Annotated in this window: 89 protein-coding genes, 1 tRNA gene and 4 pseudogenes (2 of these 94 cut by a window edge); 47 read left to right on the forward strand and 47 right to left on the reverse strand. The window is 43.2% G+C overall.

The genetic code is table 11. The features are described from left to right. Both gltB and gltD read left to right on the forward strand, forming a co-directional pair. Positions 1–2,125: the 3' portion of a glutamate synthase large subunit gene (gltB, locus tag SB658_RS19775; RefSeq protein WP_144500922.1), read on the forward strand. Its footprint begins 2,438 nt before the window's first position; 2,125 of the gene's 4,563 nt are visible here — the last part of the coding sequence; its start codon lies beyond the left edge, outside the window; the stop codon is at positions 2,123–2,125. 16 nt (positions 2,126–2,141) lie between these two features. Further along, positions 2,142–3,623, forward strand: coding sequence for a glutamate synthase small subunit (gene gltD / locus SB658_RS19780; RefSeq protein ID WP_032721970.1), 1,482 nt, complete (start codon positions 2,142–2,144; stop codon positions 3,621–3,623). Between the two features lie 56 nt (positions 3,624–3,679). Here the strand turns inward: gltD and SB658_RS19785 are convergent, their stop codons facing one another. Further along, positions 3,680–4,669, reverse strand: a complete 990-nt coding sequence (locus SB658_RS19785; RefSeq protein ID WP_032721969.1) for a zinc-binding dehydrogenase — start codon at positions 4,667–4,669, stop codon at positions 3,680–3,682. Between the two features lie 128 nt (positions 4,670–4,797). Here SB658_RS19785 and yofA point away from each other — a divergent pair, with 128 nt between their 5' ends. Next, complete coding sequence (yofA, locus tag SB658_RS19790) at positions 4,798–5,655, forward strand: LysR family transcriptional regulator YofA (RefSeq protein WP_032721968.1); 858 nt, start codon at positions 4,798–4,800, stop codon at positions 5,653–5,655. A 162-nt stretch (positions 5,656–5,817) separates the two neighbouring features. Here the strand turns inward: yofA and ggt are convergent, their stop codons facing one another. After that, a complete protein-coding gene (ggt, locus tag SB658_RS19795; RefSeq protein ID WP_032721967.1) occupies positions 5,818–7,581 on the reverse strand; it encodes a gamma-glutamyltransferase in 1,764 nt (587 codons plus the stop codon). 184 nt (positions 7,582–7,765) lie between these two features. On the opposite strand from ggt, the gene SB658_RS19800 reads away from it, so the two are divergent. The 3 genes from SB658_RS19800 (at position 7,766) to SB658_RS19810 (ending at position 8,982) form a co-directional block, all read left to right on the forward strand. Further along, positions 7,766–7,996, forward strand: a complete 231-nt coding sequence (locus SB658_RS19800) for an excisionase family DNA-binding protein (protein WP_032721965.1) — start codon at positions 7,766–7,768, stop codon at positions 7,994–7,996. Positions 7,997–8,311: 315 nt separating this feature from the next. Beyond that, a complete protein-coding gene (locus SB658_RS19805) occupies positions 8,312–8,857 on the forward strand; it encodes a site-specific integrase (protein WP_003231473.1) in 546 nt (181 codons plus the stop codon). 52 nt (positions 8,858–8,909) lie between these two features. After that, positions 8,910–8,982 (forward strand) — tRNA-Arg (locus SB658_RS19810). 93 nt (positions 8,983–9,075) lie between these two features. On the opposite strand, the gene iseA is transcribed toward SB658_RS19810, so the two are convergent. Further along, positions 9,076–9,621: a DL-endopeptidase inhibitor IseA gene (gene iseA / locus SB658_RS19815; protein ID WP_004399558.1), complete on the reverse strand. Its 546-nt coding sequence runs from the start codon at positions 9,619–9,621 to the stop codon at positions 9,076–9,078. Positions 9,622–9,906: 285 nt separating this feature from the next. Between iseA and SB658_RS19820 the strand changes: the two genes are divergently transcribed. The 20 genes and pseudogenes from SB658_RS19820 (at position 9,907) to nrnB (ending at position 63,845) form a co-directional block, all read left to right on the forward strand. After that, positions 9,907–11,298 (forward strand): MATE family efflux transporter, encoded by a 1,392-nt coding sequence (locus SB658_RS19820; protein WP_004399508.1) that lies wholly within the window; start codon positions 9,907–9,909, stop codon positions 11,296–11,298. Between the two features lie 133 nt (positions 11,299–11,431). After that, entirely contained in the window at positions 11,432–12,409 is a 978-nt protein-coding gene (gene galM / locus SB658_RS19825; RefSeq protein ID WP_049141133.1) for an aldose 1-epimerase, read from the forward strand. Between the two features lie 33 nt (positions 12,410–12,442). Then, the gene (dacB, locus tag SB658_RS19830; protein ID WP_038830001.1) at positions 12,443–13,918 is read left to right on the forward strand and encodes a D-alanyl-D-alanine carboxypeptidase/D-alanyl-D-alanine endopeptidase; all 1,476 of its coding nucleotides are present in this window, start codon (positions 12,443–12,445) and stop codon (positions 13,916–13,918) included. Between the two features lie 381 nt (positions 13,919–14,299). After that, the gene (gene ppsA, locus SB658_RS19835) at positions 14,300–21,985 is read left to right on the forward strand and encodes a plipastatin non-ribosomal peptide synthetase PpsA (RefSeq protein ID WP_410602159.1); all 7,686 of its coding nucleotides are present in this window, start codon (positions 14,300–14,302) and stop codon (positions 21,983–21,985) included. Positions 21,986–22,009: 24 nt separating this feature from the next. Continuing rightward, positions 22,010–29,692, forward strand: coding sequence for a plipastatin non-ribosomal peptide synthetase PpsB (gene ppsB, locus SB658_RS19840; RefSeq protein ID WP_144500616.1), 7,683 nt, complete (start codon positions 22,010–22,012; stop codon positions 29,690–29,692). Positions 29,693–29,708: 16 nt separating this feature from the next. Next, positions 29,709–37,376 (forward strand): plipastatin non-ribosomal peptide synthetase PpsC, encoded by a 7,668-nt coding sequence (ppsC, locus tag SB658_RS19845; RefSeq protein WP_410602162.1) that lies wholly within the window; start codon positions 29,709–29,711, stop codon positions 37,374–37,376. A 25-nt stretch (positions 37,377–37,401) separates the two neighbouring features. Further along, positions 37,402–48,204 (forward strand): plipastatin non-ribosomal peptide synthetase PpsD, encoded by a 10,803-nt coding sequence (gene ppsD, locus SB658_RS19850; RefSeq protein ID WP_410602164.1) that lies wholly within the window; start codon positions 37,402–37,404, stop codon positions 48,202–48,204. 7 nt (positions 48,205–48,211) lie between these two features. After that, the gene (ppsE, locus tag SB658_RS19855; RefSeq protein ID WP_410602165.1) at positions 48,212–52,051 is read left to right on the forward strand and encodes a plipastatin non-ribosomal peptide synthetase PpsE; all 3,840 of its coding nucleotides are present in this window, start codon (positions 48,212–48,214) and stop codon (positions 52,049–52,051) included. A 110-nt stretch (positions 52,052–52,161) separates the two neighbouring features. Next, a complete protein-coding gene (locus SB658_RS19860) occupies positions 52,162–52,554 on the forward strand; it encodes a DUF1360 domain-containing protein (protein WP_003231518.1) in 393 nt (130 codons plus the stop codon). A gap of 132 nt (positions 52,555–52,686) precedes the next feature. Next, the gene (locus tag SB658_RS19865; RefSeq protein ID WP_144500557.1) at positions 52,687–54,219 is read left to right on the forward strand and encodes a glycoside hydrolase family 10-like protein; all 1,533 of its coding nucleotides are present in this window, start codon (positions 52,687–52,689) and stop codon (positions 54,217–54,219) included. An 83-nt stretch (positions 54,220–54,302) separates the two neighbouring features. Then, entirely contained in the window at positions 54,303–54,455 is a 153-nt protein-coding gene (locus SB658_RS19870; protein WP_128484044.1) for a hypothetical protein, read from the forward strand. After that, positions 54,445–54,746, forward strand: a pseudogene (locus SB658_RS19875) (DUF5367 family protein). The gene SB658_RS19870 and the pseudogene SB658_RS19875 overlap by 11 nt, the downstream one beginning before the upstream one ends. Before the next feature lie 51 nt (positions 54,747–54,797). Further along, a complete protein-coding gene (locus SB658_RS19880) occupies positions 54,798–55,940 on the forward strand; it encodes an acyl-CoA dehydrogenase (RefSeq protein ID WP_024572330.1) in 1,143 nt (380 codons plus the stop codon). Between the two features lie 43 nt (positions 55,941–55,983). After that, positions 55,984–57,633, forward strand: coding sequence for an AMP-binding protein (locus tag SB658_RS19885; RefSeq protein ID WP_144500558.1), 1,650 nt, complete (start codon positions 55,984–55,986; stop codon positions 57,631–57,633). A 9-nt stretch (positions 57,634–57,642) separates the two neighbouring features. Then, positions 57,643–58,977, forward strand: a complete 1,335-nt coding sequence (locus SB658_RS19890) for an acetyl-CoA carboxylase biotin carboxylase subunit (protein WP_086343898.1) — start codon at positions 57,643–57,645, stop codon at positions 58,975–58,977. Positions 58,978–58,991: 14 nt separating this feature from the next. Then, complete coding sequence (locus SB658_RS19895; protein ID WP_014476962.1) at positions 58,992–59,213, forward strand: acetyl-CoA carboxylase biotin carboxyl carrier protein subunit; 222 nt, start codon at positions 58,992–58,994, stop codon at positions 59,211–59,213. A 14-nt stretch (positions 59,214–59,227) separates the two neighbouring features. Then, positions 59,228–60,127 (forward strand): hydroxymethylglutaryl-CoA lyase, encoded by a 900-nt coding sequence (gene ldeG, locus SB658_RS19900; protein WP_017696501.1) that lies wholly within the window; start codon positions 59,228–59,230, stop codon positions 60,125–60,127. A 20-nt stretch (positions 60,128–60,147) separates the two neighbouring features. Then, complete coding sequence (locus tag SB658_RS19905; RefSeq protein ID WP_128422257.1) at positions 60,148–60,930, forward strand: enoyl-CoA hydratase; 783 nt, start codon at positions 60,148–60,150, stop codon at positions 60,928–60,930. A gap of 10 nt (positions 60,931–60,940) precedes the next feature. After that, the gene (locus SB658_RS19910; protein ID WP_080477773.1) at positions 60,941–62,476 is read left to right on the forward strand and encodes an acyl-CoA carboxylase subunit beta; all 1,536 of its coding nucleotides are present in this window, start codon (positions 60,941–60,943) and stop codon (positions 62,474–62,476) included. Between the two features lie 169 nt (positions 62,477–62,645). Beyond that, a complete protein-coding gene (nrnB, locus tag SB658_RS19915) occupies positions 62,646–63,845 on the forward strand; it encodes an oligoribonuclease NrnB (RefSeq protein ID WP_017696504.1) in 1,200 nt (399 codons plus the stop codon). 48 nt (positions 63,846–63,893) lie between these two features. Here nrnB and uptA read toward each other — a convergent pair whose 3' ends face one another. From uptA to SB658_RS19930, 3 genes are all read right to left on the reverse strand, one after another. After that, on the reverse strand, positions 63,894–64,490 hold the full coding sequence (gene uptA / locus SB658_RS19920) for an undecaprenyl phosphate transporter UptA (protein ID WP_003231529.1): 597 nt from the start codon (positions 64,488–64,490) through the stop codon (positions 63,894–63,896). Positions 64,491–64,562: 72 nt separating this feature from the next. Beyond that, a complete protein-coding gene (gene galU, locus SB658_RS19925) occupies positions 64,563–65,456 on the reverse strand; it encodes a UTP--glucose-1-phosphate uridylyltransferase GalU (protein ID WP_085187645.1) in 894 nt (297 codons plus the stop codon). 6 nt (positions 65,457–65,462) lie between these two features. Next, positions 65,463–65,909, reverse strand: coding sequence for a GtrA family protein (locus tag SB658_RS19930; RefSeq protein ID WP_085187648.1), 447 nt, complete (start codon positions 65,907–65,909; stop codon positions 65,463–65,465). A gap of 593 nt (positions 65,910–66,502) precedes the next feature. Here SB658_RS19930 and xynD point away from each other — a divergent pair. Then, the gene (xynD, locus tag SB658_RS19935) at positions 66,503–68,044 is read left to right on the forward strand and encodes an alpha-L-arabinofuranosidase (protein ID WP_120363434.1); all 1,542 of its coding nucleotides are present in this window, start codon (positions 66,503–66,505) and stop codon (positions 68,042–68,044) included. Between the two features lie 130 nt (positions 68,045–68,174). Next, on the forward strand, positions 68,175–69,443 hold the full coding sequence (gene xynC, locus SB658_RS19940) for a glucuronoarabinoxylan endo-1,4-beta-xylanase XynC (RefSeq protein WP_029317861.1): 1,269 nt from the start codon (positions 68,175–68,177) through the stop codon (positions 69,441–69,443). Positions 69,444–69,709: 266 nt separating this feature from the next. Here xynC and SB658_RS19945 read toward each other — a convergent pair whose 3' ends face one another. From SB658_RS19945 to SB658_RS19955, 3 genes are all read right to left on the reverse strand, one after another. Beyond that, complete coding sequence (locus SB658_RS19945; RefSeq protein ID WP_029726679.1) at positions 69,710–69,973, reverse strand: YnfE family protein; 264 nt, start codon at positions 69,971–69,973, stop codon at positions 69,710–69,712. A 66-nt stretch (positions 69,974–70,039) separates the two neighbouring features. Next, positions 70,040–71,539, reverse strand: coding sequence for an endo-1,4-beta-glucanase EglS (gene eglS / locus SB658_RS19950; RefSeq protein ID WP_029726678.1), 1,500 nt, complete (start codon positions 71,537–71,539; stop codon positions 70,040–70,042). A gap of 301 nt (positions 71,540–71,840) precedes the next feature. Continuing rightward, positions 71,841–73,238: an alanine/glycine:cation symporter family protein gene (locus SB658_RS19955; protein ID WP_015383775.1), complete on the reverse strand. Its 1,398-nt coding sequence runs from the start codon at positions 73,236–73,238 to the stop codon at positions 71,841–71,843. A gap of 510 nt (positions 73,239–73,748) precedes the next feature. On the opposite strand from SB658_RS19955, the gene SB658_RS19960 reads away from it, so the two are divergent. Beyond that, positions 73,749–74,102, forward strand: a complete 354-nt coding sequence (locus SB658_RS19960; RefSeq protein ID WP_003245190.1) for a hypothetical protein — start codon at positions 73,749–73,751, stop codon at positions 74,100–74,102. A 25-nt stretch (positions 74,103–74,127) separates the two neighbouring features. Continuing rightward, positions 74,128–74,253 (forward strand): hypothetical protein, encoded by a 126-nt coding sequence (locus SB658_RS19965; protein ID WP_003231548.1) that lies wholly within the window; start codon positions 74,128–74,130, stop codon positions 74,251–74,253. A gap of 46 nt (positions 74,254–74,299) precedes the next feature. Here SB658_RS19965 and parC read toward each other — a convergent pair whose 3' ends face one another. The 3 genes from parC to SB658_RS19980 all read right to left on the reverse strand — a co-directional run bounded on the left by parC (position 74,300) and on the right by SB658_RS19980 (position 79,498). After that, on the reverse strand, positions 74,300–76,720 hold the full coding sequence (gene parC, locus SB658_RS19970; protein ID WP_038427726.1) for a DNA topoisomerase IV subunit A: 2,421 nt from the start codon (positions 76,718–76,720) through the stop codon (positions 74,300–74,302). 3 nt (positions 76,721–76,723) lie between these two features. Then, entirely contained in the window at positions 76,724–78,691 is a 1,968-nt protein-coding gene (gene parE / locus SB658_RS19975) for a DNA topoisomerase IV subunit B (RefSeq protein ID WP_014479944.1), read from the reverse strand. A gap of 399 nt (positions 78,692–79,090) precedes the next feature. After that, a complete protein-coding gene (locus SB658_RS19980; RefSeq protein ID WP_014479943.1) occupies positions 79,091–79,498 on the reverse strand; it encodes a CoA-binding protein in 408 nt (135 codons plus the stop codon). Positions 79,499–79,667: 169 nt separating this feature from the next. Between SB658_RS19980 and plsY the strand changes: the two genes are divergently transcribed. Next, entirely contained in the window at positions 79,668–80,249 is a 582-nt protein-coding gene (gene plsY / locus SB658_RS19985; protein WP_003231560.1) for a glycerol-3-phosphate 1-O-acyltransferase PlsY, read from the forward strand. Positions 80,250–80,336: 87 nt separating this feature from the next. Beyond that, entirely contained in the window at positions 80,337–80,624 is a 288-nt protein-coding gene (locus tag SB658_RS19990; RefSeq protein WP_003231562.1) for a HesB/YadR/YfhF family protein, read from the forward strand. A gap of 30 nt (positions 80,625–80,654) precedes the next feature. Here the strand turns inward: SB658_RS19990 and SB658_RS19995 are convergent, their stop codons facing one another. From SB658_RS19995 to acnA, 7 genes are all read right to left on the reverse strand, one after another. Beyond that, positions 80,655–80,954, reverse strand: coding sequence for a hypothetical protein (locus SB658_RS19995; protein ID WP_029726676.1), 300 nt, complete (start codon positions 80,952–80,954; stop codon positions 80,655–80,657). A gap of 15 nt (positions 80,955–80,969) precedes the next feature. Next, positions 80,970–81,386 (reverse strand): YbgC/FadM family acyl-CoA thioesterase, encoded by a 417-nt coding sequence (locus SB658_RS20000; RefSeq protein ID WP_029726675.1) that lies wholly within the window; start codon positions 81,384–81,386, stop codon positions 80,970–80,972. A gap of 84 nt (positions 81,387–81,470) precedes the next feature. Beyond that, entirely contained in the window at positions 81,471–81,722 is a 252-nt protein-coding gene (gene tlp / locus SB658_RS20005) for a small acid-soluble spore protein Tlp (protein WP_003231568.1), read from the reverse strand. A 36-nt stretch (positions 81,723–81,758) separates the two neighbouring features. Beyond that, complete coding sequence (gene sspN, locus SB658_RS20010; RefSeq protein ID WP_003231569.1) at positions 81,759–81,905, reverse strand: acid-soluble spore protein SspN; 147 nt, start codon at positions 81,903–81,905, stop codon at positions 81,759–81,761. A 64-nt stretch (positions 81,906–81,969) separates the two neighbouring features. Further along, positions 81,970–82,095 (reverse strand): FbpB family small basic protein, encoded by a 126-nt coding sequence (locus SB658_RS20015; RefSeq protein WP_003244964.1) that lies wholly within the window; start codon positions 82,093–82,095, stop codon positions 81,970–81,972. Positions 82,096–82,176: 81 nt separating this feature from the next. Next, positions 82,177–82,689, reverse strand: a complete 513-nt coding sequence (locus SB658_RS20020; RefSeq protein WP_003244797.1) for a redoxin domain-containing protein — start codon at positions 82,687–82,689, stop codon at positions 82,177–82,179. Between the two features lie 71 nt (positions 82,690–82,760). Continuing rightward, positions 82,761–85,490 carry an aconitate hydratase AcnA gene (acnA, locus tag SB658_RS20025; RefSeq protein ID WP_003245728.1) on the reverse strand — a complete coding sequence of 910 codons (2,730 nt, stop codon included), beginning with the start codon at positions 85,488–85,490 and terminating at the stop codon, positions 82,761–82,763. A gap of 227 nt (positions 85,491–85,717) precedes the next feature. On the opposite strand from acnA, the gene sspO reads away from it, so the two are divergent. The 4 genes from sspO (at position 85,718) to yneK (ending at position 87,178) form a co-directional block, all read left to right on the forward strand. Continuing rightward, the gene (gene sspO / locus SB658_RS20030) at positions 85,718–85,864 is read left to right on the forward strand and encodes a small acid-soluble spore protein SspO (protein ID WP_003244839.1); all 147 of its coding nucleotides are present in this window, start codon (positions 85,718–85,720) and stop codon (positions 85,862–85,864) included. 31 nt (positions 85,865–85,895) lie between these two features. Further along, positions 85,896–86,042, forward strand: coding sequence for a small acid-soluble spore protein P (locus tag SB658_RS20035; protein ID WP_003221237.1), 147 nt, complete (start codon positions 85,896–85,898; stop codon positions 86,040–86,042). Between the two features lie 80 nt (positions 86,043–86,122). After that, positions 86,123–86,515, forward strand: coding sequence for an outer spore coat protein CotM (gene cotM / locus SB658_RS20040; RefSeq protein WP_015251997.1), 393 nt, complete (start codon positions 86,123–86,125; stop codon positions 86,513–86,515). Positions 86,516–86,749: 234 nt separating this feature from the next. Beyond that, a complete protein-coding gene (gene yneK, locus SB658_RS20045) occupies positions 86,750–87,178 on the forward strand; it encodes a DynA interaction protein YneK (protein ID WP_003231580.1) in 429 nt (142 codons plus the stop codon). Between the two features lie 30 nt (positions 87,179–87,208). Here yneK and SB658_RS20050 read toward each other — a convergent pair whose 3' ends face one another. The 3 genes from SB658_RS20050 to ccdA all read right to left on the reverse strand — a co-directional run bounded on the left by SB658_RS20050 (position 87,209) and on the right by ccdA (position 88,937). Next, positions 87,209–87,700, reverse strand: a complete 492-nt coding sequence (locus SB658_RS20050) for a CcdC family protein (RefSeq protein ID WP_072174017.1) — start codon at positions 87,698–87,700, stop codon at positions 87,209–87,211. Between the two features lie 78 nt (positions 87,701–87,778). Further along, positions 87,779–88,141, reverse strand: a complete 363-nt coding sequence (locus SB658_RS20055; RefSeq protein ID WP_003245707.1) for a response regulator — start codon at positions 88,139–88,141, stop codon at positions 87,779–87,781. 88 nt (positions 88,142–88,229) lie between these two features. Continuing rightward, the gene (gene ccdA / locus SB658_RS20060) at positions 88,230–88,937 is read right to left on the reverse strand and encodes a cytochrome c-type biogenesis protein CcdA (protein WP_124059914.1); all 708 of its coding nucleotides are present in this window, start codon (positions 88,935–88,937) and stop codon (positions 88,230–88,232) included. Between the two features lie 219 nt (positions 88,938–89,156). On the opposite strand from ccdA, the gene ynzD reads away from it, so the two are divergent. Beyond that, a complete protein-coding gene (ynzD, locus tag SB658_RS20065) occupies positions 89,157–89,330 on the forward strand; it encodes an aspartyl-phosphate phosphatase YnzD (protein ID WP_010886518.1) in 174 nt (57 codons plus the stop codon). Between the two features lie 73 nt (positions 89,331–89,403). Here ynzD and SB658_RS20070 read toward each other — a convergent pair whose 3' ends face one another. The 6 genes from SB658_RS20070 to yneA all read right to left on the reverse strand — a co-directional run bounded on the left by SB658_RS20070 (position 89,404) and on the right by yneA (position 93,765). Next, complete coding sequence (locus tag SB658_RS20070; protein WP_003221221.1) at positions 89,404–89,622, reverse strand: YneF family protein; 219 nt, start codon at positions 89,620–89,622, stop codon at positions 89,404–89,406. Between the two features lie 85 nt (positions 89,623–89,707). Further along, positions 89,708–90,154: a sporulation inhibitor of replication protein SirA gene (gene sirA, locus SB658_RS20075; RefSeq protein ID WP_003231591.1), complete on the reverse strand. Its 447-nt coding sequence runs from the start codon at positions 90,152–90,154 to the stop codon at positions 89,708–89,710. Between the two features lie 152 nt (positions 90,155–90,306). Next, positions 90,307–92,310, reverse strand: a complete 2,004-nt coding sequence (tkt, locus tag SB658_RS20080; RefSeq protein ID WP_124059913.1) for a transketolase — start codon at positions 92,308–92,310, stop codon at positions 90,307–90,309. Positions 92,311–92,478: 168 nt separating this feature from the next. Then, a complete protein-coding gene (locus SB658_RS20085) occupies positions 92,479–92,712 on the reverse strand; it encodes a DUF896 domain-containing protein (RefSeq protein WP_024573193.1) in 234 nt (77 codons plus the stop codon). A 63-nt stretch (positions 92,713–92,775) separates the two neighbouring features. Continuing rightward, the gene (locus SB658_RS20090) at positions 92,776–93,429 is read right to left on the reverse strand and encodes a YneB family resolvase-like protein (protein ID WP_024573194.1); all 654 of its coding nucleotides are present in this window, start codon (positions 93,427–93,429) and stop codon (positions 92,776–92,778) included. 18 nt (positions 93,430–93,447) lie between these two features. Next, a complete protein-coding gene (gene yneA, locus SB658_RS20095) occupies positions 93,448–93,765 on the reverse strand; it encodes a cell division suppressor protein YneA (RefSeq protein ID WP_003231598.1) in 318 nt (105 codons plus the stop codon). 149 nt (positions 93,766–93,914) lie between these two features. On the opposite strand from yneA, the gene lexA reads away from it, so the two are divergent. Then, a complete protein-coding gene (lexA, locus tag SB658_RS20100; protein ID WP_024573195.1) occupies positions 93,915–94,532 on the forward strand; it encodes a transcriptional repressor LexA in 618 nt (205 codons plus the stop codon). Positions 94,533–94,818: 286 nt separating this feature from the next. Here the strand turns inward: lexA and SB658_RS20105 are convergent. Further along, positions 94,819–95,161, reverse strand: a pseudogene (locus SB658_RS20105) (hypothetical protein). Further along, entirely contained in the window at positions 95,070–95,504 is a 435-nt protein-coding gene (gene fosM / locus SB658_RS20110) for a FosM family fosfomycin resistance protein (protein ID WP_024573196.1), read from the reverse strand. Before fosM ends, SB658_RS20105 begins: the two are co-directional and overlap by 92 nt. 206 nt (positions 95,505–95,710) lie before the next feature. Here fosM and SB658_RS20115 point away from each other — a divergent pair, with 206 nt between their 5' ends. Next, complete coding sequence (locus SB658_RS20115; RefSeq protein WP_003245454.1) at positions 95,711–96,160, forward strand: YndM family protein; 450 nt, start codon at positions 95,711–95,713, stop codon at positions 96,158–96,160. A gap of 26 nt (positions 96,161–96,186) precedes the next feature. On the opposite strand, the gene pghL is transcribed toward SB658_RS20115, so the two are convergent. The 10 genes and pseudogenes from pghL to SB658_RS20165 all read right to left on the reverse strand — a co-directional run bounded on the left by pghL (position 96,187) and on the right by SB658_RS20165 (position 105,229). Further along, entirely contained in the window at positions 96,187–96,945 is a 759-nt protein-coding gene (gene pghL, locus SB658_RS20120; protein ID WP_129092444.1) for a gamma-polyglutamate hydrolase PghL, read from the reverse strand. A gap of 225 nt (positions 96,946–97,170) precedes the next feature. Continuing rightward, complete coding sequence (locus SB658_RS20125) at positions 97,171–97,485, reverse strand: hypothetical protein (RefSeq protein ID WP_003245621.1); 315 nt, start codon at positions 97,483–97,485, stop codon at positions 97,171–97,173. 87 nt (positions 97,486–97,572) lie between these two features. Further along, positions 97,573–99,213 carry a YndJ family protein gene (locus SB658_RS20130; protein WP_144500560.1) on the reverse strand — a complete coding sequence of 547 codons (1,641 nt, stop codon included), beginning with the start codon at positions 99,211–99,213 and terminating at the stop codon, positions 97,573–97,575. Further along, positions 99,210–99,827 carry a DUF4166 domain-containing protein gene (locus SB658_RS20135; protein WP_144500561.1) on the reverse strand — a complete coding sequence of 206 codons (618 nt, stop codon included), beginning with the start codon at positions 99,825–99,827 and terminating at the stop codon, positions 99,210–99,212. Before SB658_RS20135 ends, SB658_RS20130 begins: the two co-directional genes overlap by 4 nt. 4 nt (positions 99,828–99,831) lie before the next feature. After that, entirely contained in the window at positions 99,832–100,638 is an 807-nt protein-coding gene (locus SB658_RS20140) for a hypothetical protein (protein WP_144500562.1), read from the reverse strand. A 126-nt stretch (positions 100,639–100,764) separates the two neighbouring features. After that, positions 100,765–101,979, reverse strand: a complete 1,215-nt coding sequence (locus tag SB658_RS20145; protein WP_085187680.1) for a Ger(x)C family spore germination protein — start codon at positions 101,977–101,979, stop codon at positions 100,765–100,767. Continuing rightward, positions 101,969–102,995: pseudogene (locus tag SB658_RS20150) on the reverse strand (spore germination protein). Before SB658_RS20150 ends, SB658_RS20145 begins: the two are co-directional and overlap by 11 nt. A gap of 29 nt (positions 102,996–103,024) precedes the next feature. Next, positions 103,025–104,587, reverse strand: a complete 1,563-nt coding sequence (locus SB658_RS20155) for a spore germination protein (protein WP_074794553.1) — start codon at positions 104,585–104,587, stop codon at positions 103,025–103,027. A 293-nt stretch (positions 104,588–104,880) separates the two neighbouring features. Beyond that, the gene (locus SB658_RS20160) at positions 104,881–105,069 is read right to left on the reverse strand and encodes a hypothetical protein (protein ID WP_003231626.1); all 189 of its coding nucleotides are present in this window, start codon (positions 105,067–105,069) and stop codon (positions 104,881–104,883) included. Positions 105,070–105,106: 37 nt separating this feature from the next. Next, positions 105,107–105,229 (reverse strand): hypothetical protein, encoded by a 123-nt coding sequence (locus tag SB658_RS20165; RefSeq protein WP_015713998.1) that lies wholly within the window; start codon positions 105,227–105,229, stop codon positions 105,107–105,109. 148 nt (positions 105,230–105,377) lie between these two features. Here SB658_RS20165 and SB658_RS20170 point away from each other — a divergent pair, with 148 nt between their 5' ends. Continuing rightward, entirely contained in the window at positions 105,378–105,812 is a 435-nt protein-coding gene (locus SB658_RS20170; RefSeq protein WP_015713997.1) for an SRPBCC family protein, read from the forward strand. A gap of 63 nt (positions 105,813–105,875) precedes the next feature. Here SB658_RS20170 and SB658_RS20175 read toward each other — a convergent pair whose 3' ends face one another. After that, entirely contained in the window at positions 105,876–106,274 is a 399-nt protein-coding gene (locus SB658_RS20175; RefSeq protein ID WP_015713996.1) for a hypothetical protein, read from the reverse strand. A 16-nt stretch (positions 106,275–106,290) separates the two neighbouring features. Next, positions 106,291–106,450 (reverse strand): annotated as a pseudogene (locus SB658_RS20180) (hypothetical protein). A 78-nt stretch (positions 106,451–106,528) separates the two neighbouring features. On the opposite strand from SB658_RS20180, the gene tatAC reads away from it, so the two are divergent. The 5 genes from tatAC (at position 106,529) to SB658_RS20205 (ending at position 108,956) form a co-directional block, all read left to right on the forward strand. Beyond that, positions 106,529–106,717: a twin-arginine translocase TatAC gene (gene tatAC / locus SB658_RS20185; protein WP_003231634.1), complete on the forward strand. Its 189-nt coding sequence runs from the start codon at positions 106,529–106,531 to the stop codon at positions 106,715–106,717. A gap of 175 nt (positions 106,718–106,892) precedes the next feature. Further along, on the forward strand, positions 106,893–107,117 hold the full coding sequence (locus SB658_RS20190; protein WP_015713994.1) for a hypothetical protein: 225 nt from the start codon (positions 106,893–106,895) through the stop codon (positions 107,115–107,117). Between the two features lie 270 nt (positions 107,118–107,387). Beyond that, complete coding sequence (locus SB658_RS20195; RefSeq protein ID WP_015713993.1) at positions 107,388–107,744, forward strand: YoqO family protein; 357 nt, start codon at positions 107,388–107,390, stop codon at positions 107,742–107,744. Positions 107,745–107,903: 159 nt separating this feature from the next. Continuing rightward, positions 107,904–108,626, forward strand: coding sequence for a YrpD family protein (locus SB658_RS20200; RefSeq protein WP_122060471.1), 723 nt, complete (start codon positions 107,904–107,906; stop codon positions 108,624–108,626). A gap of 42 nt (positions 108,627–108,668) precedes the next feature. Next, a complete protein-coding gene (locus tag SB658_RS20205; protein WP_015252014.1) occupies positions 108,669–108,956 on the forward strand; it encodes a hypothetical protein in 288 nt (95 codons plus the stop codon). A 122-nt stretch (positions 108,957–109,078) separates the two neighbouring features. Here the strand turns inward: SB658_RS20205 and SB658_RS20210 are convergent, their stop codons facing one another. Beyond that, positions 109,079–109,918, reverse strand: a complete 840-nt coding sequence (locus tag SB658_RS20210) for a thymidylate synthase (RefSeq protein ID WP_015713990.1) — start codon at positions 109,916–109,918, stop codon at positions 109,079–109,081. Positions 109,919–110,192: 274 nt separating this feature from the next. Next, positions 110,193–110,345 (reverse strand): hypothetical protein, encoded by a 153-nt coding sequence (locus tag SB658_RS20215; protein WP_133516505.1) that lies wholly within the window; start codon positions 110,343–110,345, stop codon positions 110,193–110,195. A gap of 382 nt (positions 110,346–110,727) precedes the next feature. Between SB658_RS20215 and cotU the strand changes: the two genes are divergently transcribed. Next, positions 110,728–110,988, forward strand: coding sequence for a spore coat protein CotU (gene cotU / locus SB658_RS20220; protein WP_003231648.1), 261 nt, complete (start codon positions 110,728–110,730; stop codon positions 110,986–110,988). A 315-nt stretch (positions 110,989–111,303) separates the two neighbouring features. Here cotU and dutA read toward each other — a convergent pair whose 3' ends face one another. Next, a complete protein-coding gene (gene dutA, locus SB658_RS20225; protein WP_032725805.1) occupies positions 111,304–111,738 on the reverse strand; it encodes a dUTP diphosphatase DutA in 435 nt (144 codons plus the stop codon). 29 nt (positions 111,739–111,767) lie between these two features. Then, positions 111,768–112,229 carry a DUF2691 family protein gene (locus SB658_RS20230; RefSeq protein WP_029726906.1) on the reverse strand — a complete coding sequence of 154 codons (462 nt, stop codon included), beginning with the start codon at positions 112,227–112,229 and terminating at the stop codon, positions 111,768–111,770. Between the two features lie 465 nt (positions 112,230–112,694). Between SB658_RS20230 and alr the strand changes: the two genes are divergently transcribed. Continuing rightward, a complete protein-coding gene (alr, locus tag SB658_RS20235) occupies positions 112,695–113,879 on the forward strand; it encodes an alanine racemase (RefSeq protein WP_085187683.1) in 1,185 nt (394 codons plus the stop codon). A gap of 101 nt (positions 113,880–113,980) precedes the next feature. On the opposite strand, the gene SB658_RS20240 is transcribed toward alr, so the two are convergent. Further along, positions 113,981–115,343, reverse strand: partial view of a sugar porter family MFS transporter gene (locus tag SB658_RS20240; RefSeq protein WP_031314948.1) — the 3' portion only. Its footprint extends 53 nt past the window's final position; the window shows 1,363 of its 1,416 coding nt (coding positions 54–1,416); the start codon falls outside the window, past its right edge; the stop codon is at positions 113,981–113,983.

The raw sequence follows: 115,343 nt of genomic DNA on the forward strand, positions 1-115,343 counted from the left end.
CCGCAGAAATGATTACAGTCTGTTTAAACAGTATACAAAAGCGGCTGATGAAGAACGCATCGGATTTTTGCGGAACTTGTTCGCATTTGACGGAAACCGCAAGCCTTTGAAGTTGGAGGAGGTTGAATCCGCTGAATCGATTGTCAAACGTTTTAAAACGGGTGCGATGTCATTCGGGTCCTTGAGTAAGGAAGCGCACGAAGCTTTAGCAATCGCAATGAACCGTCTTGGAGGAAAAAGCAACAGCGGTGAAGGCGGAGAAGATCCCAAACGCTTTGTTCCAGATGAGAACGGCGATGATAGAAGAAGTGCGATCAAACAAATTGCATCCGGACGGTTTGGTGTCAAAAGCCATTACCTCGTCAATGCTGATGAGCTGCAGATTAAAATGGCTCAAGGTGCTAAGCCGGGTGAAGGCGGTCAGCTTCCTGGCAACAAGGTATATCCATGGGTTGCCGATGTCCGCGGGTCAACGCCAGGTGTCGGATTAATCTCACCTCCGCCACACCATGACATTTATTCGATTGAGGATTTAGCCCAGCTGATCCACGATTTGAAAAATGCCAACCGTGACGCAAGAATCAGCGTAAAGCTGGTGTCAAAAGCAGGTGTAGGAACAATCGCTGCAGGTGTTGCCAAAGCGACTGCAGATGTCATTGTGATCAGCGGCTATGACGGAGGTACAGGCGCTTCTCCGAAAACCAGTATTAAACATACAGGGCTTCCGTGGGAGCTTGGCCTTGCAGAAGCACATCAAACACTAATGCTGAACGGACTTCGTGACCGTGTTGTATTAGAAACAGACGGAAAGCTCATGACGGGCCGCGACGTTGTGATGGCTGCCTTGCTCGGCGCCGAAGAATTTGGTTTCGCAACGGCTCCGTTAGTTGTACTCGGCTGTGTCATGATGCGTGCCTGCCATTTGGATACATGCCCTGTCGGTGTAGCGACACAAAACCCAGAGCTTCGCAAAAAGTTCATGGGGGATCCTGACCATATTGTGAACTATATGCTGTTCATTGCTGAAGAGGTTCGTGAGTACATGGCTACGTTAGGCTTCAAGACATTTGATGAAATGATCGGCCGCACTGATGTACTTCATGTAAGTGAACGGGCGAAGGGGCACTGGAAAGCAAGCCAGCTTGATTTGTCTACACTTCTTTATCAGCCTGAAGGGGTGCGGACGTTCCGATCGCCGCAAAATCATAAAATTGATCAATCGCTTGATATCACAACAATTCTCCCGGCTGTACAAGAAGCCATCGAATCTGGAAAAGAAGCTGATATTTCGATTGAAATCAATAATACAAATCGTGTAGCCGGAACGATAACCGGCAGTGAAATCTCAAAGCGTTACGGAGAAGAAGGTCTTCCTGAAGATACAATCAAGCTGCACTTTACCGGATCAGCCGGCCAAAGCTTTGGAGCTTTCGTTCCTAAAGGGATGACGCTTTATTTGGACGGAGACTCAAATGATTACGTCGGAAAAGGGCTTTCTGGCGGAAAAATCATCGTCAAGTCACCAGAAGGATTCAACTCTGCTTCGGATGACAATGTCATTATCGGCAACGTGGCTTTTTACGGTGCGACAAGCGGAGAAGCATATATTAACGGACGTGCTGGTGAACGCTTTGCCGTTCGAAACAGCGGTGTGAACGTAGTTGTAGAAGGTATTGGCGACCACGGCTGTGAATACATGACTGGCGGCAGCGTTGTCGTTCTCGGTGATGTAGGCAAAAACTTTGCGGCAGGTATGTCCGGCGGAATCGCTTATGTACTGGCCGAAGATGTCAAAGCGTTTAAACGCAAATGCAACCTTGAGATGATTTTATTTGAATCATTAGAGGACGAGAAAGAAATCCAGCAAATCAAAGCAATGCTTGAAAGACATACTGCATATACAAACAGCCAAAAAGCAGAAGATTTGCTTGATCAATGGGAAGACAGTGTGAAAAAATTCGTCAAAGTCATTCCGAAAAACTATAAACAAATGCTTGCAAGCATCCAAGAGCAAAAAGCTGCAGGTTTATCAGATGAAGAAGCCATCATGTTCGCTTTTGAGGCCAACACGAAGCCAAAGCAGAATACAGCAGCATCGGGACAAAAACAAGCGGTAGTACAGTAAGGAAGGGGAGAGGAACATGGGGAAACCAACTGGATTTATGGAGATCAAACGAGAAAAACCTTCGGAGCGGGACCCTCTCACTCGCTTAAAGGATTGGAAAGAATATTCTGCTCCTTTTTCAGAAGAAGCATCGAAACGGCAGGGGGCGCGGTGTATGGATTGCGGTACACCGTTTTGCCAGATCGGTGCGGACATTAACGGATTTACATCCGGCTGTCCGATTTACAACTTAATTCCTGAATGGAATGATCTTGTCTACCGGGGCAGATGGAAGGAAGCATTGGAACGTCTGTTGAAAACAAACAACTTTCCTGAATTCACAGGGCGGGTATGTCCCGCTCCTTGTGAAGGATCATGCACTTTAGCGATTTCAGACCCGGCCGTATCAATTAAAAACATCGAGCGGACCATTATCGATAAAGGATTTGAGAACGGCTGGATTCAACCTAGAATTCCAAAAAAACGAACAGGCAAAAAAGTTGCTATCGTCGGGTCGGGCCCAGCCGGACTGGCGAGTGCTGACCAGCTGAATCAAGCGGGGCATTCTGTCACTGTTTTTGAGCGCTCAGACAGAGCGGGCGGCCTTTTAACATACGGCATTCCAAACATGAAGCTTGAGAAGGGCATTGTAGAACGCCGAATTAAATTGCTGACGCAAGAGGGAATTGATTTTGTCACGAACACAGAAATCGGTGTTGACATTACAGCTGATGAGCTAAAGGAGCAATTTGATGCTGTGATCCTATGCACAGGCGCTCAAAAACAGCGGGACCTCTTAATTGAAGGACGCGATTCAAAAGGAGTCCATTACGCGATGGACTACCTGACACTTGCAACAAAAAGCTATTTAGATTCTAATTTTAAAGACAAGCAATTCATTGATGCCAAAGGGAAAGATGTCATCGTAATCGGAGGCGGAGATACAGGAGCTGACTGTGTGGCTACTGCTCTGCGTCAAAAAGCCAAAAGCGTGCACCAATTCGGCAAACACCCGAAACTTCCGCCAGCCCGCACGAATGACAATATGTGGCCTGAACAGCCACACGTCTTTACGCTTGAATATGCATACGAGGAAGCAGAAGCAAAATTCGGAAGAGATCCGAGAGAATACTCCATTCAAACGACAAAAATGGTTGCGGATAAAAACGGAAAGCTGAAAGAGCTTCATACCATCCAAATGGAAAAAGTGAAAAATGAGCATGGAAAATACGAGTTCCGCGAGCTGCCTGGAACGGAAAAAGTATGGCCTGCTCAGCTTGTCTTTATCGCTATCGGCTTTGAAGGCACAGAACAGCCGCTGTTGAAACAGTTTGGTGTTGATTCTGTAAATAACAAAATCAGTGCAGCATATGGGGATTATCAAACAAATATCGATGGTGTATTCGCCGCAGGGGATGCAAGAAGAGGCCAAAGCTTAATCGTATGGGCGATTAATGAAGGCCGTGAAGTGGCGCGTGAAGTGGATCGATATTTGATGGGGAGTTCAGTTCTTCCGTAAATAAAGGGGATTATCATATAAGAGAAACCGGTCTGGCTGCCAGCCGGTTTCTTTTTTTATTCCATTACGATCCCGATGTTTCCAAACTGTCTGCCTTCCTGCATTCTTTTATATGCTTCACATGCTTTTTCTAAAGGATATATCCGGTCAATTACAGGCCGCAGCTTATGTTTGTTAATGAAAGCGAGCATAGCTTGAAATTCCTCACCGCTTCCCATCGAGGTTCCCAAAACATTGACCTGAGGAAAGAATAGAGAACGCACCGGAAAACTGAGATTATCCCCTGAGCTTGCCCCAAAGCTGACAATACGGCCATTTGGTTTTACATGGCGGAAGTATTCCGAAAAGAGGGCAGGTCCTATGCTGTCAAGAACAACATCCGCCTTTTTTCCCTGCAACTGCTCATCCCAATTGCTGTAGCTGTCAAATGCGTAATCAGCACCTAATTGCAGCGCCTTTTTTCTTTTCTCCTCACTGCGGGAGGTCACGCTTACTGTTGCCCCAATCGCCTTAGCCATAAATAAAGCATAGGTTGCCACACCGCTGCCGATGCCGGGTATCAATAGATGCTCGCCTTTTTTTAATTGCCCCTTTGTAAACAGAGCCCGATATGCAGTTAAAGCGGATAAAGGTAAAACGCCCGCTTCTTCCCAAGATAAATAAGCAGGTTTTTTGATTGCATTTTGTGAAGGAATGATCACATATTCAGCAAGTGTTCCGTCCGAAGGACCTCCCAGAATCTCAGGTACAGGTGGTACATTCTCTGTTAAATCCCAGTTCAATGTCGGGAAAATGACTACTTCTGTCTGAACAGTAACATTTTTCACGCCTTCACCAATCTCTTCGATGATACCCGCGCCGTCAGAACCCAGTATCATGTGAGGATCTTGTTCCGATTTGTTTTTCATAAGAAACAAGTCACGATGATTCAGGCCCGCGGATTTTAATTTAACCTTTACCTCTCCGTATCCAGGCTTTGTTGATGGAACGTCCTCGACTGATAACCCCTGAAGGCCGGCTTTTCCGTTGTGAATTACAGCTTTCATGCTGTCTGCCTCCTCATTGAATTGTATTTTCATATCTTTACATATTTTACATAGCGGTTTTCTTCGAGTAAAATGAACAAATATGATAGCCAATATCACTTTTCATCATAGCAAGCAGGTGAGAGCGCGTGGAAAGCGGAGATTTAAAGATTTTTCAGGCTGTTGCTCGCGAAGGAAGCATAACGAAAGCAGCCCAAATGCTGAATTATGTTCAGTCGAATGTGACAGCCAGAGTGCATAACCTTGAGGAAGATTTGAATATCAGGCTTTTTCATCGAACGAATCGGGGGATGAAGCTGACTGCTGCAGGAGAAAATCTTTTACAATATGCAGATCAAGTATTATCGCTGTTAGACAAAGCTGAAAAATCGACCCGTATGAGCAGGCAACCAAAAGGGCCTTTGCGGATCGGATCACTGGAAACGACGGCGGTAACGCATCTGCCTGAGCATGCAGCATCCTTCCTCAGGCGTTTTCCTGAAGTGGATTTATCAGTGAACACAGCGGATACGCATCATTTGATTCAACAGGTTCTTGATCATAAAGTTGATGGCGCTTTTGTATATGGGCCGGTTGAACACGCTGCAGTTAGACAACTCCATGTTTCCCATGATGAATTAGTTTTGATTTCATCACGAGAAGGGACGGCAGAAGACATGCTTCAGCAGCCGATGCTCTTTTTTGGGGCTGGCTGTTCTCATCGTGACAGGGTCAAAAGATTACTAGAGGAAGCAGGCATAGACAATCAAAAAATCATAAAGTTTGGCACATTGGAGGCTATTATAAAAGGTGTTTCCGCCGGGATGGGTACGGCGCTGCTCCCAAAGTCCTCTGTTGACTGCTCCGAGCATCGTACAAATGTATGGATTCATCAATTGCCACCAGCATATCAAGACTTAGAGATCGTCTTTATATACAGGAAAGACTTTTTTATTACGAGTGCGTTTCAGACATTTCTTGATGAGATAAACGAAATGAAAAGATGAAGATAGACGTGCATTAGCAGAATAAAGATTTTGTCAAAGAAGCAGTCATCATTCTGTCATTTTGGATTGCAATCAGGGATACAGAGCATCAGCAATGCCCGTTGTTATTAAAGATCTGCATGAAAAAACTGTACTCATTTGAAGCGAGTACAGTTTTTTTATTTATTTACGTTTTAAATTAATGCCGATCGCCGCTCCGTTTCTGCTTGAATCAGCTACACCTTTAAAGGTGCCGTTTTCATGGTCGATCGATATGCTTTGCACGTTTCCGATATCCACTGGACTTGTGCCGAATTTGTGGCCCATGCCGTTTAGCTTGCTGAGGACATCTTTAGGAACTCCGTCTTCGTAACGGTAAGAGCTCATGCTGTTTGTGTAAATTCTCGGCTCTTCAACAGCTGCTTTTAATTCCATACCATATTCAATGTGGTAGAGAATGGTTTGCAAAACGGATGAAATAATTGTGGCCCCGCCAGGAGATCCAACAGTGAGGACAGGCTTGTCATCCTTAAATAAAATCGTCGGGGTCATGCTGCTTAAAGGCCGTTTGTTTGGCTGTACTTCGTTAGCTCCGCCTGGTATCGCATCAAAATCCGTTAATTCATTGTTTAAAATAACACCGTAATCAGGGACCATAATACCGGTTCCGAATAGCTGTTCGATTGTTGTTGTATAGGAAACGACATTTCCCCAACGGTCAGCAACTGTAAAGTGGGTTGTTTGGCCTTCTACTTTGTCTTTCGGCTGTTCAACTTGTTTATAGTTTGCTGATCCTTCTTGGTATTTCCAAGGGTCACCGGCTTTCGGTTTTTTATTCACTTGATCTAGGTTGATTAATTGCTGGCGTTCTTTAATATAATCGGGGTGAAGCAAGCCTTTGAGAGGAACATTTACAAATTCGGGATCACCTGCGTAAGACGCACGGTCGGCATAAGACAAATGCATCGTTTCAGCAAGCAGCTGATATTTTTCCCATGAGCGGACATCGTATTGTGAAAGGTTAAAATCATCAAGGATTTTCAGCATTTGCAATAAGAAAATACCGCCGGAGCTTGGAGGAGGAGTAGTAGCGATTTGATAGCCTTGATAGTCTCCCCAAATCGGTTCATCAATTGTAATGTCGTAATTTTCTAAATCTTTTTCTGTCATTGATCCGCCGAAATCCTGGACAGTGTCAGAAAGCGTCTTGGCGAATTTTCCTTTATAAAAAGCGTCAGTGCCTTTGGAGCGAATAAGCTTAAATGTTTTAGCCAAATTCTTTTGAATAAGGGTATCTCCTTCTTTAAGCGGTTCGCCATTTGGTAAAAATACATCTTTTGCGGCAGTCCGTGAAAGTTTTTCCTGATAATCAGAAATGGCATCTGCCAACACAGAATCAATCGGAAAGCCTTTTTCAGCGAGTTTAATAGAAGGGGTAATTAATTGCTTCATCGAACGGGTTCCCCATTTATCCAAGGCTTCTTCCAGCCCTTTCAGAGTGCCTGGAACACCAACGGCAGTACCTTTTGTTACACGTTCAGAGAAAGGTATTGCTTTTCCGTTTTCGTCCAGAAACATATCAGGAGTTGCGCCTGCTGGAGCACGCTCACGGCTGTCGATTATCGTTGTATCCTTCGTTTTTCCGTCATACACCATCATAAAACCGCCGCCGCCAATACCTGACATCATCGGCTCTGTTACATTGAGTGCAAATTGAATGGCAACCGCTGCGTCAATAGCATTTCCTCCTTTTTTCAGCACATCAGCACCGATTTCAGAAGCAAGAGGATGTGCGGTCGCAACCATGCCGTCTTTTCCAACATCTACTTGTTTGTACTCATCGTAGCTTTTGGGCGGTTTTTTAGCTTCCGCGTGAAAAGGGACACTTCCAGCGACTAACAGAACACTAAGCAGAGCTGTTAAACAGACGTTCCACGTTCTTTTCATGTTCTCCCTCCTATATGAAGCTGTATTGTTACAATCTTAGCGTAAAAAAATTACAGCGTTTTCACAAGTGACAAATGGTATATTATATAGTACATAAAGCCGTTTTTCTGTGCAAAATTGATTATATTGATATGAGCCATGTGCTATATTAGAATCAGCATACGGATTAAGAAGGGACTGCTATATGTATTTAACGATTGAAGAAACAGCAGAATATACAAATCTTTCAGAGGATTATATTAAAAGCTTGGTGCTCGAAGGGAAAATCAGAGCCGTTCATGACGGGGAGCAATTTTTGATTTATAAGGAACAGTTCAAAACGCATCTCGAACAGCTGGAGAATTACAAAGCACTGGTGCATGAAATATTAAATGAACCGATCCCGGAAGATATTGATGTAAAGGATGAGGATTAGGACACAATTTGAAATTGTGTCTTTTTTTGTATATTTTTGCGGAAGCTCCAGAAAATCGGGAGTGTCAGATTTCGTTTTAAGAGGTTTTTTGATGATTAGTAGGGGGATAAGTATCCAAGAGGTTAAAAGCTTTATAAGAGGCTTTAAAGCTTATTTTATAGGGTGAAGGTTGGAAGAAGCTTTTTTAAAAGCTTATGTAACACTATGTATATTATGTTACATAAACGCCGCCGCACTTTGACATTCAACGTTTTTCAGCTATAATAGTAACATAGACCTCAAAACGTTACATAACGGTTTTTAAGGAGTTTTTTGATGCATATTGTACAGCCGATTCGCAGTCTAGAGAAAATCCAAGAAGTCAAACAGTATTTGCTTAACAAAAACAAGCGGGATTATTTTCTGTTTATTTTCGGCATCAACAGCGCGCTCCGCATTTCTGATATTCTGCCGCTGCAAGTGAAGGACGTTCAAAATAAAGATCATTTATGGGCGACTGAAAGCAAAACGAAAAAGAAAAGAAAGATTCTTATTTTAGAATCGCTGAAACAGGAAATATACGAGTATACGAAAGACATGAAGGAAAACGAATATCTTTTTAAATCAGTGCGGACCAGGAAGCCGATTTCCCGCATTCAGGCCTACAGAATTTTAAGAGAGGCCGCTGCGGCGTGCGGACTTGAGGAGATAGGGACGCATACACTCCGGAAAACGTTTGGCTATCATTTTTATCAGCGAACGAAAGACATCGCCGAGCTGCAGAGAATACTGAATCATTCATCACCATCAATTACAATGCGGTATATTGGTATTGATGAAGATACAACAAGAGCCGCGTATAAGGTTTTTGGAGGGCTTTAATACAAATCGCTTGAAAATATTGATCATCAGAGCTACTATATAAATACCAAAAGCTCTAGTAGCACAGCGGATAGTGCAGCAGTTTCCTAAACTGCAGGTCGGGAGTTCGAATCTCTCCTAGAGCGTTATATTCACAAAAAGACAACAGGCACTTTTCGCCTGTTGTCTTTCTTTATGCAGACCAAATAAAAAACGCCCGCTTATCCCGGGCGTTTTTCTTATATAACTGCGTCAAATTGATTGACTTTCCATTTTTTATTTTCTTTCACAAATGTCACTTTCCGTTTTGCAGAAGGGGATCCGTCTAATGTAGGGACGGTAAATTCGTATGTGATTGTGCTGCCTTTTTTAGAGATCAGTTTAGCAGTTGATTTTTTCCAATTCAAAAGATTGTCTCCGTCACCGATTGGAACAGCAAGTTTTCCTTTTGAAACAGTGAAATGATAATCTTTAAAGCCTTTTTCGATTGCTGTTTTTGTAAAAATAGGAGTTAAATAATTCACCGCTTTTGCTTTAGTGCCTAGATCACTGCACATGTATACATATTGAAGATTTTGATACTCGAATGTGCCTGATGGGCAAACTGCTTTTTTCACCTTCGGATTGTGTCCGCTCATGGTGTTCCAAAAATGTTCTCTAGCGGATAATGCCAACTGTAATGCTTGTTTTTGTGATAAATCGCCTGATGTATTTTTCGCAAATGCATTTGTGCTTAATGACAGAATAAGTGCAATGGTTGTTAGAAATAGAAGACATTTTTTCATTATCGCTCTCTCCTTCAAAATCTCTTTCTCTTATGTTACAAATGTTACAATAATTACGGATAGATTACAATACTTTTGCATAAATTATTTTTTATTCTTTTACTCACAAAAAATATGCCATTACTTGCTAGTTTATTCTTTATAAGCTAAAAAGATGTGTAAAATTAGAAGAATCGGGAAGGGTTTCATATGTGCAGTGATGAATAATAACATGTTACATATCCTGTTTTTGTCAAAAAATGAGGGCATGTTTAAAAACGATTTCAAATAAAGGAGTCCTTTAATATGGAAACATCACAAGAACCTCTTGTAACTCAAAAGAAAAGCAAACCATCAGTTTGGCGGTCGATGTCACTCTTTTTAGTGCCGCTTCTGCTGAGCAATGTGCTGCAATCAGTCGGCCAGCTAGTCGGGATGATGGCTGTAGGCAGATGGCTTGGTGTTGATGCAGTGGCAGCTGTATCATCCTTTTTCCCGTTATTTTTTCTTTTAATCTCATTTACGATTGGGATCGGTTCAGGTAGTTCGATTCTGATCGGACAAGCTTACGGAGCGAAAAATGAGGAACGGCTAAAGGCTGTTGTCGGGACGACGCTCACGTTTACATTTTTATTAGGCGTTGTGTTAGCCGTCATCGGCAGTATTTTCACCCTGGATATCCTTCGTTTAATGGGCACGCCTGAAAATGTCATTCATGTCAGCGCTAACTATGCACGTATTTTATTTTATGCTATGCCGTTTATGTTTTTATATTTTGCATATACTACCTTTTTGCGCGGAACAGGGGATTCTAAGACACCGTTTTATACGCTGATTGTGAGCACGGTCATCAACATCGCGCTTTTGCCTGTTTTAATCCTTGGCATGTTTGGTTTTCCGAAACTGGGCATATACGGCTCGGCATATGCAACTGTCATTTCCACGATTGCGACTTTTCTCGTGTTAATGGTGTATTTACGAAAGCGAAAACACCCGCTGCAATTTGATAAAACAGTGCGTCGTTATTTGAAAATGGATAAGGAACTGCTAGTTCTCCTGCTGCGTCTTGGGGTCCCAGCAAGCATCAATATGATTCTTGTCTCATTATCAGAGATAGCGGTTATTTCATTCGTCAATCATTACGGCTCTAATGCAACAGCTGCATACGGAGTGGTCAACCAGGTGGCCAGCTATGTACAGATGCCGGCCGTCAGCCTTGGTATTGCGGTTTCTATTTTCGCTGCGCAATCGATTGGGGCAAACGAGTTTGACCGCTTAAAGCAGGTCATTCGCGTGGGGATTTGGCTGAATTATATCATTGGCGGCGTACTGATCATTCTGATCTATGTTTTTTCACATCAGATTTTATCGTTATTTTTAACCGAGCAAGAGACGCTTTACATTGCACACCGTCTTTTGATGATTACATTGTGGAGCTATTTGCTGTTTGGAAATGCCCAAATTATTTCTGCAACGATGCGGGCAAGCGGAACAGTTTTATGGCCGACCGTCATCAGTATTTTTGCAATCTGGGGAGTAGAGGTGCCTGTCGCTTTCGTCCTTTCTCACTATACAAAGCTTGAAATACTCGGCGTCTGGGTTGGTTATCCAGCTGCGTTTGCCGTCAGCTTGCTGTTGATTTATGGGTATTATCAATTCGTCTGGAAAAAGAAACAAATCACACGTCTCATCCAATAGCCTCCGAATCACACCGTTCATAAGTTTGAACGGTGTTTTTTTATTTGATAGGGGAAAATATAAAATGGAGGAAATATGGTACAGTACATTGAATTCTTATACTAGCAATGAATCAAGGAGAGGTTGAGTAAACATGGCAAACTTTATTGAGAAAATCACGTATTTGGGAACGCCGGCCATCAAAGCGGGCAACGAACATCTAGAAATGATTGTTGTCCCTGAGTGGGGGAGCAACGTCATTTCTCTCGTGGACAAAAAAACAAAAGTCCAGCTTTTGCGTGAACCGGAAACAGCAGAAAGTTTTCACGACACACCAACATTGTATGGCATTCCAATCCTGTTCCCGCCTAACCGCATAGGTGACGGTACATTCAGTTTCCGGGGCAGAACGTATCATTTTGATATCAACGAGAAGGATAAACACAACCATCTTCATGGGTTTCTTTACCATGAAAAGTGGAATGTCGTGACCACGAAGCAAACTGATGAAGAAGTGACTGTTGAAACAGAAATTGATCTTTCTGAGCTTCCCCATGTGCAGAAGCAATTTCCTCATCATGCCGTCGTTCGGATGACATACACGATCAAGGGGAATACCCTATTTAAACATGCGACGGTCATGAACAAAGGAAAGGAAGCGTTTCCTTGGGGAATTGGTTATCATACTACATTTATATTTCCGGCAGAAAGCTCATTATTTTCCCTGACAGCAGATCAGCAATGGGAGTTGGATGAACGCCTGCTGCCGACCGGGAAGCTGATGGATGTCCCGTATAAAGAAGCTTTGCATGAAGGAATGGATTTGCGCCACAAGCAGCTGGATGATGTCTTTTTATCTTCTTATCAGAAGAGAGGCGGAGAAAATCAGGCTGTCATTTATCATCAGCATGCACATATCAGCATTTTTTATAAGGCAGATGAACAGTTTAACCATTGGGTTGTATACAATGCGGACGGAAAACAAGGGTATTTATGCCCTGAGCCTTACACATGGGTGACAAACGCCGTGAATCTTGATTTACCTTCGTCACTCACTGGTTTACAAGTGCTGGAGCCGGGAGAAGAAACGACAGCTAAAAGCAGTATCACCATTGAACTGAATCATCAATAGCCAATGATGAAGCGCAGAGAGGCGGGGAAATTAATGAAAAAAAGCATAAAGCTTTATGTTGCTGTTTTACTGCTTTTCGTTGTTGCTTCGGTGCCTTATATGCATCAGGCTGCGCTTGCCGCTGAAAAACAAGATGCACTTTCCGAGCAGATCGATAAGATTTTAGCTGATCATCCTGCCCTCGAAGGCGCAATGGCCGGCATCACCGTTCGCTCTGCGGAAACAGGTGCTGTTCTATATGAACATTCAGGAGACACCCGAATGAGGCCTGCCTCTTCTCTAAAGCTTTTGACAGCGGCCGCGGCACTTTCTGTCCTTGGCGAGAACTATTCTTTTACAACCGAGGTCCGGACGGATGGAACACTGAAAGGGAAAAAGCTGAATGGTAACCTTTATTTGAAAGGGAAAGGCGATCCGACACTTTTACCATCTGATTTTGACAAAATGGCTGAGAAATTGAAACATTCCGGCGTAAAAGTAATTAAAGGCAATCTGATCGGTGATGATACGTGGCATGATGACATGCGATTATCACCTGATATGCCTTGGAGCGATGAATACACATATTATGGCGCGCCAATTTCCGCTCTAACAGCGTCTCCAAATGAAGACTATGATGCAGGCACTGTGATTGTTGAGGTCACCCCAAATCAAAAAGAAGGGGAAGAGCCTGCCGTGTCTGTCTCTCCGAAAACCGATTATATAACGATAAAGAACGGTGCTGAAACGACTGCTGCCGGTTCAGAGAAAGACCTCACAATCGAAAGAGAGCATGGAACAAACACGATTACAATTGAAGGGAGCGTACCGGTTGACGCAAACAAGACAAAGGAATGGATTTCTGTCTGGGAGCCTGCCGGATATGCCTTAGATTTATTTAAGCAGTCACTAAAAAAACAAGGAATTACTGTGAAAGGGAACATCAAGACGGGTGAAGCACCTAGTTCTTCAGATGTGCTGCTCTCTCATCGCTCAATGCCTTTATCGAAACTTTTTGTGCCGTTCATGAAATTAAGTAATAACGGACATGCCGAAGTGCTCGTAAAAGAGATGGGGAAAGTGAAAAAAGGAGAAGGGAGCTGGGAAAAGGGGCTCGAAGTGTTAAACAGTACGCTTCCGGAATTTGGTGTTGATTCTAAATCACTCGTCTTAAGAGACGGATCAGGAATCTCACATATTGATGCTGTATCCTCAGATCAACTTTCACAGCTGTTATATGACATTCAGGATCAGAGTTGGTTCTCGGCTTATCTAAATTCTTTACCTGTTGCGGGCAATCCTGACAGAATGGTGGGCGGAACGCTGAGAAACCGCATGAAAGACACTCCTGCACAAGGAAAAGTAAGAGCAAAAACCGGATCGCTCAGTACGGTAAGCTCTCTATCGGGGTACGCAGAAACAAAGAGCGGAAAAAAACTTGTTTTTTCTATTCTTCTAAATGGATTGATTGATGAAGAGGATGGAAAAGATATTGAGGATCAAATCGCTGTCATTTTGGCAAATCAATAATAGCGGCAGACCTGTTTTCCAAGAGAAAACAGGTTTTTTTATGTCTGTAATAACGCTTTGTCGAACCTTCCAACAATTAGAAGAATGATGCACAAAAGAAAATTAGTTCGATTAAAAAGTAGTGTATAAGACCTTATGTAAAACAATACTTTTATCACTTTATATCCGGAAATTTGATAAAAATAGAAACGAAAAATAAAGAAATAATACTATATTCAAAAAAATGTTATAAAAATTTAATGTTTTTTATTGTACTTTAAAAAATATCCGTTAATATAGTGCATATATGGATTATATAGTCATATAATTTCTTTTATTGACATTTTTCTGCTTTTTTCTACTTTTTCTTATCCTCTTATTATGAGAACTGGAGGGAATCCGTTGAGCGAAAATACTTATTCTTTAACCCATGCCCAAAGGAGAGTGTGGTTTACCGAACTGCTGGAGCCAGATACCAGCATTTGCAATCTCACAGCCTGTGTGAAATTCAAAGGCAATATTGAGCTTGATACTCTCGAGGGAGCGCTGAATCATTCCATCTCCCGCAACGACGCCATTAGATTTCAGCTGTTAGAAGGAGAAGAGCTTGAGCCGCGATTGCACCTTACTGAATATAAATATTATCCACTTAGAATAATTGATTTTTCAAATGTTGAAATGATAGAAATAGAGCAATGGATTCAGGATCAAGCGAGCATTCCATTTAAACTGTTCAACTCGCCTCTTTATCAATTTTACCTCCTTAGAATTGACTCTCATGAAGTTTGGCTATTTGCGAAATTCCATCATATCATAATGGATGGAATCTCTTTAAATGTGATGGGAAATCAAATTATAGATCTTTATCAAAAAATGAAAAAGAAAGATCCTTTACCTGATCAGCCGGAACCTTCTTACTTGAGTTACATCGAAAAAGAGAGTCAATATCTACAATCTCCGCGGTTTGCAAAGGACCGTTTATTTTGGACGCAAACCTTTGAGCACCCGTTGGAATACCACTCGTTAGCCGACCAGACGTCCTTACAAAAACAGAGCACTTCTGCATCCAGAGACACCATCATTCTTTCACCTGATTTAGAGCAAACGATTCGAATCTTCTGCGAAGAACACAAGATCAATATCATTTCCTTATTTATGGCTTCATTTTACATATGCATCAGCCGAATCACTTCTAAAAAAGATCTTGCCATTGGCACCTACTATGGCAACAGAGGGTCAAAGGCTGAAAAAGAAATGCTCGGCATGTTCGTTAGTTCTCTTCCAATCAGAATAACGGTTGATCCTGACACAGATTTTCTTTCCTTTGTCCGCACAATAGGCAGGGAACAGCTTTCTGTTATGCGTCATCAACGGTTTCCTTATAATTTGCTTGTAAATGAATTAAGAAATGAACAGAAGGATTTACACAACCTTATCGGTATATCTATGCAGTATCAGCCACTTCAGTGGCATAATGCAGATGATTTTGACTATGAAACAGCGCTTTATTTCAGCGGATACACCGCGAACGAGCTTTCAGTTCAAATACAAGAACGGATAGACAATGGAACCATTCAATTAAATTTCGACTATCAAAATACCTTGTTTTCTCTTGAGGATATTAAACGAATACAATCTCATCTGCTTACCATACTGGAAAACGCCCTTCAACATCCGCACAGCTTTATAAGAGAATTAGATATGACGAATACAAGAGAAAAGCAAAAATTGTTGTATGAGTTTAACAAGACGGAAGCTGTTTCGCCTAAAGCTTTCACCCTGCATGGGCTGTTTGAGCGACAGGCAGCTTTCACACCGGAGCGGCTGGCCATTCGCTTTTCAGGCGGTTCGCTGACATACGCTGAGCTTGATATGTACGCCAGCCGGCTGGCTGCGCACCTTGCGGCACGCGGCGTCACAAACGAAAGTATCGTCGGTGTCCTGTCTGAACGCTCACCTGACATGCTGATCGCTGTCCTTGCTGTACTGAAGGCCGGCGGGGCGTATTTGCCGCTTGATCCTGCGTATCCAAAGGAGCGGCTGAGCTACATGCTGAAAGACAGCGGGGCATCGCTCTTGCTGACACAGCCGGGATGCTCCGCACCGAACTTTTCTGGCGAAACGCTTGAAGTGGACATGACATCTCTTGCAGGCGAAAAAGCAGAAAACCATCTGTTTACTCCTGCTGACGGCGGTTCTCTCGCCTATGTCATCTATACATCGGGGTCTACCGGGCAGCCGAAAGGAGTGGCCGTTGAGCACCGCCAGGCTGTTTCCTTTCTGACCGGCATGCAGCACCAGTTTCCGCTTTCAGAAGATGACATTGTCATGGTGAAAACCTCTTTTTCCTTTGATGCGTCTGTGTGGCAGCTGTTTTGGTGGGCTCTTTCCGGTGCTTCGGCGTATCTGCTTCCGCCCGGCTGGGAAAAAGACTCCGCATTGATCGTAAAAGCCATTCATCAGGAAAAAGTGACAACGGCTCATTTTATTCCGGCTATGCTGAATAGCTTTCTGGATCAAGCAGAAATGTTAGCGCTTGGTGACGGGACAAACCTAAAGCGTGTATTCGCCGGAGGTGAACCGCTTGCGCCGCGTACGGCAGCCCGTTTTGCTTCTGTATTGCCGCAGGTATCATTAATCCATGGCTACGGGCCGACAGAAGCAACGGTAGACGCGGCATTTTACGTGTTAGATCCAGAACGGGACAGAGACCGTTTGCGGATTCCGATTGGGAAGCCCGTACCCGGTGCGCGTTTGTATGTTTTAGATCCGCATTTAGCCGTACAGCCTTCCGGTGTCGCCGGCGAACTGTACATTGCCGGAGCGGGTGTTGCCAGAGGTTATTTGAATCGGCCGGCATTAACGGAGGAGCGTTTTCTTGAGGACCCATTTTACCCGGGTGAACGCATGTACAAAACAGGGGATGTGGCGCGCTGGCTCCCTGACGGGAATGTTGAATTCCTCGGGCGCACGGATGATCAGGTAAAAATCCGCGGCTACCGGATTGAGCCGGGAGAAATTGAAGCGGCACTAAGAAGTATAGAAGGTGTAAGAGAGGCGGCCGTTACCGTACGGACAGACAGCGGCGAGCCGGAATTATGCGCTTATGTAGAAGGGCTCCAAAGAAACGAAGTCCGAGCGCAACTTGAGAGCCTGTTGCCGGGCTACATGGTCCCAGCCTATATGATAGAAATGGAACAGTGGCCGGTTACACCAAGCGGAAAGCTCGACCGAAACGCCCTGCCAGCTCCTGGCGGAGCGGCAGATGCGGAGACCTACACAGCGCCGAGAAACGTGACTGAGATGAAGCTTTCTCAGCTGTGGGAGGACGTGCTGAAAAATGGCCCTGTCGGGATTCACGACAACTTTTTTGACCGCGGGGGCCATTCCTTAAAAGCAACGGCGCTTGTCTCACGGATCGCCAAAGAATTCGATGTACAGGTGCCGCTAAAAGATGTGTTTGCCCATCCGACAGTAGAAGGACTGGCTACCGTTATCCGTGAAGGAACGGACAGTCCATATGAAGCGATTAAGCCCGCTGAAAAACAGGAAACCTATCCGGTTTCCTCTGCCCAAAAGCGGATTTATGTCCTTCAGCAGCTGGAGGACGGAGGGACAGGCTACAATATGCCGGCTGTGTTAGAGCTCGAAGGGAAGCTCAACCCTGAAAGGATGGACAGAGCTTTCAAAGAGCTGATCAAGCGCCACGAGTCGCTTCGGACCTCCTTCGAACAGGACGCAGGAGGCGATCCGGTGCAGCGCATCCATGACGAGGTGCCGTTTACGTTACAGACTACAGTTCTCGGCGCACGAACCGAAGAGGAGGCCGCAGCCGCATTTATCAAACCGTTTGATCTCAGCCAAGCGCCGCTGTTCCGTGCCCAAATCGTAAAGGTATCAGATGAGCGGCACCTGTTGCTGGTTGATATGCATCACATCATTTCAGACGGTGTTTCCGTCAACATTCTGATTCGGGAATTCGGCGAGCTGTACAATAATCGGAAGCTTCCGGCGCTGCGCATTCAATATAAAGATTATGCCGTATGGCAAGAAGGATTCAAAACAGGAGACGCGTACAAAACGCAAGAGGCGTACTGGCTGAAGCAGCTCGAGGGCGAGCTGCCTGTGATGGATCTTCCGGCTGATCATGCCCGCCCGCCGGTGCGAAGCTTCGCGGGTGACAAGGTCTCATTTACGCTGGATCAAGAGGTTGCATCAGGCCTTCACAAGCTGGCACGAGAAAACGGAAGCACACTGTACATGGTGCTCCTTGCGGCTTACACCGCGTTCTTGTCACGCTTAAGCGGACAGGAAGATATCATCGTCGGCTCGCCAATTGCCGGCCGGCCGCACAAGGATCTTGAGCCGATACTCGGCATGTTTGTGAACACACTGGCGCTTCGGACACGTCCGGAGGGCGGGAAGCCATTCGTACAGTATTTGCAGGAAGTGCGTGAGACAGCATTGGAAGCCTTTGAGCACCAAGATTACCCGTTCGAAGAGCTTGTCGATAAGCTTGAATTGACACGAGATATGAGCCGGAACCCAGTGTTTGATGCGATGTTTATCCTTCAAAATGTGGAAAAACAAGACATAGATCTGAGAGAAATAAAAGTCCGGCCTGCCAATTTCGCACATCACATTTCCTTATTTGATATCACATTAATAGCTACGGAAATAAGTGGATCTATTTGCTGCGAAATGGAATTTAGTACAGAAGTATTCCTGAAAGCTACGATTGAACGCTGGGCTGATCATTTTATCGAATTTCTGCATGAGGCACTTTCAACTCCTGAAACAAGCCTTGCACAAATAAACATACTTAGTGATAAAGAAAAACAAAAAATAGTCTTTGAATTTAACAAAACTCAAGTTGAATTTGCTCAAAAAGATGTTCCTTTTCATCGCATATTTGAAGCGAAAGCTGAAGAAATTCCAGAACATATAGCTGTTATTGATAACGAAACAGAGATTAGCTATCGCCTTCTAAATGAAAGAGCCAATCGTCTGGCACGAACATTGCAAAACAGAAAAGGACCGAAGCCAACTGTGGCTGTTTTAGCCAAGCGGTCCATCGATGCAATTGTTGGGGTGCTGGCAGTGATGAAAGCTGGCGGAGTGTATATCCCAATCGATTCACATTATCCAAAAGCCCGTATTGAATACATTCTTCGTGATAGCGGGGCAGATATTCTTCTTTTACAGAGAGAGTTGAAGCATTTGATTTCAAACTTTCCTGAATCTGAGATGTCTCATATCTGCCTTGACGATGAAAGCACTTATGAAGAAAGTAACTGCAACCTTAACTTATCTCCTGCTCCTGAAGAGCCGGTATATATCATTTATACGTCAGGAACGACGGGTGCGCCTAAAGGTGTTATTGTCACCTATCAGAACTTTACTCATGCTGCTCTTGCTTGGCGTCAAATTTATGAACTGGATCGGAAGCCTGTCAGACTGCTTCAAATCGCGAGCTTTTCATTCGATGTCTTCTCAGGAGATTTGGCGAGAACATTGACCAACGGCGGGACTCTAATCGTTTGCCCAGATGAAACACGGCTGGAACCTGCTGAAATATATAAAATCATGAACTCTCAGAGAATCACGGTGATGGAGTCGACACCGGCTCTCATTATCCCGGTGATGGAGTATGTATACCGTAACCAGTTCAAGCTTCCTGACTTAGACATGCTGATTCTTGGTTCCGACATGGTGAAAGCTCAAGATTTCAAAACATTGACAGATCGCTTTGGCCAAAGCATGCGCATCATTAATAGCTATGGTGTCACAGAGGCAACCATTGATTCGAGTTTCTATGAAACCAGTATGGGTGGAGAGTGTACGGGAGATAACGTACCAATCGGCAGCCCGCTGCCGAATGTACACATGTACGTACTCAGCCAGACTGATCAAATTCAGCCGATCGGTGTTGCCGGCGAGCTGTGCATCGGCGGGGCAGGTGTTGCGAAAGGCTATCATCATAAACCTGACTTAACGCAAATGAAATTTACAGAAAATCCGTTTGTCTCTGGAGAAAGGCTGTACAGAACCGGTGATCGAGCATGCTGGCTTCCAAACGGAACGATCCGGCTTCTTGGCCGAATGGATTATCAAGTGAAGATAAATGGATACAGAATTGAAACAGAAGAAATTGAAAGTGTTCTGCTTCAAACGGGGCTTGTCAGAGAAGCTGCTGTTGCCGTTCAGCATGATAAGAATGGACAGGCTGGTTTGGCAGCATATATTGTGCCTTCAGACGTCAATACGAATGCTCTCCGTGCTGCTTTAACAAAGGAGCTGCCAGCGTATATGATTCCTGCACATCTGATTCCTTTAGAAAACATGCCGCTAACCCTAAACGGAAAGCTGGACAGAAATGCCTTGCCGGCTCCAAATAATGTGTTATCGCGTCCATATACCGCACCAGTTAACGACATGCAAAAAACGATGGCGTATATATGGGAAGATGTACTGAGCATGTCACGAGTCGGCATTCACGATTCCTTTTTTGAGCTTGGCGGAGACTCAATTAAAGCATTACAAGTGGCAGCACGTCTGGCAGCTGAAGGCTGGAGCATGACAATACGCGACTTATTCCGTTATTCAACGATTCAGGAACTATGCGGACATATCACACCATTGGCATCTCAAGCGGACCAGGGACCTGCGGAAGGTGAAGCTGAACTCACCCCGATTCAGCGAAGATTTTTCGGACAGGTACATGCTTTTCACTATCATTACAACCAGTCCGTCATGCTTTTCAGTGAAAAAGGATTCAATGCTAACGCGCTTCATCTAGCGCTGCGTAAAATAACCGAGCATCATGATGCCATTCGCATGATTTTCCAACATGACCAAAACGGCCATGTCATTCAGTTTAATCGCGGAATCAATCACAAGGATTATGAACTGTTTGGCCTTTATATTTCAGATTGGACAAAAGCATCGCTGGAAAGGGCTCATCTTGATGAAAAACTTGCCGCTGAGGAAACCGTCATTCAAAGCAAAATGAATGTAGAAAAAGGGCCTTTGCTGCAAGCAGGCTTGTTTAAAACGGCAGAAGGGGATCATTTGCTGATTGCACTTCATCATCTTGTGATAGATGGCGTTTCTTGGAGAATTCTGCTTGAAGATTTAGCTGCAGCATATCAACAGGCTTTAGAAAAGAAAGAAATCCAATTACCGCCAAAAACGGATTCTTATTTATCCTACGCCGATGGTCTTACCCAAATAGCTGAAAGTAAACAATTGCTTTCAGAGAAACCGTATTGGCAAACGATTTTAGACGCTCACACTGCTTTTCTTCCTAAGGACATAGAAAATGTGCCGGACAGACTCCAAATGAACAGCGACGCAGCTGCGTTTGTACTATCCGGGGACTGGACTGAAAAATTGCTGTTTGAAACCCAGCAAGCCTATGGTACTGATGCCAACGAACTTTTGCTTACGGCTTTAGGAATGGCGCTTTCTGAATGGACAGGGCATGACCATATCGTGATCAGCACTGAGGGACACGGCAGAGAAGGGCATGTGCCAAACATTGATATTTCAAGGACCGTTGGATGGTTTACTTCCATTTATCCTATTCTGCTAGACATGGGTATTCCCGAGCCTTTCGAGGATCAGCTCGCATACCGAATTAAGACGACAAAAGATATGCTGAGAAGAGTACCGAACAAAGGAACTGGATATGGATTGTTAACACACATAGGAGAACTGCGGCATAAAGAGCCTGAGGTCAGCTTTAATTATCTCGGTCAATTTAGCGAAGAGAAGGAAGCTGATACGTTTCAATTATCATATTACCAGCCCCGTCACGAAATAGCGGGTGAGAGAGAACGAGAGTATGAGCTGGACATCAATGCTCTCATTACGGACGGACGGCTTCAAGTAAAAGCGGTATACACCCAGGTGTTCAGCAAGCACTCAATTGAGTACTTTATGGATCGTTTTCACAGGCATCTTATCGAGACGATTGAGCATTGTTCGCAGAAAAAAGCACGCGAAAAAACATTGAGCGATTTCAGCAATAAGGAATTAACGTTGTCTGCATTATCTAGCATCGAAGATCTCGTGAAAGATCTTTAACTTTTGAAAAGGTGTGTGGAATTGATGGCACAATCGGCACAAATTCAAGATATTTATCCGTTATCGCACATGCAGGAAGGAATGCTGTTTCATTCACTAATGGATTTCAGCTCGAAAGCATATATCGAACAGACCTCGTTTACGATCACAGGGAATCTATGCGTCGACTCGTTTCAAAAGAGCTTAAACCTTCTTGTTTCTAGATATGATATTTTCAGAACGATTTTCATTAAAGAAGTACCAGATCTTACAGGTCCGCAGCAGGTAGTCTTATCAAACCGGGAATTGACAGTATATAGAGAAGATATTTCTCGCCTGGCTGATCAAGAACAGCAGGCGCTGATTGATGCTTTTATGACTAAGGATCGGGAAAAAGGATTTGATTTGCAAAAAGATCCTTTAATGCGTCTTGCCCTTTTTGATAGAGGAGACAGCCAATATACATGTGTCTGGACACATCACCATATCATCATGGATGGGTGGTGTCTCGGCATAATTCTTAAAGAGTTTTTCAGCATGTATGATTCGCTCAAAAATAACTCACCTGTACAGCTTGGCAGCACGGTGCCGTACAGCCGTTATATTGAATGGCTCGGAGAACAAGATCAAGAAGAGACTGCTGCCTACTGGAGCGAATATTTGAAGGAGTACGGCAATACTGCTTCTATTCCCCGAATAAGGCGCCGCACGGCAGAGGGGGATTATAAAGCCGCCCAGGTCAGCTTTTCATTAGCGCCGGATATGGTTGAGAAACTGACAGAGGCTGCCCAAAACTGGGGAGTGACATTAAACACGCTGTTTATGAGTATTTGGGGCGTGCTGCTCCATCGATATAATGCTGCAGATGATGCCGTTTTTGGCTCCGTCATTTCGGGACGCCCGTCAGCGATTGACGGGATTGAATCAATGGTCGGCTTGTTTATCAATACTGTTCCAGTGCGAATCCGATCTGCGGAAGGCATAACGTTTTCTTCGCTGGTCAAAGCCGTACAGGAGGATATTTTATCATCTGAACAGCATGGCTATTATCCGCTTTATGAGATTCAAAACCATAGTCCATTGAAGCAAGGGTTGATCGATCATATTTTTGTTTTTGAAAATTACCCTGTACAGCTTCATCAGGCATTAAGCGTGGAGAGTGAAAATGACGAAGGCGCTCTGAAGCTGAGTGACATTTCAATGTCGGAACAAACCAATTACGACTTTAATATCGTTATCGTTCCGGGAGAATCATTTTATATCAAATTCAGCTACAACGCAGACGTTTACGAGCGGGAGGAGATGCTGAGGATTCAGGGGCATCTAAAGCAAGCACTGGATTGCATTTTGACAAATCCCGATGTTGCCGTCAGTGACATCAATATCGTGCCGCCGGAGGAGCAACAGGTTATCCAATTGTTTAACGAAACTGAGCGTCCTTATGTGAACAAAACGATATCCCAATTGTTCGAGGAACAAGCCCGCAAAACACCTGAAGCGGCTGCATTAAAAATGGGAGACGATTGCTGGACCTATCGCCAATTAAATATAAGAGCTAATCAGATTGCGCACGCCCTGATAGAAAAAGGCGTTGGATCTGGAGATATCGTGGCTGTGATGATGAACCGGTCAATGGAAATGCCTGCAGCTTTGCTTGGGATTTGGAAAGCAGGCGGCGCTTATATGCCGCTTGATCCACATTTTCCAGAAGAACGTCTTTCTTTCCTGCTGAAGGACAGTCAAGCGGCTCAATTGCTGATAGAAGAAGACCTTATTTCTTTGATCCCTCCGTCCTATGAAGGAAATACGATAACGATAGAACATACAGAAAGTTACCAAACAGAAGCGCCAAATATGCCGCCAGGTGACCTAGCCTACTTGATCTATACGTCGGGAACGACGGGGCGCCCTAAAGGGGTTTTAGTTGATCATCACGGTATTGCCAATACATTGCAATGGAGACGGGAAGAGTATGGCATGACCGTACAGGATATATCCCTCCATTTGTTTTCGTACGTGTTTGACGGCTGTGTAACGAGCTTATTTACCCCGCTTTTATCTGGTGCGTGCGTACTGCTGACAACAGATGACGAAGCGAAGGATGTGCTGGCCCTTAAGCGAAAAATAGCTCGTTATAAGGTCAGCCACATGATCATTGTTCCTTCCCTGTACAGGGTGTTATTGGAAGTGATGACTGCTGACGATGCAAAAAGTCTTCGTATTGTGACATTTGCGGGTGAAGCGGTCACGCCTGATCTACTTGAGTTGAGTCAAATGATTTGTCCTTCTGCAGAACTGGCAAATGAATACGGGCCCACAGAAAACAGTGTGGCAACAACAATATTGCGGCATCTGAATGAAAAAGAGAGGATCACGATCGGACATCCGATCAGAAACACAAAAGTATTTGTTTTGCACGGAAATCAAATGCAGCCGATCGGCGCGGCGGGTGAACTGTGTATTTCCGGCGCGGGTCTTGCGAGAGGATACTACAAACAGCAAGAGCTGACACAGAAAGCATTCTCTGATCATCCATTCCTTGAAGGAGAGCGTTTATACCGAACAGGTGATGCAGGCCGCTTTTTGCCTGATGGAACGATTGAATATATTGGACGTTTTGATGATCAAGTAAAAATTAGGGGGTACCGTATTGAACTGAGAGAGATTGAAACAGTTCTTCAACAAGCACCGGGGGTAAAGGAAGCCGCGGTACTGGCCCGTGATGTTTCTGCTGAGGAAAAGGAGCTTGTTGCTTTTATCGTTCCAGAAAAGGGAAACAGCCTCCCAGATTTGTATCAGCATCTTGCCGGGACATTGCCGTCCTATATGATCCCAGCAAGTATTATCAACATCAGCCGGATGCCATTAACATCCAGCGGCAAGCTTGACAGGTTTGCGCTTCCTGAACCAGAAAACAATACGAATGTCACATATATGGCGCCCCGAACCTTAATCGAAGCTGATCTCGCACATATTTGGGAAGATGTGCTGAATAAACAGCACATCGGCATTCGTGATGATTTCTTTCAGTTAGGCGGACAGTCCTTAAAAGCGGCCGCACTGGTATCAAGAATACATAAAAAGCTTAATGTCGAGCTGCCGCTCAGTGAGGTGTTTTCTTATCCGACGGTTGAAAGCATGGCGGTCAAATTGATGAGCTTAAAAGAACACGCTTTTACACAGATTGAACCTGCGGATCAAAGAGATGTCTATCCGCTGTCTTTCTCGCAAAAACGATTATATGCTCTTCATCAGCTGGCAGATGACAGCACAGGTTATAACATGCCAGCTGTACTTGAATTACGCGGAAGTCTGAATCGCCAGCGGTTGAGAAGCGTTCTCACAGAACTTGTGAATCGGCATGAAGCATTACGGACTGTTTTTGTGCTTGACAGAGACGAGCCTGTGCAGATCATTTACCCAGAGATAGCTTTTGATCTAAAAGAGCTTGAAATGGAATCAGAACAAATGCTTGAGTCTGCAATCGAGACCTTTATCAAACCGTTTGATCTATCATCCGGTCCGCTTTTTAGAGCATGTGTCATTACAATGGGCAATAATCGCGGCTTTTTGCTGCTCGATATGCACCATATTATTGCCGACGGTGTCTCGATGAGCACTCTTGTCCAAGAATTTACTGACTTATATTGCGGAAAAGAGTTGCCAGCTTTAAACCTGCATTATAAGGATTTTGCTGTTTGGCAGCAAGAGAAGCACCCGAAAGAGCTATACAAAAAACAGGAGGCCTACTGGCTTGGTCAGCTTGGCGGGAGTCTTCCTACACTAGAATTACCGCTTGATAAAACAAGGCCGCGTTTCCCTGATTTCAGCGGTGGAACAATTGAAGTCAACATTGATAAAGACATGGCTGATGAACTGCACCGTTTAATGGCTGAAACGGGAACAACATTGTATATGATTCTTCTGGCTGTCTATTCTATTTTGTTATCTAAGCTAAGCGGGCAAGAGGATATTGTTGTCGGTTCGCCTGCTGCCGGAAGACCGCACGCTGATCTGGAGCGCGTCATCGGGATGTTCGTCAATACATTGGCGATGCGCAGCAAGCCCGAGGGCCACAAAACGTTCAGCTCCTATTTGCAGGACATTCGCCACCTGGCTCTGACCGCTTACGAGCATCAGGATTATCCTTTTGAGGAGCTGGCAGATAAGCTCGATACAAATCGAGAGATAAATCGCAACCCGCTGTTCGATGCGATGCTTGTGCTTCAAAGCAGTGAAGATTTCCGGTTCGAAGTGCCTGGTCTGTCGATTTCGTCTGTCACTCCTAAACATGATATATCTAAATTCGATTTAACATTACACGCTGAGGAGCATCCGAGTGGAATACGCTGCCGTTTTGAATACAGCACTGCTCTTTTTGAAGAAGAAACCATTACGCATTGGGCATCCTATTTTATTGAATTGGTGAAAGGGGTAACGGCGGATACCGAGATGAGAATTTCGGACATGCAATTGCTTCCTGCTGCAGAGCGTAGGTTGCTCCTTGAAAAAATGGGACAGTATGCGGCTTATCCGAGAAATGAAAACATAGTAAGCTTATTTGAAAAGCAAGCCGCTAAATATCCGGAGCATATCGCAGTGGTGTGCGGCCATTCTCAGCTTACGTATCGAGACCTGAATGAAAAAGCCGAGCGGGCAGCTGCTATGCTGATCAAACAAGGGGTGAGAACTGGCGATATCGTCGGTCTGATGCTCGATCGGTCACCTGATGTGATCATTGGCGTTTTATCGATTTTAAAAGCTGGCGGGGCCTATTTGCCGATTGATCCTGAATATCCCAAGGAGCGTATTAGCTTTATGCTTAATGACAGCGGAGCAAAACGGCTGCTGACAGAGCGCGGTCAAAACAAACCTGCAGACTACACCGGGCATATTTTGTATATCGATGAATGTGAAAACGACTCATTTCCGGCTGATGTAAACATTCAAGAAATAGTAACAGATCAGCCCGCATACGTGATATACACATCTGGAACGACTGGCCAGCCAAAGGGAGTCATTGTCGAGCACCGCAATGTGATCAGTCTCTTGAAGCATCAAAACCTGCCTTTTGAATTTAACCATGAAGACATCTGGACGTTATTTCATTCTTATTGCTTTGATTTCTCTGTATGGGAGATGTTCGGTGCGTTATTGAACGGAGGTACATTAGTCGTGGTCTCTAAAGAAACAGCCCGTGACCCCCATGCATTCCGTTTATTATTAAAAAAAGAGCGCGTCACTGTACTCAATCAGACCCCGACTGCTTTTTACGGCTTGATGCTTGAAGATCAAAATCATACAGATCATTTAAACATCCGCTACGTGATTTTTGGCGGCGAAGCCTTACAGCCCGGCATGCTTCAAAGCTGGAATAAAAAATATCCTCATACTGATTTGATTAATATGTACGGTATTACAGAAACAACGGTCCATGTAACATTCAAAAAATTGTCCGCAGCAGACATTGTAAAAAATAAAAGCAATATCGGACGGCCGCTTTCAACTCTGCAGGCTTATGTGATGGATGCTCATATGAATCTGCAGCCGATCGGAGTTCCAGGGGAGCTGTATATAGGCGGCGAAGGTGTGGCACGGGGATATCTCAACAGAGATGAGCTGACCGCTGACCGTTTTGTATCCAATCCTTATCTTCCGGGAGACAGATTATACCGAACAGGAGATCTTGCTAAGCGCCTGTCAAATGGCGAGCTGGAATACTTAGGCCGCATTGATGAGCAGGTGAAAGTCAGAGGGCACCGTATTGAGTTAGGCGAAATCCAAGCGGCACTTCTTCAGTATCCAATGATTAAAGAGGCGGCTGTCATTACCAGAGCAGACGAGCAAGGGCAAACAGCTATATATGCATATATGGTGATAAAAGATCAACAGGCTGCGAATATATCAGACATCCGAACTTACCTAAAAAACGCCTTGCCTGACTTTATGCTGCCTGCCCGTATGATACAAATTGACAGCATCCCGGTGACTGTTAATGGAAAGCTCGATCAGAAAGCCCTGCCAGAGCCTGAAAAACACGCTTATACAGCTGATGATATCAGTCCTAGAAATGAGATTGAAACGGTGATGGCTGAAATTTGGGAGGAGCTTCTTAATGTAGATGAGCTGGGTGTAAGCGCCAATTTCTTTGAGCTTGGCGGAGACTCTATTAAAGCGCTGCAGGTTTGTGCCAGACTGAAGCAGCGCGGATTTGAAACGACAGTACGTGAGATGTTTGAACATCAGACTCTTGGTGAACTGTCCGCCCGGGTTCGAAAAGACGTACGCGCCATTGACCAAGGCCCGGTCGAAGGCGAGATTACTTGGACACCTATCCAGCAGTGGTTTTTCTCGCAATCTCTGGAAAGCCATCATTTTAACCAGTCCGTTATGATCTACCGGGCTGAACGATTTGATGAGGCTGCGCTTAGAAAAGTACTAAAAAGCCTTGTGACTCATCATGATGCACTGAGAATCGTATGCCGGCATGAAGATGGCAGGCAGGTGCAGATAAACAGAGGAATAGATCTTTCAGATGAGGAGCTATATGCACTTGAACTGTTTGATGTAAAGGATAGCCTAACAGAAGCACGGTACACGATTGAGGAAGCAGCCAGCCGGATGCAAGAACATATTCGTTTGGAAACCGGCCCCTTACTTCACGCTGGATTGTTTAGAACCGAGAATGGTGACCATTTATTTCTGACGATTCATCACTTAGTTGTTGATGCGGTTTCCTGGCGCATTTTGTTCGAGGATTTTTCAGCTGCTTACAAACAGGCAGTCTCAGGAGAATCTATTAAACTGCCGCAAAAAACAGATTCATATTTAACGTATTCACAAAGAATAGTTGACTACTCTAAAAGCCGCCAGGTGCAGCGCGAAGCAGCGTACTGGGATGAGTGCGAGAGCCGTCACATCCAGCCTATTCCAAAAGACAATGACGCAGCATCTAACACATTCAAAGATACAGAAGTGATTGATTTTGAGCTATCTCGCCATCACACAGAATTACTACTAACGGCTGCACATAAAGCTTACAGCACGGAGATGAATGATATCCTTCTGACAGCTTTAGGTCTTGCTTTGCAGAAATGGACGGGAAATAACCAATTTAAAATCAGCATGGAGGGCCACGGAAGGGAATCATATCTTGAGGACATCGATATTAGCAGAACTGTTGGCTGGTTCACCTCTATTTATCCTGTGTGGCTTGATATGAGAGATTCCGATCATAAGGACAAAGAAGAGCGGCTGGGCCACCTTATTAAACAGACAAAAGATATGCTGCACCGTATACCGCATAAAGGCGCGGGCTACGGCGTGCTGAAATATATCAGCAAAAGATGGGGCTCTCAGAAAAACAGCCCAGAAATCAGCTTTAATTATTTAGGCCAGTTTGATCAGGATATTCAATCAAATGCCTTTGAGGTGTCTGACATCAAGCCAGGAAATGAGATCAGCCCGAACTGGGAGCGTCCTTATGCACTGGATATCAGCGGCGCCGTTTCTTCGGGGTGCCTGAACATGCACATCATCTATAACAGGGTTCAATTTGAGGAAAAAACAATCCAAACATTTTCCAGGCATTTTAAACAGACTCTGGAAAACATCATTGAGCATTGTACCGGCAAAGAAAACCGAGAGTGGAGCGCATCTGATTTCACTGATGAAGACTTAACGCTTGATGAATTGAGTGAGATCATGGGAGCCGTCAACAAACTATAGGAGAGGAGATTCACTGATGCCGCAGCAACCTGAAATACAGGATATATACCCTTTGTCATTTATGCAGGAAGGGATGCTTTTTCACTCATTGTATGATGAGCAGTCGAGAGCTTATTTTGAACAGGCTTCTTTTACGATCAATGGACAGCTTGACTTGGAGCGTTTCCAGAAAAGTATGGATGCTGTTTTTGACAGGTACGATATCTTTCGAACAGCATTCATCTATAAAAATGTAGCCAAACCTCGTCAAGTCGTGCTCAAGCAACGTCATTGCCATGTTCATGTTGAAGATATTTCTCATCTCAATGAAAAAGATAAAGAACATTGTACAGAGGCATTCAAAGAACAGGACAAATCAAAAGGCTTTGATCTCCAAACGGATGTACTGATGAGAATATCTATTTTAAAATGGGCGCCTGATCATTATGTCTGTATCTGGAGCCACCATCATATTTTAATGGATGGCTGGTGTTTAGGCATCGTCATTAAAGACTTTCTCCATATTTATCAAGCGCTTGGAAAAGGGCAATTTCCTGATTTGCCTCCCGTACAGCCGTACGGGACGTATATTAAATGGCTGATGCAGCAAGAGCGTGAAGAAGCAGCTGAGTATTGGAAAAAAAGGCTTCAGCATTTCGAAAAAGCTTCGCCTCTGCCAAAAAGAACAGATCAAATGTCGGACGGGACATTACAGCAGATCACGTTTACCATTCCTGAAAAAGAAACCTCCGAATTACAGAAAATCGCTGTAGCATGTGGTGCGACACTTAACACTGTTTTCCAAGCTTTATGGGGAATCATGCTCCAAAAGTTCAATCGTCGCGACGATGCTGTGTTCGGATCAGTTATATCAGGCAGACCTTCTGAGCTAAAAGATGTGGAAAACATGGTCGGACTTTTTATCAATACCATTCCTATTCGAGTCCAAAGTGATTTTCTGTCTTTTTCTGACCTAGTCAGCGGAATGCAAAAGGACATGACTGAAGCAGAAGCGTATAGTTACTTCCCTTTATATGACATTCAGGCGCAGAGCGCTCTTAAACAAGAGCTGATTGATCATATTATCGTCTTTGAAAATACACCTACTCAACAAGAGATTGAAGAGCTGAATCAAGCTGGATCATTTGATTTCTCCGTGAAAGATTTTGAGATGGAAGAGGTAACTAATTATAGATGCAGTGTCAAAGTGATCCCAGGGCGTACTTTGTACGTTCGGATTCATTTTCATACAGGCGCTTATCAACCAAATATGATGTATGAGATAAAAGATTATTTACAGCACATGATCTCTGACGTCATCTCTGATCCATCTCTTCCTGTGTCAAAGATGACATTGCTAGATGAGGACAAAACACGGAAAATCGTTTCTCAAAATAACAGGACAGTATCTGTTTCACCTGAAGCCCCAACCCTGCATGGGCTGTTTGAGCGACAGGCGGCAGTCACACCGGAGCGGCTGGCCGTTCGCTTTTCAGGCGGTTCGCTGACATACGCTGAGCTTGATATGTACGCCAGCCGGCTGGCTGCTCACCTTGCGGCACGCGGCGTCACAAACGAAAGTATCGTCGGGATCCTGTCTGAACGCTCACCTGACATGCTGATCGCTGTCCTTGCTGTACTGAAGGCCGGCGGGGCGTATTTGCCGCTTGATCCTGCGTATCCAAAGGAGCGGCTGAGCTACATGCTGAAAGACAGCGGGGCATCGCTCTTGCTGACACAGCCGGGATGCTCCGCACCGAACTTTTCTGGCGAAACGCTTGAAGTGGACATGACATCTCTTGCGAGAGAAAAAGCAGAAAACCATCTGTTTACTCCTGCTGACGGCGGTTCTCTCGCCTATGTCATCTATACATCGGGGTCTACCGGGCAGCCGAAAGGAGTGGCCGTTGAGCACCGCCAGGCTGTTTCCTTTCTGACCGGCATGCAGTACCAGTTTCCGCTTTCAGAAGATGACATTGTCATGGTGAAAACCTCTTTTTCCTTTGATGCGTCTGTGTGGCAGCTGTTTTGGTGGGCTCTTTCCGGTGCTTCGGCGTATCTGCTTCCGCCCGGCTGGGAAAAAGACTCCGCATTGATCGTAAAAGCCATTCATCAGGAAAAAGTGACAATGGCTCATTTTATTCCGGCTATGCTGAATAGCTTTCTGGATCAAGCGGAAATGTTAGCGCTTGGTGACGGGACAAACCTAAAGCGTGTATTCGCCGGAGGTGAACCGCTTGCGCCGCGTACGGCAGCCCGTTTTGCTTCTGTATTGCCGCAGGTATCATTAATCCATGGCTACGGGCCGACAGAAGCAACGGTAGACGCGGCATTTTACGTGTTAGATCCAGAACGGGACAGGGATCGTTTGCGGATTCCGATTGGGAAGCCCGTACCTGGTGCGCGTTTGTATGTTTTAGATCCGCATTTAGCCGTACAGCCTTCCGGTGTCGCCGGCGAACTGTACATTGCCGGAGTGGGTGTTGCCAGAGGTTATTTGAATCGGCCGGCATTAACGGAGGAGCGTTTTCTTGAGGACCCGTTTTACCCGGGGGAACGCATGTACAAAACAGGAGATGTGGCGCGCTGGCTCCCTGACGGGAATGTTGAATTCCTGGGACGGTTGGATGATCAGGTGAAAATTCGCGGCTACCGGATTGAACCGGGAGAAATTGAAGCGGCACTAAGAAGTATAGAAGGTGTAAGAGAGGCGGCCGTTACCGTACGGACAGACAGCGGCGAGCCGGAATTATGCGCTTATGTAGAAGGGCTCCAAAGAAACGAAGTCCGGGCGCGGCTTGAGAGACTGTTGCCGGGCTACATGGTCCCAGCCTATATGATAGAAATGGAACAGTGGCCGGTTACGCCAAGCGGAAAGCTCGACCGAAACGCCCTGCCAGCTCCTGGCGGAGCGGCAGATGCGGAGACCTACACAGCGCCGAGAAACGTGACTGAGATGAAGCTTTCTCAGCTGTGGGAGGACGTGCTGAAAAATGGCCCTGTCGGGATTCACGACAACTTTTTTGACCGCGGGGGGCATTCCTTAAAAGCAACGGCGCTTGTCTCACGGATCGCCAAAGAATTCGATGTACAGGTGCCGCTAAAAGATGTGTTTGCCCATCCGACAGTAGAAGGACTGGCTACCGTTATCCGTGAAGGAACGGACAGTCCATATGAAGCGATTAAGCCCGCTGAAAAACAGGAAACCTATCCGGTTTCCTCTGCCCAAAAGCGGATTTATGTCCTTCAGCAGCTGGAGGACGGAGGGACAGGCTACAATATGCCGGCTGTGTTAGAGCTCGAAGGGAAGCTCAACCCTGAAAGGATGGACAGAGCTTTCAAAGAGCTGATCAAGCGCCACGAGTCGCTTCGTACCTCCTTCGAACAGGACGCAGGAGGCGATCCGGTGCAGCGCATCCATGACGAGGTGCCGTTTACGTTACAGACTACAGTTCTCGGCGAACGAACCGAACAGGAGGCCGCAGCCGCATTTATCAAACCGTTTGATCTCAGCCAAGCACCGCTGTTCCGTGCCCAAATCGTAAAGGTATCAGATGAGCGGCACCTGTTGCTGGTTGATATGCATCACATCATTTCAGACGGTGTTTCCGTCAACATTCTGATTCGGGAATTCGGCGAGCTGTACAATAATCGGAAGCTTCCGGCGCTGCGCATTCAATATAAAGATTATGCCGTATGGCAAGAAGGATTCAAAACAGGAGACGCGTACACAACGCAAGAGGCGTACTGGCTGAAGCAGCTCGAGGGCGAGCTGCCTGTGCTGGATCTTCCGGCTGATCATGCCCGCCCGCCGGTGCGAAGCTTCGCGGGTGACAAGGTCTCATTTACGCTGGATCAAGAGGTTGCATCAGGCCTTCACAAGCTGGCACGAGAAAACGGAAGCACACTGTACATGGTGCTCCTTGCGGCTTACACCGCGTTCTTGTCACGCTTAAGCGGACAGGAGGATATCATCGTCGGCTCGCCAATTGCCGGCCGTCCGCACAAGGATCTTGAGCCGATACTCGGCATGTTTGTGAACACGCTGGCGCTTCGGACACGCCCGGAGGGCGGGAAGCCATTCGTACAGTATTTGCAGGAAGTGCGTGAGACAGCATTGGAAGCCTTTGAGCACCAGGATTACCCGTTCGAAGAGCTTGTTGATAAACTTGAATTGACACGGGATATGAGCAGAAATCCGCTGTTTGACGTAATGTTTGTTCTTCAAAACATGGATCAGGAATCGTTGGAACTGGATGAACTTTGTCTCAAACCTGCAGCAAACAATGGGCATCAAACGTCCAAATTTGATTTAACCCTATATGCCCAGGAACAGCCCCACGGTTTGCTGACGTTCCAAATGGAGTTTAGTACTGACTTATATAAGAAAAAAACGATAGAAAAGTGGCTTCAATACTTCATCAATATGTTACTCTCCATCATCAAAGACAACAAAGCCGCTCTCGGAACAATAAATATCCTGAATGAGGATGAGACCCATTACCTTATCCACGAGCTCAATCGTACAAAAATAGATTATCCAAGAAATGAAACCATCAGCAGACTCTTTGAAATGCAGGCTGAACAAACGCCTAATGCCGTAGCAATTGTCAGCGACACCCAATTATTCACTTACGAGGACCTGAACAGCTGGGCAAATCAAATTGCCTCAGTTCTACAGATTAAGGGTGTAGGACCTGATAGTGTTGTAGCCTTGTTGACAGGCAGAACACCAGAACTCATTGCAGGAATGCTGGGCATTCTGAAAGCCGGGGGAGCCTATCTGCCTATTGCTTCTGATCTGCCTGTTGAACGAATAGCTTATATGCTGTCAGACAGCGGGACGGCATTACTCCTTCAATCTGAAAAAACAGAAAAACAACTATTAGACATTGAATGTGAACAAATCATAATCGAAGATATTCAAAAGCAAGGAAAAACGAAGAACGTTGATTCTTCAGCAGGGCCACATTCACTTGCATATATCATTTATACCTCTGGATCAACCGGTAAACCAAAGGGTGTCATGATTGAGCAGCGAAGTGTAATTCGTCTTGTTAAAAATAGCAATTATATTACATTTACACCTGAAGACCGCCTTCTTATGACATCATCAATCGGTTTCGACGTTGGGTCATTTGAAATTTTCGGACCGCTGCTAAATGGTGCCGCTTTGCATCTGTCTGATCAACAAACATTTCTCGATTCCCATCAGCTTAAGAGGTACGTAGAACATCAAGGAATCACAACGATTTGGCTGACATCTTCTCTATTCAATCATTTGACAGAGCAAAATGAACAAACATTTTCACAGCTGAAACATTTGATTATTGGCGGAGAAGCTTTGTCGCCGAGCCACGTCAATCGAATCAGAAATGTCTGCCCTGAAGTATCTATATGGAATGGATATGGCCCTACCGAAAATACAACTTTTTCGACATGCCTTCACATTCAAAAAACATATGAACTTTCCATTCCGATCGGGCGGCCGATTGGTAATTCCACCGCTTATATCTTAAATCAATGGGGAGTGCTGCAGCCGGTCGGAGCTGTCGGTGAACTTTGTGTCGGCGGAGATGGCGTCGCCAGAGGATATTTGGGCCGTCCTGATCTAACGAAAGAGAAATTTGTCCCACATCCATTTGCACCTGGCGATCGACTGTATCGCACAGGTGATCTGGCGCGCTGGCTTCCTGATGGCACAATTGAATACGTTGGGCGTATTGATGATCAAGTAAAAGTCAGAGGCTATCGGGTGGAGCTGGGTGAAATCGAATCAGCACTTCGTCAAATAGACGGGGTCAAAGAAGCCGCAGTGTTAGCACGTACAGCCCAGACCGGGAGCAAAGAGCTGTTTGGCTATATCAGCGTAAAAGCAGGCACGAATGCTGAACAAGTACGTTCACTTCTCGCGCGTTCGCTGCCAAACTATATGATCCCGGCGTACATTATTGAAATGGAGACTCTCCCGCTCACATCAAACGGCAAATTGAACCGAAAAGCACTTCCTGAACCAAATTTCACATCTAAACAAACGTACGCTCCACCTCGAAATGACCTTGAAGACCAACTTGTGTTGATCTGGCAGGAAGTTCTCGGCATCCAGAGGATCGGAATAGAGGATTCGTTTTTTGAATTGGGCGGAGATTCAATCAAAGCCCTTCAAGTTTCTGCACGCCTTGGGCGCTATGGACTAAGCTTGCAGGTAAGTGATTTATTCCGTCATCCAAAGATAAAGGACTTATCACCATTTATCCGTAAGTCAGAGAGAATCATAGAGCAAGGACCCGTTCAGGGAGACGTTCCTTGGACGCCTGTTCAGCAATGGTTTTTTTCACAAGATATTGAAGAAAGACACCATTTCAATCAGTCTGTCATGCTATTCCATTCTGGACGTTTGTCTGAAAACGCCATTAGACCAGCCTTGAAAAAACTGGCGGAGCATCATGATGCGCTTCGGATGGTTTATCGCAACGATGATAGGCGATGGATTCAAATCAACCAAGGCATTCATGAGTCACAGCTATACAGCTTAAGAATCTCTGATCTTTCACAGTCAGAAAGCGGCTGGGAGACGAAAATCAAACAAGAAGTTGCAGATCTTCAGCAAAGCATCAATTTGCAGGAAGGACCATTGTTGCACGCCGCTTTGTTTAAAACACTGACCGGAGATTACTTGTTCCTTGCGATCCATCACCTTGTCGTTGATGGTGTCTCATGGCGGATTTTGCTGGAGGATTTGTCAGCCGGATATCAACAAGCTGCTGCAGGCCAGACGATCCAGCTTCCACCTAAAACGGATTCCTACCAGGAATACGCAAGACGCATACAGGAATATGCCCAAAGCAGTAAGCTGATTCGCGAAGAGGCGTATTGGCGAAGTGTAGAAGAACAGCAAGCCGCAGAACTGCCATATGAAATACCGCATCATGTGAACATCGACTTCAGCAAAAGGGACTCATTAAGCTTTTCACTGACTGAAGCAGACACCGCCGTCTTGCTGCAAAACGTCAATCACGCCTATGGCACAGATACACAAGATATTCTGTTAACCGCAGCATCCTTGGCGATTTGTGAATGGACAGGAGGAAGCAAGCTCCGTATCGCTATGGAAGGACACGGGAGAGAACACATTCTGCCAGAGTTAGATATCAGCAGGACGGTCGGCTGGTTTACATCCATGTACCCGGCCCTCATAAGCTTTGAAAATCATAGGGATGAGCTCGGAACCTCAGTAAAAACCGTGAAAGATACACTGGGCCGGATACCAAACAAAGGGGTAGGTTACGGTATGCTGAAATACCTTACACACCCTGAAAATAAAAGCATTACGTTTTCAAAAACACCTGAAATCAGCTTTAACTATTTGGGCCAGTTCAACGACATCGAAAGACAGGACACCTTCCGCCCATCAAGCCTTGGTAGCGGAAAGGATATCACTCATACATGGAAGCGTGAGCAAATCATCGAGATGAGCGCAATGGCAGCAGACAAAAAGCTCCATTTCAATCTTAGTTATCCGCCAGCCTGCTTTCACAAAAACACAATGGAGCAGCTTATTAACAGGATTGAACACTTTTTGCTGGACATTATGAAACACTGCGCCGGTCAACAGAAAGCAGAAAAGACACTGAGCGATTTCAGCAGTCAATCATTAACGGCAGAGGACTTGGACAGCATATCCAGCTTGGTGGAAGAATTGTAGAAAATCGTGACAGGGAGACATGAACATGACAAAAGCGAATTCAATTCAGGATATTTATCCGCTGTCTTACATGCAGGAAGGGATGCTTTTCCATTCCCTCCTGCAAAAAGATTCACAGGCGTATGTTGAGCAAGCTTCTTTTACAATAGAAGGAAAAGTCAACCCGCAGTTTTTTCAAAACAGCATCAACGCTCTTGTAGAAAGACATGATATTTTCAGAACGATTTTTATCAGCCAAAATGTTTCCTCCCCCCAGCAGGTTGTTCTGAGAGAACGAAATATCATCGTCCTGGAAGAAGACATTACTCATTTAAACGAGGCGGAGCAATCACAGTTTATCGAGCAATGGAAAGAAAAGGACCGGGACCGGGGGTTTCATTTGCAAAAGGATGTGCTCATGCGCATCGCTCTGATTCAAACAGGAGAGAGCCAGTACTCTTGCATTTGGACCTTTCATCATATCATGATGGACGGTTGGTGCCTCAGCATTGTGCTAAAGGAGTTTCTGCATATTTACGCATCTTATGTAAATGCATCCCCTATAACATTGGAGCCGGTCCAGCCATACGGAAAGTATATCAAATGGCTGATGGAGCAAGACAAAGAGCAGGCGGTTTCTTATTGGGACCATTATCTTTCCGGCCACGAACAGCAAACCGTGCTCCCGAAGCAGAAGAAAAAAACAAAGGGAAGAAGCAAGCAGGAACACGTTACATTTTCATTCTCTAAGGAAGAAAGCAGCAGACTTTCAGAGCTTGCTGCAAGAGAAGAAGTGACACTCAGTACGATTTTTCATACTATTTGGGGCATTCTGCTGCAAAAATATAATAATAACGATGACGCCGTATTCGGTTCTGTTATTTCAGGAAGACCCGCAGAAATCGAAGGCATTGAACATATGGTAGGTCTTTTCATTAATACGATGCCGGTTCGGGTGCAGGGGACAAAAACGCCATTTCTTCAACTTATAAAAGATATGCAAAAAGACCGTCTTGCCGCTGAAGCGTACAGCTACCACCCTTTGTATGAGATTCAATCCCGCTCAGCTGTTAAGCAAGGGCTGATTGATCATATTCTCGTATTTGAAAACTATCCGGTGCAGCAAGAGATTCAAATGCTGAACAAACAGGAACATGCTTCTGATCTTTTTCAAATTCATAATTTCACTGTCGCAGATGAAACCAACTACAGCTTTTATCTTATGGTGGCGCCAGGGGAAGAAATTCATATCAAAATGAACTATGATGCGGAGCAGCACGATCGGTCTTTTGTGCTCTCTGTCAAAGAGCATCTTCTGAATGCTGTATCACAAATCTTAAATAATCCGAATCTTCCACCTGGAGAAATCGATATCACGACAGATACTGAAAAGCGGCAGCTGATTGGAGAAATTACAGATCAAACACCAGTTTACGAAACCATCCATGCCATGTTTGAAAAGCAAGCGGAAAAGACACCAGATGCTCATGCTGTAATTGATCAAGCCTGCTCATTAACATACAGAGAACTGAATAAAGCGGCTAACAGATTGGCACGGCATTTACGAATGAAAGGCGTTGTGAGACAGGAACCCGTTGCGATTATGATGGAACGCTCAGCGGCGTTTATCACAGGTGTTCTTGGTATCTTGAAAGCAGGCGGCGCCATTGTTCCGGTTGATCCGCATTACCCTGCTGACAGAATCCGTTATATTCTGCATGATTGCGGCTGTTCACATGTTGTTTCACAAGCGCATCTTTCCTCATCGTTAGAAGACAATTACATTATCACTCATCCAGAAGATATCGAAAGCAAAGTAGACGGCAGTAACATAAAGTCAGTCAACAATGCTGACGATCTGCTGTATATGATTTATACATCAGGCACAACAGGTAAACCAAAGGGTGTTCAATTTGAGCATCGAAACATGGCTAACTTGCTGAAATTCGAATATACTCACTCCGGCATTGACTTTGAAGCAGATGTTCTGCAATTTGCGACACCTTCCTTCGACGTCTGCTATCAAGAAATTTTTTCTGCGCTTCTGAAAGGCGGCACACTGCACATCGTGCCAGAAGCCATAAAAAGAGATGTGCCTCAGCTGTTTGCATTTATAAACAAGCATCAGACGAATATTGTGTTTCTCCCAACTGCTTTTATCAAAATGATTTTCAGCGAGCGAGAACTTGCGAACTCGTTTCCTGATGGCGTCAAACACCTGATCGCAGCCGGGGAACAATTAATGATTTCAGACCTTTTCCAAGATGTGTTGCGTGAACGCGGCATACACCTGCACAATCATTACGGACCTTCAGAAACTCATGTGGTATCTACGTATACCATTCATCCTGGAGACCCTATTCCTGAGCTTCCGCCAATCGGTAAACCGATAGGCTGTACTGATCTATATATTTTGAATCATCAAAAACAGCTTCAGCCATGCGGCGTACCAGGCGAACTCTATATTTCCGGCGCAAGTGTTGCCAGAGGATATGTCAATCACGATAAACTGACAAGCGACAAATTTTCATCCGATCCATTCAAGCCTGATGTGATCATGTACCGGACAGGTGATTTGGCCAGACGGCTTGAAGACGGCAACATCGAATATATCGGACGGGCAGACAATCAAGTGAAAATCAGAGGTTATCGAATTGAGCCGCAAGAAATCGAAGTCACGCTAATGAATCATCCGGACATTAGTGAGGCTGCCATTCTCATCTGGCAAGATCAAAACGGTGAACATGAATTATGCGCTTACTATTGCAGTGTACAAAAGCTGAATGCAATAGATTTACGCAGTTATATGGCTAGTGAGCTCCCAGAATACATGATTCCGGCGAAATGGATATGGGTTGACAGCATACCTCTTACCCCAAACGGAAAAGTAGATCGCGCAGCACTTCCGGAGCCAGATGCTTCAATCAGCGGAAACCCATATACTGCCCCTCGAAATCTGTTAGAGGCAAAGCTTTCGCAACTATTTGAAGATGTGCTAAAGAATGGGCATATAGGCATCCAAGACAACTTTTTTGACAATGGCGGTCACTCGTTAAAAGCAACAGTGCTTATGTCACGGATCGCAAAGGAATTCCATGTGCAAGTTTCACTTAAGGACATCTTTGCTCATCCGACTGTTGAAGGATTAGCTTTAATTATTCGAGAGGCAGAACAAAATTTGTATGCAGCAATTGAACCAGCAGAAAAAAGGGATACATATCCTGTATCTTCGGCCCAAAAACGAATCTATGTGCTTCAACAGCTTGATGAGGGTGTCGCCTATAACATGCCTGCGGTCTTAGAACTGGAAGGTGCACTGGATGTCGCCAAACTGTCTGCTGTATGTAAAGAACTGATCAGTCGGCATGAGCCGCTTCGAACTTCCTTTGTACCCGGAGCTGATGACGAGCCGGTTCAGCGTATCCACACCGAAGTGCCGTTTACGTTAAGTAAAGAGACCACTATCGAGGGATTTGTCCGTCCCTTTGATCTCAGCCAGGCGCCATTATTTAGAGCAGGCCTTATAGAAGTGTCAAACGAGAAGCATGTATTGCTGGTGGATATGCACCATATCATTTCAGATGGTGTATCCGTTCAGCTCCTAATCCGAGAATTTACCGATCTTTATGCAAACCGGCAGCTTAAGCCATTGCGGATCCAATATAAAGATTACGCCGTATGGCAGCAGAAATTTAAAAAGGGAGACTCGTACCAAAAGCAGGAGACTTACTGGCAGCAGCAGTTTAGCGGGGATCTTCCTATACTGGAGCTTCCAACAGATAAACGACGTCCGGCAGAACGGCAATTCATAGGCGGAAAAGTAACCTTTCAATTGGACAAAGAGATCACGGCCCGCATAAAGCGGCTCGCCCATAAAAACAGAAGCACGCTTTATATGACGCTTCTCGCTTTGTATTCAGCCTTTTTGTCTCGGTTAAGCGGTCAGGATGATATCGTGATTGGTTCACCAATCGCCGGACGGCCCCATGCCGACCTTGAAGCTGTTCTTGGGATGTTCGTCAATACACTGGCTCTCCGCACACGCCCAGCGGGTAATAAGACATTTGAGGAATTTCTGAAAGAAGTCAGACAGACGGCATTAGAAGCGTATGAGCATCAGGATTACCCGTTTGAAGAGCTTGTGGACAAACTCGGTGTGCAGCGGGAAATGAGCCGGAATCCTTTGTTTGACACAACGCTAGTCCTTCAGAATATGGAACAGCAAAAGCTAAAAATGAATGATGTACAGCTTCAGTGGAACGACTTGGAGCACCCAATATCAAAATTTGATATTTCCCTATACGTTACAGAGCATGATTCCGAGCTTTTCTGTCAGTTTGAATACAGTACAGCTTTGTTTGAGAAAGAAACCATCCAAAGGTGGGCCAGCCTTTTCACCACGCTTGTGGAACATACAGCTGCCAGTCCTGAAACAGAATTGGACGATATTCCAATCTTAACAAAAGAAGAAGAGAGAGATTTCATTGAATCATGCCATCTGTTTGAGGAGACGGGCTATTCAATGAATCAAACGCTCCACTATGCACTCGAACAGCAGGCAACAAAAACGCCTGATCAGGCGGCCGTTATCTTCGAAGATGGAGTGATGACCTATAAAGAATTGAACGAACAGGCTAACCGTATCGCCTGGGAGCTGATCGGACGGGGGGTAAAACCCGAAACGACTGTTGCCATTATAGGAAAGCGTTCACCTGAAATGCTGCTTGGCATTTATGGCATTCTTAAAGCTGGCGGCGCTTATCTGCCCATCGACCCGGATTATCCGGAAGAACGAATCAGCTTTCTGCTGGAGGACAGCGGTACAAACATTCTCCTGCTTCAGTCTGCCAGCCTTCATATTCCGGCATTTACAGGAGAGATTGTCTATCTCAATCAGACAAATAGCGGACTGGTACATCGTTTGTCCAATCCGAATGTGAACGTTCTCCCGCAATCTTTAGCCTATGTCATCTATACATCCGGCTCTACCGGGATGCCTAAGGGTGTTGAAATTGAACATCGATCAGCGGTGAATTTTTTGAATTCCCTACAGTCCCGCTATCAGCTAAAGCATTCAGATATGATTATGCACAAAACATCATATTCATTCGATGCTTCAATATGGGAGCTGTTTTGGTGGCCTTATGCCGGAGCTTCTGTTTATCTGCTTCCTCAGGGAGGCGAAAAAGAACCTGAAGTGATCGCGAAGGCCATAGAAGAACAAAAGATCACAGCTATGCATTTTGTGCCTTCAATGCTCCATGCATTTTTAGAACATATAAAATATCGCTCTGTACCGATTAAGACAAACAGACTCAAGCGAGTGTTTTCTGGGGGAGAACAGCTGGGGACCCATCTTGTCTCCCGATTTTACGAGTTGCTTCCAAATGTTTCAATAACCAATTCCTATGGGCCAACGGAAGCAACCGTAGAAGCTGCATTCTTTGATTGTCCGCCGCAAGAAAAACTTGAACGGATTCCAATTGGAAAACCTGTTCATCATGTCAGATTATATATCCTGAATCATAATCAGCGGATGCTGCCTGTTGGATGTATCGGTGAACTATACATTGCCGGAGCGGGTGTTGCCAGAGGTTATTTGAATCGGCCGGCATTAACGGAGGAGCGTTTTCTAGAAGACCCGTTTTACCCGGGGGAACGCATGTACAAAACAGGGGATGTGGCGCGCTGGCTCCCTGACGGGAATGTTGAATTCCTCGGGCGCACGGATGATCAGGTAAAAATCCGCGGCTACCGGATTGAGCCGGGAGAAATTGAAGCGGCACTAAGAAATATAGAAGGTGTAAGAGAGGCGGCTGTTACCGTACGGACAGACAGCGGGGAGCCGGAATTATGCGCTTATATAGAAGGGCTCCAAAGAAACGAAGTGCGTGCACAGCTTGAGAGACTGTTGCCGGGCTACATGGTCCCAGCCTATATGATAGAAATGAAACAGTGGCCGGTTACGCCAAGCGGAAAGCTCGACCGAAACGCCCTGCCAGCTCCTGGCGGAGCGGCAGATGCGGAGACCTACACAGCGCCGAGAAACGTGACTGAGATGAAGCTTTCTCAGCTGTGGGAGGACGTGCTGAAAAATGGCCCTGTCGGGATTCACGACAACTTTTTTGGCCGCGGGGGACATTCCTTAAAAGCAACGGCGCTTGTCTCACGGATCACCAAAGAATTCGATGTACAGGTGCCGCTAAAAGATGTGTTTGCCCATCCGACGGTAGAAGGACTGGCTACCGTTATCCGTGAAGGAACGGACAGTCCATATGAAGCGATTAAGCCCGCTGAAAAACAGGAAACCTATCCGGTTTCCTCTGCCCAAAAGCGGATTTATGTCCTTCAGCAGCTGGAGGACGGAGGGACAGGCTACAATATGCCGGCTGTGTTAGAGCTCGAAGGGGAGCTCAACCCTGAAAGGATGGACAGAGCTTTCAAAGAGCTGATCAAGCGCCACGAGTCGCTTCGTACCTCCTTCGAACAGGACGCAGGAGGCGATCCGGTGCAGCGCATCCATGACAAGGTGCCGTTTACGTTACAGACTACAGTTCTCGGCGAACGAACCGAACAGGAGGCCGCAGCCGCATTTATCAAACCGTTTGATCTCAGCCAAGCGCCGCTGTTCCGTGCCCAAATCGTAAAGGTATCAGATGAGCGGCACCTGTTGCTGGTTGATATGCATCACATCATTTCAGACGGTGTTTCCGTCAACATTCTGATTCGGGAATTCGGCGAGCTGTACAATAATCGGAAGCTTCCGGCACTGCGCATTCAATATAAAGATTATGCCGTATGGCAAGAAGGATTTAAAACAGGAGATGCGTACAAAACGCAGGAGGCGTACTGGCTGAAGCAGCTCGAGGGCGAGCTGCCTGTGCTGGATCTCCCCGCTGATCATGCCCGCCCGCAGGTGCGAAGTTTCGCTGGCGACAAGGTCTCATTTACGCTGGAACCAGAGGTTGCATCAGGCCTTCACAAGCTGGCACGAGAAAACGGAAGCACACTGTACATGGTGCTCCTTGCGGCTTACACCGCGTTCTTGTCACGCTTAAGCGGACAGGAGGATATCATCGTCGGCTCGCCAATCGCCGGCCGGCCGCACAAGGATCTTGAGACGATACTCGGCATGTTTGTGAACACGCTGGCGCTTCGGACGCGCCCGGAGGGCGGGAAGCCGTTTGTACAGTACTTGCAGGAAGTGCGCGAGACAGCATTGGAAGCCTTTGAGCACCAGGATTACCCGTTCGAAGAACTTGTTGATAAGCTTGCATTGACACGAGATATGAGCCGGAACCCAGTGTTTGACGCGATGTTAGTTGTTCAAAATAATGATTACGAGCCATTGTATCTTCATGATTTGCAAATGAAGCCGGCACAAGTTTCTCATCTCGTTTCTAAATTCGATTTGACACTACAGGCATCTGAGGGCGACGGAAACATTCATTTCCTTTTTGAATATTCAACCGCATTGTTCGAGAAAACCACCATTGAACGCTGGGCATCGCATTTAACAAATGTACTTAGCATCATCGGCAAAAACCCGGAGGTGACACTCAACCATATCGACATCCTGACCCAAGAAGAGCGGCACCAGCTGCTTAATGAGTTTAACACCAGGCAAGCGAATCAATACGGAGTTCAAACAATCAGTCAATTGTTTGAGCAGCAAGCTGCACGAACACCAAAAGCTTCTGCACTTGTCAGCGGAGACAAAACACTGACGTATCAAGAGTTGGACGAGTGGTCCAATGGAATCGCACGTGCATTGCGCAACAGAGGTGTTAAGCCGGACACACCAGTAGGCATCATGATGCATCGTTCGTTCAGTATGATAGCAGCCATACTTGGTGTGTGGAAAGCAGGCGGCTGTTACGTTCCCATTGATCCTGAATACCCGACAGAACGCAAACGCTATATCCTTAGCGACAGCGGAACGAAACTGCTGATGACAATAAATGAAGCGGATCGAGGAGTACTTGCTGACTTTGAAGGAGAGATCTTGACGATAGAAAGCGTAGAGGAAGACGACAAATCGCCGCTGCCGCAAGTGTCGTCTGCCCATCATTTGGCTTATATCATTTATACTTCAGGAACGACGGGCCGGCCAAAAGGGGTGATGGTCGAGCATAAAGGTATTGCCAACACGCTTCTGTGGCGGCGAAACGCTTATGCATTCAACGAGACAGATGCCATCCTGCAGCTCTTTTCTTTCTCATTTGACGGCTTTTTAACTAGTATGTTTACACCGCTTTTGTCAGGTGCAAAAGCCGTTTTGCTTCATGAAGAGGAAGCGAAGGATATTCTGGCCATTAAGCATCAGCTGTCTCGTCAACGGATTACACATATGATTATTGTGCCTGTTTTATATCGAGCGCTTTTGGACGTAGTGCAGCCGGAAGATGTAAAGACGCTTAGAGTCGTCACACTGGCGGGAGAAGCGGCTGACCGCGAATTGATCGACCGCAGCTTAGCTATATGTCCGCATACCGAACTCGCCAACGAATATGGACCGACAGAAAACAGCGTGGCGACTACCGTCATGAGACATATGGAAAAGCAGGCATACGTAAGCATCGGCCAGCCGATTGACGGGACTCAAGTGCTGATTTTAAATAGCAATCATCAGCTTCAGCCAATCGGTGTTGCGGGAGAGCTTTGTATAGCAGGAACAGGGCTTGCAAGAGGGTACGTCAATCTTCCAGAACTGACAGAGAGAGCATTCACGCAGAATCCATTTAAACCCGAAACACGAATGTACCGAACAGGAGACGCCGCCAGATGGATGGCCGACGGTACACTCGAATATCTCGGAAGAATCGATGATCAAGTCAAAATCAGAGGATACCGTGTAGAAACGAAAGAAATTGAATCGGTCATCCGGTGTATAAATGGTGTAAAAGACGCCGCAGTAGTTGCTCATGAAACAGCGTCAGGACAAACCGAATTAAGTGCTTATGTGGTGACAAAACCAGAGTTGAGCACAAATGCTGTACGCTCAGAATTACAAAACAAGCTGCCGGTGTTTATGCACCCTGCGTTTATTGAAAAACTGGACTCACTTCCATTGTCACCAAACGGCAAGCTGGATCGCGGAGCACTTCCAAAACCTGTATACAACCACGAAGGTGAACGTCCATTCCTCCCGCCAGCCAGCAAAATGGAGCAAATACTGGCAGATATATGGAAAGAAGTACTGGGGGCAGAAAAGATCGGAACAGCTGATTCGTTCTTTGAACTTGGCGGAGATTCAATCAAAGCGTTACAGGTATCTGCGCGGCTTCACCGGATAGGCAAGCAAATGGCAGTGAAAGATTTGTTTAGCCATCCGACCATTCAAGAATTGGCAGCTTATATCCGTGATTCAGATACAAGTTCCAGCCAAGCTGCGGTTGAGGGAGACGTACAATGGTCGCCTGTTCAAAAATGGTTTCTTTCTCAAGATATAAAAGAAAAACACCATTTTAATCAGTCCGTAATGCTGCATCGAAGTACCTTTGTACAAGAAGACGCACTGCGCAAAACGTTAAAAGCAATAACGTGTCATCATGATGCGCTGCGAATGGTGTTTACACAGAATGAACAAGGAAAGTGGGATCAATATAATCGGCCGCTCAGTCATTCGGACGACGCGTTGTACGGCCTTGAGATGATTGATTTATGCACTGATGGAAATAGAGCGTATGAGCCTATTATCAAACGCCATGTACTTGATATTCAGCAGAAAATGGATTTGAAGAATGGTCCGCTGCTGCAAGCCGGTCTTTTCCACACAATTGACGGTGATTTCTTATTTTTATCTGCTCATCACCTCGTCGTTGACGGCATTTCATGGCGGGTTCTGCTTGAAGATTTGGCTTTAGGGTATCGCCAAGCTGCTGGCGGGGAGGATATCAAACTGCCGCCTAAAACAAGCTCGTTTAAAGCGTATGCGAAAAAGCTCTCTGACTACGCTGAAAGCCAGCAGCTAATGAAACAGCTCAAGTATTGGCGCGAAGCCGAAGAGTATCAAACAGAGGCATTGTCTTTTGATCAAATCGATGGAACTAGAGCACACGAGGGACAACGGTCCACAATTTCGTTTACCTTAAACGATAAAGAGACAGCAGCACTCTTAAAAGACGCCAACAGCGCATATAACACTGATACGCAGGACATGCTGCTCGCTTCTGTCATTCTTGCGCTGCGCCATTGGACCAATCAATCCGCCTTCAAACTATCATTAGAGGGCCACGGGCGAGAGGATGTATTAAAAGGAATAGATGTGAGCCGGACGATTGGATGGTTTACCGCCATTTATCCGTTATTGATTAAACTGAACGCAGACTTGCCAGATTCGGAAGAAAGCATGGTTCATGTGCTAAAAACAACAAAAGATACACTGAGACGTGTACCTGACAAAGGATTCGGCTACGGTGTCATCAAATATTTGACTCCGCCTGGCAAAAAAGACATCAATTTCACAGGTGCACCAGAAATCAGCTTTAATTATCTTGGTCAATTTGAAAGCGGCCGCACAGCTGAAGTACCTGAGGAGGACGCCTTCTCATTCTCTCCGCTGGGTGCCGGAGGTGATATCAGCACAACATGGAACCGTGAACAGTCGCTGGATATCAGCGCAATCGCTGCAGAAGGAAAATTGACTGTCAATATGACTTATGACAATGCCCGCTTTCAGCGCAAAACCATCGAACAGCTTAGCGAAACATGCCGTCAATTTTTATTACAGCTGATCGAACACTGCCAGAACAAAAGCGAAACAGAAAAGACGATCAGTGATTTTGATGATCAAGAACTGACCGAGGACGCCCTGCAAGAGATCGCTGATATGCTCAGTTTTCACTAATGAATCCGTGAAGAAAGGTGCAGACACTATGAATACCATTAAAAAAATCAAGAACATTTATCCTCTGAGTCATATGCAGGAAGGGATGCTGTTTCATTCCTTCCTCCGTAAAGAGGAGGGGGCGTATGTTGAGCAGTCGCTCTTCACCATTAAAGGAAGCCTCAGCTATGACTGGTTCCAGCGCAGCATTCAAGCCATTATCGACCGCCATGATATTTTCAGAACCGTGTTTTTGCCGCACGTCCCGCATTTGTCGGGACCTCGGCAAGTCGTGATGACAGAACGTGAATTCCATTTGAACAGCGAAGACATTTCTCATCTGCCAACAAACGACCAGAATGAGTATATTGAACGCTTTAAAGAGAAGGACAAGCAAAAAGGCTTTGATCTGCAAAAAGACATGCTGATGCGGATTTCTCTATTCAAAACAGCTAAAGATGAGCATGTCTGTATCTGGAGTCACCATCATATTTTAATGGACGGATGGTGCCTAGGTATCGTTATGCAGGAATTTATGCAAATTTATCAATCGATTCATACAGGAAAACCGCTTTCATTAGACCCTGTCCGTCCGTACAGTACCTATATTTCCTGGCTGACAAACCGAGACAAAGAAAAAGCAGCGGCCTACTGGGATACCTATTTAAAAAACTACAGCACTCCATCACCTCTGCCTCGTGTGTCTGATAAAGAAACAAAAGAAGGTTATCACCGTGAAGATTTGATATTTTCATTAAATAAACCACTGACAGACAAGCTGAAAGAGACTGCCAAACAACACGGCGTCACGCTCGCTATCCTAATTCAGGCGGTCTGGGGTGTGATGCTGCAGCAATATAATCGCACAGACGACGTTGTGTTTGGCGCAGTTGTATCAGGAAGACCGTCAGAAATCCCGGGCGTGGAGCAAATGATAGGGTTGTTTATCAATACCATACCGATTCGAATTAAAACACATCAAGACGAAACGTTTCACGAGCTGCTCATACGCTGCCAGAAAGAAATGCTGGAAGCTGAGCCGTTTACCTGCCAGCCTTTATTTGATATTCAGGCAAACACCGCATTAAAACAGGAACTGATTGATCACATTATCGTCTTTGAAAACTATCCGTTACAGCAGAAAATCGCCGATTCCGCTGATCAAACCGATTCACCGCTGCAAATCGATCAAGTTCAAGTATCCGAGCAATCAGGATATAACTTTAATCTTGTCGTTGCTCCCGGCGAAGAGCTTGTCATCAAGTTCAGCTATAATGCATTCGTTTACGATGCTGCCTGGATCAGCTGTATCAAGAGGCAATTTACGCAAGCGCTTAGCACAGCTGCACAGCACCCTCATATGCCAATTGCTGATTTTTCTTTTCTTGATGCAACAGAAAAAGAGCAGATTGTCACACAGTTCAACAATACAAAAACGGAGTATCCAAAGAATCATACAATTATCGATTTATTTCGCGAACAAGCAGAAAAGACGCCAGACCATACCGCACTTGTGTATGGCAATATGTCTATTTCGTATAAAGAGCTTGATAAACGCTCTAATGCGCTCGCCAGAGAGTTAATTCAAAAGGGATTTCGGAAAAACGAGACAGCCGGAATATTGGCTGCACATTCTCCCGAATTCATGATCAGTGTGCTTGCCGTATTAAAAGCAGGGGGAGCATACCTCCCGCTTGATGCGGAGCTTCCGCCTGAACGAGTCAGCTTTATGCTTGAGGAAACGCAAGCAAAAATGCTGATTGTTCAAAAGGGGCTGGAGCAAAATGCTGCGTTCTCAGGAACATGTATCATTTCAGATGCGCAGGGATTGATGGAAGAGAACGATTTCCCTATTAATATCAGCTCCAGCCCGGATGATCTTGCGTACATCATGTATACCTCAGGATCAACAGGCCGGCCGAAAGGGGTCATGATCACGAATCGCAATGTCGTGTCCCTTGTCAGAAACAGCAATTACACGTCTGCGTCCGGTGATGACCGGTTTATTATGACTGGATCTATCAGCTTTGACGCCGTCACCTTTGAAATGTTCGGGGCACTTTTAAATGGCGCAAGCCTTCATATCATTGATAAATCGACAATGCTGACACCTGATCGGTTTGGAGCGTATTTGCTTGAAAATGACATTACAGTGCTATTTTTAACGACAGCTCTTTTTAATCAGCTGGCACAGGTACGAGCTGACATGTTTCGCGGACTCCATACGTTATATGTCGGAGGAGAAGCACTCTCTCCTGCTCTGATGAATGCTGTCAGACACGCCTGTCCAGATCTCGCGCTTCATAATATTTACGGGCCTACGGAAAACACGACTTTTTCAACCTTTTTTGAAATGAAGAGAGACTATGCGGGGCCGATTCCGATTGGAAAACCAATCAGCAATAGCACCGCTTACATCTTAGATACAAAAGGACGTCTTTTGCCAATAGGCGTTCCCGGCGAGCTTTGTGTTGGCGGTGATGGTGTCGCTAAAGGCTATTTGAACAGAGATGACCTGACAAATGCTGTTTTTTCTCCTCATCCTTTCTTGTCTGGAGAAAGAATATACCGTACCGGTGATTTGGCGCGCTGGCTGCCTGATGGAAACTTAGAATACATCAGCAGAATTGACAGGCAAATGAAAATCCGCGGAAAACGAATTGAGCCTGCCGAAATAGAAGCGCGCCTGTTAGAAATGGAAGGCGTTCAAGAAGCAGCAGTGACATTGAGAGAAAAAGATGGAGAGGCGCAGCTGTACACTCATTACGTCGGCGATCACAAAAAAACAGATACGGATTTTCGCGCCGATTTGGCGCGTGTGCTTCCAGACTATATGATCCCGCAGCACTGGGTGCGTGTGGAGCGGATGCCGCTTACCGGAAACGGAAAAATAGACCGCAGCGCGCTGCCTATTCCAGAAAATAAGCCTACCAAACGACAGGACATCATATTGCCAAGAAACTTGGTTGAAGAAGAATTAGCGAACATTTGGAAGCAAGTTCTCGGTGTTAACACAATCAGTATTGATGATGACTTCTTTGCTATTGGCGGACATTCACTAAAAGCACTGCAAGTCATACATACACTAAAACATCAGCAGAACATTGACATACCGATTGATTTCTTGTTCGAACATCCGACAATTGCTCAGCTTGCCGAGAAACTTTATTCTAAACAGCTGACAGCGGCAAATGAACAGCATGTGATCAAACTGAACCAGCACGGCGCGCAAAATCTTTTCTGCTTCCCGCCGATATCAGGATTTGGCATTTATTTTAAAGACCTTGCTTTATTACTGAATGAGAAGGCAGCCGTATACGGGTTTCACTTTATTGAACAAGACACCCGCATTGAACAATATGTTAATTGCATGACGGACATACAGCCTGAGGGCCCATACGTTTTATTAGGCTACTCTGCTGGCGGAAACCTGGCTTTTGAAGTGGCACAGGCTATGGAGCGCAAAGGATTAGAAGTCAGTGACTTCATTATCGTGGACGCTTATCTAAAAGAACAGCCTTTGCCTATCGATACCGGGAATGACGAATCTGCAGCATATCTGCCTGAAGCAGTCAGAGAAAAGGTGATGAAGAAAAAAAGAAACTATCAGGAATATTGGGCACAATTGCTGAATGAAGGCCACATCAAAGCAAGCATTCATTTCATCGAAGCTGGAATCCACCCCGAAACCAGCGGGCATACAGGCTTAACGAAATGGGAAGGCGCCTGCGGAAACTATAGTGCGTACACGGGTTTTGGCGCTCATAAAGACATGCTGGAAGGAACATATGCTGAAAAGAATGCTGACATCATCCTCGACATTTTAGAAAAGATCACTTCAAATCAAGTAATACTGCACAAACGATAAAGCGGATTAGCGGACAGAGGCCATTCTCTGTCCGTCTTTCTTTTTGTATCAAGAATGGATAAGGGACACTTGGGAATGATAACATCATCCTTTTTCTTGGAGGCTTCTCAATGGACCGTCTTTCTTTTCTAACTTTTATCATGCTGATTCTAGCCAGTTACAGGCTGACACATTTGATTGTATTTGACAAAATCACAGAATTTATCCGAAAACCTTTTATGAAAAAGAAAAGGATTGTTGATCAAAACGGGCATGTAGATGAAAAAAGCGTGCCGGCTTCTAACTTTGGATACATGCTCAATTGCTACTGGTGTGCCGGTGTTTGGTGTGCCATCTTGATCGGACTTGGCTATCTTTTTTTGCCTCGTATTGCAATACCGCTGATCTTTATTTTAGCCATTGCCGGAGCACAAGCGATCCTTGAAACGGCTGTCGGTGTCGGCGTAAAACTTATTGACGTGTTAAAAAGTTTGCAAACCATGATGAATGATAAAAAGTCCTAAAAGCGGTTCACAACATGCTTTAGGACTTTTTTCGTTTATTTAGTGAGATAGACATTCTGTTAATCACCCTTTTATAGCCCGGGAATACCGTAATAGCGAGTGAAAGTGATGTAATGGGGGAGAAGAAACAGAATGAAGGTTTGCCAAAAGTCGATTGTCCGTTTCCTTGTCAGCTTGATCATCGGAACGTTTGTCATTTCCGTTCCGTTTATGGCCAATGCGCAGTCTGACAGAGAGCTGAGAGCCGTATGGATTGCTTCCGTATTAAATATTGATTGGCCGTCCAAAAAAGGGTTATCTGTGAAAGAGCAAAAACAGGAGTATATCAAACTGCTGGACGATGTGCAAAAAATGGGAATGAATGCCGTTATCGTTCAGATTAAACCGATGGCTGATGCCTTTTATCCGTCAGCTTACGGGCCTTGGTCGGAATACTTAACCGGTGTCCAAGGGAAGGACCCGGGCTATGATCCTCTTGCATTTATAATTAAAGAAACCCATAAACGAAATTTGGAATTTCACGCGTGGTTTAATCCTTACCGTATTACAATGAATCATACAGATCTTAATAAATTGTCTGAGGATCACCCGGCAAGGAAACATCCAGATTGGGTTGCCGCCTATGGAAACCAGCTGTATTATCATCCAGGCATTCCAGAAGCGAGAGATTTTATCGTCAAAGGCATTGAAGAAGTCGTAAAACATTATGATATCGATGCTGTTCATATGGATGATTATTTTTACCCTTATAAAATAGCGGGACAGGAATTTCCTGATCAAGCACAGTACGAACAATACGGAAAAGACGCTTTTTCTAATATCGATGACTGGCGGCGGGACAATGTGAACCAGCTTGTCAAACAAATCAACCAAACAATTAAAGCTGCAAAACCGTATGTCAAATTCGGCATCAGTCCCTTTGGAGTATGGAGAAACGCCGCAGATGACCCGACCGGATCGAATACAAAAGCAGGCGTCAGAAATTATGACGATCTATATGCAGACACAAGGCGTTGGATCCAAGAAGGCGACATCGATTATATTGCTCCGCAAATTTATTGGAGTATCGGCTTTAACGCAGCGGCGTACGACGTGCTGGCTGATTGGTGGAGCAATGAAGTCAAAAATAGGCCTGTTCACTTATATATTGGCCAGGCAGCATATAAAATCAATAACAATTTTGATCCGCCTTGGTCCGACCCTGAGGAATATGTGCGGCAAATCACTTTGAACCGCCAGCTTGAACTGGTGAAAGGAAGCATGCATTTCAGCCTCAAGGACCTCAACAAAAATCCGCTTGGCATCAAAGACAGGCTCATCGCCGATCTTTACAGCAAGCCGGCACTGGTTCCGCAAATGCCTTGGCTTGACAATACCGCCCCAAAAAAACCGAAGCTTACGAAAGTCACCGAAGACAAAAACGGCAATCTTCTGCAGATTAAAGATCACCCATCAAATCAAAAAACGAAAGAAACAGCCTATTATGCGATATACAGAGCCGAAGGGAAAAAGCAGAGAACATTGCTGGCAACGCAAAGAAAAACACATGAGCAACAAACCTTCTTAGATAACACGGCAGATCCTAACAAGAAATATACGTATTATGTCACTTCAGCAGACCGGCTTCATAACGAAAGCAAGGCTTCCAAACGAACAACAAAATAAGAAATGAGAAGGACGGCTTTCTAAGTCGTCTTTTTTTAAAAGTGATTTTGGAGACAGGAAACGATGGTAAACCCCTGTAGGCGGTGTTTGGACATTTTCCATTATTGGAATCTGAGAAGCTAGTACTAAGTAAAATCGAAGAGAAACACGTACAGGACGTGTTTTACGTTTTCATTTCTCGTCTGGTTAGGTGCCACATTATTTTTTGTGCTGTTCGAAGATGCTGTGTTGACTGATACGGCTGAAGAAGCCTTTTTGACGAACTTTCTTCTCTTGGAAGCGGGCACCGCTCTTGTTTTATGCCTTGTGTTCTTTCTCTATCAAAAACTCGATCAATCACAGTTCGCGGTGATCAAGCTAGGTATATGGGGATCAGCGGTCGGTTTATTGATGGATACGATTTCCCTTTGGAATCTCCCCTCATCTTCCCGGCTTTATCAAAGGGCCAAGTTATTGCGTTTGCGATATGGATGGTATGCGCCTACGGATTCAGTTTTAATTTTCAGACTTTTCTTGTCAGGGAATGATTATAGAACTCGCCTAATAGGATGTTACAAAGATGTGAAGGAGGAAACGATGTGAATTTTGAGCTGACAAAAGAACAACAAATGGTGCGTGAAATGGTAAAAGATTTTGCGAAAAAAGAAATTGCTCCTCACGCTGAACATGTAGATCAAACAGGCGAGTTCCCGATGCAAACATTTAAAAAAATGGGTGAACTCGGTCTGATGGGTATTCCATTTCCAGAAGAATACGGCGGATCTGGCGGTGATACGATTTCATATGCCTTAGCGGTTGAAGAAGTCGGCAAAGCCTGCGGCAGTACTGGATTAAGCTATGCTGCAGCGGTCTCGCTAGGCGCAAGCCCTCTATACTACTTCGGAACAGAAGAGCAAAAACGGACGCATTTGACGCCGCTGGCTTCAGGCACAGCACTCGGATCATTCGGCCTGACGGAGCCAAATGCAGGCTCAGATGCAGGAGGCACTCAAACAAAAGCGATTTCAAATGGTGACGAGTATGTAATCAACGGTGAAAAGTGCTGGATCACTAATGCAAGCTACGCACGCACAGTTATTGTGACTGCAGTAACAGGCAAAAACAAAGATGGAAAAAACATCATCTCCGCATTAATCGTGCCAACTGACACACCAGGACTTACGATTACGAGCCCGTACGATAAAATGGGCGTCCGCGGTTCGAATACAGCGGAAATTTTGCTTGAGGATGTAAGAGTGCCTGCGGCCAACTTACTCGGCGACCCAACAAAAGGGTTTAAACAGTTTCTATATACGCTGGACGGTGGTCGAATCTCCATCGCTGCTCTTGCAGTCGGCATTGCTCAAGCGGCCCTTGACGCATCATTGGCATATGCGAAAGAACGAAAGCAGTTTGGACAGCCGATTTCTTCCTTTCAAGCGATTCAATTTAAGCTTGCTGACATGGCGATGGAAATTGATCTGGCACGGCAAATGGTGTTAAAAGCCGCCTGGCTGAAAGACCATAACCGCCCGTTCACCAAAGAAGCGGCGTACGCCAAGCTATTCGCATCTGAAATGGCGACAAGAGCTTGCAATCAAGCCATTCAAATCCATGGAGGTTCAGGCTATATGAAAGAGTATGGGGTGGAACGGATGCTGCGGGACGCAAAATTAATGGAAATCGGTGAAGGCACATCTGAAATTCAGCGTCTCGTGATCGCCAGACAGCTTTTAAAATAAAAATGTAAACGCTTTCCCATCATTAAGAAAGGAGGAACAATCAATGGCTGAACTCATCCATTCCACAATCGGCAGGCTGCTGGAACAAACAGCTGAAGCGCATCCCGATCGAGATGCTGTTGTTTATCCAGACCTAAATATCCGCTATACGTACGCCCAATTTGACAATCTTTGCCGTCAAACCGCTAAAGGTCTCATGCGGATGGGGATTGGAAAAGGAGATCACGTCGCCATATGGGCTTCTAATATCCCTGAATGGCTTGCCGTCCAGTTCGCAACTGCAAAGATCGGAGCCGTGCTCGTAACCGTCAATACCAATTATCAAGCACACGAGCTTGATTACTTGTTAAAGCAATCGGATGCCGCCGCGCTTATCATCATGGATTCATACAGGGGCACTTCTTATCCAGACATCGTGAGCAGTTTAATTCCAGAACTGCAAGAAGCAAAGCCCGGCCAACTGAAATCTGAACGCTATCCCTTTTTAAAAACGCTGATCTATATTGGCAATAAACGGTTGCCTGGCATGTATCATTGGGACGATACAGAGATATTGGCGAAAACAGTGACAGATGCTGAGCTTGAAGAGAGAATGAACAGCCTGGATAAAGACGATGTGATTAATATGCAATACACATCAGGAACGACAGGGTTTCCAAAAGGCGTGATGCTGACCCATTTTAATGTCATCAATAACGCTGCCAATATCGCTGAATGTATGGCTTTATCCTCTCAAGACCGCATGTGCATCCCGGTTCCGTTTTTTCACTGCTTTGGATGCGTGCTTGGGGTTTTGGCATGTGTATCCGTCGGGGCAGCCATGATACCCGTGCAAGAATTTGATCCCGTTACCGTCCTTAAAACGGTAGAAAAAGAGAAATGCACAGCGCTCCATGGTGTGCCTACCATGTTTATCGCCGAGCTGCATCATCCGGATTTTGATGCATATGATCTATCGACGCTCCGAACAGGAATCATGGCCGGCTCTCCCTGTCCAAGTGAAGTGATGAAAGCTGTGATTGAAAGGATGGGCATGAAAGACATTACGATCGCCTATGGACAAACCGAAGCCTCGCCAGTCATTACACAAACGAGAGCAAATGATTCCTTCATAAGAAGAGTCGAAACAACCGGCCGCGCCCTGCCACATACTGAGGTGAAAATTGTAGAACCTGGGACATGTCAAGAAGTTCAAAGAGGCATGCAGGGAGAACTGTGCACCCGTGGCTATCACGTCATGAAAGGCTATTATAAAGACAAAGAAGCGACCAGAAAAGCAATCAATCATGACGGATGGCTGTTTACCGGAGATCTTGCTGTCATGGATGAAGACGGGTACTGCCGCATCACCGGAAGATTAAAAGATATGCTCATCAGAGGCGGCGAGAACATTTATCCGCGGGAAATTGAAGAATTTTTATACCGGCATCCCGCTGTTTTAGATGTACAGGTGGTTGGTGTGCCTGACGCCAAATTCGGGGAGGAAGCTGCAGCCTGGATTAAACTGAAAGACGGTAAAAGCGTTTCACCTGATGAGCTTAAAGCCTATTGCAAAGGGAAAATCGCCCGCCACAAAATTCCGCGTTATGTTATTTTTACGGATGACTATCCGATGACGGCCTCAGGCAAAATTCAAAAATATAAACTGCGAGAAAAAACGATTGAAATGTTCAACTTATCATCAAGTCAATGAGGTGAAATCATGTTTACAAAAGTACTGATCGCCAACCGCGGAGAAATTGCAATGAGAATTATCCGAACATGCAGCCGTCTCGGCATTAAAACGGTCGCGGTTTATTCAGAAGCAGACAAGGACGCGCCCCATACAAAAGCCGCTACAGAGGCTTATTTGATCGGGGAATCGAGAGTCAGTGAAAGTTATTTAAATATAGAGAGAATCATAAAGACGGCGAAAAAAGCAAATGCCGACGCGATCCACCCGGGATATGGATTGTTATCAGAAAACAGCCGGTTCGCTGAACGCTGCAAGCAAGAAAACATCGTGTTTATCGGACCTTCCCCTGATATCATCGCAAAGATGGGCAGCAAAATTGAAGCGCGAAAAGCAATGGAGGCTGCAGGTGTCCCTGTGGTGCCGGGCGTTTCTGAATCCCTCGGAGATATAGAGGCAGCCTGCCGCACCGCAAGTCAAATCGGCTATCCTGTCATGCTGAAAGCTTCAGCGGGCGGAGGCGGCATCGGAATGCAGCGTGTTGAAAATGAAGAAGCATTAAAAAAAGCGTACGAGGGAAACAAAAAGCGCGCAGCAGATTTTTTCGGTGACGGGTCGATGTATATAGAAAAAGTTATTGAACATGCGCGTCACATCGAGGTTCAGCTTTTGGCCGATCAACACGGCCATACAGTACATCTGTTTGAACGTGATTGCTCTGTTCAGAGGCGCCACCAAAAAGTCATTGAAGAAGCACCGTCTCCATTTGTAGACGATGAACTAAGAATGAAGATCGGGCAAACAGCGGTAAAAGCAGCGAAGGCAATCGGCTATACGAACGCAGGCACCATCGAATTTATAGTTGACCAGAAGCAAAATTTTTATTTCCTCGAAATGAATACGAGACTGCAAGTTGAACACCCCGTGACTGAAGAAATAACAGGCCTGGACTTAGTTGAGCAGCAGCTGCGAATTGCTGCGGGCCATACACTCACATTCTCCCAAAAAGACATCCAACGGAACGGGCATGCGATAGAGGTTCGAATATACGCGGAAGATCCCAAGACCTTCTTCCCGTCACCAGGTACGATCACTGCGTTTTCACTTCCTGACCAAAAAGGAGTCAGACACGAATGTGCGGTAGCAAAAGACAGCACCGTTACCCCTTTTTATGACCCGATGATCGCTAAGATGATTGTCAAAGGCCAAACCAGAACAGAAGCAATTGAAAAACTAGAGACAGCGCTTCGCGACTATCGTGTAGAGGGAATCAAAACAAATCTTCCGCTTCTCATACAGGCTGCGGCAACAAAGGCATTTAAAGAAGGGGATGTCACGACTGACTTTTTGAAACAACACCTATAAAGGAGGCAGTTGTCATGACGGTTAGCATACAAATGGCAGGAAACCTGTGGAAAGTCCACGTCAAAGCCGGCGACCAAATCGAAAAGGGCCAGGAGGTAGCCATTTTGGAATCGATGAAAATGGAAATCCCGATCGTTGCAGATAGAAGCGGAATCGTAAAAGAAGTCAAAAAAAATGAAGGCGACTTTGTAAATGAAGGAGACGTACTGCTCGAACTGAGCGATTCCACTCAATAATTTGGAGGAAGACCATGTCATATCCTAAAAAAGTGACAATCAAAGAAGTCGGCCCGCGTGACGGCTTACAAAACGAGCCCGTATGGATCGCAACAGAGGATAAAATAACCTGGATCAACCAGCTTTCCCGGACAGGGCTTTCGTATATTGAAATCACATCCTTCGTTCACCCGAAATGGATTCCGGCGCTTCGAGATGCTATCGACGTAGCAAAGGGCATCAACCGTGAAAAAGGGGTAACGTACGCGGCACTTGTCCCGAATCAAAGAGGACTGGAGAATGCGCTTGAAGGAGGCATTGACGAAGCTTGCGTTTTTATGTCCGCCAGCGAGACGCACAACAGAAAAAACATCAATAAATCCACTTCTGAATCCCTTCATATACTCAAACAAGTAAACAACGACGCACAAAAAGCAAACCTCACAACAAGAGCCTACCTCTCGACTGTATTCGGCTGTCCGTACGAAAAAGATGTCCCCATTGAACAAGTCATTCGCCTTTCAGAAGCTCTATTTGAATTTGGAATTTCTGAACTGTCGCTTGGAGATACGATTGGAGCGGCTAATCCCGCCCAAGTGGAAACTGTACTTGAAGCTCTTTTGGCACGATTCCCGGCTAATCAAATTGCCTTGCATTTTCATGATACGAGAGGAACCGCTCTGGCCAACATGGTCACAGCACTCCAAATGGGCATAACGGTGTTCGACGGCTCGGCAGGCGGGCTTGGGGGATGCCCATATGCGCCAGGTTCATCAGGAAACGCCGCAACTGAGGATATCGTGTACATGCTTGAACAGATGGATATCAAAACAAATGTAAAGCTCGAAAAACTGCTATCTGCGGCCAAATGGATTGAAGAAAAGATGGGCAAACCGCTGCCGAGCAGAAATTTACAGGTGTTTAAATCATCTTGATAAAAGGGAGGACGCATACAATGGGAGACTCTATTCTTTTTACTGTTAAAAATGAACATATTGCGTTGATCACCTTAAACAGGCCTCAGGCAGCAAATGCTCTTTCAGCGGAAATGCTTAGAAACCTGCAAATTATTCTTCAGGAAATTGAATTCAACTCAAACATCCGCTGTGTCATCCTCACAGGCACCGGTGAAAAAGCGTTTTGTGCAGGGGCAGACCTGAAGGAACGGATAAAACTGAAAGAAGATCAGGTTCTGGAAAGTGTATCTCTCATTCAAAGAACGGCGGCTTTACTTGATGCCTTGCCGCAGCCGGTCATAGCTGCGATAAATGGAAGCGCATTAGGCGGCGGACTAGAATTGGCATTGGCATGCGACCTTCGAATCGCAACTGAATCAGCTGTGCTGGGACTTCCGGAAACAGGGTTAGCTATTATCCCGGGCGCTGGAGGGACCCAAAGGCTGCCCCGGCTGATTGGCAGAGGAAAAGCAAAAGAATTCATTTATACAGGCAGACGCGTGACCGCACACGAAGCAAAAGAAATCGGCCTTGTAGAGCATGTCACGGCTCCTTGTGACCTTATGCCAAAAGCAAAGGAACTGGCCGCAGCCATTTCTGCCAACGGGCCGATCGCTGTCCGTCAGGCTAAATTTGCAATCAATAGAGGATTGGAGACAGATCTCGCTACAGGCCTTGCGATTGAACAAAAAGCGTATGAACAAACCATCCCGACAAAAGACAGGAGAGAAGGGCTTCAGGCCTTTCAAGAAAAAAGACGGGCCGTATACAAGGGAATATAAAAGGGAGGCAATGCTCATGGATTATGAAAAGGAACGAACAGAACGGGCTGAACGGATTCGAAAAGGCGGAGCGGAAAAGTATCATCAAAGCAATCGGGAAAAAGGCAAGCTCTTTGTCAGAGAGCGGCTTTCCCTTCTCTTTGACGATGACATTGAGCTAGAAGACGCTTTTTTTGCGGAATGTATGTCAGACGGGCTTCCCGCTGACGGAGTTGTAACCGCTATCGGCAAAATCGGCGGCCAAACCGTTTGCGTCATGGCGAATGATTCAACAGTGAAAGCGGGGTCATGGGGAGCAAAAACAGTTGAAAAAATCATCAGAATTCAAGAAACCGCCGAAAAATTAAACTGTCCGCTCATTTATTTAGTCGATTCGGCAGGCGCCCGAATTACCGACCAAATCAATGTCTTTCCAGGGAGACGCGGTGCAGGAAGAATTTTTTACAATCAAGTCAAATTATCGGGACGCATTCCGCAAATCTGTCTGCTTTTCGGACCATCTGCAGCAGGTGGCGCTTATATTCCGGCCTTCTGTGATATCGTCGTTATGGTAGACGGTAACGCCTCCATGTATTTAGGCTCGCCAAGGATGGCGGAAATGGTTATTGGCGAAAAAGTGTCTCTTGAAGAAATGGGTGGTGCCCGTATGCATTGCTCAATCTCCGGCTGCGGAGATATTCTTGCAGAAACTGAAGAAGAAGCCATACAGCTGGCGCGGGCTTATTTGTCTTACTTTCCGGCAAATTTTCAAGAAAAAGCGCCCATTCATGAGAAACGCCCGCCAAAACACTTCAAAACTCCGCTTGCCGACGTCATTCCGCAAAATCAAAACGCACCTTTTGATATGCATGAGCTGATTGAGCGGGTCATAGATGAAGACTCATTTTTTGAGATCAAAGCCTTATTTGCACCGGAATTATTGACGGGCCTCGCACGAATCCACGGACAGCCTGTCGGCATTGTTGCAAACCAGCCGAAGGTAAAAGGAGGCGTCTTATTCCACGATTCAGCAGACAAAGCGGCTAAGTTTATTACCTTATGTGACGCTTTTCATATCCCATTGCTGTTCTTAGCCGATATCCCCGGTTTTATGATTGGCACAAAAGTAGAACAGGCTGGGATTATCAGACACGGAGCGAAAATGATTTCTGCGATGTCGGAGGCAACTGTTCCAAAACTCTCTGTCATTGTCCGAAAAGCTTACGGGGCTGGGTTGTATGCAATGGCAGGGCCGGCATTTGAACCGGATTGCTGTCTAGCGCTCCCAACCGCCCAAATCGCCGTCATGGGCCCTGAGGCAGCTGTAAACGCTGTCTACGCTAAAAAAATCGCCGAGCTGCCAGAAGAAGAGAGAGCCGCATTTATCAGCAGCAAACGGGAGAAATACAAAGAGGACATCAATATCTACCGTCTGGCTTCAGAAATGATCATTGATGCTGTTATCCCAGCCAATTCGCTGCGTGATGAGCTTGCCAAACGGCTCAAGGCATACATGACAAAGGAAATGACATTTACCAATCGAAAGCATCCGGTTTATCCGGTGTAAAAGCAAGAACTTAGGAGCGCAAAAAAAGCGCTCCTTTGTATATTTACAATAACAACATTATGTCAACTAATTACCATTGCATAAAACGCTTGGTTTTTTAGAATAGTAAATAAAGGCTGCCGCACCTCTAGCGGCAATTGTCAGTTTATCATAAAAAGGGGCCTACATTATGTATCATTTATATTCACATAACGACTTGGACGGAGTAGGGTGCGGAATCGTAGCAAAATTAGCGTTCGGAAAAGACGTAGAGGTCCGATATAACTCTGTCAATGGCTTAAACGCACAGGTGCAGTACTTTTTAGAAAAAGCGAAGGAGAGCAACAGACAGGACGCGTTATTCATCACCGATCTCGCAGTCAATGAAGAAAACGAAGAGAGATTGAATGAGTATGTTCATGCAGGGGGCAAAGTGAAGCTCATTGACCATCATAAAACAGCCCTTCATTTGAATGAGCATGAATGGGGATTTGTCCAGGTGGAATACGATGATGGAAGGCTCACATCCGCGACATCGCTTTTATATGGCTATCTCGTTGAAAATGGCTTCATGAAACCGACAAATGCCTTAGATCAATTCACAGAGCTCGTCCGCCAATACGATACATGGGAGTGGGAGCGGTACGATCAAAAACAGGCGAAGCGGCTTAATGATCTTTTCTTTTTGCTGTCAATCGATGAATTTGAAGCAAAAATGATCCAGCGCCTTTCCGCGCATGACGAATTTTTCTTCGATGATTTTGAAGAAAAACTGCTTGATTTAGAAGACGAAAAAATCGAGCGCTACCTCCGCAGAAAGAAAAGGGAAATGGTACAAACCTTTGTTCACGAACACTGTGTAGGCATCGTTCACGCTGAATCGTACCATTCAGAGCTGGGGAACAGGCTAGGGAAAGATAACCCGCACCTCGATTACATTGCGATTTTGAGCATGGGGTCAAAACGAGTCAGTCTCCGCACCATTCATGATTACATCGATGTGTCAGAAATCGCCGGCCGATATGGCGGCGGAGGGCATGCAAAAGCGTCCGGCTGTTCAATAACCGATGAAGTATACGAGTTGTTTGTAGCTGAAGCTTTCCGTATTGATCCTGTACGGCCGGATGCCTTCCGTAACATCTATAATCTAAAGGGATCTGCGAATGGATCATTATATGAAAATCGCGCACAAATGAGATTTTTTCTTTTCCCTTTAGACAACGAATGGAATATTCAAATTAACGGAGAAACCCAAGACGAAACATTCGCAGCGTTTGAAGAGGCAGAATGGTTTATTAAGAGAAATTATGCCGCATCGCTCGTGCGGGATGAAGTGTTTGTCGCATTTTTAGCGGAGAATCTGAAGCTGGCAAATCAACATCGGAAGTAAAAATATATGCATAGGGGAGCGTCAGTCACCCCTATGCATATCCGCTAGCTATCGTTTAAATATGGCTGTACGTTTCTTAATCACAAAATAAAGGGCTATCACGACAACAGCCAATATCATAATCGGTGTTGTATAAGTGCCCGCTATATTCTCAACATCATCCCACTGGCTTCCTAGCTGTATGCCTAAATAAACAAACAGAATAGACCATGGAATGATAGCAAGCACAGTCAGTACCACAAATTTGAGAAAAGGCATTCTGGCAATACCTGCCGGAATGGATATGGCATGTCTGACAACCGGTATAAAACGAGCCGAGAAGACAACTCCGGCGCCGTATTTCTGAAACCAGTTTTCCGACATGTCGATATGATGCTTTTTAATCAATAAATACTTCCCGTATTTGTCCAGAAATGGCCTGCCGCCATAGCGACCGATCCAGTAAATAAAGATCTGGGCAATGGTGCCCCCGATAACACCCGCAATAATTGCGCCAATAAATCCAATCGTGCCCTCCGATACCATATAGCCGCCATAAGCTAATACAATCTCACTCGGAATGATTTCAATCATTAACCCAATCGCAATACCCGCATATCCCATGTTCGTCAGCCATGTTAAAATTTCGCTTATCAAACTGCCCACATTCTTCACAACCTGTCCTAATCTTTTTCACTATTATATGACTGATTGACGAGCAAGATGGTTACAATTTTTTTACCGCAGCATTTCTTTCGTTTCCCGTTTGATCACATCTTCTAAATAGGCCAAAAGCTGAGATCTCATTTCGGGACGCATTAAGCCGATTTCGGTGCTCGCTTTAAAACAGCCTAGCTTATCGCCAATGTCATATCGATTTCCTTCCAGCAGCCGGGCATGGATCGGCTCCTTACGGCAAACCTCACGAAGCGCATCTGTCAGCTGAATTTCGTTGCCCGCGCCTCTGCCAATTGTCTTCAAAACGGAGAAGATCGAAGAATTCAGCACATAACGTCCCATCACTGCGATTTCCGAAGGCGCTTCTTCAGGAGAAGGCTTTTCCACTAAATCGTTCACTTCGTATATATGCCCTTGAGACCCTGATGTATTTATAATACCATATTTGCTGACATCCTCAGGGAGAACTGACTGTACACCGACAACCTCTGTGCCATAAACGTCATATACATCCATTAATTGCCGAAGAGCCGGTGTTTCAGACACCATAATATCATCACCTAAGAGAACGGCAAAAGGCTCATCTCCGATAAAATGCTCCGCACACAGCACCGCATGGCCTAATCCGAGCGGTTCTTTCTGGCGGATGTAATGAATGTTGGCCAAATCGGCAATCTGCTGCATTTCCTTAAGTGTCTCCGTCTTGCCTTTTTCCCGGAGATTGAATTCCAATTCCGCCGACCGATCAAAATGATCTTCAATCGAGCGTTTGTTTCTCCCTGTAATAATCAGTATATCTTCAATTCCTGACTCTGCGGCCTCTTCTACAATATATTGGATTGCTGGTTTGTCGACGATTGGGAGCATTTCTTTAGGCTGCGCCTTTGTCGCCGGCAGAAATCTCGTTCCTAAACCCGCTGCGGGTATAACCGCTTTTCTCACTTTTTTTCTCATTCATCTTCACTCCTGATCCTGTATGTTTTTCAGCGAATCTCCAAATACCCAGATTCGGTTTCCGATAAAATTCATCATCATTCCGCCGATAGTGGCGGCGAGCTTACTCACCAAAAGCGAGCAGCCGCAATTTTGAAACAAATAAAGCAGCAAAAAGGTGATCCCCGACGCGGCAATATTAATCATGAGAAAACGTGCGATCTCTTTCCCGTCAGCCTTACCTTTCACACAAAACGTCCAATTCCGGTTCCACACATAGCTGTTGATGATACCTGCAGTATAGGAGCAGATCTGCGCCGGCAGATAAGAGACATGACAAGCGGTAAGAAGAAAGAAGACACCAAAATCTATCAGCGTATTGCCGACGCCTACGGTGCAAAAACGGCCTAATGTCTTTATTTTTTCTTTCAGCGTAACGAACCTCCCTTCATAAAAGATGCGAGTGGCAGTCATATTTGTTGATATGGATTACTATAGCGGACAGTGTTGAATAAACAATTAATAAAATATGAACAAAACATGAAAAAGCGGGTATACCGCTCAATAGTCTTATACTCTTGAAAAAACAGCCGCATTGAACGGCTGTTTTTTGTGTCTGAAAACATACAAATATAAACGGAGTGTTAGCCCCATCTTATCAATGAATAAATGTATCCAGTTCCTTTGTAGAATCGAACACTAACTCCTCCAAAAGTTTCTATACACAATTTTTTTAATGATGTAGGATGTTAGATAAAGGGATATCTTGGATAATGATGTAATCTCCGTTCAATGTGATTAGTGGGAGGCCATGAACAATCCTGTCTTTTTATTTTCTGGACAATGGTCGCTAGGAATGGGGAAGTTTTTTTGAACAATTTTGAAGGAGTGGTGCGATCTCCTCGAAGAAAGGAGAGAATGGAGACATATGAAGATGAGCTTTCAGAACAACTGGGAACATTGCTAAACAGCTTCCGGCTACTTTATGCGTGCAATCTTCATGACCTGTTGTCATCAAATTCCAAAAGAAAATCCCCCATTTTAAGGAAAAAGGAGGATGTGAAGTGATGAGGAAAAAGTGTAGCGTATGTTTATGGATTCTTGTTTTACTTTTGAGCTGCTTAGCTGGGAAGTCTGCGTATGCTGCCACAGGTACTACAATTGCAAAACATATAGGGAATTCAAACCCGCTTATCGACCATCATTTGGGAGCGGATCCGGTTGCGCTGACCTATAACGGAAGAGTCTACATCTATATGTCAAGTGATGACTATGAATATAATAGCAACGGAACAATTAAAGATAATTCATTTGCCAATTTGAATAGAGTATTCGTCATATCTTCAGCGGATATGGTGAACTGGACAGACCACGGAGCCATTCCGGTAGCAGGTGCCAATGGAGCTAATGGAGGCCGTGGAATTGCAAAATGGGCAGGTGCGTCATGGGCACCGTCAATCGCAGTTAAAAAAATGAATGGCAAGGATAAATTCTTCCTTTATTTCGCAAACAGCGGCGGAGGTATCGGGGTTCTCACCGCAGACAGCCCGATTGGTCCATGGACCGACCCAATCGGAAAACCGCTCGTAACGCCAAGTACGCCAGGAATGTCTGGTGTTGTATGGCTTTTTGATCCGGCAGTATTTGTAGATGACGACGGAACCGGTTACCTGTATGCCGGCGGAGGCGTTCCTGGCGGTTCAAATCCAACGCAGGCACAATGGGCCAATCCTAAAACGGCTAGAGTCATAAAATTGGGGCCTGATATGACGAGTGTTGTTGGAAGTGCATCTACAATTGATGCGCCTTTCATGTTTGAAGATTCGGGATTGCACAAGTATAACGGAACATATTATTACTCCTATTGCATTAATTTCGGCGGCACGCACCCGGCCGATAAACCCCCGGGTGAGATCGGCTACATGACCAGTTCAAATCCCATGGGTCCCTTTACATATAGAGGGCACTTCCTGAAAAATCCGGGTGCATTTTTCGGAGGTGGCGGAAACAACCATCATGCTGTTTTCAATTTTAAAAACGAGTGGTATGTGGTGTACCATGCGCAAACTGTCAGTTCCGCTCTGTTCGGGGCCGGCAAAGGATACCGTTCTCCACATATTAATAAGCTGGTGCATAACCCAGATGGATCCATCCAAGAGGTAGCAGCAAATTATGCAGGTGTAACACAACTTTCCAATTTGAATCCTTATAACCGGGTAGAAGCTGAAACGTTTGCTTGGAATGGACGCATTTTGACAGAGAAGTCCACAGCACCCGGCGGGCCAGTAAATAATCAGCATGTAACAAGCATTCAAAATGGAGACTGGATTGCTGTAGGAAATGCAGACTTCGGAGCGGTCGGTGCCAGGTCATTTAAAGCAAATGTAGCATCCACTTCAGGCGGGAAAATAGAAGTGCGCCTCGACAGTGCAGACGGTAAGCTTGTTGGAACTCTGAATGTACCTTCAACAGGCGGAGCGCAAACGTGGAGAGAAATAGAAACTGCAGTAAGCGGGGCAACCGGTGTGCACAAAGTATTCTTTGTATTTACCGGAACAGGTACAGGAAACTTGTTTAATTTTGATTACTGGCAGTTTACGCAAAGATAGTACTCGTAATGGGACCGCTTAAAAACGAGGCGGGTGAAGTACGGGCGGGCACCGGAACAGCCCGCCATTATGGATATGCCATGCAGATTTTTTAATACCGTAAAAGACACATGACGAAGGAGAGGAATAAATGATTCCACGCATAAAAAAAACAATTTGTGTACTATTAGTATGTTTCACTATGCTGTCAGTCATGTTAGGGCCAGGCGCTACTGAAGTTTTGGCAGCAAGTGATGTAACAGTTAATGTATCTGCAGAGAAACAAGTGATTCGCGGTTTTGGAGGGATGAATCATCCCGCTTGGGCTGGGGATCTTACAGCAGCTCAAAGAGAAACTGCTTTTGGCAATGGACAGAACCAGTTAGGATTTTCAATCTTAAGAATTCATGTAGATGAAAATCGAAATAATTGGTATAAAGAGGTGGAGACTGCAAAGAGTGCGGTCAAACATGGAGCAATTGTTTTTGCTTCTCCTTGGAATCCTCCAAGTGATATGGTTGAGACCTTTAATCGTAATGGTGACACATCGGCTAAACGGCTGAAATACAACAAGTACGCAGCATACGCGCAACATCTTAACGATTTTGTTACCTTCATGAAGAATAATGGTGTGAATCTTTACGCGATTTCGGTACAAAACGAGCCTGATTACGCTCACGAGTGGACGTGGTGGACGCCGCAAGAAATACTTCGCTTTATGAGAGAAAACGCCGGATCGATCAATGCCCGCGTCATTGCGCCTGAGTCATTTCAATACTTGAAGAATTTGTCGGACCCGATTTTGAACGATCCGCAGGCTCTTGCCAATATGGATATTCTCGGAACCCACCTGTACGGCACCCAGGTCAGCCAATTCCCTTATCCTCTTTTCAAACAAAAAGGAGCGGGGAAGGACCTTTGGATGACGGAAGTATACTATCCGAACAGTGATAACAACTCGGCGGATCGATGGCCCGAGGCATTGGATGTTTCACAACATATTCACAATGCGATGGTAGAGGGGGACTTTCAAGCTTATGTATGGTGGTACATCCGAAGATCATATGGACCTATGAAAGAAGATGGTACGATCAGCAAACGCGGCTACAATATGGCTCATTTCTCAAAGTTTGTGCGTCCCGGCTATGTAAGAATTGATGCAACGAAAAACCCTAATGCGAACGTTTACGTGTCAGCCTATAAAGGTGACAACAAGGTCGTTATTGTTGCTATCAATAAAAGCAACACAGGAGTCAACCAAAACTTTGTTTTGCAGAATGGATCTGCTTCAAACGTATCTAGATGGATCACGAGCAGCAGCAGCAATCTACAACCTGGAACGAATCTCACTGTATCAGGCAATCATTTTTGGGCCCATCTTCCAGCTCAAAGCGTGACAACATTTGTTGTAAATCGTTAAGAGCACAAAGACACACATAAATAATAGAGTGTCTGAATTGGCGATTTTTCCGATTGGGAAATCGCTTTTTTATTTTGTTGCTGAATTACAGGAAGAAGAAAGGATGACATAAAAACAGCATAGCTTTAATCTTCATCTTTTCTAGTTTACATAATATATATTCTAGGAAGTAAACAAAATAAATAAATTTCTGTCTCAATATCAAAGTATACTTAAGTTAGTGAGACAGAAATTGAAATTTTGAAATTTTACTGCTGAATGACAAATCAAAAAAATGGTGTTGTCAATCCATAATAAACGGCTTCTAAATCTTCCAGCGTCATATCGCCATATGCGCATTTGATAACCGAGTCAGCAAATATATCGTAGTCATAATCTGTAGAAAAATCTTGCTGCAGCTGTTTTTCGTAAACTTCGATCTGATCTTTTTGATGCTGGATGTCTTTTTCCTTACCTGGATAGTCCGGACCATTTATCATATTACTCATTTTTTTGTACAGCACCATATACTGTTTCAGTATTTCATCCACAACGCAAACCTCCTATTAGATGATAAAAACGGACATCGTTACTGATGTCCGCCAAAAAAAGCTTAACTAATTTGGTTCTGTTCCCCAAATCAGTTTTCCTTGATCATATAATGTGATTTTTTTCGTTGTTTTAAACGTATTTGATTTGAAAAAGGAATAATCGCCGCTTTGTGCATAATTGCTCCAGTCATCATTGTGAAGACGAAGCTGAATATTCCCTGTGCTTGCTCCCGGTGCCAGCGTTCCGTTTTTAAATCCAAGTTCCAGATAGGTATCTGCACCTTGCTTTGGTTTATGCAACGTCACAAACTTGTATGTCACATTGCCGCATCCAAGCTGCGCGTAGTCACAGTCAACGTTTTGGCCTTTGTTTTTCGCGTTATACCAGTAACGGGCAGTGACATCTTTTAAATCAACCGTGGTATTGCCGTTATTTTTTATTTGAAGCTGCGGACGGATTTGGTTGCTGTTCATACTCCCATCCCCTGCTCTGTATTGTACAGAAATACCGTTTTCCTGTGTGGGTTTATCTTTTGCTGGCGTTTCAGGAATGTCCTTCGTCGAATCTTTGGTGCCGAGAATGTTTTCTCTAACGAATGTTCCTGAAGCAGATAAATCTGACAACCGCCAGCCGCCTGTTTTAGATGCCCCCGGCTTTAAAGCTGAGGATGATTCCTGCTTATCAGAAAGATTCCAGTTCACCCAGCTGATGGTCTTGCTGTCGAGATATTTCAGCCATTCCCTCGATTGATCAAGGAATACACCGCCATTGCCAGACGCGTCGCTTGTTCCCCACTCTGTCACAAAAATAGGTGCTCCTTTGCTGAGTGCATAGTTTGCTTTATCCCGTAAAAATTGGCCGTGTGTGCCGGCATAAAAATGAAGTGCGTACATAACGTTTGCATCTTTTAGCTGGTCATCGGCAGCATCATTCACATCCTGGCTCCATGTACCGGTTCCGACAATGATGATGTTGTCTGGATCATTTTTGCGGATAACGGAAATCACTTCTTCCGCATACGGTTTAATATCACGCTTCCAGTTCACATCACCGTTTGGTTCGTTTGCAATTTCATAAATGACGTTTGGCGTGTTTCCGTAAAGGCTTGACATTTCCTTGAAGAATTCTTTTGCCTTCTCTTTATTTTGGTTTGGATTACCGTCATTTAAGATATGCCAGTCAATGATGACATATATCCCAAGCTCTTTTGCCGCTTCAACCGCTTCTTTCACTTTATTTTTCACGGACGGGTTGTCAATATAACCGCCATCTGCCGTATACATCGCTGCACGGAAAACGGTGATACCCCAATCGTCCCTCAGCCATTTTAAGCTGTCTTTATTGACATATTCTCCATACCATTGCAATCCGTGTGAACTGATCCCCTTCAGCTGTACCGCTTTACCGTCTCGGTTAACGAGCTGTGTACCTTTTATGCTAAGCTGGCCATTCTTGGCTACTGGCGTTTTTGTCCCTGCTGCTGATGCCGGCGAAGCCAGCATGCCGCCCATTGTCAATAACGTAATCAATAAACACGTAATAAAAATAGAGATTGACCGTTTCATATCTGATCTTTTCCTCCTTCGCATCATTTTGGCTCTACACTTCTTATGAGCACGAACTCATTGTAAAAATCTTTCTCATGATTGTCTATCAACCTAATTTCTTGTTTTTGGGAGGTTTAAAAGTCTGTCAATTTGTCTATCTCCATTGAATAAGACACACATGATACATATAGAACAAAGAAAACCGAACTGAATTGGGACTTTACACGTCATTTTTCATTCGAGTCGAAAAATTAAATTTATTTCCAATAATGAAAAAGCTGCATTCAACTATTGAATGCAGCTTTGTTTTATATTTAAATTATGCTTCTTGTTTCTCATCTTCCCATGTTTCAGCGTTTTTCAGCCCTGGGATGTTTTTCGCTTTAAACACAGGATCAAGTCCTTGCTTTCGCTGTTTCGCGTAATCTTTATACACTTTGTAAGCAACGTTTGACAGCAGCGTAATCACAATTAAGTTGATCAGCGCCATGATACCCATAAAGAGGTCCGCCATATCCCAAACGATTTGGAAGCCTGATAAAGATCCATACACAACCATAGCAATTACAGCGATACGGTAAATGTTCAGCCATGTTTTGCTTGTTTTAATAAATTCAATGTTTGTCTCGCCATAATAATAGTTGCCGACAACTGAACTGAATGCAAACAAGAACATTGCGACTGCGATGAAAGTCGGCGCCCAGCCTCCAATATGATGGTTAAGAGCAGCCTGTGTGACTTGGATGCCGTCGCCTTTTGGCGTTACACTGTACAGCAAAATAATAAATGCTGTGGACGTACATATGATAAATGTATCAAAAAATACGCCTAATGTTTGAATAAAGCCTTGCTTTGCCGGATGGGATACATGAGCCGTCGCAGCCGCGTTTGGTGCGCTCCCCATTCCTGCTTCGTTTGAAAAAAGTCCGCGCTGCGCACCGATAACGATGATGCCGCCTATTCCGCCGCCGACGACTTGTTCAAAACCTAAAGCATTTTTAACAATTGTAGCGATAACGCCAGGGAAAGCTGTAATATTCGTGATGACAACAAATAAAGCGATAAGGATATAAATGCCTGCCATAACCGGCACAATTAACTGTGAAACAGCGACAACACGTTTTAAACCGCCGAAAATGATAAACGCAGTTAAAACCGCCAGAACTATGGCTACAACTATTTTATTCACATGGAATGCGCCATCCAATGCTCCAGCAATTGTATTTGTTTGAACAGCGTTAAAAATCAAGCCGAATGAGACGGTAATTAAGATTGCAAAAACGATGCCAAGCCATCTGGCTCCAAGACCCTTTTGAATGTAGTAAGCCGGGCCTCCGCGGAAATCCTCCCCGTCTCTCACCTTATAAAGCTGCGCTAACGTACTCTCAACAAAACTTGAAGCCATACCTACTGCAGCTACTACCCACATCCAAAATACAGCGCCTGGTCCGCCTGTCGCAATTGCTAAGGCTACACCAGTCAAATTCCCTGTGCCGACTCGGGATGCGGCCGAAATAAAGAATGCCTGCATAGATGAAACACCTTTATTTCCTTCCGGCTTCTCCCCTACTATTCTGAACATTTCAATAAAATAACGGAATTGGATAAAACCAAAACGTATGGTAAAAAATAATCCAAGCCCTATTAAAATATAAAATAGGTAATTCCAGATGAAATCACTTGGAATATTAATTAAACTATTGAAAAAAGACTCCATATTTACCTCCCGTTTTCATCAATTCAACACGAATTCGATTTTGATGTTAGATTTTTTAACACAACGAGTTTTATTATATCACAATATGACGAATTAGGAAGTTTTTTCGAGAAGAATATTGTCATAGCCAGATGTTACTCTGTCGACCCCTTCTCTATTATTTTCCTACGAATAAAAACATTCCTTGCAAGCTGGCTTTAAAAAAAGAGTACCCTCTTAACAATGTAATCATTTCTTCCCATTCTCTTGCCTTTCTCTTTGATTTAGCACATAAATAAAGTAATAAACCCTAAACAACAAACATATCATTTAAAATATGTTTTTATTCACACCATAAACCGGGTATACATACGCTAATAAAAGAAGTTTTCTCTTTCAAAAATAAGCAAAAAGATATATACTTAACAAGGTTAAATTTATTTTTAAATTTAATAAATCAGGTTTACTTTTAGGATGGATTGGGGTATTATTATAAAAATATTCAGTAATATTAAAGGAGGGGGAGATCATTTGAAAAAAGTAACGATATTGAAAGCATCCATCTTATTCTTGGCGATTGCCAGTTTTCATTTGTTCTCAATTCCCCACGCCTTTGATATCGGCCATCATTATAAAGCCGTAGCCGACCAGCAGGAAATGCATGAGATGAAAGCCGGCCAAAATGCTGATGATGAGAAGAAATCCATCACAGGGGCATTTACGCTGACCGCTTTATGGGCAATGGCTGTTCTGCTGCTGACCGCTGAAAGCAAAAGTACGGGATACTCCCGCAGACGTCAGCGGAAAAAAAGCTTTATACTGGCCAAATTTTATCAATCGTCTTATTTCGGCAAACTTCATGTTCAACATCACCCGATTATGTAACGAAAATATGAGGAGGCTGTTAAACATGTTGTTTATCTTAAGAATGGTGATTTTAGGCTTATTTTCTTTCACAGCGCTGAATTTATTTGTATGGCAGGGAATTGAAGTCATTCATGCTGTAACAGATCTATTCACCAACCATGAAAGCTGATAAAAAACAAACGAAACCCGCTCATATAGTATGAGCGGGTTTTTTATTATTGTTCTGTATGAAGGCGCCAAACAGCTGTAACCTTACCTGATTCCTCTTCATCAAAAAAGAAAGAGCCATTGCTGTATCTGTCGTTTGTCCGCAACTCTTTTGCCTGCAGTTCTTTTCTGTCGCCTTTTTCTGTTTCTGCCATTAGCCGCTGTTCAAGACCGCAAGCGAACAGTGCTACAACACGGTGAGGATTCTTTTTCAGTTCCCTTAGCATTACGACACCGCGTTTTGCGCGGGATGTCTTCTCGAACTCAGAAAGACTCATGCGTTTTACCGCTCCCCGCTGTGTGAACAAGACAATTGAATCAGATTGCTGAAGGATCTCACCGGAGACAACAAAGTCATCCTCTTTTAAGTTAATCCCTTTGACACCTGCCGCACGTGCGCCAACTACATTCACTTCGTCTTCTCCAAACCATAGGCCGTACCCTAAGTGAGTGGCCATAAAGATCTGGCTTTCCCCATTTGTTACATGTACATCAATCAGTTCATCTTCACCCTTCAGATTTAAGGCCACAAGCGCCTTAGAATAACGCTGTGCTTTATAATGGGTGAGCTCTGTCTTTTTCACCATCCCGTTTTTCGTAAAGAATAGAAGATATGCCGACGGATCAAATTCTTTTATCGGTATGGCCTTTACAATCGTTTCATCACGGTCAATAGTGATCAGATTTGAAAAATGCTGGCCCATGTCCTTCCATCTGATATCAGGCAGCTGGTGAACAGGACAATAGATGTAGCTTCCTTTGTTCGTAAAGAGCAGCAGCACGTCTGTCGTATTCATTTCAAACTGATGCAGCATCCTGTCCGTATCTTTCATTCCGAAGTCCTGACCGTTGGAAGCGGCAAATGAGCGCTGGCTCGTCCGTTTTAGGTAACCATCCTTCGTAACGGTTACATATACATCCTCAGATGCAACCATGACTTCGAGATTGATTTTAATTTCTTCAATTTTTTCTTCAATCACGGAGCGTCTCGTATCTGCATATTTCTTTTTCAATGCTTTTAAGCTGTTTGTAATCACTTTTAGCAGTTTTTTATCATTGCTCAGAATAGATTCGAGCTCTTCAATTTTTTTACCGAGCTCTTCTGCCTCTTCCTTAAGCGCTGTGATATCGGTATTGGTTAAACGATATAGCTGCAATGACACGATGGCTTCAGCCTGAGGCTCTGTAAATTCATATTTGGCGATCAAATTGTTTTTAGCGTCACGTTTATCGCTAGAAGAACGGATTGTTGCAATCACTTCATCCAAAATAGACAAAGCTTTCATGAGCCCTTCTACGATATGATGTCTGTCTTTTGCTTTTTGAAGCTCGTAAACGGACCGGTTTGTGACAACTTCCTTTTGGTGTCCGATATATGCATCCAAAATAGACGGCAGGCTCATCAGCATCGGACGGCGGTTATGGATAGCCACCATATTGAAGTTATATGTGATCTGCAAATCAGTATTTTTATATAAGAAATTCAAAATGCCTTTGGCATCAGCTTCTTTTTTCAGTTCAATGACCACTCTCAGCCCTGTTCGATCCGTTTCATCACGAACCTCTGAGATGCCTTCAACCTTTTTATCAATACGGAACTCGTCCATTTTTTTTACAAGGTTTGCTTTATTTACTTCAAATGGAATTTCAGTAATGACAATTTGTTCTCGTCCGCCTCTGATTGTTTCAATTTCAGCCTTTCCGCGAATAATGATTTTTCCTTTTCCGGTTTCGTAAGCTTTTCTTATCCCGTCAATGCCCTGAATAATACCGCCTGTCGGAAAATCAGGCCCTTTAATGACTTCCATGAGTTCATCAACAGAGCAAGATGGCATTTGAATACGCTTAGTGACAGCATCAATGACTTCTCCCAGATGATGAGGGGGAATGTCGGTCGCGTATCCTGCTGAAATCCCGGTAGATCCGTTGACCAATAGGTTAGGAAACATCGCCGGGAGTACGACAGGCTCCTTGCTTGTGTCATCGAAGTTCGGCACAAATTCAACCGTGTTTTTGTCAATATCCCGAAGAAGCTCAGATGCAATCGGAGATAATCGTGCCTCTGTATAACGCATGGCTGCCGGGGGATCTCCGTCGATACTTCCATTGTTTCCATGCATTTCGATTAACACATTACGAACTTTCCAATCCTGGCTCATCCGCACCATTGCTTCATAAACCGAGCTGTCACCGTGCGGATGATAGTTACCGATGACGTTACCGACCGTTTTGGCCGCTTTTCTGAAGTTTTTATCAAACGTGTTTCCATCTGTATGCATCGCATACAGAATTCTGCGCTGTACCGGCTTTAATCCGTCTCTCGCATCGGGCAGCGCCCTGTCTTGAATAATATATTTACTGTAGCGTCCAAAACGGTCGCCGATCACCTCTTCTAATGGTAAATCATGAAATAATTCTGGCTGTGACAATCATTAAACCTCCTCAGCGACCGATAAGTTTTCATTTTCTAAAATATTGCTTTCTTCATCTAAGCCGAAAGCGACGTTTTTCTCAATCCACTTTCTGCGCGGCTCTACTTTGTCTCCCATTAACGTCGTCACACGTCTTTCTACACGTGCCGCATCGTCAATTTTGACCCTAACAAGTGTGCGGGACTCCGGATTCATCGTCGTTTCCCACAGCTGGTCTGCGTTCATCTCTCCAAGACCCTTATATCGTTGAATGGTATAGCCTTTGCCGACTTTTTTCAGGACATCACCCATCTCTTCATCAGACCATGCATATTCAATGATTTCCTTCTTCCCGCTTCCTTTACTGACCTTATATAAAGGTGGCAGCGCAATGAACACCTTGCCATGCTCAATGAGTGGTTTCATATAGCGATAGAAAAAGGTAAGAAGCAGCACTTGAATATGGGCGCCGTCAGTATCGGCATCGGTCATAATGATGATTTTGTCGTAGTTGATGTCATCGATTGAGAAATCTGCCCCGACTCCCCCGCCGATCGCATGAATGATCGTATTGATCTCTTCATTTTTAAAGATATCAGCAAGCTTAGCTTTTTCTGTATTAATGACTTTACCACGTAAAGGCAGTACCGCTTGGAATCTGCGGTCTCGTCCCTGCTTGGCTGACCCGCCTGCTGAATCTCCCTCAACGAGATACAATTCATTTTTTGCCGGGTTTCTTGAACCCGCAGGCGTCAGCTTTCCGCTTAAAGTCGCTTCTGATTTTTTTCGTTTTTTGCCGCTTCTTGCTTCTTCACGGGCTTTGCGTGCCGCTTCGCGCGCCTGGCTCGCTTTGATTGCTTTTTTGACAAGAAGCGTTGCAGTGTCCCGATTTTCCTCTAAAAAGTAAGCAAGCTGCTCTGAAACAATCGCATCCACCGCTGATCTTGCTTCACTGGTACCGAGCTTTCCTTTTGTTTGTCCCTCAAATTGAAGAAGCTCCTCAGGAATGCGGACAGAAATAATGGCTGAAAGCCCTTCCCTTATATCGGTGCCTTCAAGGTTCTTATCCTTTTCTTTCAGCAAAGCAACTTTTCGCGCATATTCATTAAAAGCACGCGTCATCGCAGTTTTTGCACCTGACTCATGCGTCCCGCCGTCTTTTGTTCTGACATTGTTGACAAACGACAAAATATTTTCAGAATAACCATCGTTAAACTGGAACGCAAAGTCCACTTCTATAGAATGATGCTCCCCCTCAAACGAGACCACTTCAGACAAGACGTCTTTTTCTTCATTTAAATAAGCAACAAACGCTTCTATGCCGTTTTCATAATAAAAGACCTCATGCTGGTCATTGCGTTCATCAATCAGCTCAATTTTCAATCCTTTTAACAAAAACGCAGACTCTCTTAAGCGCTCAGAGAGCGTTTCAAAATTATAAGTGGTTGTGCTGAACATCGTTGGATCTGGCTTAAAGTGTGTAAGAGTTCCCGTCTTTTTTGTTTTGCCGATCTTTTCGAGAGATGTAACCGGTTTTCCTCCATTTTCAAATCGCTGCTGATAGACAAAACCGTCCCGCTCAATGGTAACCGTCAGCCATTCAGATAAAGCATTCACGACTGATGCACCAACTCCGTGGAGCCCGCCGCTTGTCTTATAGCCGCCTTGGCCGAATTTTCCTCCGGCATGAAGCACCGTTAAAATCACTTCAGGGGTTGGTTTGCCGAGCTTATGCATTCCGGTCGGCATGCCGCGGCCTCTATCCTGTACAGAAATACTATTGTCTTTATGTATTTTGACGATTATGTGATCTCCATGGCCGGCAAGCACCTCGTCGACAGAGTTATCTACAATTTCATAAACCAAGTGGTGCAAACCTCGCGCGTCAGTAGAGCCAATATACATACCCGGCCTTTTCCTGACAGCCTCAAGGCCTTCGAGCACCTGTATGGCATCTTCGTTGTAATCAAATTGCTGTTTTCTAGCCAAACGTACAAACCCCTTTCAAAAACTAACATTGTCTTTCTCTTTTTCAGTGTTACACATCATTTGTATATAAGATATTTTTTATAAACCTCGCCTCGAGCCAGTACTGCCTTGGACTCCTCATTATAACCAATATGTTTGCAATCGCAACATAGAGCTAACGAATCAGTTCTTCTCAAAACATCGGCTAGTGCTGTTTTTACACCATGAGAACGTATGTTTGTTTATTATATATAAAGCAGCAGACCTTCGCAAATCGAACGGCCGAAACCCAGCTGGACAAGGTATTCAAAAAAAGCTGTTCAAGCTTTATTGTATCTGTTTCACCGTAATACGCAAACAATATCTTAAAATTAAAAAGCAAAAATCCTTGAATTTACAAGGATTTTTGCAGTTCTGCACCTATTTTGTTACAGCGTGTGCCACTTTTATGCACAGATCCATGATAACCGTTCTGCCTTTTTCTTTTAGCATCTGGTATGCTTCCTCATTAACTAGCCCTTGCTGTGCCCAAAATACTGGCGCATCTGTCTCTAAAAACTCTTCCGCCACTCCAGGAAGCTGTTCTGATCGCCGGAATACATTTACGATGTCAATCGGACCGTCTATCTCTTTTAAAGATGAAACGGCTTTGATACCTAGCGCCTCATCAATTGTAGGGTTCACAGGGATAATTTCATAACCCGCGTCCTGCATTGCTTTTGAAACCATATGTGACGTTCTATCCGGACGGTCTGAAAGCCCTACTACCGCTATACGTTTGCTTCTTTGAAGAATCTCTTTAATTTCCGCTTTAGAAGGATTTTGCATCGTGTGTCACTCCTTTTCCACTTATTTTACACGATCAAAACAGGAGAAATCAAAATATGATGCATGTTTGATTGGATTTGTAAGCAAACTTTACAAAAAAACTTATCATCAGATCATGACATCTCATGTTAAAATAAAAAGAAGGGAATTTGAAAAAGGAGAAATGTAGATGTTAATTGCTTTATTGATTATTTTGGCCTACTTGATAGGCAGCATTCCGTCTGGCTTAATTGTGGGCAAGCTTGCCAAGGGAATTGATATTCGGGAGCACGGAAGCGGCAACTTAGGCGCTACCAATGCATTCCGTACATTGGGTGTAAAAGCTGGTTCGGTCGTCATAGCCGGAGATATTTTGAAAGGGACACTGGCAACTGCATTGCCTTTTCTCATGCATGTTGATATTCACCCGCTTCTTGCAGGAGTCTTTGCGGTTTTAGGCCACGTGTTTCCCATCTTCGCCAAATTTAAAGGCGGTAAAGCCGTGGCGACATCAGGAGGCGTTTTGCTATTTTATGCACCCCTGTTATTTATCACGATGGTTGCGGTATTCTTCATCTTTTTATACTTGACTAAATTTGTTTCTCTCTCATCGATGTTAACAGGGATCTATACTGTTATATATAGTTTCTTTGTCCATGATACGTATTTATTGATTGTCGTTACCCTGCTCACTATTTTTGTGATATACAGACACCGAGCGAACATTAAACGAATTATCAATAAAACAGAACCTAAAGTAAAATGGTTATAAGCTTAAAAAACTTCTCTTTTGACACAGAATAGCCTAATACGTTTATAATAGAGAAAATTCAAATGAAGAACAAAGGGGTGTTCTGTTATGAATATGACAATTAACGAAGACGCATTGAACTGGTATAAAGAAGAACTCGATTTGGAAAGCGGAGACCAGGTTCGCTTTTTCGTCCGCTATGGAGGCTGCAGCAACGTTCAAAAGGGTTTTTCTCTCGGTGTAGCGAAAGATGCCCCACAAGAGGCTGGAGTTACTGCAGAAGCTGACGGCATTACCTTCTTTATTGAAGAAAGTGATTTATGGTACTTTGATAACCACGACCTTCTCGTCAGCTATTCAGAAGACGCTGATGAACCGGTTTTTGAATACCAATAAAAAAGAACGCACATCATGTGCGTTCTTTTTTTACAAATGAAATCGTATAAGATGATCGGTTAGGTTTTCTTGTTCCAAAACATATTTTTGCGTTTCACCCAGCAGATCGAAGTGAGGAAATTCACTTTTCTTATGGATCCATTCTTTTTTTAACCCGTACGCCGCTCCCCACTGAACCAGCTTATCAATGTCTGCACAACCGGCTTTTGTTACAGTCCTTGCTCCCGGAAATCGGTCATCCAGCCAGTAATGTGTTAAAAATGCGATTTCTCCTCTTTTCACTGCTTGTTTCCACCGGTTAAGTTCCTCCCGTTTCACACCAAACGCCATATCCCATTCACTTCCCTATTTTTTGGCCTTTTCATATGATGTGTGCCAATCTGGAAAAGCTTTGCGGAATTGAATTGGCTTAAAGCTTTCTTTATCCACACAAATATGAGATGAGGTGGCTTTGATGGAAAGCTCACCGGCCGGATTATAAATGTGATAACCATAGACGGTTTTAAAGCCGTTATATTCCTCTATCCATGTATGTACAACCGCGGTTTCTCCGTAATGAAGCGGCTTTTTATAGGAAATGTTGATATCAACGACTGGGGACAGAACGCCTCTTTTTTCCATATCACTATATAAAAAGCCTAAGTCCTTAATCAAGGCCGTTCTGCCGACCTCCATCCACACAAGATAATTTGCGTGATAGACAATTCCCATTTGATCTGTTTCTGCATAACGCACTTCTATTTCTTTTATTGATACATGCAAGATTACTCTGCTCCCTTAACGTCAATTTAGCCCCATTTTACCATAATCAAATCAGAAAGAAAAAAACCAGGTTTCCCTGGTTTTTTAAGAACGGTATCCGTTTTGTCTCGCTGCAGATTCGTCCTGTATTTCATTACGAAACGCTTCAATGCTCTGTTCGCGCCTTGCATTTTTTTCTTTGATACGCTGTTTATCTTCTCCTGAAGCAAACTCCATTGATGCTTCTGCTTCTTCTATATTTTCAATTGTATTTTGAACCATATCCTGCAATTTTTCCACATTGTCAGAACGATCATCAGGATTAGGCTGCTGATATTGATTTTGGTTCTTTGTCATTCGGATGTACCTCCTAGAAATAAACTCGAATTTTCGCTACTCGCCTTTTGTCTGCATGATAATCGGCCGCTGTCCTGAAGTATCATGCATTTTTTCCCCTTTATTGGCTTTATATTTTACAGGCTTTGTACCCAAGTGGCTTGGAGCATATTGAGGCTGACCGTTTTTCTTGTTGTTTCCCATGTTTATCCCTCCTCAACAGATAGGTTTCTCAAAAGGAGGGGTAAACATGAATACAAATTAAAGGTTATTTTTGCTTAAATCGCTGTTCAAGCTTTTCCTCAAGCTGATTTAAATACTCTGTATTGGTCATCAGCTCTTTTTTGTTTTCCATGACGAGCTCATGAAAAGAACGTTTTCTCATCTTCTTCACGCTTCTCACCTCCGCATATTCTTTTATTTTTTCCAATTCTGAAAACTTGTAAGCATATCTGAGCATAAAAAAAAACTGAATCTAATCAAGATCCAGTTTTTGTTCCATTTCTTTTTTTGTCATGGTGCCAACATGTATGTCTTGGATAACACCTTTTTCATCTAAGATATATGTCGTTGGATATGACATCACGTTATAGTCAGCATTGATCCCTTTTTTATCAATCAGAATGGGGAACGTTAAGTCATAAGTATCAGCAAACGCTCGGACCTGTTTCTCACTTTTCTCAGCTGAAGTGAAATTTACCGCAACAACCGCAAGTTTGTCGGCGTACTCTTTTTGCAGCTTTTCCATCGCAGGCATTTCCTGACGGCACGGCTTACACCAAGTTGCCCAAAAATTGAGCAGCACTTTTTTGCCTTTTGCATCCTGTAAAGAGCTTTTCTCTCCTGATAGCGTTTTCAAAGAAAAATCAGGTGCTTGTTGCCCCTCTTGAATTCCGACTTCTTTTTTGCTGTATGTTTGATATAAATTCCATCCCGTATAACCGACTAGCATGATAAGCAGGATCCCTGCGAGCCATTTTTTCAGCATATGCCACCTCCGCAGCACATTGTGTCATAAAAAGAAGAGAAAGCGAAATGCCTTCTCTTCCTATTGATTCATCAGGACTGCTTCATTTTTTCACGAAGCACCATTTGAAGGATGCCGCCATGGCGGTAGTAATCAATTTCAACTTCACTATCAAAGCGGACGACTGCTTCAAAAGTTGTTACATTGCCGTCTTCATTGATTGCTCTTACAGTCACAAGGTCACGAGGACGAACTGTTTCATCAACATCTACCTCGATGACTTCTTTACCCGTTAAGCCGAGTGTATCCGCATTTTCACCTTGTTTAAACTGAAGCGGCAGCACACCCATGAATACAAGATTGCTTCTGTGAATTCTTTCGAAGCTCTCTGCAATGACCGTTCTGATGCCGAGAAGGTTTGTTCCTTTTGCAGCCCAGTCACGTGAAGATCCCATACCATAGTCTTTTCCTGCTAATACGACAAGACCGGTTTTATCTTCTTTGTATTTCATGCATGCATCATAGATGGATGTTACTTCACCAGTCGGCCAGTACGTCGTAAATCCGCCTTCTGTACCCGGTGCGATTTGGTTTTTGATGCGAATGTTGGCAAATGTTCCTCTCATCATGACTTCATGGTTTCCACGGCGGGAGCCGTAGGAGTTAAAGTCACGAGGTGAAACACCTTTTTCTTGCAAATACTTTCCGGCAGGCGTATCTTTTCCGATTGCCCCCGCAGGAGAAATATGGTCAGTTGTGACTGAATCGCCGAATTTACCGACAACACGCAGTCCTTTTAATGGCTCAACCTTGCCTGGCTCAACAGACATCTCTTCAAAGAATGGTGGGTTTTGGATGTAAGTTGAATCGTTATCCCATTTATATAAAGCTTCATCTGTTGTTTCAATTTCGTTCCAGCGCTTGTTGTCATCAAATACTGTTTCATACTCTTTGCGGAATAGCTCTGGCGTAACAGTTTGCTTAACAAGTGCATTGATTTCGTCCATTGACGGCCAAATATCATTAAAGTATACGTTTTGACCATCCTTGCCCACACCGATTGGATCGGTTTTTAAGTTAATGTTTACCGTTCCAGCCAGCGCATATGCCACAACAAGCGGCGGTGAAGCAAGATAGTTGCCTTTAACAAGCGGGTGAATACGTCCTTCAAAGTTACGGTTTCCGGAAAGGACAGACGTAATCAGAAGATCATTTTTCGCAACCGCTTCTTCGATTTCCGGTGAAAGCGGACCTGAGTTCCCGATACATGTTGTACAGCCGTACCCAACGAGGTTAAAGCCAAGCTCTTTCATGTATGGAAGAAGGCCTGAATTCACAAGATATCCTGTAACAACTTTAGAACCCGGTGCAAGTGACGTTTTCACGTAATTAGGCACCTTAAGCCCTAACTCAACCGCTTTTTTCGCTACCAGTCCGGCGCCGATCAGAACGTATGGGTTTGATGTATTTGTACAGCTTGTAATCGCAGCAATGGCGATCGCACCCGTTTTCATAACTGTTTCTTCGCCGTTAAGGAGTTTAAACTTAATTTCTTTATTTTCTTCCTCAGCATTTAAACCGAATCCTTGGTTACCTGCAGGGCTGACTAATTGCTTTTTAAACGTTTCCTGCATAGCAGATAGCGGGATCAAATCCTGAGGACGCTTTGGACCCGATAAGTTTGCTTCAATTTGAGACAGGTCAATTTCAACCACATCAGTAAATTGAGGGTCTTCCGCATCTGGAGTGTAGAACAAGCCATTGCTTCTGCAGTATGCTTCAACAACATCAATATGTTCAGGATCACGGCCAGTCAGGCGCAGGTAGTTAAGCGCTTCTTCATCTACTGGGAAGAATCCGCATGTAGCACCGTATTCCGGAGCCATATTCGCAATTGTTGCGCGATCTGCAAGCGGCAGTTCAGCAATTCCCGGTCCGAAGAATTCAACAAATTTACCGACAACGCCTTTTTCACGCAGCACTTGTGTTACTTTTAACGCCAAGTCAGTAGCTGTTGTTCCGTTCGGAAGCTTGCCGACAAGTTTCGCGCCGATTACCTCTGGAACTGGGAAGTAAGAAGGCTGTCCAAGCATTCCCGCTTCAGCTTCAATTCCACCGACACCCCAGCCGAGAACACCGATACCGTTAATCATTGTTGTGTGTGAGTCTGTTCCGACAAGCGTATCAGGATACGTTACAAGCTCGCCGTCTTCTTCAATGGCATGGACAACACTTGCCAAGAACTCAAGGTTGACCTGGTGCACAATACCTGTTGCAGGCGGTACTGCCTGATAATTGTTAAACGCTTTCTTTGCCCAGCTTAAAAATTTGTAGCGCTCTGCATTTCTTTCGAATTCCAAGTCCATATTTACTGCTAATGCATCTTCTGTACCCGCTTTATCTACCTGTACAGAGTGGTCGATAACAAGATCAACAGGAATTTCAGGGTTGATTTTATCAGGATCTCCGCCGACAGCTGCCATTGCTTTACGCAGTGAAGCCAGATCTACTACTGCCGGAACCCCTGTGAAGTCTTGTAAAATAACACGAGACGGTTTGAACGGAACGTCGATATCCTTTAATTCGGCAGTTCCCCATTTTGCCAAATTTTCCACGTGTTCTTTTTTGATAACGAAGCCGTCAACTTGACGCAATACTGATTCTAAAAGAACTTTGATGGAATAAGGAAGCTTCGAAACCTTTCCTATACCTGAATCTTCTAACGCTTTTAAAGAGTAGTAATGATATGTTTTCCCATTTGTAGTAAACGTTTTTCTCGCTTGGAAAACGTCTTTTGCTGCAGTTTTTTGCTCGTTTGCCATTCTCCAAAATCCCCCTTCAGATCAGATCATTCTCAGATGAACATTACATTCCATCACAATTTTCTCACAATTTCATATTAAAACAAAATCATACATAAGTAAATATCAATGTTTTTATTAAATACAATAAGTTAGACTTATGAGAAAAATGTACCGGTAATTTTTACTGTTTACGCTCTCTCATATAACACAATAAAAGAAGCCATATTATGATTGAGGTGATAATGATGGTCAAAAGAAAAGCGAATCACGTCATTAACGGAATGAATGACGCAAAAAGCCAAGGCAAAGGCGCCGGCTATATTGAAAACGACCAGCTTGTACTGACTGAAGCAGAACGCCAAAATAACAAAAAAAGAAAAACCAATCAATAACACCGAACTCTTTTAAGGAGGTTCTCATTTTATGACCAATAAGAATACAAGTAAAGATATGCATAAAAACGCCCCTAAAGGACACAATCCCGGCCAACCTGAGCCTCTAAGCGGAAGCAAAAAAGTAAAGAACCGAAACCATACAAGACAAAAGCACAACTCAAGCCATGATATGTAAGAAAAGCAGACCTTAGTGTCTGTTTTTTTATGCGTTCACCCATTTATAATCCACCGCATATGATGTAAAGCAAGGTTGATATGTGGAGGAATGCTTCCATGAACCATTCAAAACGCAACGATGCGAATGATTTCGATAGTATGGATGAATGGCTTCGGCAATTTTTTGAAGACCCCTTCGCCTGGTACGACGAAACATTGCCTATTGATTTATATGAAACAAGTCAGCAGTATATTATAGAAGCGGATCTGACTTTTTTACAGCCTACACAAGTAACAGTTACCCTTTCTGGATGCGAGTTCATCTTAACTGTCAAATCGTCAGGACAGACTTTTGAAAAACAAATGATGCTTCCTTTTTATTTTAATGACAAAACCATTCAAGCCGAATGCGAAAATCAAATACTCACAGTCGCCGTCAATAAAGAAACAGAAGATGGCTCTTCTTTTTCTCTTCAATTTCCTCTCAGCTAAACATAAAAAGTCACTTTCATCCCCTATTATGAAAGTGACTTTTTTTTCCGTCCATTTATCGTCAAATACCCTCTAGTGACTCTCCCATGGCCAAATAGCAGATTCACTATACAATAGAATATGATCTACTATCTCTTTTGACTAGACGTCTATCACTTTTTTCTATTCTTTTTTTACTGTGTTCTTCTAATCTCTCTTCGTATACAATATGGTTAGAATAAGGGGGAATGATTGATGCTGGAAGGATGGTTTTTATGGTTTATTCTGTTTTGGGTGATCATGATGGTAGTCTTATTATCAATCGGCGGTTTTTTCATGTTTCGAAAGTTTTTAAAGCGTTTACCAAAAGAGGACGGCAGATCAGAGCTTGATTGGCAGGATTACTATATTGAAAACAGCAGACATTTATGGAACGATGAAAACAAACAGTTTCTAGATGAATTGACTGCGCCGGTGCCAGAGCTGTTCAGAGATGCAGCAAAAGCCAAAATCGCAGGCAAAATCGGTGAGCTTGCATTAAAAGAAAAGGTAGCAAAGATTGATCAGCAACTTATGATCAAAGGCTATATTCTCGCAACTCCTAAAAGAGACCATACCTTCTTAAAAAGGCATCTGCGGGACAAAAAAATCGATTTGGAACCTTATCAGACCCTTCTCAAATAAAAAACCTTTCCTGACAAGAGGAAAGGTTTTTTAATTCATTTGAATATTAGCTGACTGCAGCTCGTTATGAAGTTTTCGATATGATAAATACATGGCGATTCTCCAAGGCACAATCATACCGAAAGCCAGAATCCAAAACATTCCGCTCAGTGCACCATAATCGATTGATGTGCTCAAGATCGATTTCATCACGATTCTGATCACCAAAAGACCGACTAATATAAAAACAAATGCTTTAGAGCGTTTCATGTAAATTTCATTATTTTTAATTTCGAACTTAGAAGTTTTGATTAGAAAAATAGAGAAAATCACACCTAAAGTGAATGCTTCCAAAAACTCTGCACCAGTTACCCAAAATACCGGAAATAAAAACATTAACGCTCCCGTACTCATAAAAATCGGCGGAAGAATGATTTTTTTTGGTGAAACAGGCTTGTCAGAGGACTTTATTCTGACCACCATCACAGCTACAGCCATTAACACAGCAATAATCGATGAAACTATAATCATCATACTTATCATTCCTTTGTTTCTCGGAGTGTTGATACTATATACTATACTCCAAAACAATAAAAAAAACCATTTTGAAAAGAAATGACTTTAATGTCCCATAACGCGGCTTACAGCTTCCAGCACTTTTGTTTCCTCAAACGGCTTAACAATAAAATCCTTTGCCCCCAGCTCAATTGCTTCCGTTACAATTCTTTGCTGGCGCATGGCGGTGCACATGATGACCTTCGCTTTAGGATCAAAGGTTAAGATATCACGAAGCGCTTTTATGCCGTTTTTCACCGGCATTGTAATATCCATTGTCACAAGGTCCGGGCGCAGTTTTTTATACAGGTCCGCTGCTTGTTCACCGTCCGCCGCTTCGCCTGCGATTATGTAATTTGCCTCTTCCAAGATCTCTCTGATTTTCACTCTCATGAACTTGGCGTCGTCTACAACTAAAACTCTTGTCATATTCCCCTCCAACAATCGATTTCCACAGATAATAGTCTTATTGTACCAAAAACAAAAGGATTAGTAGTAGTACGAAAGTAATTTACCGTCAAAAACCAGTAAAGCCTCCAAAAAGATCTGACAGCAAAATAATGATCAGGCTCATCCAATTAAAGAATAACAGCACACCAATCACAATCATCAAAACGCCGCCAGCTTTCATAATTAAAAGCTGGTTCTTCCTTATCCACTTCAGCTTTGTGATAAAAAAAGACAATAAAAGAAACGGTACCGCAAAACCGAGTACATATAACATCATGTATGGCACCGCTGAGCCCGGATTGGTGCCTGCAAGTGTGATAACAGCAGCTAATATCGGACCGGTACATGGTGTCCATCCAGCTGCAAATGCCATTCCGATTATGACCGAACCTAAAAACCCGCTTGGTTTATGCTTAAAATGGATTCTCCGCTCTTTCATCATAGCCTCAGGCCGGAACACCCCGAGTGTAATGAAACCGAACAAAATAATAAGCAACGCGCCAATTTGCCGAATCGCATCGTGATAATCCCTAAACAGACTGCCAATAAAAGATGTTCCATAGCCTAAAGCAATAAAAATGACTGAAAAGCCAAGCAAAAAACACAAAGTATGAAACAGGCTTCTTTTCTGCAGCAGCAGCTTTTCTGTTTTTACATCGTCCATGCTGACCCCTGTAATATATGACAAAAAAGCTGGGTAAAGCGGCAGGCAGCAAGGCGAAATAAAGGATAAAAACCCCGCTCCGAATGTCAAAAAATAATTCACGTCTCCCATGTCATCATCCCTTCATGATTTGACATTCCTTCAAGTTATGACAAAATCATTTCATTTTTTTAACACTTTCACTTGAAGGATTTCTATTTTCAGAAAAAACTTATATAATTTAATTTGACACTGAGACATTATACTCCTTCTCATTTGAAAATTAGTATAAATATGGATATAATATAAACATTCACTTTGAAGATCTAATGTATGAAAGGATACATCCCTGTGATTAGAGAGCATCTATTAAAAGAAATTGAAAAAAAAAGAGCAGAGCTGCTGCAAATTGTCATGGCGAACGGAATGACATCTCATATTACGATAGAGCTCAGTCAGGAGCTTGACCATCTTCTCATACAATATCAAAAGCAGCGCCTTCGAGCAGTAGCGGGTGATGAATGATTGCAAAATAAAAAACCCGTATAAGGGTTTTTTATTTTATAACCATGTTTCTCTATATCATAATCTTTACGTATTATTTCGTTTGATTATTCATGGCTTTCATCATTTGATTGATTTTCTTTTGAGAAGGTTTCATTCCCATTTGCATCATCATCATGCGTAACATTTGTTCATTAATAGGCGGATTCTTTTTCAGGTAGCTCATCATATATTTACGAGCAATAAAAAACCCGAGTGCAACACCTATGAGCAATGCAACAACGCCCACTAGGATGCCAACCCATAAAGTCATTTTATTTCCTCCTTCATGTTGTCTAGTTTAAAGTGTACTAAACCAAAAGCTATTATACAACATTTACATCTCTTTTTCTTCGGTTTTAGACAAAATTTCTTTCTTTCACCGGATTTAGCCATCCGTAACGCTTCGAATTGAAATCCATTGCTAAAAAGCAAGGGCTAACTTTTCTTAACACTTCAAAGAATATCGTTTCTGCCTCGTAATCTCCCGAAGCCACAATTTCTATCATGTGCTCCTTCATCATAAACGTCGCGTGGCCTTTTGCTTTCGGCAAAGCTATTCTATAAATATAATCCAGCTGCCTGTAATCCGTCTTGTTTAAATTCATTTTTAACCGCTGATGCATATGTAAAATCGGGATTGGTTGTGTAATATATTGAATCTGTTTCTCTGTCATTTCATACTGCTGCTTTTCAAGGCTTGTCCAATGATAGTCTTGAAACAGCTCAAACATAACCGATTCCCGGCCGAAATAGTGATTGGCAAATTCCTCTTTGATCAGGTACGTATAGTAGTGACGTTCCATCTTTTCATCCCCTTTTCCAGCAGCAATTCATTTGCTCTCTATTATACAAAAGAAGAAAAGAAAGAATTGTCTATTACTGTTAAACAGCCAATACTATTTTTGTCGGATAAACAAGAAAAAGAGGATGATTTGACTCATCCTCTTTCAAAAGTTTACTTATTGATTAATGCCTTAACTCGATTCACTACGTTCGGAACTGAGAAGCCGTATTCGTTAATGATAGTTTCACCTGGAGCAGATGCACCGAATCGGTCTATGCCGAGAACGTCACCTTCAAGTCCCGTGTATTTGCCCCATCCAAATGATGAGCCCATTTCAATTGCAAGACGTTTTTTCACATCTGCAGGAAGGACTTCGTTTTTGTATTCATCAGATTGTTTCTCAAAACGGTCCATTGAAGGCATGCTGACAACAGAAACATCGATATTTTCTTTTGCCAATTCAGCCTGCGCTTCAATTGCAAGACCTACCTCTGATCCGGAAGCGATGAGAAGAGCGTCAGGTGTTTCGTTTTTAGATTTAGAAACGACATATGCACCTTTTTCTACTCCTGCCAATGCTTCTTCAGATGTTTGATCGATGGTAGGAAGGTTTTGACGTGTAAGCACTAGCGCTGTTGGGTGGTCAGTGCTTTGCACTGCAAGCTTCCATGCTGCTGCTGTCTCATTGCCGTCTGCTGGACGGATCAAAGAAAGGTTAGGCATCGCACGGAGTGAAGCAAGCTGTTCAACAGGCTCGTGCGTCGGACCGTCTTCACCAACCGCAATACTGTCATGTGTGAAGACATATGTCACAGGAAGGCCCATTAACGCTGCAAGGCGAATCGCAGGACGCAGGTAATCAGAGAAGACAAAGAAAGTTCCGCCGAATACACGAAGACCGCCATGAAGCGCCATACCGTTTAAGGCTGCACCCATCGCAAATTCACGTACACCAAACCAGAAGTTTTTGCCTGAGTAATCAACCGCTGTAAAATCACCGGCATTTTTAATAGTCGTTTTGTTCGATCCCGCTAGGTCAGCAGAACCTCCGACAAAGAAAGGAACTTTTTTCGCAAGTCCGTTGAGAACTTCACCGGAAGATGCACGGGATGCCAGGCTGCTTCCTTTTTCATACACAGGAACCTCTTGATCCCAGTCCTTCGGAAGCTCTCCTTTGATTGCCAGTTCAAGCTGTTCAGCAAGTTCAGGATAAACTTCTTTATATTTAGCGAATTGAGCATTCCATTCTTGTTCTTTTTTCTCACCTGATTCTTTAACAGCTGCAGCGAAATGCTCATAAACTTCTGACGGAACGTAGAAGTCTTCTTCATACGTCCACGCGTAAGCTTCTTTTGTTAATTTGCTTTCCTCTTTACCAAGCGGTGCACCGTGAACACCGGATGTACCGGCACGGTTAGGTGAACCGAATCCGATTGTCGTTTTCACTTCAATTAATGTAGGTTTCTTTTCATTTTGGCGTGCTTTTTCGATAGCCGCTGTTAATTCTTCAATATTGTTTCCATCCTCAACATAAAGAACTTCCCAATTCATTGCTTCAAAACGCTGTTTCACGTTTTCAGAGAATGAACGGTCGAGGTCTCCATCAAGAGAGATGTCATTAGAATCGTATAGTACGATCAGACGGCCAAGCTGAAGATGGCCTGCGAGTGAAGCGGCTTCAGAAGAAATACCTTCCATTAAATCACCATCACCGCAAATACTGTATGTATAATGATCGACTACGTTAAATGCATCGCGGTTGTATGTTTCCGCTAAATGGCGTTCAGCAATTGCCATACCGACTGCCATGGCAATTCCTTGGCCAAGCGGACCTGTTGTAGCATCAACACCGGCAGTATGTCCGAATTCCGGGTGTCCAGGTGTTTTGCTGCCCCACTGGCGGAATCCCTTAAGATCTTCAATACTAAGATCAAACCCGCTTAAATGAAGCATGCTGTATAATAGTGCTGACCCGTGTCCAGCAGATAAAACAAAACGGTCACGGTTAAACCAGCCAGGGTTTGCCGGACTTACGTTCATAAATTTTGTCCACAGCGTGTATGCCATTGGAGCGGCTCCCATCGGCATCCCTGGGTGACCAGAATTTGCTTTTTCAATAGCGTCTATTGACAGTGTGCGAATGGTAGCAACTGATTTCTTTTCAATTGTATCCATAAAAATCCCCTTCCTTATGTGTTGTACCCTTACATCATAAATGTCTGACGACTTTTTCTCAACTGTTTCAGCTTAAATTTGAGAGAAACTTGTTGAATTTTGTCACATAAGAGTTTTGATTATAGTATATGCAAAAGAGGAATACGATATTGCCGTATTCCTCTTATATTAGTGAAGTTTGTTATTTCTTTTTTCTCTTTTTAGCTTTTCTGGTGTTACATCATTGCCTTCTGGGTCAATGATTTTCACGCTTTTTAACGTGTTCTTCATAGAAGAACGAAAACCTTTCAAGTACTCTTGACGGAGCTTTTGCTGTTCGGCTTTTTCTTCTTCTGTAATAACGCCAGCTTTAGCTTTGGCAGCAAGCTCATTAATTCTGGCAATTTTCGCGTTTGAAATCATGTTAAACTCCTTTATTGCATTTTGTCTATATAGTACTAGATCAAAAAAAGTTTTACAACTGATTCACTCTGCTGTCTCTACATTCTCTATGTATTCCTGAAAACGCCGGTGAACGGTTGCTTTAGAGACATCATAGCCAAACCCTCTTAGGGTAGCCGCGATTTCAGCAAACGTTAGTTTATTCGCTCTTAGGCGGACGATCTCAGAGATTGGCACCTCTATTTTTTCTTTTCCACTGTTCTCATGTTGGTTTTTTAAGTTTTTTTGCGGTTTAAAACCGTTTTTTACTGCACGCTTCATTCCCCGTCTGATTTTCATGTTGTGAATCTTTCGCTGATACTCTTCCACAATGCTGACGATTTCCAAGACCATTGAGTCAGCCTCCGATAACTCCAGTTCACCTCTGTGAGCCGTTGTATAGACTTTCACACCTTCTCTGTAAATACAATGAAGCAGTGCGATTTTTGCGTTTCCCCGCCCGAGCCTTGTCTCGTCCTGAACCAAAATGACATCAATTCCAGCGATCTTAATCTCATCAAGCAGCTCAAATACACCATCCCGATCCATTTCATATCCGCTGGCTTTTTCTGAAATCACTTTGACGACTTCCATGCCGTTCTCCGCAGCAATGGCCGTAAGCTCCTCTTCCTGCCGCTTTAATGACGTTTCCTGCTGTTCTTTATTTGTGCTTACACGGGCATAAATGAGTGCTTTCATTTTATCTCTCTTTCCTCTCTATCTTACAGTTGCCAATTCATATGCATCCTGATGCTTCTTTTTCAATGGGATCACTAACTCATCACCCGGCTGGATATCAGATGTTTGTAGTTGATTTTTATCAGCTACCCATTCAATAAAATCATTTTTGTTTATCTTTTTTGTATCTGCTACCTGATCAGCAATTGACCAAAGTGTGTCGCCTTGCTGGACTTCTATTTTAACATACTGATTAAGCTCCTGGCCGCTGCTTGTATATGACAGCATAAGGATAACCGCGCTCAAAATCACTGTGAACAGACCGACAAAAATAATAGATTCTTTACTCATGATCATAACCTCCAACAGGAATGTTTGTTCGCATTTTTATAATTTCAGTATATACGAACAAACGTTTCTGTCAATTGTTTTTTCGAACCTATGTTTGTACTGTAAGGAAAATCATGCTATAATCTTCTTAAAATCGACGTTTTGAGGTGCGAAAAATGACGAAGCTATCAAAAAGGCAACTTGATATCCTCCGTTTTATTAAAGCAGAGGTTAAATCAAAAGGATATCCGCCTTCCGTGAGAGAGATCGGAGAGGCTGTCGGGCTTGCGTCCAGCTCTACTGTCCACGGCCATTTGGCCCGTTTGGAAACAAAAGGGCTGATCAGACGAGATCCGACAAAACCAAGAGCAATAGAAATTCTTGATGAAGAAGTAGACATTCCGCAAAGCCAGGTCGTTAATGTACCGGTCATCGGGAAAGTCACGGCGGGATCTCCTATTACAGCAGTAGAAAATATTGAAGAATATTTTCCGCTCCCTGACCGCATGGTTCCTCCAGACGAGCATGTATTTATGCTGGAGATTATGGGAGACAGTATGATAGATGCTGGTATTCTCGATAAGGACTATGTCATCGTTAAACAGCAAAACACAGCGAACAATGGGGAAATTGTAGTTGCGATGACAGAAGAGGATGAAGCAACTGTAAAACGATTCTATAAAGAGGATACCCACATTCGCTTGCAGCCTGAGAACCCAACGATGGAACCTATCATTTTGCAGAATGTCAGCATTCTAGGGAAAGTGATTGGCGTGTTCAGAACCGTCCATTAATCTATTGATCTATCAGATGCATAAAATAACCCCCTCTTCCTTTACGGAGAGGGGGTTTGTTGTTCAAAAAAAGCAGGCTCGCCCTGACTTTTGGGTGCGAGCCTGAATAGGAGGAAAAAGAACATCATGTTTACACCATAATTATCCACCAAAAGATTGTTGAAGTCAAGAAATTTTCTTTCCTTCAGGAAACTTTTATCAAAATATGAACGTTTAGAATATTAGACGCTATCTTCTTAAAAACGTTTCATTTTTTAGGTCGTGGAAGGATGCGGTTTTATATTTATTAAGGGGCGAAGCAATTGAAATATACTGAAAATTTAGTACATAGTTTAATTAGTTCAACATTCTGATAAAACAGCTCGCTTTCTTCATATAAAATGTAATGTGTATTTCAATTTCACCTTCACCCAATCACTTGTGCAGTTCAAAATATATGGCATCGTTGAACAAGTCGGGTAGAAACCTTCCCCAAACATAAAGTCTCCACCAACACCCTTCTTTAAATTTAACCTTATATGAAATATGGTTGTGCTATCAAAAGGCCGTTTCATCATAAAAGTGCATATGCGTTTTTTCTTGTTTGTAATATCGAAGCCTGTCTTGAAGGGTTCCGGTATGAAATTCAAATTTGTGGCCGTCAGGGTCGGTAAAATAAATTGATTTTCGATCGCGTTCATCTCGTTCTCTGCCAGGCAGAATATTGACATGAAGTCTTTTTAATTTAGCTGATACCTCCTCAAATTCATGATCTTCAATTGTAAAAGCAATATGGGTATAAGAAAGCTTAATGTCATTTCTCGGGATGTCTGGTTCTTCATTAAGAGCTAGCCAGATGCCGTTCATATCAAAATATGCAGTTGTTCTTCCCTTTACCAAAAGCTTTGCACCAAACACTTTTTGATAAAAATCAATCGATGTATCCAAATGCGAAACTGAAAATAGCAAGTGATTGATTCCTTTTATCTCCACAAATCATTCCCCCCTTGGTAGCTGATCATCCACATATACGACTTTTTTCATAAAAAGATTCATACAGCTGAAAAAAATACCAGTGTAAACAAAAACGGACTGTTTAAAATAGTAACATGACCATTATGAATGGTTTTGAATTGCATTATTTATCGTTTGTTTACGCCCAATAATTTTCTTCAAAAAATAACAATTTAGGTGGTCAAATGAAACATATCATTGCGCTTGCTTCAAAGATTGCTTTCACTCTCGCCCTTTTATATGTGATTTTGGACAGAGTCTATCACGCATCCTTCTTAAGTGTGATGTTTATTGCACTTTTCTTAGGTTTTGTTTCCTATCTTTCTGGTGACATGCTCGTCTTACCCAGAACAAACAATATTACAGCTTCATTGGCTGACTTTGGCCTTTCATTCGTTATTCTTTGGGTATTTGTTTTAACCCAAACAAGAAACGATTTCTCACCATTTGGAGCAGCTCTCCTTTCCGCTGCCTGTCTTACTGTTTTTGAATACTTTTTTCATCGGTATTTACTGAAAAATGTCCTTGATGAAAATTTCCGAAATGAACTGTCAGCGAGAGATAACACGTTGCAGTATCAAACGGAAGCCGCGGACGAGCTGTTTCCCGAAACGAAAGAGAAGCATAAGGAATAGGAGGCTGTCTTATCGCCTCCTATTTTTCAGTAGCTATTTTTGAGAAAACGGAACATCACTTCTGTAAACTCATAAAACCTCTCATTTTGAGTAACAGCTCTGCTTTTTAAAGAAAAGATGCCGAACAAAGACTTTCGAAACCCTGTGCTCATTTCTATCTGAATACTTAAACCTGTTTTTGATTTATTTGCAATGTTATTCGGACTAACGCCCGCATGCGGATGGTCCGTATTGAGTAATACAGCAGGAAAACCGGCATGCTGCAATTTCTCAACTAAATCTGCCGCTCTTACGCGATCTGTACCGCCGACTTCGATCTGCTGATCTTCTTCTGCGTACCCGTGTAATGAAATGACATATTCATGGTTTCCCGTCATTTTAAGGGCCCGAGGTTCATCAAAGTGCGTACTCGTAATGTGCAGGACTGAGTTTCCTGTCGATTTTAAGCCTTCAAATAAATACATCGAGTACTCTTTGCTGAGCTCTCTCGCTACTTCACTTGTCCCGCCTTCAATACCTCCTCCGTGAATAGCTAAAACAAGAACAGGGCTTCCGGTTTCTTTCGTAACAACGCCATAATCAGAAGGATCTTCATTGTTTTTTAATTCCTCAAAATTCTGATATACATCTTCAGCATAAATTGAAGAAATCGGAGTAAACACCATAAAAATCAACAATAATTTTACAATTTTAATAGTTGATGGAAAACGTTTGGCTATGTTACAATCAACATGCTTCAAGGAATGGAGCAAACGGCGGAGCAGGGATACTTTGGCCGGTTTCATCTACTCCGCCTCTAAGTCCAAATCAACAGAATGTAGGTCTCTTTGAGGCTTTAGCACGAATTCTCTCGTCCTCCTTGTTAAATTTTTGTTAAATTCACAATATTATATACCATTAGCCCGGGCGCTGTTCTTCTCATTTTTGAATTTATGAAAAGTAAGCTGGCACCACCTCCCCCATTTTCCATACAAAACAAAAATGCACCTGCCCTTTGGCCTGTGCACTTTTTATTTTCTCTTCATTCTTCGTTTTTTTGCTTGATTTAATTTCATGATGTTTTTTTCAATTTTTCTTATGTTTCGCCTTTGCGGGATTGTTTTCATTTCATAATAAACAGAAATAAACCCGCTTACTGTCACTGCTGCAATATAAAGGACGCGCTGTTTGATCATCCGGTCAGCATGTCCATGATCATTCGCTTCTTTTTCCAGTCTTTCGATCACAGCTTTATCAAACAGCTGATCGACATACACTTGTTTCATTCCCACTGCAAACCCAGCAGCCAGCCAAAGAATCAGAAATAAACTGATATAAAACACCATAAACCCTTCCTTTCCTGTCTTGATGCGGTGCAGAATTTTAAAACAGTTCATCTCATTACAACTGGCAGACGAAGCTTCTTCTTTGTGTTAGGTTCTTTCAATAGGCTGGTTAATATGTGTAATGCTGTAATGAACAGTTAGAAATTTTATTCCAAACAGCCACATATGATGAACAGCGGTTAATTTGTTGTCATGTACAGCTTCTATCAGAAAGGTTTCAGATAAAGGAAGCGGACAAGTTCCCGCTCTTGTTTGCAGATAAATCCCCTCATCCCCCGCTCTGCTTTTTCTCCGCCTGCTTGTTAAAACCAGCTTCTCCTGATGATGATATGGTTTTAAAATACCTGTCATGCTGCTGAATGGAAGCGGTAAAGAAATATTCATATACCCTTCTCCATTTGAACGATACACTGAATAAAGAGCGGTAAAAATGGTTTCGTTTTTTTCATTTGTTCTAATCCAGGCACGTACTCTTTCCCTTCCGTCTTTTTTAGAATGAACACCTTTTATCTTGCTGTACATCCTGTACCAGTCAGGGTTCGTCGAAAGATGTATTTGGCCGATTCTTCTGCTGAACCATTCGTAAACAATTGCAAGCGGCCGAAACCACGTGCTCCATGTTACTTTTGCTTTAATATTGTATTCGATGGTTTGTTCATAAAACGAAAGAATGAGCGGCGCCAGTTTTTCTGGTGAAAAATCTTTTGAACGCAGGCTGCCCATATCATCCACAAGTCCGCTGTACCGAGCGTTATTTTCAGCTTGAATGCTAGCTAAAAATTCTTCTCCAATCTTTCTTTTTCCGTAGATACGGCTGAATGTCTTTACACTGTCTGCATCAAAAGACTTTGGATCCTCTATTCTCCACCCTATGAGAGCGGGCAAGATAACACCAAACGCGTTGACAAAACCGTGAATCCAAATCATCTGATTGATGGTCAATGTAACTTCTTGTCGAAATACACCAAATGAATAAATCATCGAGAAAGCAATCGTTATCATTAAAACAGCGGAAGAAAGCCGAATAAGAAATGTCCCCGTCTTGGTGCGAAAAGCTGCCGTGAACACCAAAAATGCATGAAGATAAATCGCCGCCATATAAATGCTAACCGCAATGACATCAAGTGTTTTTGAATATGTGATGCCCAGTGCGATAAGAAGGGGCGAAAGCAAAATCACCCATGTTATCCAACTATACAACATCCGATGTTTTCTAATGGTTCTGCCGAGTAAGCCGTTGAAGATCGGGATCAGAAAAGCAGAATAGTGAAAGTGGACAGCAGTCAGCAAAATGATGAGAGGGCCAAATTGCATGATCTGCAAATGGGCAGCATAAGCAAAAAACCAAAATCCTCCTCCCGCCAAATAAATAAGACCGAACAAAACTGATGTCTCTTCGATTCTATGTATCTTTGTTTCCCAAAGGCGGAGGATCGCATACAATGCAATAAAAACTGTGTACATCCACCAGATTAGCGCGAAACCTCCAACCTCCGTCACTAGAGCCAGCACCGCAAAGAATGCGGCTACCGGATAGCACTGGATTAGCCCATATTCCATAAACTGAGCAGCACGAACCGGCGATTGACGAAAAACAAAAGGGAAAATTCCCGGCACGAAAAATAGAATGGATAACAAAACGAGTGCCTCTGCCACTGAAATATCCGGTGCTTCCGCTGCAAGAAATCCTATAAAACAAAGCGCACTGACTATGCCATTTCGTTTCATGATTCTCTCTCTTCCTCCTGAAACGTTCCTTTATAAAAGAAAAGAGTGCCAAGAATTGTATTTTGCACATGCACTTCAATGGTGAAACAATTCTTTTTTTCATCAAACGTTTCGCAAACTACGGATGTACCGGTCAGCCATTTCGGCAACGGGATTCTTTTTCCAAATATCAATAGCCATTGCTTTCCCGATGTGATTGTAAGAGAGCCGTCAAGAGATGCCTCGAACGTCAAAACAGACAACAGCAGATGAGGTTTGCCGAAGAAATCAAGTATTCTATTTTTTTTCTCGTCATATATCATTATCGCGTCAAAGAAGCGTTTTTTGCCTTTAAAGAAAAATGTACGATTCCATTCTATCCCTGTATGTTGTGATTTCAAAAGACAAGTTCTATTTTGTATTGTAAATGGAATGTCTTTGCCTCTTTCTGAAAAGAAGCATCTGAAAAAAACACCCAGCTTTAACAGCATTCTAACCAGAAAAGAGCCTCCGCTTATTTCTGACATCGTTCCCGTCCCGCTGAATGTATGAGACCCGTCTAATTGGTACCGTTTCTGCAGCTTGGGATGCAGCAAATGATAGTTAATAATTGATTTTTCATAAATCGAACTCACAATGTCACTTCTTTCTCTTTCGTTTTGTGCGCCTGGCACTGGGGAGCTGCAGGCTAAGAGCGCCGCTTGCAGCGGAAAACACACTCAATAGAACCCACATGAATATTTCGGAACCTAGACAAGCAACCCCAGCAAAAATACAAGCCTGGACACCATGAATGATCCATTTTCTTTTTAAAGGAATCAGCCACAAAATAGCTAAGCCTATCTCCGCTGTTCCTGCCAATATGCTTGTCTTAACACCTGCAAAGCCTTGATAGAACCAAAACAGGCTGAAAAACAGACACATGAACACATAGATGATAGCGGATCGAATGAAGCGCTTCGGATGTTTATTTTGCTCTACCCAAAGCCTTAATGCATCAAAGCTCCAGGCAGTCGCCCAGCCAAGCAGCGGTCGAAATAATAAACGATCGATCCATCTTCCCGGCAGTCCGTAGGCTGTTTTGTATTGGTACTGTGTTAAAAACGTCATTTTCCCATTTTCTCTCTGTATATACTTCCAGTAGCCGCTTCCATGCCGAATCAGAGATAATGGATGATCAGAGCCAAAAGCCAGTGAAGAAGACCTTTCAGATGAACATTTGTTGAAAACACCGACGGTTTCTCCAGTACCTGACACCTTTAATCCAAAGCCTATTTTTGTTTCGTAAAGAAACTTCTGTTTTTCGCATGGTTGTCTATTCAAATACGTAATATTTGAAAACCGTAGATCCCATTCCTTATGCAGTGATGGGTTTTGTGTATATTCCCAGAGTGTATCCAGATCAGATTTCATTTCGATTTCTACATAAATCGGTTTCTGCCTCACAGCCCCTTCTCCCTTCTATTTCAAGCAATTCCTATATTAGCATATTGGTCGATTTGAAAAGTGTATATCTCTCCAAAAAAAGTATAAAAAAGAGAAGAGAGGTTTCCTTCTCTTCCCTGGGATTCATTACTGAGTTTTAACCGTGCCGTAATGAGTAATTGTGACGTTCACACTGTATGTGATGTCGGCTTTACTGAAGGTGTCATCCCAGTTATTTTTCACCCTTTTCCATAAGTGGGGATATGTAAGTCTTAAAGATTCATCAAAACCCGCAACATCTGCTTTATAATCACGCTGAATTTTTTTTAATACCTGACCAACTATTTTCTTTACTTCGTTTTCAATAGTCGTTTCGAGACGATCTATAAACTGGGTGTCCAACGCCTCTTTTGTGTTCCAGTTTTCAACCAAATCGCCTTCTGATTCAATATCGACATGGAATGAAATATCTTTCCCTTTTACGATTGGCTGAATTTTGCTTTTAATTTTATTGATATCGTACGCTATCGTTTGTTGGCTCTTTTTATCATGGCTTTTGACAACTCCGCCTTTCCCTTCTCCTCTAATCCATGTAATTCCCTCAGTTTCATATTCATTTAAAGTGCCTATCATTTTTTTCGATTTTCCGTTGATTACAGCTGCTCCGGAATACTTGACCGCTCCATTGGCCGCAACCACATTTTGCAGTAAAAAACTGCTGCCAGAATGCAGTTTTCCAATTAGTTTCGCGAGTGTCATAGGGGGAAGAATTCTGGAAACTTTATGTTCATTTTCACCTAATCCAATCAGCCGAAATGCCGGAATTTCTCCGTTCTCTTTCAGCTGGAGAGCGTCTCTTGCTTCCCCTTTAGCAGATAAAACAAGACAGCTCAGCCTGATTTCATTATCACGAAAAAATTGATCCAGCATTTCGTCGATAGGAAATGTGTGCAGCACATCTTCACTCATGACAACAACTTTTAAATGCGGGCTAAACACTTCTCGGTCCCGTCTTAATGCAACCTCACTTCCGATCTGCTGTAATGAATCCCCTGTTTCACTTATATTAATGTACGCTTTTTGCGCTCCTTGTCCGCTACCGCCTCCCCCGCTTGTGCCCGCGCCTGCCGCTTTTTCATTAACAAATTGATAGGTCAGCGTAATGTTGTCTTTTTTCGGATAGCTCCCGCCCTCTTCTTTTAACTCTTTTTCAGTGTTCGTTTCTTTTCCTTTATCAATTGCGATAGCGAATGTGAGACCCAGATCTTCTATTTCCCGACTGCTCCAGCATCCTGTTACGCAAATCATCAGCAGACATACCATGACCATAGCAGGCAATTGACGTTTTAGTTTACTTTTCACCTCTTTTCCTCCATTTCGAAATGACTAACAGCAAAATCGGCAAAGCGCCAAATATATACAAAGCGATATGACTGACCGTATCGCCCAATATAAAGACGTCATTTTCATTTTTCGGCATGCAAGAGAGGATATATATAACAGGAAGCAGCCCAAACATACATGAAAGGGGTTTCTTTTTAAAAACTTGTGAGACTCCCAGGGAAGCTGCATAAAAAGTGATAATAAACGTAGCAAAAAGCTGCATAATCCAAATCACAAGCAGGAATGATTCAAACCGTTCAAATATTAAACCAGGTATTTCAAAACTTCTCATCAGGTCAAGCCCCGGCCATGTTCTCGTCACAACTCCCTCAACTGATAGTGCACCGATGACCATAATCAGCGTAATCATATAAAAACTGGTCACAACGCCTGTCCCGATCACAACCGCTTTCACCGCATTTTTCGGCTTTTTCATAAATGCTACTAAAATGAGCATAATTTCTGAACATGTAAATGAAAGGTTCGTTGTCTTTACACCTCTGAGAACTGGCATGATTCCATCACCTAATACAGGGCGCAAATTGTTGATCTCAAATATGCCTAAACTCATGAGGGCTATCGTTAAAAAGATGATGACCGTAATCGGAAAAATCATTTCAAAAAGCCGTGCAATCGGATCTAGGCCTTGTGTAATTGAATAAAGCCCAATCCAAAGAACTGTCATAATGATTGCCCAAGACGGTGTCCCTTCGAGGAGAAAAAAATCCACGATTTCGGACATGACTCTGACTTCAAATGCACCGAGTGCAAGAAAATAAGTAATAAAAACAATACTGATTAAATGCCCGAGCCATTTTCCTACAATATGTCGGGAGTATTCATAAAAGGTCTCCTGAGGATACTGCTGGCTTAATTTAACTATAAGTTTGTTCTGTTACTGTCCGAGGGAGCGTAAGAACTCCGGCAGCAAGCATATAATTAATGATGATAATCGTTGCCTGAGCGGTTGTGATTTTACTGGTTGGGCTGAACATGAGACTTTATCACCATCCTGTTAAGTTCATCACTTCACCCGTTTTGTATTATCTGTATTCATCATTTTAGGCCGGCGCTTCATGACTAAAAGAGGCATTCTGATAACAAAGTCTTTCCAATCTTTTAATTGATAGGGCACTGCCGGACTTGCGTATGGCACACCAAAGCTCTTTAGTTTTACGACATGGCTGCTTAGCAGCAGATAATACATAATGACTCCAAACAATCCAAACACCGCCGCACAAAACATCGCGCCAAACCGAAGCATCCGAAGTGCTATACCTGTGCTATAATGCGGGATGGCAAATGAAGAAATTGCTGTGAGCGCAACAACAATGACCATGATTGGACTGACAATCCCCGCCTGCACAGCTGCTTCCCCGATGATTAATCCGCCAACTATGCCTATTGCGGGTCCAATTGGTTTTGGCAAACGAAGCCCCGCCTCTCTTAAAATTTCAATCGCGACTTCCATAAATAAGGCTTCAATCAGAGATGGGAACGGAACACCTTGGCGCGTCCCGGAAATTGAAATCGCCAGCTTGGTCGGAATTAACCCCGGATGAAAAGAAATAAATGATATATATAAAGCGGGTGCGAATAACGTTATCATTGCTGCGATGAACCTCAGCAATCTGATGAGCGAGCTCGGGAACCACCGTTCATAATAATCTTCAGGCGATTGAAGCATCATGCTGAAAGTGACTGGAACAATCAAAGCAAACGGAGTGCCGTCAAGCAGAATGGCTACTCTTCCTTCCATTAATCCGCTTATGACGCGATCAGGACGTTCTGTACTCTGTACTTGCGGGAACGGGCTCAAATAATTATCCTCAATTAACTGTTCAACGTAGCCTGACTCCGGCAAATGATCGATCTCAATCCCTCTCACTCTTTTTCTTACTTCCTCGACTACTTTTGGATCTGCAATGTCATTCATATAAGCGATAATTAAATCCTTTTTTAATCGTGTTCCTACTTCAAATCTCTGCAATGTTAATTGATCATTTTTTCCTTGCTGTCTCAAAAGAGCTGTATTCGTACTCAACTCTTCTGTAAAGCCTGTGCGCGGCCCTCTGACAAGCGCTTCTGAAAGCGGCTCCTCGATACTTCGATTTTGTTTTTTTACAGTTCCCAGAAGAAAGGCCTGCGGTATTCCATCAATGAGAAGCGCTGTCGACCCCATGAAAACATTCAACACGATATCACTGATTTTCTCTGATTCTATGACATCACCGATTGATACGATTTGATTTTTTATCTGTTTCGAAATTAAAATACCTTTGCCGGATTGAGAAATTTCATCGCTTACCTGATTAGGTTGATTCATGACTAACACTGATAGTCCTTTATTAATCAAGTTCTGATCAGACAGTCCTTCAACAAAGATCAATGCCGCTTTCACATGTAATTGAGTGATTTCAAGCTCACGGAAATGAACGTCCCCGTTATGTCCTATTTTTCTTTTTACATGTTCTAAGTCGTATCCGATGTTACCGGTTAACACATCCTGATCCTGCTTTTCAGCTGTCGAATAATCTGATTTATGCTGCTTCTGTGTTTTGTACTGATTATTCCGCCACCTCATCATTGCACCTTCTTATACATGAATCCAAGTAAACACTTTATAGATTACATATGGAACGAGAAATACTACTAACGCTTGAAACCACACATTCCAATCAGTAAGTGTTGATATCATGTTATCCATCTGTCATTTCCCCTCTCTCTAATAGGATTATTTTTCCCGTATACCTATTTTTTATGTTCGTCTTTTTTCTCAATAAAAAAAGCATGATGAACATTTCATCATGCTTTTAAAGAAATCAACCTGACCATTTTGCATAATTAACACAAAATGAGCCTTTTAGCAGTCTGGGAAAACTAAAATTCCAGCTTGAAGCTTTCTGCCTGATCTGAAACTTCCACAGGAATCCCCATTATCGTTTTCGGTTTGGAAACGTAAACAAAGCGCATTTCTTCCTCTAATTGCTGAAACGCTTTTTCACTAACTAAAATTCTGGCCGGCTTCCCTGGACTGTTATCAATGGCTGCTTTGATTTTTCCAAGCATAAAAAACCTCCTGTTTTAGAAAATGGCTCATTTACTATTAAAACAAAAATCGCAAAATAAATTGGCTGAACAGGAATTCCAGTTCAAACATAACAGTTGCGGCTGAGCAAACAAGCATGAACGAAATGACAACATACACGTCTCTCTCTTTCTCGAACATGCAGAATTCTCCCATTCACAGATCAGACTGGCGACTGACACGCTGTTGAACAGCAGCTCTAGCATAAATAATGCACGCTATGGACATGATCTTATTAGTTATTATATGATTGAATTGAAAAAACATCATTTGTCAAGAGGTAAACGAAATGGCTCAAAACAACGAAAATACATTACCAGATATTACAAAAAGCATTACCCTAGAGGCTCCCATTCAGAAAGTCTGGGAGACAGTCTCTACTTCAGAAGGCATTGCCAAGTGGTTTATGCCCAATGACTTTCAGCTCAAAGAAGGACAAGAATTTCACTTACAATCACCGTTTGGGCCGTCCCCTTGTAAAGTTTTGGCTGTTCAAGCTCCAACTGAACTTTCTTTTGAATGGGATACAGAAGGATGGGTCGTTACCTTTCAATTAGAAGACTTGGGGGAAAAGACAGGGTTTACCCTTATTCACAGCGGCTGGAAAGAGCCGAATGAAGTGATCGGCAAAGCAAACGAGAAAAGCTCCGTCGTTCGCGGTAAGATGGATGGCGGCTGGACTGGCATTGTAAATGAACGGCTTCGTAAGGCTATCGAAGAATAAAAAAGAGAGAGTATCTCTCTTTTTTGTTCTTTCCCAAGGGTTATACTTCACAATTTGAGTCCATCAATCATAAAACGTAACAGTTTTAGATTTACCAGAGTAATCGGTAACAAAGAACTCGGCCTTGTTATTGCTCCCATCTACAAATTTTCCAATACTGCCAAAGGTGTGGCATTCTCCGGGTGAAAAATAGTTTGCCCCTACATAATCATCAGGATTGTCACCGGGATCATCCTCATATAGGTGCAGTGAAACAGAAAAAGGAGTGCTTCCTGAAAGGCACACTCTAAAATCTCCTCCGGTCGAGTATACCGTCGGACTTGAGTAAGTATATGTGTAAGTCCCCAACTTATCCCACTCTCCAGCCCCCGCAGTTCCGGCTTTTTCTGCTTGTGCCGATAATGGAAAAACCGCAGCCAACCCTAAAACAGACAAAAATCCAACTACCTTAGTGAATCTCATCAGCTACACCACTCCTCTATTTCAATGATAGCCGCAGATACGTTTGTATCATTTTCGGCAGAGCTACATAATTGATCCAGCCTGCCTCCCTGCTTCTTAGGCAGGTGGCATTGGACATTATATTCAGCAGCAGCCGTTTTATGAATCTGCCTTTGTGCTGGTTTTAAAATGTTCAAAATAAATGCATTCCCATTTGTACTGCTATCTCTTATAATTTGTTTAAAAGGTTGTACTTCAATCAGGGGGAAAAGGATATGGAATTAAGCTTCACAAAAATACTCGTTATTTTGTTTGTGGGTTTTTTAGTATTTGGGCCTGATAAACTGCCGGCGCTTGGCCGTGCAGCAGGAAAAGCCTTATCAGAATTTAAACAAGCAACAAGCGGACTGACTCAGGATATCAGAAAAAATGACTCAGAAAACAAAGAAGACAAACAAATGTAGGATAAATCGTTTGGGCCGATGAAAAATCGGCTCTTTATTTTGATTTGTTTTTGTGTCATCTGTCTTTTTTTAATCATTTGGACAGCCCTTTTTTCCTTCTATGATTTTAACTGTCCAAGCCGCAAAATCTACTCGCCGTATAATAAAGCGTAGTAAAAATAAAGGAGGAGTATATATGGGTTATTACAAAAAATACAAAGAAGAGTATTATACGGTCAAAAAAACGTATTATAAGAAGTATTACGAATATGATAAAAAATACTATGACCACCATGATAAAAAATATGATGACTGTGATTACGACAAAAAATATGATGACTATGATAAAAAATATTATGATCACGATAAAAAAGACTATGATTATGTTGTAGAGTATAAAAAGCATAAAAAACACTACTAAACGCCATTAACATCTCCTCGTTATTACTTTCCCCCGGCTATTGCCGGGTCTTTTTTTGTTTGTGCACTATATGTATATTTCTGAAGCTCCCCTTTCTATGAAAACCTTGGTGACTGAATCTGAAAAAGAATAGTGAATATTTAGTGCATAGTTTAGTTAGTTCATAAGTTAGTTCATAAGTTAGTTCATAAGTGAGCGCATTCAGTTTATTGCAGTTACAAAGAAACTTTTATAAACTCTTTGAGGATCATACATAAAAGGAGAGGTTTTTTGTATAGAAACATCGTATTTTATCTCATTTTACTTTGTCTATTTATATCAGTTGTCATGAAAAGCTTTGAGGTGATAAGCACAATAGCCAATGTTATCTGCTTTGTTTTCGTATTGCTGTATTTTAAAGATGAAATGAAAACATACTCACGTAAAGCGTTAGCAATCCTAAGTATTTGTTTTCTTTTCTTAGTCGGTATCTGTGCTTTTATCATTTTACAAGGACAGACATTGATGAAACGTCACCTCTTTTTTACAGGCTGGGAAACGATAGCGGGCATTCTTTTAATAATCGTTTCTTTAAGCATTTGTACTTTTATTTTGAGGAAAATTTCAAATCGGTTAAAACGATTGTGATCTCATTCTTTCCTCTGATAAAGGTATATAGCTTTCAGATTGGCGAAGCGTTTCGTCCCTTACATCACTCAAAATGAAATATTTTGTTTATTTATATACATCAATCAGTTCCAAAATAAGGTATAATAAATGGCGAAACCACTATCTAAAGGGGGAATTTTGGTGAAAAAAGTATTGATTGCAGGTGCAGTAGGAACAGCAGTTCTTTTCGGAACCCTTTCATCAGGTATACCAGGCTTACCCGCGGCAGACGCTCAAGTCGCAAAAGCAGCATCCCAGCTGCCTAACGGAATCGGCGGCCGTGTCTACCTGAACAGTACGGGCGCCGTTTTTACAGCTAAAATTGCGCTTCCTGAAACTGTAAAAAACAACGACTCGGTCTCCACTCCCTATATTTATTCTGGCTTTAGGGCAACAAGCGGCACTGAAGCAGATATCGGGCTTCAGTACAGCAAACAATACAACGTCTGGAAGCCCCTCATGAAGGTTGGGTCCAAAAATGAAGAAACGTACATCGAAGGAAAAGACAAATTCACATACAATAAAGGCTTCCGCCCTGGAAGCACAGTCCAAATGACAATCTATAAAAACTTAAACGGCAATACGCGCATGACCCTTTGGGGAACGAACAATGACGGCTACACCGGACGGATTATCACAGAAATTCAAGGAACCAACATCGGCACGATTTCAAAATGGAAAACCCTTGCTACCGCGGCTGTTTCGTATGAAAGCCAGCGTGATGCGATCAAAGCAACCTTTTCGACATCTTTTAACAACATCACAATCGACAATAAAGCCGTCACTCCTGTGGTAGATACACAGGATTTCGCAAAGGTTTCAGTTGCAGGAAATAACGTTACGATCTCTGTTCATAAATAAACGAAGCAGCAAAAAGCCGCCAGCATTGTCTGGCGGTTTTCTTTGGAGCATACTGGTCATAGTTCGTTTCTTCAGCTCTTTTGTTTAAACCTAACTTTAATAAGGGTGGAAATTGGTATGAAATATGAAAAATCAAGTCTTTTTGGAATGATTTTAGTTATTGTAGCACTTCTAATATCTATATATTTTATGTGTAATACAAATGCGTTGGTACCTGCTGGATATGATTTAGCTATTCATGGAATTGTAATATCTAGAACTGTAATGATTGCTTTTACTTTGTATTTAGTTTCAAAGTTAGGATATTTTCTTCTGAATAAAAAAGATTAACTGTAGAGTTAATCTTTTTTATGTATTATACGTGTTTGTCCTTCAATTTTTATTCATCTTCCAGATTGCTTAATGAAATTAGGATACCTGCTATCCATTCACTGCACAATAAAAAGGCAGCATTAAACCGCTACCTCAAATAAAAGCTTGTCCCCATGTTTATAGTTGATTAACTTGAAATCATCAATGGTAAAGTTATAAAAATCTTTCACTTCAGGATTGATCCATAGTTCAGGTGCTTCAAACTGTTCTCTTTCCATTTGAATTTTCAAATTGTCTATATGACGTGTGTACACATGGCAATCCCCAATGTTAAAGATATATTCACCAAGCTCATAACCAGTCACTTGAGCAATCATGCGCTGCAACACATTGTACTGGAATACATTGAATGGATTTCCCAATGCCATGTCATTGCTCCGTGCTCTTACCTCGAGGTGGAGCTTACCTTGCTTCACATACCATTGAGTTTCGTATACACATGGCGTTAAGGACATTGCGTCTAAATCATCAGGATTCCACAGCATTGTAATATGTCTGCGTGAAGACGGGTTGTTCTTCAATTGATGAAGAAGATAGTCTACCTGATCCACTTTTTCTCCATTTAGACTTCTGTTTTTCTTCCCCAGCTGAAATCCATATGCATGTCCGATGGTGCCGTCTTCTTGTTTCCACTGATCCCAAATATGTACGCCCATCTTGTTTAAATCATTAACATCATTAGATTTCAGCTGCCAAATCCAGAGCAACTCTTTAATGGCTGTTTTCCAGGCAACCTTTTTTGTCGTTAAAATCGGAACCTCTGAGTTGTCGAATCTCATTTGCTTACTGATTACACTTAGAGTATGTGCCGGTGTTCCATCTGAGTCCCACTTGGTTCTCACATCAAACTCTTCGTCTGAGATTCCATTATTTATAATATCCTTTATAATTGAATTGTATTGTTTATCGAATTGCGTCATAACTATTCATATCCTTCTTTCATTTTCAGTTCTAAGCATAATTTATTACGAATGCAATATTATCGCAAATACTAAGCACTCGCAGATAAAGTGAGGATCTTATTCCACTCACTGTGTGTTTAAAGAGGAGTTAATAACCCCCTCTTTTACACCTGTATTTCTCCATAACATAGTCTGTCACATAGCTCATAGTTACCGCCAGTTTGGTACATACACCGTTGATAACATTGTTGAGGATTATAAGAAATGGTTTGATATTGCGGCACATAAAAATTCAAATAGTCAGGTGTTTGTGTATACCAAATTGGAAATTGTCTAAACACATTAAATCCTCCAATAGCTTTTTCTGATTTAATGCATTGTATTTTACCTCAATATCAATTGTCATTTGTCCGCTTTCTTTAAAATAAATTCTCTCTAATTTCATTCATTTTTTTTATGATATTTGGCAGCGGTTCATTCCTTATATCATCTGTTTCTAACCGGTTTTGATGTTTGTTTTTGATGTCTAACTCTAAACCCTTCAAAAGCAGTGTGAAAAATCACATCATAGTGCTCTTGAATCTTAACCATAACGTTCAAATATTCTTCAATGAGAAAGTCCCTTTTTACGTATACTAATCTTCTCTATACACTTTACTATTATTTTACAGTGATTGAGTGCTCTCTCTCGCTCTTAAACAGCTATCCGTTTTGTTTTTCAGAAAGTGTTTTAAACAGCCTCTTTTTACTATTCTTATTTCATTTGACCATACCATATCATTTAAACTTCATAAATTAAATTCGAATAACATAAAGGAGGAATTTAATTGGGTTATTATAAAAAATATAAAGAAGAGTATTACACTTGGAAAAAAACATATTACAAAAAGTATTACGACAATGATAAGAAGCATTATGATTGCGACAAGTATTATGATCATGATAAAAAACATTATGATTATGATAAAAAGTATGATGACCATGATAAAAAGTATTACGATGATCACGATTATCATTACGAAAAAAAGTATTATGATGACGATGATCATTATTATGATTTTGTCGAATCATATAAAAAACATCACTAAATCTCTTAAACGTCTATTTATTCCCCGGCGACATACCGGGGGCTTTTTTATGATATTTATCGACGATACTCAGATTTTTTTGTGAAGTCTTATGTCTCATTTCATCTTATATTTTGAACTTGTTCTCATGGCTGCTGTAAATTCAATTATTAATGAACACATGTCATTTAACTTGGCTTATTATTAGTGGCATTACTAGTTTGTAGTTGCCTTCCCCTACTTATAAAAATTTAGATAAAAGTATTTCTTTGTACCTTGGCTGAAACCTCCATTGATCAATCACACAGCATGAAGACAGCCAAGGATTTATTTTGTTTACTTAGTACCTGTTGAACCGAGTCCTCCTCTATCCTCGTTTCCCAAATGCTCGACTTCAACCAATTCAACCGCCGGCATTTTCTTCATGATTCTAAACTGGCAGATACGATCACTCTTCTTAATTTCAGTATCACGCAATGCATAAGCAGGAAAGAACCAGAAATCGTTGTCTCCCTTATATGACTCATCGATAACACCCATTGAATTTGTTTGAATAACGCCAAAGTTCTTATATGTACTTGAACGAGGGACGACATGTGCTTCGTAACCTTCAGGCAGCTCCATTGCAACACCTAATGGGACAAGCTTAAATTCATCTTTTTTGATTGTTACATCTTCAGCTGCCCGAAGATCAATCCAGTCTCCCTGCTCAATTTTGCTGATTCTTGTTTGTGTTTCATCTAGATACTTGATTTTAATTTGCATTGTCATGTACTAGCTCCTTTAATTTTTATTGAGTATCATACAGTAAGGCTTGTTCTTGTATCATTTTCATCAGTTATAAATTGAACGTCTTCAAAATCATTCTGTAAAGCATTGAAGTACAGTTTTTCAATGATTTTTTTGTTTTTACAGTAAATCGAAACGTAACTATTATCTGCTATCAAAAGGACAAGTTCGCAATCACTGTCAGCAAACTCTTCATATGTATTGACTTGATTAACCATTTTTCCATATGGAAATGCTTTCAGTTCAACGAAAATGGTATAGTACTGATTCGTTTTTAATTGTTGCTCAAAAACTGCCCCTTCAACAATTGCGTAGTCATGAAAAAGCTCCTCATCATCGAGCTCTCCTTCTACAACAAAATAAGATTCCCCACTCGTTTGCCACCTATAATTAGCTATTTCTACCGGCTGCAGTATTCTCCATAGAAAATTTCCATATTCATTCGGTATTTGAAAACTAACTCCCCTATTCATGTATACCCCTTACTTAAACGATTTTTGTGAATACGAGTTTAATTATATACTCTAATGTTAGGTTTATGGAACAAGGAATCGACTGCCTTTTCAACCGATTATCTTTTACAGAATTTTCTCAGCCCTTCTCATTTAAAAGGTTCTTCCAATGTTCATAACAACGGTAAGTATTTTCCTGATTAGATTTCTCGTTATCATCTACCCTTAGAAAAAAATGTCCCAAAACAAATAATCATTTTTGTAATCCTCGGTCGCCGTATCCATTAACACCCCACTTACAAGCCTCATGTATCCCGTACTTGCTATTATTCGAACATTGATAGGCACCTTCTCGTATCACATGGATTTGCTGTTGAATGATTTCAAATAAAGTTGAATAAAATAAGATCGAATCATCCAACAATTAACATTTATTCTTGCGGCAATAGGTGGTATTTATAATCCATAAGAAGGAAGGAAGCGTTGATGATAAAGCTTTGCCGAGAAGTTTGGATCGAAGTCAATCTTGATGCCGTTAAAAAGAATTTGCGAGCGATTCGCCGTCATATTCCACATAAGAGCAAAATTATGGCTGTCGTAAAAGCGAACGGTTATGGTCACGGGTCTATAGAAGTGGCACGCCATGTACTGGAACACGGGGCGAGTGAGCTCGCTGTTGCCAGTGTGGAGGAAGGAATCGTTTTACGAAAAGCTGGGATTACAGCGCCTATCCTTGTGCTTGGTTTTACATCCCTTAGTTGTGTAAAGAAGTCAGCAGCTTGGAATATAACATTATCAGCATTTCAGGTTGATTGGATGAAAGAAGCAAACGAGATATTGGAAAAAGAAGCGAGTGCTAACCGGCTGGCCATTCATATTAACGTGGATACCGGCATGGGACGATTAGGTGTACGCACAAAGGAAGAACTTTTAGAAGTAGTGAAAGCCTTAAAGGCAAGTAAATTCCTCAGATGGACAGGGATTTTCACACATTTTTCGACAGCTGATGAACCGGACACAACACTCACAAAGCTGCAGCACGAAAAATTCATCAGTTTTCTCAGCTTTTTAAAAAAACAGGGGATTGAGCTGCCCACCGTGCATATGTGCAACACGGCTGCAGCTATCGCATTTCCGGAATTTAGCGCTGATATGATCCGTTTAGGTATCGGCTTATATGGTTTATATCCTTCAGCCTATATTAAACAACTAAATCTCGTTAAGCTTGAACCTGCGTTAAGTTTAAAGGCGCGCATCGCTTATGTGAAAACCATGCGTACAGAACCCCGAACCGTTAGCTATGGTGCTACATACGTCGCAGAACCTAATGAAGTAATTGTTACACTCCCGATTGGCTATGCTGACGGCTATTCTCGTGCCCTTTCCAATCGCGGGTTTGTTCTTCATCGCGGAAAACGAGTGCCAGTGGCGGGAAGAGTAACAATGGATATGATCATGGTCAGTTTAGGAGAAAACGGTGAAGGTAAACAAGGAGAAGAAGTCGTGATTTACGGTAAGCAAAAAGGAGCCGAGATTTCCGTTGATGAAGTGGCTGAAATGCTCAATACGATTAACTATGAAGTCGTGTCTACATTAAGCCGCCGCATCCCTCGTTTTTATATAAGAGATGGCGAGATTTTTAAAGTATCAACTCCAGTATTATACGTGTAGAACATCTTAAAATGCTGAATCAAAATCCCTCTACCAGAGGGATTTTGTTTTTTCTGAAACTAAAAAAATCCCTCCTATAAGAAGAGAGATTTTCAACATATTTATACCTCAATAATTGATTGTTCAGGAGTATTATGATCGTGTCGAGAACGAAAATGCGCTTCTAATTCTTCAAGTGTACGCCCCTTTGTTTCCGGCATGAATTTGTATACAAAACCGATTGCCAATACACCTAAAGCCACAAATATAAAGAATGTAAAAGACAAACCTACAGAGCTAAGCAAGATCGGGAAAGCAAAACCGATCACAAAGTTTAATATCCAAAGGAAAAAAACACTTATCCCAGAACCAAGTCCTCTTAACCTTTGAGGGAATATTTCCGCTATGACAAGCCAAGTCACAGGTCCTACACACCCTTGCATAAAGGCAAGAAATAAAACGGTCAAAGAAAGCACTACATAAGGAAGTGCCATAGATCCATCAAGCACAATTGAGAAAATCGCAATCAATAGGAGCGCTGTAGTCGTCCCCGCCAAACCAATCAATAATATTGGACGCCGTCTCACTTTTCCGACCAGCCAAATCCCAAATATAACTGCAATAACTGATATCAGCCCATTTCCAATATTAGCGATTAAAGCCGCTTTTGTACCAAAACCAGATTCTTTAAGGATTTGTGTGCCATAATACATAATCGAGTTCACACCTGTAATTTGATTCACTATGGCAACACCGATTCCAATCCATAAAAGACGGCGCAGCCATGGTGTAGAAAAGTCCTTGAGTGATGCCTTTTCTAGTGCTGTATCTTTTTCTACCGCTTCTTGAATTTCTCTACATTCAGCTTCTGCACGTTTATCTTCTCGAATTTGTTTAAGAACTCGCAGCGCCTCACTGTTTTTGCCTTTGGAGATTAGCCATCGGGGGCTTTCTGGTACCTTAAGCATACTGGCAAATAACATGATAGCCGGTACAGCACAAATGACAAGCATGTATCTCCAAACATGTCCCGTATTTGCCATTGTTACACCGAGGATCGCATTAAAAACATATGCTAAAAATTGCCCGCCAACAATCATTAGTTCATTTTGGGTTACCATACGCCCTCTCTTTTCATGCGGTGCCATTTCTGCTAAAAAGGCCGGCACCATCGCCGAGGCTCCTCCAACAGCCAGCCCCAGTAAAAAACGAAAGACCGCCATGATGAAAACGTTAGGTGCTAACGCTGTTCCCAGTGATGCCAGGAAAAATAAAAAGGAAAGATTAAGGATCATTTTACGGCGGCCATATCGATCAGCCAATCTTCCGCATAACAACGCTCCAAACGCGGCACCTAATAAAAGAATACTCGTAACAAGCCCTTCTGTAACCGGTGTTAAATCAAGCTGATCTGGCCTTGCCATAAAAGGTAAAGCTCCATTTATAACTCCGGTGTCATATCCAAAGAGAAGCCCTCCAAAAGTT

The sequence above is a fragment of the Bacillus sp. SIMBA_008 genome (assembly GCF_046535495.1).
GTDB lineage: Bacteria > Bacillota > Bacilli > Bacillales > Bacillaceae > Bacillus > Bacillus subtilis.

Coding starts and splice junctions, on each gene's coding strand:
- iseA (WP_004399558.1), bottom strand. CDS start 9,621: ATGAAAAAATGTCTTCTATTTCTAACAACCATTGCACTTATTCTGTCA.
- plsY (WP_003231560.1), top strand. CDS start 79,668: ATGTTAATTGCTTTATTGATTATTTTGGCCTACTTGATAGGCAGCATT.
- SB658_RS19805 (WP_003231473.1), top strand. CDS start 8,312: ATGCATATTGTACAGCCGATTCGCAGTCTAGAGAAAATCCAAGAAGTC.
- SB658_RS20050 (WP_072174017.1), bottom strand. CDS start 87,700: ATGATAAGTATGATGATTATAGTTTCATCGATTATTGCTGTGTTAATG.
- alr (WP_085187683.1), top strand. CDS start 112,695: ATGATAAAGCTTTGCCGAGAAGTTTGGATCGAAGTCAATCTTGATGCC.
- SB658_RS19865 (WP_144500557.1), top strand. CDS start 52,687: ATGAAGGTTTGCCAAAAGTCGATTGTCCGTTTCCTTGTCAGCTTGATC.
- SB658_RS20170 (WP_015713997.1), top strand. CDS start 105,378: ATGGCTCAAAACAACGAAAATACATTACCAGATATTACAAAAAGCATT.
- SB658_RS20115 (WP_003245454.1), top strand. CDS start 95,711: ATGAAACATATCATTGCGCTTGCTTCAAAGATTGCTTTCACTCTCGCC.
- sspO (WP_003244839.1), top strand. CDS start 85,718: ATGGTCAAAAGAAAAGCGAATCACGTCATTAACGGAATGAATGACGCA.
- dutA (WP_032725805.1), bottom strand. CDS start 111,738: ATGACAATGCAAATTAAAATCAAGTATCTAGATGAAACACAAACAAGA.
- tatAC (WP_003231634.1), top strand. CDS start 106,529: ATGGAATTAAGCTTCACAAAAATACTCGTTATTTTGTTTGTGGGTTTT.
- SB658_RS20020 (WP_003244797.1), bottom strand. CDS start 82,689: ATGCTGAAAAAATGGCTCGCAGGGATCCTGCTTATCATGCTAGTCGGT.
- SB658_RS20160 (WP_003231626.1), bottom strand. CDS start 105,069: ATGCTTGGAAAAATCAAAGCAGCCATTGATAACAGTCCAGGGAAGCCG.
- xynC (WP_029317861.1), top strand. CDS start 68,175: ATGATTCCACGCATAAAAAAAACAATTTGTGTACTATTAGTATGTTTC.
- SB658_RS20035 (WP_003221237.1), top strand. CDS start 85,896: ATGACCAATAAGAATACAAGTAAAGATATGCATAAAAACGCCCCTAAA.
- SB658_RS20125 (WP_003245621.1), bottom strand. CDS start 97,485: ATGGTGTTTTATATCAGTTTATTTCTGATTCTTTGGCTGGCTGCTGGG.
- SB658_RS19895 (WP_014476962.1), top strand. CDS start 58,992: ATGACGGTTAGCATACAAATGGCAGGAAACCTGTGGAAAGTCCACGTC.
- SB658_RS20175 (WP_015713996.1), bottom strand. CDS start 106,274: ATGAGATTCACTAAGGTAGTTGGATTTTTGTCTGTTTTAGGGTTGGCT.
- sspN (WP_003231569.1), bottom strand. CDS start 81,905: ATGGGAAACAACAAGAAAAACGGTCAGCCTCAATATGCTCCAAGCCAC.
- SB658_RS19965 (WP_003231548.1), top strand. CDS start 74,128: ATGTTGTTTATCTTAAGAATGGTGATTTTAGGCTTATTTTCTTTCACA.
- SB658_RS20055 (WP_003245707.1), bottom strand. CDS start 88,141: ATGACAAGAGTTTTAGTTGTAGACGACGCCAAGTTCATGAGAGTGAAA.
- galU (WP_085187645.1), bottom strand. CDS start 65,456: ATGAGAAAAAAAGTGAGAAAAGCGGTTATACCCGCAGCGGGTTTAGGA.
- SB658_RS20230 (WP_029726906.1), bottom strand. CDS start 112,229: ATGAATAGGGGAGTTAGTTTTCAAATACCGAATGAATATGGAAATTTT.
- cotM (WP_015251997.1), top strand. CDS start 86,123: ATGTGGAGGAATGCTTCCATGAACCATTCAAAACGCAACGATGCGAAT.
- SB658_RS19890 (WP_086343898.1), top strand. CDS start 57,643: ATGTTTACAAAAGTACTGATCGCCAACCGCGGAGAAATTGCAATGAGA.
- SB658_RS19990 (WP_003231562.1), top strand. CDS start 80,337: ATGAATATGACAATTAACGAAGACGCATTGAACTGGTATAAAGAAGAA.
- ppsD (WP_410602164.1), top strand. CDS start 37,402: ATGACAAAAGCGAATTCAATTCAGGATATTTATCCGCTGTCTTACATG.
- pghL (WP_129092444.1), bottom strand. CDS start 96,945: ATGAAACCGGCCAAAGTATCCCTGCTCCGCCGTTTGCTCCATTCCTTG.
- SB658_RS19885 (WP_144500558.1), top strand. CDS start 55,984: ATGGCTGAACTCATCCATTCCACAATCGGCAGGCTGCTGGAACAAACA.
- xynD (WP_120363434.1), top strand. CDS start 66,503: ATGAGGAAAAAGTGTAGCGTATGTTTATGGATTCTTGTTTTACTTTTG.
- lexA (WP_024573195.1), top strand. CDS start 93,915: ATGACGAAGCTATCAAAAAGGCAACTTGATATCCTCCGTTTTATTAAA.
- ppsC (WP_410602162.1), top strand. CDS start 29,709: ATGCCGCAGCAACCTGAAATACAGGATATATACCCTTTGTCATTTATG.
- SB658_RS20215 (WP_133516505.1), bottom strand. CDS start 110,345: ATGAAATTAGAGAGAATTTATTTTAAAGAAAGCGGACAAATGACAATT.
- ggt (WP_032721967.1), bottom strand. CDS start 7,581: ATGAAAAGAACGTGGAACGTCTGTTTAACAGCTCTGCTTAGTGTTCTG.
- ldeG (WP_017696501.1), top strand. CDS start 59,228: ATGTCATATCCTAAAAAAGTGACAATCAAAGAAGTCGGCCCGCGTGAC.
- SB658_RS19955 (WP_015383775.1), bottom strand. CDS start 73,238: ATGGAGTCTTTTTTCAATAGTTTAATTAATATTCCAAGTGATTTCATC.
- SB658_RS19980 (WP_014479943.1), bottom strand. CDS start 79,498: ATGCAAAATCCTTCTAAAGCGGAAATTAAAGAGATTCTTCAAAGAAGC.
- ppsB (WP_144500616.1), top strand. CDS start 22,010: ATGGCACAATCGGCACAAATTCAAGATATTTATCCGTTATCGCACATG.
- SB658_RS19785 (WP_032721969.1), bottom strand. CDS start 4,669: ATGAAAGCTGTAATTCACAACGGAAAAGCCGGCCTTCAGGGGTTATCA.
- SB658_RS20190 (WP_015713994.1), top strand. CDS start 106,893: ATGGGTTATTACAAAAAATACAAAGAAGAGTATTATACGGTCAAAAAA.
- SB658_RS19930 (WP_085187648.1), bottom strand. CDS start 65,909: ATGACTGCCACTCGCATCTTTTATGAAGGGAGGTTCGTTACGCTGAAA.
- SB658_RS20090 (WP_024573194.1), bottom strand. CDS start 93,429: ATGAAAGCACTCATTTATGCCCGTGTAAGCACAAATAAAGAACAGCAG.
- SB658_RS19905 (WP_128422257.1), top strand. CDS start 60,148: ATGGGAGACTCTATTCTTTTTACTGTTAAAAATGAACATATTGCGTTG.
- SB658_RS20165 (WP_015713998.1), bottom strand. CDS start 105,229: ATGTTCGAGAAAGAGAGAGACGTGTATGTTGTCATTTCGTTCATGCTT.
- tlp (WP_003231568.1), bottom strand. CDS start 81,722: ATGACAAAGAACCAAAATCAATATCAGCAGCCTAATCCTGATGATCGT.
- sirA (WP_003231591.1), bottom strand. CDS start 90,154: ATGGAACGTCACTACTATACGTACCTGATCAAAGAGGAATTTGCCAAT.
- tkt (WP_124059913.1), bottom strand. CDS start 92,310: ATGGATACAATTGAAAAGAAATCAGTTGCTACCATTCGCACACTGTCA.
- SB658_RS20210 (WP_015713990.1), bottom strand. CDS start 109,918: ATGACGCAATTCGATAAACAATACAATTCAATTATAAAGGATATTATA.
- SB658_RS19800 (WP_032721965.1), top strand. CDS start 7,766: ATGTATTTAACGATTGAAGAAACAGCAGAATATACAAATCTTTCAGAG.
- SB658_RS19820 (WP_004399508.1), top strand. CDS start 9,907: ATGGAAACATCACAAGAACCTCTTGTAACTCAAAAGAAAAGCAAACCA.
- acnA (WP_003245728.1), bottom strand. CDS start 85,490: ATGGCAAACGAGCAAAAAACTGCAGCAAAAGACGTTTTCCAAGCGAGA.
- nrnB (WP_017696504.1), top strand. CDS start 62,646: ATGTATCATTTATATTCACATAACGACTTGGACGGAGTAGGGTGCGGA.
- yneA (WP_003231598.1), bottom strand. CDS start 93,765: ATGATCATGAGTAAAGAATCTATTATTTTTGTCGGTCTGTTCACAGTG.
- SB658_RS19910 (WP_080477773.1), top strand. CDS start 60,941: ATGCTCATGGATTATGAAAAGGAACGAACAGAACGGGCTGAACGGATT.
- SB658_RS19995 (WP_029726676.1), bottom strand. CDS start 80,954: ATGGCGTTTGGTGTGAAACGGGAGGAACTTAACCGGTGGAAACAAGCA.
- galM (WP_049141133.1), top strand. CDS start 11,432: ATGGCAAACTTTATTGAGAAAATCACGTATTTGGGAACGCCGGCCATC.
- SB658_RS20155 (WP_074794553.1), bottom strand. CDS start 104,587: ATGATGAGGTGGCGGAATAATCAGTACAAAACACAGAAGCAGCATAAA.
- SB658_RS20085 (WP_024573193.1), bottom strand. CDS start 92,712: ATGATTTCAAACGCGAAAATTGCCAGAATTAATGAGCTTGCTGCCAAA.
- SB658_RS20130 (WP_144500560.1), bottom strand. CDS start 99,213: ATGAAACGAAATGGCATAGTCAGTGCGCTTTGTTTTATAGGATTTCTT.
- gltD (WP_032721970.1), top strand. CDS start 2,142: ATGGGGAAACCAACTGGATTTATGGAGATCAAACGAGAAAAACCTTCG.
- ccdA (WP_124059914.1), bottom strand. CDS start 88,937: ATGGGAGACGTGAATTATTTTTTGACATTCGGAGCGGGGTTTTTATCC.
- SB658_RS19860 (WP_003231518.1), top strand. CDS start 52,162: ATGGACCGTCTTTCTTTTCTAACTTTTATCATGCTGATTCTAGCCAGT.
- dacB (WP_038830001.1), top strand. CDS start 12,443: ATGAAAAAAAGCATAAAGCTTTATGTTGCTGTTTTACTGCTTTTCGTT.
- SB658_RS20070 (WP_003221221.1), bottom strand. CDS start 89,622: ATGACTTTATGGGTTGGCATCCTAGTGGGCGTTGTTGCATTGCTCATA.
- eglS (WP_029726678.1), bottom strand. CDS start 71,539: ATGAAACGGTCAATCTCTATTTTTATTACGTGTTTATTGATTACGTTA.
- yneK (WP_003231580.1), top strand. CDS start 86,750: ATGCTGGAAGGATGGTTTTTATGGTTTATTCTGTTTTGGGTGATCATG.